Annotated in this window: 107 protein-coding genes and 2 pseudogenes (2 of these 109 cut by a window edge); 33 read left to right on the plus strand and 76 right to left on the minus strand. The window is 70.6% G+C overall.

Annotated features, from left to right (window positions below; all coding sequences use genetic code 11):
- The 7 genes from ACZ6ZQ_RS22690 to ACZ6ZQ_RS22720 all read right to left on the minus strand — a co-directional run.
- A protein-coding gene (locus ACZ6ZQ_RS22690) for a hypothetical protein (RefSeq protein WP_469770324.1) crosses the window boundary here: on the minus strand, window positions 1-140 show its beginning. It extends 589 nt beyond the left edge of the window; only the first 140 of its 729 coding nucleotides appear in the window; the start codon lies at window positions 138-140; the stop codon falls past the left edge of the window.
- Between the two features lie 84 nt (window positions 141-224).
- Window positions 225-1457, minus strand: coding sequence for a 3-phosphoshikimate 1-carboxyvinyltransferase (gene aroA / locus ACZ6ZQ_RS22695; RefSeq protein WP_469770325.1), 1233 nt, complete (start codon window positions 1455-1457; stop codon window positions 225-227).
- A gap of 220 nt (window positions 1458-1677) precedes the next feature.
- On the minus strand, window positions 1678-3678 hold the full coding sequence (locus tag ACZ6ZQ_RS22700) for an acyl-CoA dehydrogenase family protein (RefSeq protein WP_469770326.1): 2001 nt from the start codon (window positions 3676-3678) through the stop codon (window positions 1678-1680).
- 319 nt (window positions 3679-3997) lie between these two features.
- A complete protein-coding gene (locus ACZ6ZQ_RS22705) occupies window positions 3998-5443 on the minus strand; it encodes an aldehyde dehydrogenase family protein (protein ID WP_469770327.1) in 1446 nt (481 codons plus the stop codon).
- Window positions 5444-5572: 129 nt separating this feature from the next.
- On the minus strand, window positions 5573-6565 hold the full coding sequence (locus ACZ6ZQ_RS22710) for an EamA family transporter (RefSeq protein WP_469770328.1): 993 nt from the start codon (window positions 6563-6565) through the stop codon (window positions 5573-5575).
- Between the two features lie 252 nt (window positions 6566-6817).
- Window positions 6818-8419: a PucR family transcriptional regulator gene (locus ACZ6ZQ_RS22715; RefSeq protein ID WP_469770329.1), complete on the minus strand. Its 1602-nt coding sequence runs from the start codon at window positions 8417-8419 to the stop codon at window positions 6818-6820.
- A gap of 227 nt (window positions 8420-8646) precedes the next feature.
- Complete coding sequence (locus tag ACZ6ZQ_RS22720) at window positions 8647-10749, minus strand: type IV secretory system conjugative DNA transfer family protein (protein ID WP_469770330.1); 2103 nt, start codon at window positions 10747-10749, stop codon at window positions 8647-8649.
- Here ACZ6ZQ_RS22720 and ACZ6ZQ_RS22725 point away from each other — a divergent pair.
- From ACZ6ZQ_RS22725 to ACZ6ZQ_RS22735, 3 genes are all read left to right on the plus strand, one after another.
- Window positions 10748-10942 carry a hypothetical protein gene (locus ACZ6ZQ_RS22725; RefSeq protein ID WP_469770331.1) on the plus strand — a complete coding sequence of 65 codons (195 nt, stop codon included), beginning with the start codon at window positions 10748-10750 and terminating at the stop codon, window positions 10940-10942. The genes ACZ6ZQ_RS22720 and ACZ6ZQ_RS22725 overlap by 2 nt on opposite strands.
- A 201-nt stretch (window positions 10943-11143) precedes the next feature.
- Entirely contained in the window at window positions 11144-12478 is a 1335-nt protein-coding gene (gene gabT / locus ACZ6ZQ_RS22730; RefSeq protein ID WP_469770332.1) for a 4-aminobutyrate--2-oxoglutarate transaminase, read from the plus strand.
- A gap of 360 nt (window positions 12479-12838) precedes the next feature.
- Entirely contained in the window at window positions 12839-13417 is a 579-nt protein-coding gene (locus tag ACZ6ZQ_RS22735; RefSeq protein ID WP_469770333.1) for a phosphatase PAP2 family protein, read from the plus strand.
- Here ACZ6ZQ_RS22735 and ACZ6ZQ_RS22740 read toward each other — a convergent pair.
- The 7 genes from ACZ6ZQ_RS22740 to ACZ6ZQ_RS22770 all read right to left on the minus strand — a co-directional run bounded on the left by ACZ6ZQ_RS22740 (window position 13356) and on the right by ACZ6ZQ_RS22770 (window position 22655).
- Window positions 13356-15158 (minus strand): chitinase, encoded by a 1803-nt coding sequence (locus tag ACZ6ZQ_RS22740; RefSeq protein WP_469770334.1) that lies wholly within the window; start codon window positions 15156-15158, stop codon window positions 13356-13358. The two genes, ACZ6ZQ_RS22735 and ACZ6ZQ_RS22740, sit on opposite strands and share 62 nt — an antisense overlap.
- Window positions 15159-15442: 284 nt before the next feature.
- A complete protein-coding gene (locus ACZ6ZQ_RS22745; protein WP_469770335.1) occupies window positions 15443-16858 on the minus strand; it encodes an NAD(P)/FAD-dependent oxidoreductase in 1416 nt (471 codons plus the stop codon).
- A 36-nt stretch (window positions 16859-16894) separates the two neighbouring features.
- Window positions 16895-17692, minus strand: coding sequence for an ABC transporter permease (locus tag ACZ6ZQ_RS22750; protein WP_469770336.1), 798 nt, complete (start codon window positions 17690-17692; stop codon window positions 16895-16897).
- The gene (locus ACZ6ZQ_RS22755; RefSeq protein WP_469770337.1) at window positions 17692-18618 is read right to left on the minus strand and encodes an ABC transporter permease; all 927 of its coding nucleotides are present in this window, start codon (window positions 18616-18618) and stop codon (window positions 17692-17694) included. The genes ACZ6ZQ_RS22750 and ACZ6ZQ_RS22755 overlap by 1 nt, the downstream gene beginning before the upstream one ends.
- Complete coding sequence (locus tag ACZ6ZQ_RS22760; protein ID WP_469770338.1) at window positions 18615-19778, minus strand: ABC transporter ATP-binding protein; 1164 nt, start codon at window positions 19776-19778, stop codon at window positions 18615-18617. Before ACZ6ZQ_RS22760 ends, ACZ6ZQ_RS22755 begins: the two co-directional genes overlap by 4 nt.
- A gap of 38 nt (window positions 19779-19816) precedes the next feature.
- Complete coding sequence (locus ACZ6ZQ_RS22765; RefSeq protein ID WP_469770339.1) at window positions 19817-21064, minus strand: ABC transporter substrate-binding protein; 1248 nt, start codon at window positions 21062-21064, stop codon at window positions 19817-19819.
- A gap of 73 nt (window positions 21065-21137) precedes the next feature.
- A complete protein-coding gene (locus ACZ6ZQ_RS22770; protein WP_469770340.1) occupies window positions 21138-22655 on the minus strand; it encodes a gamma-aminobutyraldehyde dehydrogenase in 1518 nt (505 codons plus the stop codon).
- A gap of 176 nt (window positions 22656-22831) precedes the next feature.
- On the opposite strand from ACZ6ZQ_RS22770, the gene ACZ6ZQ_RS22775 reads away from it, so the two are divergent.
- Window positions 22832-23407, plus strand: a complete 576-nt coding sequence (locus ACZ6ZQ_RS22775) for an NADAR family protein (protein WP_469770341.1) — start codon at window positions 22832-22834, stop codon at window positions 23405-23407.
- A gap of 62 nt (window positions 23408-23469) precedes the next feature.
- On the opposite strand, the gene ACZ6ZQ_RS22780 is transcribed toward ACZ6ZQ_RS22775, so the two are convergent.
- Window positions 23470-24189: a DUF4190 domain-containing protein gene (locus ACZ6ZQ_RS22780; protein WP_469770342.1), complete on the minus strand. Its 720-nt coding sequence runs from the start codon at window positions 24187-24189 to the stop codon at window positions 23470-23472.
- A gap of 107 nt (window positions 24190-24296) precedes the next feature.
- Between ACZ6ZQ_RS22780 and ACZ6ZQ_RS22785 the strand changes: the two genes are divergently transcribed.
- The 6 genes from ACZ6ZQ_RS22785 (at window position 24297) to ACZ6ZQ_RS22810 (ending at window position 30078) form a co-directional block, all read left to right on the plus strand.
- The gene (locus ACZ6ZQ_RS22785) at window positions 24297-25322 is read left to right on the plus strand and encodes an adenosine deaminase (RefSeq protein WP_469770343.1); all 1026 of its coding nucleotides are present in this window, start codon (window positions 24297-24299) and stop codon (window positions 25320-25322) included.
- A gap of 10 nt (window positions 25323-25332) precedes the next feature.
- A complete protein-coding gene (locus ACZ6ZQ_RS22790; RefSeq protein ID WP_469770344.1) occupies window positions 25333-26040 on the plus strand; it encodes a glycerophosphodiester phosphodiesterase in 708 nt (235 codons plus the stop codon).
- Window positions 26037-26837 (plus strand): SAM-dependent methyltransferase, encoded by an 801-nt coding sequence (locus tag ACZ6ZQ_RS22795; protein ID WP_469770345.1) that lies wholly within the window; start codon window positions 26037-26039, stop codon window positions 26835-26837. The genes ACZ6ZQ_RS22790 and ACZ6ZQ_RS22795 overlap by 4 nt, the downstream gene beginning before the upstream one ends.
- Window positions 26837-28024, plus strand: a complete 1188-nt coding sequence (locus tag ACZ6ZQ_RS22800; protein WP_469770346.1) for a sensor histidine kinase — start codon at window positions 26837-26839, stop codon at window positions 28022-28024. Before ACZ6ZQ_RS22795 ends, ACZ6ZQ_RS22800 begins: the two co-directional genes overlap by 1 nt.
- Window positions 28021-28737, plus strand: a complete 717-nt coding sequence (locus tag ACZ6ZQ_RS22805) for a response regulator transcription factor (protein ID WP_469770347.1) — start codon at window positions 28021-28023, stop codon at window positions 28735-28737. Before ACZ6ZQ_RS22800 ends, ACZ6ZQ_RS22805 begins: the two co-directional genes overlap by 4 nt.
- Before the next feature lie 96 nt (window positions 28738-28833).
- Complete coding sequence (locus ACZ6ZQ_RS22810; RefSeq protein ID WP_469770348.1) at window positions 28834-30078, plus strand: serine hydrolase domain-containing protein; 1245 nt, start codon at window positions 28834-28836, stop codon at window positions 30076-30078.
- Window positions 30079-30138: 60 nt separating this feature from the next.
- Here ACZ6ZQ_RS22810 and ACZ6ZQ_RS22815 read toward each other — a convergent pair whose 3' ends face one another.
- Genes ACZ6ZQ_RS22815 through ACZ6ZQ_RS22825 form a run of 3 tightly spaced genes read right to left on the minus strand, consistent with a single transcriptional unit; the run spans window position 30139 to window position 32467 of the window.
- Window positions 30139-30678: a hypothetical protein gene (locus tag ACZ6ZQ_RS22815; protein WP_469770349.1), complete on the minus strand. Its 540-nt coding sequence runs from the start codon at window positions 30676-30678 to the stop codon at window positions 30139-30141.
- 30 nt (window positions 30679-30708) lie between these two features.
- Window positions 30709-31254 carry an HXXEE domain-containing protein gene (locus ACZ6ZQ_RS22820; protein ID WP_469770422.1) on the minus strand — a complete coding sequence of 182 codons (546 nt, stop codon included), beginning with the start codon at window positions 31252-31254 and terminating at the stop codon, window positions 30709-30711.
- 40 nt (window positions 31255-31294) lie between these two features.
- The gene (locus tag ACZ6ZQ_RS22825; protein WP_469770423.1) at window positions 31295-32467 is read right to left on the minus strand and encodes a polyamine ABC transporter substrate-binding protein; all 1173 of its coding nucleotides are present in this window, start codon (window positions 32465-32467) and stop codon (window positions 31295-31297) included.
- Between the two features lie 185 nt (window positions 32468-32652).
- Between ACZ6ZQ_RS22825 and ACZ6ZQ_RS22830 the strand changes: the two genes are divergently transcribed.
- Both ACZ6ZQ_RS22830 and ACZ6ZQ_RS22835 read left to right on the plus strand, forming a co-directional pair.
- Entirely contained in the window at window positions 32653-33015 is a 363-nt protein-coding gene (locus ACZ6ZQ_RS22830) for a DUF1304 domain-containing protein (RefSeq protein ID WP_469770350.1), read from the plus strand.
- Window positions 33012-33569: a TetR/AcrR family transcriptional regulator gene (locus ACZ6ZQ_RS22835; RefSeq protein WP_469770351.1), complete on the plus strand. Its 558-nt coding sequence runs from the start codon at window positions 33012-33014 to the stop codon at window positions 33567-33569. The genes ACZ6ZQ_RS22830 and ACZ6ZQ_RS22835 overlap by 4 nt, the downstream gene beginning before the upstream one ends.
- A gap of 331 nt (window positions 33570-33900) precedes the next feature.
- On the opposite strand, the gene ACZ6ZQ_RS22840 is transcribed toward ACZ6ZQ_RS22835, so the two are convergent.
- A complete protein-coding gene (locus ACZ6ZQ_RS22840) occupies window positions 33901-35340 on the minus strand; it encodes a gamma-aminobutyraldehyde dehydrogenase (protein WP_469770352.1) in 1440 nt (479 codons plus the stop codon).
- Between the two features lie 192 nt (window positions 35341-35532).
- Here ACZ6ZQ_RS22840 and ACZ6ZQ_RS22845 point away from each other — a divergent pair, with 192 nt between their 5' ends.
- From ACZ6ZQ_RS22845 to ACZ6ZQ_RS22870, 6 genes are all read left to right on the plus strand, one after another.
- Window positions 35533-36024 carry an Lrp/AsnC family transcriptional regulator gene (locus tag ACZ6ZQ_RS22845; RefSeq protein WP_469770353.1) on the plus strand — a complete coding sequence of 164 codons (492 nt, stop codon included), beginning with the start codon at window positions 35533-35535 and terminating at the stop codon, window positions 36022-36024.
- Window positions 36009-37397, plus strand: a complete 1389-nt coding sequence (locus ACZ6ZQ_RS22850; RefSeq protein ID WP_469770354.1) for an aspartate aminotransferase family protein — start codon at window positions 36009-36011, stop codon at window positions 37395-37397. The genes ACZ6ZQ_RS22845 and ACZ6ZQ_RS22850 overlap by 16 nt, the downstream gene beginning before the upstream one ends.
- Window positions 37398-37622: 225 nt before the next feature.
- Entirely contained in the window at window positions 37623-38351 is a 729-nt protein-coding gene (locus tag ACZ6ZQ_RS22855; RefSeq protein WP_469770355.1) for an ABC transporter ATP-binding protein, read from the plus strand.
- A complete protein-coding gene (locus ACZ6ZQ_RS22860) occupies window positions 38333-39478 on the plus strand; it encodes a hypothetical protein (RefSeq protein WP_469770356.1) in 1146 nt (381 codons plus the stop codon). The genes ACZ6ZQ_RS22855 and ACZ6ZQ_RS22860 overlap by 19 nt, the downstream gene beginning before the upstream one ends.
- 43 nt (window positions 39479-39521) lie before the next feature.
- Complete coding sequence (locus ACZ6ZQ_RS22865; protein WP_469770357.1) at window positions 39522-40673, plus strand: LOG family protein; 1152 nt, start codon at window positions 39522-39524, stop codon at window positions 40671-40673.
- A gap of 168 nt (window positions 40674-40841) precedes the next feature.
- Window positions 40842-41774, plus strand: a complete 933-nt coding sequence (locus ACZ6ZQ_RS22870; protein ID WP_469770358.1) for a DMT family protein — start codon at window positions 40842-40844, stop codon at window positions 41772-41774.
- Between the two features lie 111 nt (window positions 41775-41885).
- On the opposite strand, the gene ACZ6ZQ_RS22875 is transcribed toward ACZ6ZQ_RS22870, so the two are convergent.
- From ACZ6ZQ_RS22875 to rlmN, 4 genes are all read right to left on the minus strand, one after another.
- The gene (locus ACZ6ZQ_RS22875; protein ID WP_469770359.1) at window positions 41886-42920 is read right to left on the minus strand and encodes an ABC transporter ATP-binding protein; all 1035 of its coding nucleotides are present in this window, start codon (window positions 42918-42920) and stop codon (window positions 41886-41888) included.
- A complete protein-coding gene (locus tag ACZ6ZQ_RS22880; RefSeq protein WP_469770360.1) occupies window positions 42920-44536 on the minus strand; it encodes an ABC transporter permease in 1617 nt (538 codons plus the stop codon). Before ACZ6ZQ_RS22880 ends, ACZ6ZQ_RS22875 begins: the two co-directional genes overlap by 1 nt.
- Before the next feature lie 110 nt (window positions 44537-44646).
- Window positions 44647-45747 carry a thiamine ABC transporter substrate-binding protein gene (locus ACZ6ZQ_RS22885; protein ID WP_469770361.1) on the minus strand — a complete coding sequence of 367 codons (1101 nt, stop codon included), beginning with the start codon at window positions 45745-45747 and terminating at the stop codon, window positions 44647-44649.
- 383 nt (window positions 45748-46130) lie between these two features.
- A complete protein-coding gene (gene rlmN / locus ACZ6ZQ_RS22890) occupies window positions 46131-47237 on the minus strand; it encodes a dual-specificity RNA methyltransferase RlmN (RefSeq protein ID WP_469770362.1) in 1107 nt (368 codons plus the stop codon).
- Window positions 47238-47366: 129 nt separating this feature from the next.
- Here rlmN and ACZ6ZQ_RS22895 point away from each other — a divergent pair, with 129 nt between their 5' ends.
- Together ACZ6ZQ_RS22895 and ACZ6ZQ_RS22900 are read left to right on the plus strand one after the other, a co-directional pair.
- Window positions 47367-47708: a DUF6233 domain-containing protein gene (locus ACZ6ZQ_RS22895; protein WP_469770363.1), complete on the plus strand. Its 342-nt coding sequence runs from the start codon at window positions 47367-47369 to the stop codon at window positions 47706-47708.
- 26 nt (window positions 47709-47734) lie between these two features.
- Window positions 47735-47947 carry a hypothetical protein gene (locus ACZ6ZQ_RS22900; protein ID WP_469770364.1) on the plus strand — a complete coding sequence of 71 codons (213 nt, stop codon included), beginning with the start codon at window positions 47735-47737 and terminating at the stop codon, window positions 47945-47947.
- 107 nt (window positions 47948-48054) lie between these two features.
- On the opposite strand, the gene ACZ6ZQ_RS22905 is transcribed toward ACZ6ZQ_RS22900, so the two are convergent.
- The 6 genes from ACZ6ZQ_RS22905 to rpsB all read right to left on the minus strand — a co-directional run bounded on the left by ACZ6ZQ_RS22905 (window position 48055) and on the right by rpsB (window position 53543).
- The gene (locus tag ACZ6ZQ_RS22905) at window positions 48055-48468 is read right to left on the minus strand and encodes a DUF6083 domain-containing protein (protein ID WP_469770365.1); all 414 of its coding nucleotides are present in this window, start codon (window positions 48466-48468) and stop codon (window positions 48055-48057) included.
- A 516-nt stretch (window positions 48469-48984) separates the two neighbouring features.
- The gene (locus ACZ6ZQ_RS22910) at window positions 48985-50091 is read right to left on the minus strand and encodes a phosphatidate cytidylyltransferase (protein WP_469770366.1); all 1107 of its coding nucleotides are present in this window, start codon (window positions 50089-50091) and stop codon (window positions 48985-48987) included.
- Window positions 50091-50648, minus strand: coding sequence for a ribosome recycling factor (gene frr, locus ACZ6ZQ_RS22915; protein WP_453659106.1), 558 nt, complete (start codon window positions 50646-50648; stop codon window positions 50091-50093). Before frr ends, ACZ6ZQ_RS22910 begins: the two co-directional genes overlap by 1 nt.
- Window positions 50649-50802: 154 nt before the next feature.
- The gene (gene pyrH / locus ACZ6ZQ_RS22920; RefSeq protein WP_469770367.1) at window positions 50803-51585 is read right to left on the minus strand and encodes a UMP kinase; all 783 of its coding nucleotides are present in this window, start codon (window positions 51583-51585) and stop codon (window positions 50803-50805) included.
- 158 nt (window positions 51586-51743) lie between these two features.
- A complete protein-coding gene (tsf, locus tag ACZ6ZQ_RS22925) occupies window positions 51744-52580 on the minus strand; it encodes a translation elongation factor Ts (protein WP_469770368.1) in 837 nt (278 codons plus the stop codon).
- A gap of 96 nt (window positions 52581-52676) precedes the next feature.
- Window positions 52677-53543: a 30S ribosomal protein S2 gene (rpsB, locus tag ACZ6ZQ_RS22930; RefSeq protein ID WP_469770369.1), complete on the minus strand. Its 867-nt coding sequence runs from the start codon at window positions 53541-53543 to the stop codon at window positions 52677-52679.
- Window positions 53544-53802: 259 nt separating this feature from the next.
- Here rpsB and ACZ6ZQ_RS22935 point away from each other — a divergent pair.
- Window positions 53803-54189, plus strand: a pseudogene (locus tag ACZ6ZQ_RS22935) (peptidoglycan DD-metalloendopeptidase family protein); the annotation flags it as partial.
- A 445-nt stretch (window positions 54190-54634) separates the two neighbouring features.
- On the opposite strand, the gene ACZ6ZQ_RS22940 reads toward ACZ6ZQ_RS22935, so the two are convergent.
- From ACZ6ZQ_RS22940 to proS, 18 genes are all read right to left on the minus strand, one after another.
- Window positions 54635-55195, minus strand: a complete 561-nt coding sequence (locus ACZ6ZQ_RS22940; protein WP_469770424.1) for a TetR/AcrR family transcriptional regulator — start codon at window positions 55193-55195, stop codon at window positions 54635-54637.
- Between the two features lie 92 nt (window positions 55196-55287).
- Window positions 55288-56124 (minus strand): RNA polymerase sigma factor WhiG, encoded by an 837-nt coding sequence (gene whiG, locus ACZ6ZQ_RS22945; protein ID WP_453659109.1) that lies wholly within the window; start codon window positions 56122-56124, stop codon window positions 55288-55290.
- A 254-nt stretch (window positions 56125-56378) separates the two neighbouring features.
- Window positions 56379-57545: a DNA-processing protein DprA gene (gene dprA, locus ACZ6ZQ_RS22950; RefSeq protein WP_469770370.1), complete on the minus strand. Its 1167-nt coding sequence runs from the start codon at window positions 57543-57545 to the stop codon at window positions 56379-56381.
- A gap of 13 nt (window positions 57546-57558) precedes the next feature.
- Window positions 57559-59181: a YifB family Mg chelatase-like AAA ATPase gene (locus ACZ6ZQ_RS22955; RefSeq protein ID WP_469770371.1), complete on the minus strand. Its 1623-nt coding sequence runs from the start codon at window positions 59179-59181 to the stop codon at window positions 57559-57561.
- Window positions 59181-59561 carry a YraN family protein gene (locus tag ACZ6ZQ_RS22960; RefSeq protein ID WP_469770372.1) on the minus strand — a complete coding sequence of 127 codons (381 nt, stop codon included), beginning with the start codon at window positions 59559-59561 and terminating at the stop codon, window positions 59181-59183. Before ACZ6ZQ_RS22960 ends, ACZ6ZQ_RS22955 begins: the two co-directional genes overlap by 1 nt.
- 193 nt (window positions 59562-59754) lie before the next feature.
- Entirely contained in the window at window positions 59755-60063 is a 309-nt protein-coding gene (locus ACZ6ZQ_RS22965) for a DUF2469 domain-containing protein (protein ID WP_003965949.1), read from the minus strand.
- A gap of 55 nt (window positions 60064-60118) precedes the next feature.
- Window positions 60119-60610, minus strand: a complete 492-nt coding sequence (locus ACZ6ZQ_RS22970) for an NUDIX hydrolase (RefSeq protein ID WP_453659118.1) — start codon at window positions 60608-60610, stop codon at window positions 60119-60121.
- Entirely contained in the window at window positions 60603-61355 is a 753-nt protein-coding gene (lepB, locus tag ACZ6ZQ_RS22975) for a signal peptidase I (protein ID WP_469770373.1), read from the minus strand. Before lepB (ACZ6ZQ_RS22975) ends, ACZ6ZQ_RS22970 begins: the two co-directional genes overlap by 8 nt.
- 50 nt (window positions 61356-61405) lie before the next feature.
- Window positions 61406-62290, minus strand: coding sequence for a signal peptidase I (gene lepB, locus ACZ6ZQ_RS22980; RefSeq protein ID WP_469770425.1), 885 nt, complete (start codon window positions 62288-62290; stop codon window positions 61406-61408).
- On the minus strand, window positions 62181-63266 hold the full coding sequence (gene lepB, locus ACZ6ZQ_RS22985; RefSeq protein ID WP_469770374.1) for a signal peptidase I: 1086 nt from the start codon (window positions 63264-63266) through the stop codon (window positions 62181-62183). The genes lepB (ACZ6ZQ_RS22980) and lepB (ACZ6ZQ_RS22985) overlap by 110 nt, the downstream gene beginning before the upstream one ends.
- Window positions 63259-64026, minus strand: coding sequence for a signal peptidase I (gene lepB, locus ACZ6ZQ_RS22990; RefSeq protein ID WP_469770375.1), 768 nt, complete (start codon window positions 64024-64026; stop codon window positions 63259-63261). The genes lepB (ACZ6ZQ_RS22985) and lepB (ACZ6ZQ_RS22990) overlap by 8 nt, the downstream gene beginning before the upstream one ends.
- A gap of 72 nt (window positions 64027-64098) precedes the next feature.
- Window positions 64099-64449, minus strand: a complete 351-nt coding sequence (gene rplS / locus ACZ6ZQ_RS22995) for a 50S ribosomal protein L19 (RefSeq protein ID WP_453659122.1) — start codon at window positions 64447-64449, stop codon at window positions 64099-64101.
- A gap of 129 nt (window positions 64450-64578) precedes the next feature.
- Window positions 64579-65400 (minus strand): tRNA (guanosine(37)-N1)-methyltransferase TrmD, encoded by an 822-nt coding sequence (gene trmD, locus ACZ6ZQ_RS23000; protein WP_469770376.1) that lies wholly within the window; start codon window positions 65398-65400, stop codon window positions 64579-64581.
- A complete protein-coding gene (gene rimM, locus ACZ6ZQ_RS23005; protein WP_469770377.1) occupies window positions 65400-65948 on the minus strand; it encodes a ribosome maturation factor RimM in 549 nt (182 codons plus the stop codon). The genes trmD and rimM overlap by 1 nt, the downstream gene beginning before the upstream one ends.
- Before the next feature lie 76 nt (window positions 65949-66024).
- Window positions 66025-66264: an RNA-binding protein gene (locus tag ACZ6ZQ_RS23010; protein ID WP_453659125.1), complete on the minus strand. Its 240-nt coding sequence runs from the start codon at window positions 66262-66264 to the stop codon at window positions 66025-66027.
- Between the two features lie 2 nt (window positions 66265-66266).
- Complete coding sequence (gene rpsP / locus ACZ6ZQ_RS23015) at window positions 66267-66716, minus strand: 30S ribosomal protein S16 (protein ID WP_469770378.1); 450 nt, start codon at window positions 66714-66716, stop codon at window positions 66267-66269.
- 212 nt (window positions 66717-66928) lie between these two features.
- Entirely contained in the window at window positions 66929-67558 is a 630-nt protein-coding gene (locus ACZ6ZQ_RS23020; protein ID WP_453659127.1) for a hypothetical protein, read from the minus strand.
- Window positions 67559-67804: 246 nt separating this feature from the next.
- The gene (gene proS, locus ACZ6ZQ_RS23025) at window positions 67805-69220 is read right to left on the minus strand and encodes a proline--tRNA ligase (protein WP_469770379.1); all 1416 of its coding nucleotides are present in this window, start codon (window positions 69218-69220) and stop codon (window positions 67805-67807) included.
- A gap of 211 nt (window positions 69221-69431) precedes the next feature.
- Here proS and ACZ6ZQ_RS23030 point away from each other — a divergent pair, with 211 nt between their 5' ends.
- On the plus strand, window positions 69432-70292 hold the full coding sequence (locus ACZ6ZQ_RS23030) for an SAM-dependent methyltransferase (protein WP_469770380.1): 861 nt from the start codon (window positions 69432-69434) through the stop codon (window positions 70290-70292).
- A gap of 179 nt (window positions 70293-70471) precedes the next feature.
- Here the strand turns inward: ACZ6ZQ_RS23030 and ftsH are convergent, their stop codons facing one another.
- The 6 genes from ftsH to nsdA all read right to left on the minus strand — a co-directional run bounded on the left by ftsH (window position 70472) and on the right by nsdA (window position 80181).
- Entirely contained in the window at window positions 70472-72388 is a 1917-nt protein-coding gene (gene ftsH, locus ACZ6ZQ_RS23035; protein WP_469770381.1) for an ATP-dependent zinc metalloprotease FtsH, read from the minus strand.
- Between the two features lie 153 nt (window positions 72389-72541).
- The gene (gene ffh / locus ACZ6ZQ_RS23040; protein WP_469770382.1) at window positions 72542-74092 is read right to left on the minus strand and encodes a signal recognition particle protein; all 1551 of its coding nucleotides are present in this window, start codon (window positions 74090-74092) and stop codon (window positions 72542-72544) included.
- Between the two features lie 99 nt (window positions 74093-74191).
- On the minus strand, window positions 74192-76645 hold the full coding sequence (locus ACZ6ZQ_RS23045) for a [protein-PII] uridylyltransferase (RefSeq protein ID WP_469770383.1): 2454 nt from the start codon (window positions 76643-76645) through the stop codon (window positions 74192-74194).
- 14 nt (window positions 76646-76659) lie between these two features.
- Complete coding sequence (locus tag ACZ6ZQ_RS23050) at window positions 76660-76998, minus strand: P-II family nitrogen regulator (RefSeq protein ID WP_242330074.1); 339 nt, start codon at window positions 76996-76998, stop codon at window positions 76660-76662.
- Window positions 76995-78350, minus strand: a complete 1356-nt coding sequence (locus tag ACZ6ZQ_RS23055) for an ammonium transporter (RefSeq protein ID WP_469770384.1) — start codon at window positions 78348-78350, stop codon at window positions 76995-76997. Before ACZ6ZQ_RS23055 ends, ACZ6ZQ_RS23050 begins: the two co-directional genes overlap by 4 nt.
- A 355-nt stretch (window positions 78351-78705) precedes the next feature.
- Window positions 78706-80181, minus strand: a complete 1476-nt coding sequence (gene nsdA / locus ACZ6ZQ_RS23060; RefSeq protein ID WP_469770385.1) for a transcriptional repressor NsdA — start codon at window positions 80179-80181, stop codon at window positions 78706-78708.
- A 429-nt stretch (window positions 80182-80610) separates the two neighbouring features.
- On the opposite strand from nsdA, the gene ACZ6ZQ_RS23065 reads away from it, so the two are divergent.
- Window positions 80611-81273 (plus strand): bifunctional DNA primase/polymerase, encoded by a 663-nt coding sequence (locus ACZ6ZQ_RS23065; protein ID WP_469770386.1) that lies wholly within the window; start codon window positions 80611-80613, stop codon window positions 81271-81273.
- A 210-nt stretch (window positions 81274-81483) separates the two neighbouring features.
- Here the strand turns inward: ACZ6ZQ_RS23065 and ftsY are convergent, their stop codons facing one another.
- The gene (gene ftsY, locus ACZ6ZQ_RS23070) at window positions 81484-82707 is read right to left on the minus strand and encodes a signal recognition particle-docking protein FtsY (protein WP_469770387.1); all 1224 of its coding nucleotides are present in this window, start codon (window positions 82705-82707) and stop codon (window positions 81484-81486) included.
- A 260-nt stretch (window positions 82708-82967) separates the two neighbouring features.
- Here ftsY and ACZ6ZQ_RS23075 point away from each other — a divergent pair.
- The 3 genes and pseudogenes from ACZ6ZQ_RS23075 to ACZ6ZQ_RS23085 all read left to right on the plus strand — a co-directional run.
- A pseudogene (locus ACZ6ZQ_RS23075) lies at window positions 82968-83195 on the plus strand (cytosine permease); the annotation flags it as partial.
- 200 nt (window positions 83196-83395) lie between these two features.
- Window positions 83396-83716: a hypothetical protein gene (locus ACZ6ZQ_RS23080; protein WP_469770388.1), complete on the plus strand. Its 321-nt coding sequence runs from the start codon at window positions 83396-83398 to the stop codon at window positions 83714-83716.
- 60 nt (window positions 83717-83776) lie between these two features.
- Entirely contained in the window at window positions 83777-84748 is a 972-nt protein-coding gene (locus ACZ6ZQ_RS23085; RefSeq protein WP_469770389.1) for an LLM class flavin-dependent oxidoreductase, read from the plus strand.
- Between the two features lie 40 nt (window positions 84749-84788).
- Here ACZ6ZQ_RS23085 and ACZ6ZQ_RS23090 read toward each other — a convergent pair whose 3' ends face one another.
- The 4 genes from ACZ6ZQ_RS23090 to ACZ6ZQ_RS23105 all read right to left on the minus strand — a co-directional run bounded on the left by ACZ6ZQ_RS23090 (window position 84789) and on the right by ACZ6ZQ_RS23105 (window position 91270).
- Complete coding sequence (locus tag ACZ6ZQ_RS23090; protein WP_469770390.1) at window positions 84789-86213, minus strand: sugar porter family MFS transporter; 1425 nt, start codon at window positions 86211-86213, stop codon at window positions 84789-84791.
- Window positions 86214-86556: 343 nt separating this feature from the next.
- Complete coding sequence (smc, locus tag ACZ6ZQ_RS23095) at window positions 86557-90216, minus strand: chromosome segregation protein SMC (RefSeq protein ID WP_469770391.1); 3660 nt, start codon at window positions 90214-90216, stop codon at window positions 86557-86559.
- Window positions 90217-90390: 174 nt separating this feature from the next.
- The gene (locus tag ACZ6ZQ_RS23100; RefSeq protein ID WP_453665914.1) at window positions 90391-90609 is read right to left on the minus strand and encodes a hypothetical protein; all 219 of its coding nucleotides are present in this window, start codon (window positions 90607-90609) and stop codon (window positions 90391-90393) included.
- 379 nt (window positions 90610-90988) lie between these two features.
- A complete protein-coding gene (locus tag ACZ6ZQ_RS23105; protein WP_453665913.1) occupies window positions 90989-91270 on the minus strand; it encodes an acylphosphatase in 282 nt (93 codons plus the stop codon).
- A 142-nt stretch (window positions 91271-91412) separates the two neighbouring features.
- Here ACZ6ZQ_RS23105 and ACZ6ZQ_RS23110 point away from each other — a divergent pair, with 142 nt between their 5' ends.
- Both ACZ6ZQ_RS23110 and ACZ6ZQ_RS23115 read left to right on the plus strand, forming a co-directional pair.
- Window positions 91413-92255 carry a CAP domain-containing protein gene (locus tag ACZ6ZQ_RS23110; protein WP_469770392.1) on the plus strand — a complete coding sequence of 281 codons (843 nt, stop codon included), beginning with the start codon at window positions 91413-91415 and terminating at the stop codon, window positions 92253-92255.
- A gap of 112 nt (window positions 92256-92367) precedes the next feature.
- Complete coding sequence (locus tag ACZ6ZQ_RS23115) at window positions 92368-92766, plus strand: winged helix-turn-helix transcriptional regulator (protein WP_469770393.1); 399 nt, start codon at window positions 92368-92370, stop codon at window positions 92764-92766.
- Here ACZ6ZQ_RS23115 and mutM read toward each other — a convergent pair.
- The 9 genes from mutM to ACZ6ZQ_RS23160 form a co-directional block, all read right to left on the minus strand.
- Entirely contained in the window at window positions 92718-93599 is an 882-nt protein-coding gene (gene mutM / locus ACZ6ZQ_RS23120; RefSeq protein ID WP_469770394.1) for a bifunctional DNA-formamidopyrimidine glycosylase/DNA-(apurinic or apyrimidinic site) lyase, read from the minus strand. The genes ACZ6ZQ_RS23115 and mutM overlap by 49 nt on opposite strands.
- A 240-nt stretch (window positions 93600-93839) precedes the next feature.
- Complete coding sequence (gene rnc, locus ACZ6ZQ_RS23125; protein WP_469770395.1) at window positions 93840-94631, minus strand: ribonuclease III; 792 nt, start codon at window positions 94629-94631, stop codon at window positions 93840-93842.
- Between the two features lie 19 nt (window positions 94632-94650).
- Window positions 94651-94824 carry a 50S ribosomal protein L32 gene (gene rpmF / locus ACZ6ZQ_RS23130; RefSeq protein WP_026165248.1) on the minus strand — a complete coding sequence of 58 codons (174 nt, stop codon included), beginning with the start codon at window positions 94822-94824 and terminating at the stop codon, window positions 94651-94653.
- A gap of 2 nt (window positions 94825-94826) precedes the next feature.
- Window positions 94827-95447: a YceD family protein gene (locus ACZ6ZQ_RS23135; RefSeq protein ID WP_469770396.1), complete on the minus strand. Its 621-nt coding sequence runs from the start codon at window positions 95445-95447 to the stop codon at window positions 94827-94829.
- Between the two features lie 148 nt (window positions 95448-95595).
- Window positions 95596-96759: an ATP synthase F0 subunit B gene (locus ACZ6ZQ_RS23140; RefSeq protein WP_469770426.1), complete on the minus strand. Its 1164-nt coding sequence runs from the start codon at window positions 96757-96759 to the stop codon at window positions 95596-95598.
- A 163-nt stretch (window positions 96760-96922) separates the two neighbouring features.
- Window positions 96923-97432: a pantetheine-phosphate adenylyltransferase gene (coaD, locus tag ACZ6ZQ_RS23145; RefSeq protein ID WP_469770397.1), complete on the minus strand. Its 510-nt coding sequence runs from the start codon at window positions 97430-97432 to the stop codon at window positions 96923-96925.
- Window positions 97429-98013, minus strand: a complete 585-nt coding sequence (gene rsmD / locus ACZ6ZQ_RS23150; RefSeq protein ID WP_469770398.1) for a 16S rRNA (guanine(966)-N(2))-methyltransferase RsmD — start codon at window positions 98011-98013, stop codon at window positions 97429-97431. The genes coaD and rsmD overlap by 4 nt, the downstream gene beginning before the upstream one ends.
- An 85-nt stretch (window positions 98014-98098) precedes the next feature.
- The gene (gene recG / locus ACZ6ZQ_RS23155; RefSeq protein ID WP_469770399.1) at window positions 98099-100291 is read right to left on the minus strand and encodes an ATP-dependent DNA helicase RecG; all 2193 of its coding nucleotides are present in this window, start codon (window positions 100289-100291) and stop codon (window positions 98099-98101) included.
- Between the two features lie 320 nt (window positions 100292-100611).
- Window positions 100612-102210, minus strand: a complete 1599-nt coding sequence (locus ACZ6ZQ_RS23160; RefSeq protein ID WP_469770400.1) for a DAK2 domain-containing protein — start codon at window positions 102208-102210, stop codon at window positions 100612-100614.
- Between the two features lie 261 nt (window positions 102211-102471).
- Here ACZ6ZQ_RS23160 and rpmB point away from each other — a divergent pair, with 261 nt between their 5' ends.
- Entirely contained in the window at window positions 102472-102657 is a 186-nt protein-coding gene (gene rpmB, locus ACZ6ZQ_RS23165; protein ID WP_003957616.1) for a 50S ribosomal protein L28, read from the plus strand.
- A 223-nt stretch (window positions 102658-102880) separates the two neighbouring features.
- Here the strand turns inward: rpmB and thiD are convergent, their stop codons facing one another.
- Together thiD and ACZ6ZQ_RS23175 are read right to left on the minus strand one after the other, a co-directional pair.
- Window positions 102881-103681, minus strand: coding sequence for a bifunctional hydroxymethylpyrimidine kinase/phosphomethylpyrimidine kinase (thiD, locus tag ACZ6ZQ_RS23170; protein WP_469770401.1), 801 nt, complete (start codon window positions 103679-103681; stop codon window positions 102881-102883).
- On the minus strand, window positions 103678-104640 hold the full coding sequence (locus ACZ6ZQ_RS23175; RefSeq protein ID WP_453663561.1) for a thiamine-phosphate kinase: 963 nt from the start codon (window positions 104638-104640) through the stop codon (window positions 103678-103680). The genes thiD and ACZ6ZQ_RS23175 overlap by 4 nt, the downstream gene beginning before the upstream one ends.
- Before the next feature lie 245 nt (window positions 104641-104885).
- Between ACZ6ZQ_RS23175 and ACZ6ZQ_RS23180 the strand changes: the two genes are divergently transcribed.
- Both ACZ6ZQ_RS23180 and ACZ6ZQ_RS23185 read left to right on the plus strand, forming a co-directional pair.
- The gene (locus ACZ6ZQ_RS23180) at window positions 104886-105119 is read left to right on the plus strand and encodes an Lrp/AsnC family transcriptional regulator (RefSeq protein ID WP_469770402.1); all 234 of its coding nucleotides are present in this window, start codon (window positions 104886-104888) and stop codon (window positions 105117-105119) included.
- A 23-nt stretch (window positions 105120-105142) separates the two neighbouring features.
- On the plus strand, window positions 105143-105643 hold the full coding sequence (locus ACZ6ZQ_RS23185) for a DUF3515 domain-containing protein (RefSeq protein ID WP_469770427.1): 501 nt from the start codon (window positions 105143-105145) through the stop codon (window positions 105641-105643).
- A gap of 52 nt (window positions 105644-105695) precedes the next feature.
- Here ACZ6ZQ_RS23185 and ACZ6ZQ_RS23190 read toward each other — a convergent pair whose 3' ends face one another.
- From ACZ6ZQ_RS23190 to ACZ6ZQ_RS23200, 3 genes are all read right to left on the minus strand, one after another.
- A complete protein-coding gene (locus ACZ6ZQ_RS23190; protein WP_469770403.1) occupies window positions 105696-106868 on the minus strand; it encodes a D-alanine--D-alanine ligase family protein in 1173 nt (390 codons plus the stop codon).
- Window positions 106869-107066: 198 nt separating this feature from the next.
- Window positions 107067-108077: an NAD(P)H-dependent glycerol-3-phosphate dehydrogenase gene (locus ACZ6ZQ_RS23195; protein ID WP_469770404.1), complete on the minus strand. Its 1011-nt coding sequence runs from the start codon at window positions 108075-108077 to the stop codon at window positions 107067-107069.
- Complete coding sequence (locus ACZ6ZQ_RS23200; RefSeq protein ID WP_469770405.1) at window positions 108074-108826, minus strand: lysophospholipid acyltransferase family protein; 753 nt, start codon at window positions 108824-108826, stop codon at window positions 108074-108076. The genes ACZ6ZQ_RS23195 and ACZ6ZQ_RS23200 overlap by 4 nt, the downstream gene beginning before the upstream one ends.
- Window positions 108827-108973: 147 nt before the next feature.
- Between ACZ6ZQ_RS23200 and cofC the strand changes: the two genes are divergently transcribed.
- Entirely contained in the window at window positions 108974-109627 is a 654-nt protein-coding gene (gene cofC / locus ACZ6ZQ_RS23205) for a 2-phospho-L-lactate guanylyltransferase (protein WP_469770406.1), read from the plus strand.
- A gap of 315 nt (window positions 109628-109942) precedes the next feature.
- Window positions 109943-110146: a hypothetical protein gene (locus ACZ6ZQ_RS23210; RefSeq protein WP_351223464.1), complete on the plus strand. Its 204-nt coding sequence runs from the start codon at window positions 109943-109945 to the stop codon at window positions 110144-110146.
- Between the two features lie 112 nt (window positions 110147-110258).
- On the opposite strand, the gene ACZ6ZQ_RS23215 is transcribed toward ACZ6ZQ_RS23210, so the two are convergent.
- The 4 genes from ACZ6ZQ_RS23215 to leuC all read right to left on the minus strand — a co-directional run.
- Complete coding sequence (locus ACZ6ZQ_RS23215) at window positions 110259-110891, minus strand: HU family DNA-binding protein (RefSeq protein WP_469770407.1); 633 nt, start codon at window positions 110889-110891, stop codon at window positions 110259-110261.
- A 171-nt stretch (window positions 110892-111062) separates the two neighbouring features.
- Window positions 111063-111290 (minus strand): SCO5555 family protein, encoded by a 228-nt coding sequence (locus ACZ6ZQ_RS23220; protein WP_469770408.1) that lies wholly within the window; start codon window positions 111288-111290, stop codon window positions 111063-111065.
- Window positions 111291-111394: 104 nt separating this feature from the next.
- Window positions 111395-111988 carry a 3-isopropylmalate dehydratase small subunit gene (gene leuD, locus ACZ6ZQ_RS23225; RefSeq protein ID WP_469770409.1) on the minus strand — a complete coding sequence of 198 codons (594 nt, stop codon included), beginning with the start codon at window positions 111986-111988 and terminating at the stop codon, window positions 111395-111397.
- Between the two features lie 5 nt (window positions 111989-111993).
- Window positions 111994-112187 carry the 3' end of a 3-isopropylmalate dehydratase large subunit gene (leuC, locus tag ACZ6ZQ_RS23230; RefSeq protein WP_469770410.1) on the minus strand. 1240 nt of this gene lie beyond the right edge of the window, so 194 of the gene's 1434 nt are visible here — the last part of the coding sequence; the start codon falls outside the window, past its right edge; its stop codon occupies window positions 111994-111996.

Consider the following 112187-nt stretch of genomic DNA (forward strand, 5'->3'; position numbering starts at 1 on the left):
GTCAGCGCGCCGGCGGCGGGGGCCGCAGTGGGCTTGGCGCCGTCCCTGGGCTTGTCGTCCTGCTTCGCGTCGCCGCTGCAGGCAGCCGTGCCCGCCAGTACGGCACCGGCGAGTGCGACGGCGGCCGCGCTCCGCATCATCCGGTTCCTCTGGTTCCCCGCCCCGAACATCCCTGCCCCTTCTCCGTGTTGACCGTGATCGACGCTCGATTGTGGGGCCGCGGGTCAGTTGCTGTCGAGAAGCGTGGCGAAGACCTCATGGAACCCGGGGAACGTCTTGCGTACGCAGCCGGGGTCGTCGTACGTCATGCCGGGCGCCCACAGTCCGGTGACGGCGAACGACATCACGATGCGGTGGTCCCCGTGGGTCGTGATCTCGGCGGCGCGGGGGGTCCCGGGCCGGATCTCGATCCAGTCGGGGCCGGTGGTGGCGGTGATGCCGAGACGGCGCAGGTTCTCCGCGCAGGCCTCCAGGCGGTCGCACTCCTTCACACGCGTGTTGCCGACGTCCTCGATGCGGACCGGTCCGTCGGCGAAGGGCGCCACCGCGGCGAGGGTGGGCATCGTGTCGGAGATGTCGCGCATGTTGACGGTGAGTCCGCGCAGCCGGCCGGTGCCGCGGACGGTGGTGCCGGCCTCGGTGACCCGGACATCGGCGCCCATCCGTGCCAGTACCTCGGTGAAGCGCAGATCGCCCTGGAGTGCGCCGGTGCCGAGGCCGGGGACGGTGATCTCGCGGCCGGGAGTGACGGCCGCGGCCGCGAAGAAGTAGCTCGCGGTGGAGGCGTCCGGTTCGACGGCGTACGTCGTGGCCCGGTAGCCGCCGGGCGGGATGGTGAAAGTGTCGCCGCGCCGGGTCACTGCGACGCCGAAGGCCCGCATCATCGCGATCGTGATCTCGACGTACGGGGCGGAGACGAGGTCCGTGACGGTGATCCGCAGGCCCTCGGCGGTGAGCGGCCCGAGCATCAGCAGTGCGGTCAGGTACTGGGAGGACTGGCCCGCGTCGAGGGTGAGTTCGCCGCCCTTGATGCCGTGGGCGGCGATGCGCAGGGGGTGGTGGCCTTCGGCCTCTTCGTGGCTGAGGTCCGCACCGAGGGTGCGCAGGGCCTCGGTGAGCGGGCCGAGCGGGCGGCGGCGCATCTGCGGGGAGGCGTCGAAGCGGTAGCTGCCGTGTCCCGCGGCGGCGAGCGTGGGCAGGAAGCGGGCGGTGGTGGCGCCGTCCCGGCAGTACACATCGGCCTCGGTGGCCGCGGGGCCGTGCGGCCTGCCGTCGATCCGCCAGGCACCCGGTTCCCGCGCCACGCGGTAGCCGAGGCGGGTCAGGCCCTCGGCGAAACCCTCGGTGTCGTCGGACACGAGGGGGCGTACGAGGGTGGTCGTCCCGTCGGCTGCGGCGGCGAGGAAGAGGGCGCGCGCGGTGACGGACTTGGAGCCGGGGATGTCGATGACGGTCACGGCGCCATCCTGCCGCCGGCCGGTGCCGCCGGACCGGGGTGTCCACACCGTGGACGACGGACGGGTGTCCACACCGTGGACGACGGCCTTCCCGGGGGCACCCCGGCCCGGGGCGGGGTGCCGCACGAAACGACGCCCGCCCCGGGGGCGGTGCCACCCGTTCCTCCCCAGGGCTTCGTCCTGGGGGACCTCCATGAACGAATGCCCCACAACGGGGTTGTCAGCGGATGGGACGGTGGACGTTCTCCCGAGTCGCCGGGCCCGGCGTCGCGTCCGCGATCCAGGGACCGTCGCCACTGGGATCGATGACGCCTTCCTCCAGCCACGTGTGGGCGCCGGCCAGGATGTCGTTCACCACCTTGCGGTCGAGATCGTCGGTGTTGGTCCAGAGCCGGCCGAAGAGCTCCTCGACCCGGATACGGGACTGCCGGCAGAAGGCGTCGGCCAGCTGGTACGCCTCGCGGCCGTGGTCGCCCTGCTTGCGGAGGAGCTCCGCCCGTACGCAGGTGGCGCTCATCGCGAACAGTTCCGCGCCGATGTCGACGATCCGGCCGAGGAAGCCCTGTTTGGTCTCCATCCGGCCCTGCCACCGGGACATGGCGTAGAAGGTGGAGCGAGCCAGCTTGCGCGCCGAGCGTTCCACGTAGCGCAGATGGGTGGAGAGGTCCACATGGCCGCGCGGGTGGAACTCGGCGAACGAGCGCGGGAGTTGGCCGGGCCCGGCGACGAGCTTCGGCAGCCAGCGGGCGTAGAAGGCCGTGGCCTGGGCACCTGCCTTCGCCTTGTCGCCGAAGGACTTGTCCGGGTCGATGATGTCGCCGGCGACGGCGAGATGGGCGTCGACGGCCTCGCGGGCGATCAGCAGATGCATGATCTCGGTCGAGCCCTCGAAGATGCGGTTGATGCGCAGGTCGCGCAGCATCTGCTCGGCGGGGACGGCACGTTCGCCGCGGGCGGCGAGCGAGTCCGCGGTCTCGAATCCGCGGCCGCCGCGGATCTGGACCAGTTCGTCGGCCATCAGCCAGGCCATCTCGGACCCGTACAGCTTGGCGAGGGCCGCCTCGATGCGGATGTCGTTGCGGTCCTCGTCGGCCATCTGGGACGACAGGTCGACAACGGCCTCCAGGGCGAAGGTGGTGGCGGCGATGAAGGAGATCTTCGCGCCGACGGCCTCGTGCTTGGCGACGGGCCTGCCCCACTGCTCGCGCACGGCGGACCATTCGCGGGCGATCTTCAGGCACCACTTGCCGGCGCCCACGCACATCGCGGGCAGGGACAGCCGGCCGGTGTTGAGCGTGGTCAGGGCGATCTTGAGGCCGGCACCCTCGGGGCCGATACGGTTCGCGGCGGGAACCCGGACCTGGTGGAAGCGGGTGACGCCGTTCTCGATGCCGCGCAGGCCCATGAAGGCGTTGCGGTTCTCGACCGTGATGCCGTCGGACGCCGCCTCGACGACGAAGGCGGTGATGCCGCCCTTGTGGCCCTCCGCCCCTTCTCCAGTCGAACGCCGCGGGACCCTGGCCATGACGACGAGGAGGTCGGCGACGACACCGTTCGTCGTCCAGAGCTTCACGCCGTCGAGGACGTAGTCGTCGCCGTCCGGGACGGCGGTGGTGGCCAGCCGCGCCGGGTCGGATCCGACGTCCGGCTCGGTGAGCAGGAACGCCGAGATGTCGGTGCGGGCCAGGCGCGGCAGGAACGCGTCCTTCTGCTCCTGGGTGCCGAAGATCTTCAGCGGCTGCGGTACGCCGATCGACTGATGCGCGGACAGCAGCGCGCCGATCGCCGGGCTCACGGTACCGACCAGGGCCAGGGCCTTGTTGTAGTACACCTGGGTGAGGCCGAGCCCGCCGTACTTCGTGTCGATCTTCATGCCGAGGGCGCCGAGCTCCTTGAGCCCGTCGATCACGGCGTCGGGGATACGGGCCTCGCGCTCGATCAGCGCGCCGTCGATCTCTGTCTCGCAGAAGTCGCGCAGTTTGGCGAGGAACTCCTCGCCACGCTGCACGTCGTCCTCGGACGGCAGCGGATGTGGGTGGATCAGGTCGAGCCGGAAGCGGCCGAGGAACAGCTCCTTGGCGAAACTGGGCTTGCGCCAGCTCTGCTCGCGCGCAGCCTCGGCGACACGGCGTGCCTCACGCTCGGTGACCTTTGGTGCCCCGGTGACCTCAGGGGTCACGGTGACCTTTGGGGCGTCCTGCGGAGTGGATGGGGCGGACATGAGGGACTCACCTCACCGCTGAATCGAGGGCGGCCGGGCGGAATTACCGCACGGTGCTACTCGTCCGTATCTACCCGATTCTCGACCACCTCACCAGTCCTGCGGGGCAGCCGGGTGTATGGGCGCGAGGGGGTGTCCGGCCGATCCGGCCGGATCAGCGAGCGGGGTCTGGTGCTGGGGGCACCTCCCGTGCCCGAAGGGCTACGGGGGAGTGCGTGCCAGGGCACGCGAGCCCAGCCAGATCGGCCGGACACCCCCTGCCGCAAAAGGACGGCCGGAGCCCCCGCACAGTGGGCTCCGGCCGTCGGTCGGTGGCGTACTAGAGGGCCAGGCCGGTGAGGACCAGCACCCGCTCGTACGTGTAGTCGTCCATCGCGTACTTCACGCCCTCACGGCCCACACCGGACTGCTTGGCGCCGCCGTACGGCATCTGGTCGGCGCGGTAGGACGGGACGTCGCCGACGACCACGCCGCCGACCTCGAGTGCGCGGTGGGCGCGGAAGGCGGTCTGCAGGTCGCGGGTGAACACACCCGCCTGGAGGCCGTACTTGGACGAGTTGACCGCGGCGAAGGCCTCGGCCTCGCCGTGGACGCTCTGCACGGTGAGGACCGGTCCGAAGACCTCCTCGCAGGCGAGGGTGGTGTTCGCGGGCACGCCGGTGAGGACGGTCGGCGCGTAGGAGGCGCCGTCGCGCTTGCCGCCGGTGAGCAGCTGGGCGCCGGCCCCGACGGCCTCGTCGACCCAGGACTCGACACGCTTGGCGGCGTCCTCGTTGACCAGCGGGCCGACGTCGGTGGCGGAGTCGGACGGGTCGCCGGTGACCTGGGCCTCGACGGCCGCGACGATCTTCGGCAGCAGCCGGTCGTACACGGCGGCGTCGGCGATCACGCGCTGCACGGAGATGCAGGACTGGCCGCCCTGGTAGTTGGAGAAGGTGGCGATACGGGTCGCCGCCCAGTCCAGGTCCTCCTCGGAGGCGAAGTCGGCGAGGACGACGGCCGCGCCGTTGCCACCGAGCTCCAGGGTGCAGTGCTTGCGCGGCACCGAGTCCATGATCGCGTAGCCGACCTTGTCGGAGCCGGTGAACGAGATGACCGGGAGGCGCTCGTCCTGGACGAGGGCGGGCATCTTGTCGTTCGGCACCGGCAGCACGGACCAGGAGCCGGCGGGCAGCTCGGTCTCGGCGAGCAGCTCACCGATGATCAGGCCGGACAGCGGGGTGGCGGGCGCCGGCTTGAGGATGATCGGCGCGCCGACGGCGATGGCCGGGGCGATCTTGTGGGCGCACAGGTTCAGCGGGAAGTTGAACGGCGCGATACCGAGGACGACGCCCTTCGGGAAGCGGCGGGTGAGGGCGAGACGGCCCTGGCCGCCGGCGTCGGTGTCGAGGCGCTGGGCCTCACCGCCGTTGAAGCGACGGGCCTCCTCGGCCGCGAAGCGGAACACGGAGACGGCACGGCCGACCTCGCCGCGGGCCCACTTGATGGGCTTGCCGTTCTCGGCGGAGATCAGCTGGGCGATCTCCTCGGTGCGCTCGACGAGACGCCTGGAGACGTGGTCGAGGGCCGCGGCGCGTACGTGGGCCGGGGTCGCCGCGAACTCGTCCACGACGGCGTGCGCGGCGGCCACGGCCTCCTCGACCTGAGCGTCGGTCGGGACGGCGACCGTGCCGACGAGACGGCCGTCCCAGGGGGAGGTCACGTCGAAGGTCGTCTCACCGGCGGCCTGGCGGCCGGCGAGCCAGAAGGCGTGGCTGGAAGTCATGTGCGGGTCCGGCCCTTCCGAAGTAGTGGGTTTCCTCTCTTCACACGGTAGGGCGGCGGACCGGAATCGTGATTTGTCCGCGCTGGAGTGGTTGGCGGGGCGGTCTTGCCGCTTTGGCGAGTGCGCAGGTCAGCGGCGGCGTTCCGTGCTGACGATGAGGCACACGCCCGCCACCACGACGGCGCCGCCGAGGGCGATCGGCCAGGTCAGCCGCTCGTTCAGGACCAGCGCGCCGAGGAGTACGGCGACGACCGGGTTGACGTAGGCGTACGTGGCGACGAGCGAGAGTGGCGCGGACTGCAGCAGCCAGGCATACGCCGTGAACGCGATGAGCGAGCCGAAGACGACGAGATAGGCGAGGGCGGTCCAGGACCGGGCGGACACATCGGCGAGCGCGAAGCCGTGCTGCTCGCCCCGGCCGAGGCCGACGAGCAGACAGCCGAAGCCGCCGGCGACCATTTCGTACGCGCTCGCTGCGAACGGGTTGGCCGGCATGGGGATGCGCGAGGACGAGAAGGAGCCCACCGACCACATGAGGGTCGCGGCGATCACGGTGAGGACGCCCCACAGCTGTACGGCGCCGCTCAGGCCGGGAAGGGTCAGCACGGCGAGCCCGGCGAGACCGAGCAGGACGCCGCTGTACGCGCCGGCACCCGGCCGTTCGCCGAAGGCCGTGCGCAGCACGACGACCCAGGCCGGGACGACGGCGATCAGCAGCGCGGTGAGTCCGGAGGGCACGGCGGTCTCGGCGAGGACGACGAGCCCGTTGCCGCCGAGGAGGAGCAGCAGACCGACGACGGCTGCGGAGGCGAGCTGGGCGCGGGTGGCCCTGAGCGCCGACGGCCCCTGACGCCAGGCGATGATCGCGGCGAGGAGCAGTCCGGCGGTGATGAAGCGGGCGCCTGCGGAGAGGAACGGCGGCATCGTCTCGACGACGACGCGGATCCCGAGATACGTCGACCCCCAGACGACGTAGACGATGGCTAGCGCGGCCCATACGGCTCCGGATATCCGGCGGCCAGGCGCGGTGCCTGCGGCGGTGGCGTCGGCGGTGGTGGTGTCGGCGGTGGTTTCGGCATGGGCAGCCGCGGTGGCGCCGGTGCGGGCATCGGGTTGCGTCATCGGTCCTTCTCGTCCTCGTCCGTGTGGACGCAGCGTCATGGTGCACGGGCGGCGTCTTCGTGGGCAGGGGCGGGTGCCTACCCGCCGTCCTGATCACGAGGCAGGACCCTAAGCAGTTCAGCAGTCAATTGCCATGTTTTCTGCCCGACTTCGGGCAGCGAACCGGAAAATTCTTCCTCATCCCGCATCCCGCCCGCGTCTCGCATCCCGCATCTCGCATTCCGCGGCCGGACCGGACGGGCGAGCGGGCGCCTACTCCGGGACCGGCGACGGGCCGGGGCCGGCGCCAGGGCCCGGCCCCGCCGTCGTCCCTTCCGTCGCCTTGAGGGCGAGCCAGAGCTCCATGCGGACGTCCGGGTCGTCCAGAGAGCGGCCGAGGATTTCCTCGACGCGTCGCATGCGGTAGCGCAGGGTGTGGCGGTGGACGCCGAGGTCGGCGGCTGCCGCGTCCCACTGGCCGTGGCGGGAGAGCCAGGCGCGCAGGGAGGCCACGAGGTCGCCGCGACCTGTCGCGTCGTGTTCGTACAGGGCACGCAGCATGCCGTCGGCGAAGGCGCGTACGGCGTCGTCGGCGAGGAGCGGCAGCACCGACCCCGCCGCGAGTTCCTCGTGCTCGACGAGGGCCCGGCCACGCCGGCGGGCGACGGACAGGGCCTGTTCGGCCTGCTTGTAGGCCGCGGCGGCGGCGGTCGGGCCGGTCGGCGCGGACATGCCGACGACGACGCCCGCCTCCTCGGCCTCGCGTTCCGCGTACGACTCGCATTCCAGGACGACCGCTCCCCCGTCGGCGGCGAGGACGACGAGCCGGTCGTCGCCCTCGGGCGCGGTCAGCACCGCCTCGCCCGACCGGGATGCGGCGGACTCCAGGGACTCGGCGAGCGCGTGCACGGGGTGCTCGGCGGCCGGGTCGGGCTCGCCGGCCGGTTCGGCGATGAGCAGCCGGAACGGCGCGTCCAGCAACTCTCCGTACAGATCTCCGGCGACCGCCCTGGCGTGGTCCGGCTGCCCGGACAGCATCATCCGCAGCACCGCCGCGCCCAGCCGCTGCTCGGCGGCCTGCAGCGAGCGGGAACGTTCCGTCGTGAGCGTCAGCAGGGCGATGGCGGAGTGCACGGCGTATCGCTCCGCCGTCCCGAGCGGCGCGCCCGTACCGACGGCGAGCGCTCCCCGCACCCGCCGCCCGGTGCCCAGCGACTGCAGCTCGACCCGGTCGTCGGTGCCGCCGACGACCGCGCTGGCGGGTGCGGGCCGCTCACGCAGCCGCTCCACGTCGGCGGTGAGCCGGGCGGCCCGGCGGGTGGCCCAGTCGGGTGCGGCCGCGACGACGGCTCCGGACGCGTCGTAGAGCGCGGCCCAGCCGTCGACGTGCGCGGCGAGCCTGGCGAGCAGGGCCGCCGGGCCCTCGGCGAGCGCGGCGCGGGTCAGTTCCCGCTGGGCCTCGAAGCCTGCGGTCACGGCCCGGTACTGGTCGGCGGCGATGGCGGCCGACACCGCCTTGCTGATGGCGAGGAACGGGGTGCGGCGCGGCACTTCGAGGAGCGGGAAGTCCTCCTCCTCGGCGGCTTCCAGCAGTGCGGCGGGGATGTCGTCGTAGTTGACGCCGACGGCGAAGCCGAGCCCGACGACCCCCGCGCCGACCAGCCTCCGTACGTACCGTCGCATCGCGTCGTGGTCCGCGGCGTCCAGCGTCATCGCGGTGACGAGAAGCAGTTCGCCCCCCTCCATGTACGGCACGGGATCGGCCAGCTCGCTGACGTGCGCCCAGCGCACACGGGTCCCGAGCCGGTCCTCCCCGGCGCGCACGGTCAGCTTGAGCGCGGAGTGCTGGACGAGCGAGGCAAGGGTGACCGGCATGGGACCGCGGACTTTCGGCAGAGGATGAGAGCTCCGGGCCTGGGGCTGCTGAGCGTCGGGCCTCGGGGCCGTGGACTTCTGAGCGTCGGGGCTGCTGAGCGGGGCTTCTGAGCTTTTTGCCGTCCCGTACGAACGGCATACCTCGATTCTGCCAGGTCGTACGGGTGCGCGGGTCGGGTCCGCCGGTCGGGAGTGCGAGTCCGGTGCGCGCGAGCCGGGTGCGGGAATCAGGTGCGCAGGTCCACCAGCAGCGGCGGCGCGTGCTCGCCGCGCACCGAGGTGAGCGAGAGCACGGCGTGCCCGGCGGGCACGGAGTGCGCCAGCTCGGAGGCCGACCAGCGCTCCCGCTCGACCTCACGGACCGTCACGGCCTCGGCGGTGGCCGCCTTGCCGGTGACCAGACGGCGCATGAAGTGCAGCGCCTTGGTCAGCGGCTCGTCGGAGATGATCTGCCGGTTGGTGACGTCCCTGGTCTGCACCCATTCGGTGCCCCAGGTCTCGGCGAACCGCCCGCCGTCCCAGGGCGCGAGCCCCGCGAACGCCATCCGGCACCCGACCGCTCCCAGCAGCGGCCCGCGCAGCGTCTCGGGCACGTCCTCCAGGGTGCGCAGCGCCAGCACCACCCCCGCGTGTGCGGAGCGCAGCCTCTGCACGGCTCTCACCGAGTCGGCGGTGACGGTGTACGTCGCGTCGTCGAGGACCAGGCAGGCGAAGAGCGAGCGGTCGGAACGTGCGAGTGCGGCCTCGGTGAACTGGGCGAGTACGAGCCGGGCGATGATCCGGGAGGCTTCGGCGTGGCCGCGTTCGGGAAGGTCGACGCGTACCCGGAGGGGGTGCTCGATGGCCCGCAGCGAGAACTGCCGGCCGGGCTCCTTCGTACGGAAGAACTGCGCGAACGCGGGCCGGTCGAGGAACGCGATCCGCTCGGCGAGCAGCACGCCGACGTCGTCCGTGCGCCCCGACTGGCGTGCGCGCGCGTCGAGTTCACGGAGCTGGGACGCCTCCCCGTGCTCCTCCAGGGCGGTGCGCAGCTCGTCCAGCGCACCGGGCGCGCCACCGACGAGCTCACGCAGCTCCGGCACGGCCGGGAAGTGGCCGTGGACGCTCCGGTACGGCCCGATGAGCTGGGCGAGCGCGGTGGCGGCCCGGCGGCTGTCGACCGTCAGGTCCCCGACCAGCGCCTCGGCGAGGATCCGGGCGGCCTCGTCGGGGTCGTCGGTACCGCCGTACAGATCGAGGTCGTGCGTGGACTCGGGCCGGCCGAGGGCGATGACGAGGTCGAACGCGTCGTCGGGGGCCGGCGCGGTGCCGTGCGCGGTGACGGCGACGACGGCGGCCCGGTTGGCGAGCGCCTGCAGGCACATCGCCTCCACGACGGGCCGCACGAGCCGCACGGTCTTCCCGGACCCGGAGGGCCCGACGGCGAGCAGCGAGGTGCCGAGGAGGGCGGGCTCGAGGGCGACGCCGGTGGTGCGGCGTGCGTAGGGGTTGCGGGGGTGGTCGGCGGCGGTGCCGATCTTCACCTGTCCGGTGGCGAGGTCGTGGGCGGCGGTGCGGACGGGCAGGTCCCGTGCGCCTGAGGGGTGGGCGCAGGCGGCGGCGCCGTCCGCACGGACGGTGTCGGTGAAGGCGGGCAGCCGCTCGGGCCGGGTGCGTACGCCCTGCCAGGCACGGCGGATCCGGGCGTAGTCGACATCGCCGAGCGTGCCTCGCTTCGTCGCCTCGGCGAGGGTGTGCGCCACCTCGTCGAGCCCGGCGGCACGCAGTTCGGGCCAGTCGGCGGGGTCCTCCTTGGGCGGGCGCGGCGGGGCGGGGGCCTGCTGCCTGCGTGCGTACCGGCGCCAGATGTCCGGCACGTGACCGATGCGGGCGAAGAAGACGAGCAGGCCACCGCCGACGAGCGCGTAGTAGACGTAGCTGGCCGTGGCCCACAGGGGTGGGTCGGCGCGCCAGGACTCCGGGGTGAGGACGAGCAACGGCCAGAGCCAGTAGCGGCCGAGGTAGCCGTTCCACAGCAGGGACCAGAGCAGCCAGCCGGTGAGCAGGGCGATCAGCGCGCCGGCGAAGAGCCGCCGGGCCGGAATCACCTCCGGCTCCTGCTCCGGCCGCGGCCGGTGCCCCAGCCGCCAGATACCGGGGTCGGCCTGGGGCCTGGGTGTACGCAGCCAGGCCGCGACGGACGCCCCGGTGGAGGGGGCGGGCGCGTGCGAGGGAGCCGGGGGGACGGCGGGAGGCACCGGCGGGGGTCCGGCGGGGCGCGGAACGGGGTGGGCGCTCCCGGCGCTGCCCTCCCGCGTGCCGCGTGCGTCGTACGTGCCTTCGGTGTCCATGAATCCCTGCCCCCTGACCAGCCAGGACCGCGTCTGTGCCACCGTCAATCTAGTGCCCATCGGCGGGGAGTTCAGCGAGTACGCCGTGCGCGAGCCGCTGCGGCACGACGGTGATCAGTTCCGGGGCTCGGCGGCAACGTCCTCGCCCGGCTCACCGGCCCGGGTGCTCTGGAGAGCCCCGGAGTGCCCCTGAGTGCCCCGGGCCCGCCCGACCACGCCCCGGCCGGGGTCCGGGGCTCGTCCCCCGGACCGGCACAGCTCGGCTGCTCTATGTCCGTGACGGACAAACGACACGCGCCCACCACTACCGAACGGAGCATGCCGGACCCCCTGACGCGGACCTAGCCTGCGAAGAAAGAAGAAGTGCGTCCGAAAAGACACCCCAGGAGCCCTCATGACCGCAATTCCGCAGGAGCGCCGCGTCGTCACCGCCATTCCCGGCCCGAAGTCGCAGGAGCTTCAGGCCCGCCGTCTCTCCGCGGTCGCGGGCGGCGTGGGCTCCGTGCTGCCGGTGTTCACCACCCGCGCCGGCGGCGGAATCATCGAGGACGTCGACGGCAACCGCCTCATCGACTTCGGCTCCGGTATCGCCGTGACCTCCGTGGGCGCCTCCGCCGAGGCCGTCGTACGCCGCGCCTCCGCGCAGCTGCAGGACTTCACCCACACCTGTTTCATGGTCACGCCGTACGAGGGCTACGTCGAGGTCTGTGAGCAGCTCGCCGAGCTGACCCCGGGTGACCACGCCAAGAAGTCCGCGCTGTTCAACTCCGGCGCCGAGGCCGTCGAGAACGCCGTCAAGATCGCCCGCGCATACACCAAGCGCCAGGCCGTCGTCGTCTTCGACCACGGCTACCACGGCCGTACGAACCTGACGATGGCGCTGACCGCCAAGAACATGCCGTACAAGCACGGCTTCGGCCCGTTCGCCCCCGAGGTCTACCGCGTCCCGGTGGCCTACGGCTACCGCTGGCCGACCGGTCCGGAGAACTGCGGCCCCGAGGCCGCCGCCCAGGCCATCGACCAGATCACCAAGCAGGTCGGCCCGGACAACGTCGCCGCGATCATCATCGAGCCGGTGCTGGGCGAGGGCGGCTTCATCGAGCCGGCCAAGGGCTTCCTCCCGGCGATCGCGAAGTTCGCCGACGACAACGGCATCGTCTTCGTCGCGGACGAGATCCAGTCCGGCTTCTGCCGCACCGGCCAGTGGTTCGCCTGCGAGGACGAGGGCATCGTCCCGGACCTGATCACCACCGCCAAGGGCATCGCGGGCGGCCTGCCGCTCGCCGCCGTCACCGGCCGCGCCGAGATCATGGACGCCGCTCACGCGGGCGGCCTGGGCGGCACCTACGGCGGCAACCCGGTGGCCTGCGCCGGTGCGCTCGGCGCCATCGAGACCATGCGCGAGCAGGACCTCAACGGCAAGGCCAAGCGCATCGAGGAGGTCATGAAGGGCCGCCTGGCCGCGATGGCGGAGAAGTACGACATCATCGGTGACATCCGCGGCCGCGGCGCCATGATCGCCATCGAGCTGGTCAAGGACCGCGCCACCAAGGAGCCCAACCCGGAGGCCGCCGGCGCGCTCGCCAAGGCCTGCCACGCCGAGGGCGTGCTCGTCCTCACCTGCGGTACGTACGGTAACGTGCTCCGCTTCCTGCCCCCGCTGGTCATCGGCGAGGACCTGCTGAGCGAGGGCCTGGACGTCATCGAGGCGGCGCTCGCCGCCGTCTGAGCCCCGGTTCCGGGGTGTGACCCCCAGTAATCGCGCGCTCTCTGTGAAGAACATGTGGGGGGCCAATGGCGGGATGGAATTCCGGCTGTTGGTCCCCCTCCTGCTGCCGTACGGTTTCTGCAGATGAGAGAAACACCCCGCTCGCAGGGGACTGCGGGCGACTCCATGGCGGAGCCTCCCCAGCCCCGCTTTGGCCGTGCCTTCGCGCACACCACCGGAGCCTCTGGCGCCGGAACTCCTCACCGATCGGATGGCCGCCCGCCCCAAACCCCCCGGGGCGCGCGGCAAACCGGTCCTTACGGCCGCTCCGGAACCACCCCCCCTGTTCCGGGGCGGCCGACTCCTTCCCTCATTTCCCTGGTGCTGGGCACCCTTCTCTTCGCGCTGATCACCTGGCAGATCACCGCCGACGGTCCGCTGCGCACACTGGACGAGCGTCTTGACCGCGCCGTCGTCGGCCACGGCCCGGCCGGACTATCCGAATTCCTCGCCGACCTCGGCAATGTGCAGGTCGCCCTGCCGGTCCTCGCCGTCTGTGTCGCGTACGCCCTGTACCGGCGCCGACGCGCCGACGTCCTGGCCGCCGTGCTCGCCATGGCCCTCGTCCCGGCACTGGTCGCGCCGCTCAAGGAACTGACGGACCGTCCGGGTCCGCTGACGGCGGAGACCGGGTACTACCCGTCGGGTCATGCGGCGACGGCGATGGTGGCGTACGTCGGCGCGGCGCTGCTGCTGGCTCCGCACGTACGGACACCATGGCCGATGCCCGTCGCCGTGCTGCTGACGGTGGCGACGGGCATCGGCCTTGTGCTGCGCGGCTACCACTGGCCCCTTGACGTGCTGGGCAGTTGGTGCCTGTGCGCCGGCCTGCTGCTGATCACCAGGGGTACGCGTCGAAGTTCCTGGAGAACTCCCCGCCGCCGAACCGGTCCCAGTTGATCGACCACGTCATCAGCCCGCGCAGCGCGGGCCAGGTGCCGTGGGTCCGGTACGAGCCACAGGTCGTACCCGCCTTCTTCGTCAGGCAGTCCAGCGCCTTGTTGACCTCGGCGGGCGGTGTGTGGCCGTTGCCCGCGTTCGTCGTGGCCGGCAGGCCGATGGCGACCTGCTCGGGGCGCAGCGCCGGGAAGAACCTTTCGGAGTTGCCGGCGACCGGGAAGCCGGTGAGCAGCATGTCGGTCATGGAGACATGGAAGTCGGCGTTCCCCATGGTGTGGTACTGGTTGTCGAGCCCCATGATCGGGCCCGAGTTGTAGTGCTGGACATGGAGCAGCGTGAGGTCGTCGCGCAGGGCGTGGATGACCGGCAGGTACGCCCCGCAGCGCGGGTCCTGGCCGCCGAACGGCCCGGAGCCGTAGTACTGGTATCCGAGCTGCACGAAGAACGTCTCCGGAGCCATGGTCAGTACGAAGTCGTCGCCGTACTTGGCCTTGAGGGTCTTGAGTGCCGAGATCAGATTGACGACCACCGGGGTCGTGGGATTGCGGAAGTCGGTGTCGCCCGCGTTCAGGGACAGGGAGTGGCCCTCGAAGTCGATGTCGAGGCCGTCGAGGCCGTACTCGTCGATGATCTTCGACACGGAGGAGACGAAGGTGTCGCGGGCGGCCGTGGTGGAGAGCTGGACCTGGCCGTTCTGGCCGCCGATGGAGATCAGGACCTTCTTGCCCGCGGCCTGCTTGGCCTTGATGGCCGCCTTGAAGTCGGCGGCGGACTCGACGTTCGGGCACTCGGTCGCCGGGCAGAGGCTGAAGCGGATGTCGCCGGAGGTCACCGACGTGGGTTCACCGAAGGCGAGGTTGATGATGTCCCAGGAGTCGGGCACGTCGGCCATGCGCGTGTAGCCGGAACCGTTGGCGAAGCTCGCGTGGAGATAGCCGACGAGGGCGTGGGCGGGAAGGCCCGGGCCGGGACCGCCGCCCGCCGTCGTCGTCGCGGTGACGGCCGTGGACTTCGGCGACTCACCCGCGCTGTTGGTGGCGGTGACCTGGAAGGTGTACGAGGTGGTCGCGGCCAGTCCCGTCACGGTGGCCGAAGTCCCGGTCACCGAGAGGACCTTGCTGCCGTTCCGGTAGACGTTGTAGCCGGTCGCGCCGGACGCGGGTGACCAGGACAGCGGCACGGTGGAGGACGTGGGGGTGCCGGCGGTGAGCCCCCCGGGCGCTGCCGGGATCCCGACCGGCGCGCCGCCGGGGCCGATGAGCGACAGGTCGTCGGCCTGGTAGGCGCCGGTGCCGTACCAGCCGTGCGTGTGGATCGTCACGGAGGTCGTACCGGCCCCCGTACTGAACGTCGTCGTCAGCTTCTGCCAGTCGGGGGCCGACTGGGTCCAGGTCGAGACGTCGCCGGTACCGGTACCCGACGCACCGAGGTAGACATAGCTGCCGCGCACCCAACCGCTCAGCGTGTAGGAGGAGTTGGGCTGCACGGTGACCGTCTGGGAGCACTTGGCGTTGTCGCTGCCGGCCGGGGTCGCCTGCAGTGCCTTGGTGCCGCTGCGCACGGGTGAGGAGACGACGGCGCCGCTGCCCGCCGTACAACTCCAGCCGTCCAGGCCGGACTCGAAGCCGCCGTTGCGCGCCAGGTCGGCGTCGGCGGCCTGGGCGCTCCGGGCGGAGGCGACGAGCCCGCTCGCCGCGAGCAGGGCCGCCACGGCGACGGCGAGAGGTCTGGTGCGGTCCACAAATGCCTCCGGGGGTGGGGGGATTCAAGGTGGAGCCCGGCACAAGATGGTCCAGACCAATCAGGTTGTCAAGACCTGTGGCACCGCACTGCGGCGCTCACCCCCGCCCTCCCCGGCGATCGCGTTGCCGGTGAAGTGGGGCACAACAAGATCGCCGGTTGTACTCCCTGAGGGTCCCCACGCCCCGGGGGCGTAGGAAGGAGTACAACCGGCGATCTCACAAGGACAGCGATCTCACAAGCACAGCCGTCTCACCAGGACAGCGGTCTCATCAGGACATCGGCTCAGCTGTCGAAGCCCAGGCCGAGGCGGTCCATCAACTTCAGCCACAGGTTCCGCCGGCCTCCGTTGGCGTCCGCGCGGGCCAGCGACCACTTGGTGATGCCGATGCCCGCCCAGGCCACCGGCTCCGGCGGGAACGGCAGCGGCTTCGTCCGCACCATCTCCAGCTCCGTGCGCTCGGTGTGCTCACCCGCGAGCAGATCGAGCATCACATCGGCACCGAAGCGTGTCGCACCGACGCCGAGACCGGTGTACCCGGCGGCGTACGCGACCTTCCCGCCGTGCGCCGTGCCGAAGAAGGCGGAGAAACGCGAACAGGTGTCGATCGCGCCGCCCCAGGCGTGGCTGAAGCGCAGCCCCTCCAGCTGCGGGAAGCACTCGAAGAACTGGCCCGCCAGCTTGAGGTACGTCTCCGGCCGGTGGTCCATCTCGGCGGTGACCTTCCCGCCGTACGGATAGATCGCGTCGTAGCCGCCCCACAGGATGCGGTTGTCGGCGGTGATCCGGAAGTAGTGGAACTGGTTGGCGCTGTCGCCGAGCCCCTGCCGCTTCCGCCAGCCGATCGAGGCCAGCTGGTCCGAGGACAGCGGCTCCGTCATCAGCGCGTAGTCGTACACCGGGACGGTGTACGAGCGGACCCGCCTCACCAGCGACGGGAAGACGTTCGTCCCGAGCGCGACGCGCCGGGCGAAGACCCGGCCGTACGAGGTGCGCACGGCCATCCCGGCGCCGGACGCCGACAGTCCGACGGCCCGGGTGTTCTCGTAGATCCGCACGCCGAGGTCGAGGCACGCCTGCTTGAGCCCCCAGGCGAGCTTCGCGGGGTGCAGCATGGCGACGCCGTTGCGGTTCCACAGCCCGCCGAGGAAGGTCGGTGAGTCGACCTCGGCGCGCACCGCGTCCCGGTCGAGCAGCTCCAGTCCGTCGGTGAAGCCGAGCCGCTCGGCCTCCTGGTACATCTCATGCAACTCTTCGAGCTGATGCGGTTCGGTGGCGACGTCGATCTCGCCGGAGCGCTCGAAGTCGCAGTCGATGCCGTAGCCGGCGACGGCGGCCTCGATGGCGTCGAGGTTCCGCGCGCCGAGCTCCTCCAGCTTCGCCATGTCGTCCGGCCAGCGGGCGAGCCCGTTGCCGAGGCCATGGGTGAGCGATGCGGCGCAGAAGCCGCCATTGCGGCCCGAGGCGGCCCAGCCCACCTCGCGGCCCTCGATCAGTACGACATCCCGCTCGGGGTCGCGCTCCTTGGCGAGGAGCGCGGTCCACAGTCCGCTGTAGCCGCCGCCGACCACGAGGAGGTCGGTCTTCTCGTCGCCGGTGAGGGCGGGCAGGGCGTCGGGCTTGCCGGGGTCTTCCAGCCAGAAGGGGACGGGCTGGGCGTCGGAGAGTGATGAGGCAAAGGTCATGGCAGCTGGGGCCATGGTTTCCACTCCTTCGGGGCCTGTTGAGCTACTGGCCTACTGGGCTACTGCGGATTTCTTCCGCCGGTTGCTGATCGTCTGGCCGGCGAGGACGACGATGACGGCGATGGCAAACATGGCCGTACCGATGACGTTGATCTGGACGGGCGTACCGCGCTGGGCCGAGCCCCAGACGAACATGGGGAAGGTGACGGTGTTGCCCGAGTTGAAGTTGGTGATGATGAAGTCGTCGAACGAGAGCGCGAAGGACAGCAGCGCGCCCGCCGCGATACCGGGGGCCGCGATCGGCAGCGTGACCCGGAGGAAGGTCTGCACGGGACCGGCGTAGAGATCACGCGCGGCCTCCTCCAGACGCGGGTCCATCGACAGCACGCGTGCCTTGACCGCGGCGACGACAAAGCTGAGGCAGAACATGACATGGGCGATGAGGATCGTCCAGAAGCCCAGCTCGATACCCATGTTGAGGAACAGCGCCAGCAGCGATGCGGCCATCACGATCTCGGGCATCGCCATCGGCAGGAAGATCAGCGAGTTGATCGTGCCACGCGCCCGGAAGCGGTAGCGGACCAGAGCGAAGGCGATCATCGTGCCGAGGACGGTCGCGCCGAGGGTGGCCCAGGCGGCGATCTGGAGGGAGAGCGAGAGCGAGCCGCACATGTCGGCGACCCCGCACGGGTCCTTCCAGGCGTCCAGGGAGAACTCCTGCCAGGCGTAGTTGAACCGGCCCTTGGGGTTGTTGAACGAGAACACCGTCACGACGACGTTCGGCACGATCAGATAGGCGAGCGTCATGAGGCCCGCGATGACGACGAGGTTGCGTCGAAGCCACTGCATCAGACCAGATCCTCCGTTCCGGCTCGCCGGATGTAGACCGTGACCATGATCAGCACGACGGCCATCAGGATGAAGGACAGCGCGGCAGCTGTCGGGTAGTCCAGGATCCGCAGGTACTGCGACTGGATGACATTGCCGATCATGCGGGTGTCCGTGGAGCCCAGCAGCTCGGCATTGACGTAGTCACCGCTCGCCGGGATGAAGGTGAGCAGCGTCCCGGAGACGACGCCGGGCATCGACAGCGGGAAGGTGACCTTGCGGAAGGTCGTGGCGGGCGTGGCGTAGAGGTCGCCCGCCGCCTCGTGCAGCCGGGTGTCGATCCGCTCCAGCGAGGTGTAGAGCGGAAGGATCATGAACGGCAGGAAGTTGTACGTCAGACCGCAGACGACCGCGAGCGGGGTGGCCAGCACTCTGTCCCCCTCGGTCATGCCGAGCAGGCTGGTGACGTCCAGGATGTGCAGCGCGTTCAGCGTCTCCACGACCGGTCCGCCGTCCGCGAGGATCGTCTTCCAGGCGAGCGTGCGGATCAGGAAGCTGGTGAAGAACGGCGCGATGACCAGGATGAGCAGCAGATTGCGCCAGCGGCCCGCCTTGAAGGCGATGAGGTACGCGAGCGGGTAGCCGAGCAGCAGACACAGCACGGTGGCGGTGCCGGCGTACAGCAGCGAGCGCAGGAACTGCGGGTAGTACTCCTGGAAGGCCTCCCAGTAGGTCTGGAAGTGCCAGGTGACCTCGAAGCCCTTTTCGAGCGAGCCGGTCTGCACCGAGGTCGAGGCCTGGTACACCATCGGCAGCACGAAGAAGACCAGCAGCCACAGGATGCCGGGCAGCAGCAGCCAGTACGGGACCAGCTTGCGGCGCACCGAGGGCTTGTGGACGGGTGGTTCGGCGGCGGCCACCGGGGGCGGCGCTTCGGTGACGGTCATGCGCTCTCCTCGACCGTCTCGACGCCCGCGTCGATGTCCTGGGAGGCATCGAGGCCGAAGGTGTGCTCCGGGTTCCAGTGCAGCACGATCTCGGCACCCGGCACGAGGCGGGAGTCCCGCTCGATGTTCTGTACGTACACCTCCAGCTCGGGGCAGACCGGGCTGTCGATGACGTACTGCGTGGAGACGCCGATGAAGCTGGAGTCGGCGATCTTCCCGGTGATCCGGTTGCGGCCCTCGGCGATCTCCCCCGCGTCGTCGGCGTGCGCGAGCGATATCTTCTCGGGACGGACGCCGACCAGCAGCTTCCCGCCGCTGCGGGGCTGGGTGGCGCAGCGCTGGGCGGGGATCCGCAGCTTGGCGTCGGCGGCCGACACGAGGATGTCGCTGCCGCCGGTCTCGGCGACCTCGGCCTCGATGAGGTTGGAGCTGCCGAGGAAGTTGGCGACGAAGGTCGTCTGCGGGTTCTCGTAGAGCTCGGCGGGCGCGCCCAGTTGCTCGACCCGGCCGCCGTTCATGACCGCGACCGTGTCGGCCATGGTCATGGCCTCCTCCTGGTCGTGGGTGACGTGCACGAAGGTGATGCCGACCTCGGTCTGGATGCGCTTGAGCTCCAGCTGCATCTGGCGGCGCAGCTTGAGGTCGAGGGCACCGAGCGGCTCGTCGAGAAGGAGCACCTGGGGGTGGTTGATGAGCGCGCGGGCGACGGCGACGCGCTGCTGCTGGCCACCGGAGAGCTGGTGCGGCTTGCGGTGCGCGAAGTCCCCGAGCTGGACCAGGTCGAGCATGTCGTCGACCTGCTTCTTGACCGACTTGATGCCGCGGCGGCGCAGTCCGAAGGCGATGTTCTCGGTGATGTTCAGGTGTGGGAAGAGCGCATAGCTCTGGAAGACGGTGTTGACCGGTCGCTTGTGCGGCGGCAGGGCGGTGACGTCCTTGTCACCGAGGCAGACGGTGCCGGTGCTGGGGTCCTCCAGTCCGGCGATCATCCGCAGCGTGGTGGTCTTCCCGCAGCCGGAGGCGCCGAGCAGGGCGAAGAACGAGCCGGCGGGGATGGTCAGGTCGAGCGGGTGCACGGCGGTGAAGGAGCCGTAGGTCTTGCTGATCCCGGAGAGCCGGACATCGCCGCCCTCGGTCTTCGAGGTCTTCGAATCAGTCATGGGTCGCGTTCCCAGTGGTGTCGGTGGGCAGGGGGAGGTCAGGCGCCGATGAGCTTGGCGAACTTCTCTTCGTACGCCGTCTCTTCCTTGCTGCTGAGCGAGCGGAAGGCGTGGGACTTGGCGGCCATGGCCTTGTCCGGGAGGATCAGCGTGTTCGAGGCCAGGGCGGGGTCGATCTTCGCGAGCTCGCCCTTCACCCCGTCGACCGGGCAGACGTAGTTGATGTACGCGGCCAGCTGCGCGGCGACCGGAAGCTCGAAGTAGTAGTCGATGAGCTTCTCGGCGTTGGTCTTGTGCCGGGCGTTGGCCGGGACCAGCAGATTGTCGCTGGAGGTGATGTAACCGGCGGACGGGATCGCGAACTTGATGTCCGGGTTGTCCGCCTGGAGCTGGATGATGTCGCCGGCCCAGGCGAGACAGGCGGCGAGGTCGCCCTTGTCCAGGTCCGAGGTGTAGTCGTTGCCGGTGAAGCGGCGGATCTGCTTCTTGTCGACGCCCTTCTGGAGCCGGCCGATCGCGGCGTCGTAGTCGGCGTCGGTGAACTTGCCCGGGTCCTTGCCCATGTCGAGCAGGGTCATGCCGACCGAGTCGCGCATCTCGGTGAGGAAGCCGACCCGGCCCTTGAGCTTGGGGTCGTCGAGCAGCTGGCTGACCGAGTCCACCTTGCGGCCACCGGTCGCCTTGGAGTTGTACGCGATGACCGTGGAGATACCGGTCCAGGGGTACGAGTAGGCCCGGCCCGGGTCCCAGTCCGGGGTGCGGAACTGGGAGGACAGGTTGGCGAACGCGTGGGGCAGGTTCGACGGGTCGAGCTTTTGCGCCCAGCCGAGCCGGATGATCCGGGCGGCCAGCCAGTCGGTGACGCAGATCAGGTCACGGCCGGTGTCCTGGCCGGCCGCGAGCTGCGGCTTGATCTTGCCGAAGAACTCGACGTTGTCGTTGATGTCCTCGGTGTACTTGACCGTGATCCCGGTGCGCTTGGTGAACGCCTCCAGAGTGGGACGGCTCTTCTCGTCCTCACTGATGTCCATGTACTCGGTCCAGTTGGAGAAGGCTATGCGCTTCTCCTTGGCGGAGTGGTCGTCGGAGGCCGCCGCGTCGCCCTCTCGCTTGGCGGGCGGGATGCCGCAGGCGCTCAGCATCCCGGCACCGCCGATGGTGAGTGCACCGATGCCTGACGCACGCAGCAGCGAGCGGCGGGAGAGGGCACCCCTGCCGTTCGTCATGCTGCGCTGCACGGCGGCCAGTTGGGCCGCGGAGAGGCGGTCGGACTGGTACTGCTCCATGCGCTGTTCCCTCTCGGGTGGTCTGGCCGCTGGTCGGGCGGCTGCGGTGGCACGCAGCGGTGGCCGCTGGTGGTTACGGTCGGTCCCCGAAGATCGTGCGGTGCCAGTCCTTCCTGACCACCGCGGTGTTGTCGTACATCACATGCTTGACCTGCGTGTACTCCTCGAATGAATAGGCCGACATGTCCTTTCCGAACCCGCTGGCCTTGTAGCCGCCGTGGGGCATCTCGCTGATGATCGGAATGTGGTCGTTGACCCAGACACAGCCCGCCTTGATCTCGCGGGTGGCACGGCCCGCGCGGTACACGTCACGGCTCCAGGCGGAGGCGGCGAGACCGTACGGGGTGTCGTTGGCCAGCGCGATGCCCTCGTCGTCGGAGTCGAAGGGCAGCACCACCAGGACGGGACCGAAGATCTCGGACTGGACGACCTCGCTGTCCTGGGCGGCTCCGGCGATCAGGGTCGGCAGGTAGTACGCGCCCTTCTCCAGGTCCCCGCCGGGGGCCTGGCCGCCGGTGACGACGGTGGCGTACGAACGGGCCCGGTCGACGAACCCGGCGACGCGGTCGCGCTGCGCGTGCGAGACGAGCGGGCCGAGGTCGGTGGACGGGTCGAAGGGGTCGCCGAGCCGTACGGTCGCCATCAGGTCGGCGACCCCGGCGACGAAGGCGTCGTACAGCGGCCGCTGGACATAGGCGCGGGTGGCGGCGGTGCAGTCCTGGCCGCTGTTGATCAGGGCGCCGGCGACCGCGCCGTGCACGGCGGCTTCGAGATCGGCGTCGTCGAAGACGACGAAGGGCGCCTTGCCGCCGAGCTCCAGGTGGAGGCGCTTGACGGTGGAGGTGGCGATCTCGGCGACGCGCTTGCCGACCGGGGTGGAGCCGGTGAAGGACGTCATGGCCACGTCGGGGTGCCCGACCAGGTGCTCGCCCGCGCCCTTGCCGGCGCCGGTGACGATGTTGACGACACCGTCGGGAATCCCGGCCTCGGCCGCTGCCTGCGCGAACATCAGGGAGGTCAGCGGGGTGATCTCGGCGGGCTTGAGGACGATGGTGTTGCCCGCGGCGATGGCCGGGAGGACCTTCCAGGCGGCCATCTGGAGCGGATAGTTCCAGGGCGCGATGGAGCCGACGACACCGATCGGCTCGCGGCGTACGTACGAGGTGTGGTCGGCGCTGTACTCGCCCGCGGACTGGCCCTGCAGATGGCGTGCGGCACCGGCGAAGAACGCGGTGTTGTCGACGGTTCCGGGTACGTCGAACTCGCGGGTCAGCTTGATCGGCTTGCCGCACTGCAGCGACTCGGCCCGCGCGAAATCCTCGGCCTGTTCGGCGAGCACGGACGCGAAGCGGTGGAGGGCGTCGGAGCGCTCCCCGGGGGTGGCGCCCGCCCAGCCGGGGAACGCCTCGCGCGCGGCTGCGACGGCGGCGTCGACGTCGGCGGTTCCGGCCAGCTCGTAGTCGAGGACCTGCTCTCCGGTGGCGGGGTCCACGACTGTGTGGTTATGTCCCGATGTACCGGGCCGCAGCTGCCCGCCGATGTACTGCGCGCCGTCCTTGAAACGGTCCAGTGCCTGGAAGCGGTTGCCCATTGAAGCTCTCCGTTGTTCCAGCTCGAAGTGAGTGCCGATCCTGACAGAATGAGCTTTGGCCAACAAGTGATTCCGTAGTTTCCTTTTGATTACGCGACGGAATCGGTCGACCATGTGTCGGGCCTGGGTGGTCATCCCCGTACGGAGTGTCAGTAGCGGATGCGAAACTCGCGTGCATGGGGATGATCGACGCATCGACCGAGGCTCTGATCGAGCAGGTCAGGAGCGGTAGGCGGGTCAAGTATCTGCACTTTTGGGGGCACACTCCGCGACGGGACGGCAGCGTGGGGGCCGGCTGTCTGAGCCAGTGGTGGCCGGCGCCGTTCACCGTCGACGGCATCGAGTACGCGACGGCCGAGCACTGGATGATGGCCGCGAAGGCGCGCCTCTTCGGTGACGCGGAGGCGGAGCGCAAGGCCGTCGAGGCGCCGAATCCGGCGCTCGCGAAGAAGGCGGGCCGTCTGGTGCGCGGCTTCAGCGACGCGACATGGGAGCGCGAGCGGTTCTCGATCGTCGTCGAGGGCAGCGTGCACAAGTTCGCCCAGCATGCGGATCTGCGCGCGTTCCTGCTGGCCACGGGCGACCGGGTGCTGGTGGAGGCGAGCCCGGTGGACAGGATCTGGGGCATCGGCCTGGCCGCGGACGACGAGCGGGCCGACGACCCCTCGCGGTGGCGCGGGCTGAACCTGCTGGGGTTCGCACTGATGCAGGCGCGCGAGCGGCTGCGGGAGCGGGCAGAGCGGGGCGAGTGAGGGGACGCGGTGGCCGGGCGGCCGCCGGGCGGCGCGGGGGGCCGCCCGGATGGCGCGTCCGGTCAGCGCGAAGCCGCGGCGACGACCAGCGTCGTCGCCCAGGGGTCCTCGTCGGACTCCAGGGAGGAAGGGTCGTTGGCGATCAGCCAGATCATCAGACCGAGGAACGCGGCGCTGATCACGATGCCGACCCCGCCGAGGATGATGCCGGCCAATGCCATTCCGCCGTTGGTCGCCTCACCTCGCTTGACGCGGCCACGGCCGATGAAGCCGAAGATCAGCGCGAGGATGCCGAGGACGACCCCGAGGCCGTACAGACAGAATCCGGCGACGGCGACGATGCCCAGCACCATCGCGGTGATGCCCATGCCGTTCGCCGGGCCCTGTACCCAGCCGCCCTGGCCATAGCCGGGGTAGCCCGGATACCCGGGGTAGCCGTACCCGGGCGCGCCGGGCTGTGTGACGCCCGGAGCGGCGGCGGCCGGGTAGCCGTACGGGCCGGGCGCGGTCTGCGCGGGTCCGCCGGGGGCTATCGGGGGCGGTGGTACGGCCCCGGTGCCCGCGTCACCTCCGGTGCCGGCACCGGCGCCGGGGGCGGCGAACGGTCCCGCGGACGGCATCGATGTCATCGTCGGCTGGTCGTGGACGGCCGGCCGCGGCGGCTGCGCGGCCGGCGTCGCCTTGCCGAGATCCACTTTGTCCTGCGGCGCCCGGTGCTCCGGCGGAGCCCATGGGTCCCTCGGCTCGTACCCGCCCGGCGGCTGGTCGCTCTGGTCTGACATGGGCCTCCCCTTCGTGGATTCGTCATGCTACGGGCCCGCGTCACGCGCCATCCGGCCCGCCTACGATGATCCCTGACCGGCAGGGCACAGGACACATGGAGGACCCGATGACCGATCTGCACCCCTTCATCGCGGGGCTGCCCAAGGCGGAGTTGCACGTCCACCATGTCGGGTCCGCCTCCCCGCGCATCGTGTCCGAACTGGCCGCCCGGCACCCGGACTCCAAGGTCCCCACCGACCCCGACGCCCTCGCCGACTACTTCTCCTTCACCGACTTCGCGCACTTCATCGAGGTCTATCTCTCGGTGGTGGACCTGGTCCGCACCCCTGAGGACGTCCGGCTGCTGACCTTCGAGGTCGCGCGGGACATGGCCCGGCAGAACATCCGGTACGCGGAGCTGACCGTCACGCCGTTCAGCTCCACCCGGCGCGGCATCCCCGAGCAGGGGTTCATGGAGGCGATCGAGGACGCCCGCAAGGCCGCCGAGACCGAGCTCGGTGTCGTCCTGCGCTGGTGCTTCGACATCCCCGGCGAGGCGGGGCTCGACGCGGCCGAGGAGACCGCCCGGCTCGCCGTCGACCTGCATCCGGAGGGCCTGGTCTCGTTCGGCCTCGGCGGGCCCGAAATCGGTGTCCCGCGGCCCCAGTTCAAGCCGTACTTCGACCGGGCCATCGCCGCCGGCCTGCGGTCCGTGCCGCACGCCGGGGAGACCACGGGCCCGGAGACCATCTGGGACGCGCTGGGCGACCTGCGGGCCGAGCGCATCGGCCACGGCACGAGCGCTCCGAAGGATCCGAAGCTGCTGGCGCACCTCGCCGAGCACCGCATCCCGCTGGAGGTCTGCCCCACCTCCAACATCGCGACCCGCGCCGTCGCCACCCTCGACGAGCACCCCATGAAGGAGATGGTCGCGGCCGGCGTGCTCGTGACCATCAACAGCGACGACCCGCCGATGTTCGGCACCGACCTCAACAACGAGTACGCGGTGGCCGCCCGGCTGCTGGGGCTCGACGAGGGGGGCGTCGCGGCACTCGCGAAGAACGCCGTGGAGGCGTCCTTCCTCGACCCGGCCGGAAAGGCGCGGATCGCCGCGGAGATCGACACGTACACCGAGCAGTGGCTGGCGAAGTGAGGACGGCCCCGTGCGCACCGTGACCCTCGTAGGCCATCGCGGCGACCCGTACGTCGCCCGTGAGAACACGCTTCCGTCGCTGCACACGGCGATCGAGCGGGGCGCGGACGCCATCGAGGTGGATGTCCGGCTGACCCGCGACGGGGTTCCCGTACTGCTGCACGACGAGACGCTCAAGCGGCTCTGGGGCCACGACCGTCCGCTGGCCCGGCTCACCCATGAGCAGCTCACCGAGCTGACGTCCGGCGGCGTGCCGACGCTGCGGGAGGCGCTGATCGCGGTGGGCGGCCACCGGCTGATGCTCGATCTGCCCGGGGCAGACGAGAAGGCGGTACGCGCGATCGTCGGCACGGTCCGTGAATGCGGCGCGGGCGAGCGGGTCTACTACACCGGCGGTCCGGTCGGGATGTTCGCCGTCCGCGATGCCGACCCCGGCGCGGAGATCGCCCTGACCTGGACGACGCTCGCCCCGCCGCGCCCGGTGCTGCTCGGCGCGCTGCGGCCGCGCTGGCTCAACTACCGCTTCGGGCTGGTGAGCAGGGACCTCGCGGACCGGGTCCATGCGGACGGGTATCTGCTCTCTGTCTGGACCGCCGACACGCGTGGCACGATGCGCCGACTGGTCGGGCGCGGTGTCGACTCGATCACCACGAACCGGGTGGACGTCCTCGCCCGGGTACTCCGCAGCTCCCGCACGGGGAAAGGACGCATGACGTGACCGACGCCGAGGACACCGGCCAGGACCGGATCCGCACCGACATCGCCCACAACGCCCGGGTGTGGAACTACTGGCTGGGCGGCAAGGACAACTACCTGGTGGATCGTCAGGTCGGCGACCAGGTGACCGGCATGTTCCCGAGCATCGGCCAGGTCGCCCGCGCCGACCGGGCGTTCCTGGGACGGGTCGTCGCGCATCTCGCCGGTGAGGCGGGGATGCGCCAGTTCCTCGACATCGGTACGGGCCTGCCGACCGTCGACAACACGCATGAGGTCGCCCAGCGCATCGCCCCCGAGTCGCGGATCGTGTACGTCGACAACGACCCGATCGTGCTGTCGCACGCCCGTGCCCTGCTGACCAGCACCCCCGAGGGCCGCACCGCGTACATCGACGCGGACGCCCATCGTCCCGAGGACATCCTGCGCGCCGTCGAACCGCCGCTCGACCTGACGCGTCCGGTGGCGGTGATGATGCTGGGGATCCTGAACTTCATCCTGGACACGGACAAGGCCACCTCGATCGTCCGCTGCATCATGGACGCCGTACCGTCCGGCAGCCATCTCGTGCTCACCCACCCCACGCTGGAACTGGGCGGCGAGGGCAACGCCGAGGCGATGGCGTTCTGGAACGAGAACGCGACACCGCCGATCACCGCCCGCAGCCGCGCCGAGTTCGCGGGCTTCCTCGACGGCCTGGATCTCCTGGAGCCGGGCATCGTGTCCTGTGCGCGCTGGCGCGACGGGGGCGCGACGACGGTGGAGGTGGCGCAGTTCGGCGCGGTGGGCCGCAAGCGCTGATGCGGATACGGGGGACCGGCCGGCTGGGGCAGTTGCGGGACGTCAACCCGTGGTTCGTGGACCTCGGCGTCGCGCTGCTCGTGCAGGCGGCGATGACGATGCCGTTCGTTGTGCCGCGCCCCGTCGGTCAGGCGCCCGCGACCTGGGCGGCCTACGGACTGACCACCCTGACCGTGGTGCCGCTGGTCTGGCGGCGGCGTGCCCCGGTCACCGTGCTGCTCGCGATCCTCGTGACCGGCGCGCTGTACGAGCTCGCGATCTGGGGGCCCGGCCAGCCCCTCCCGTACACCGGCCTGGTCATCGTCCACACGATCGCCTCGGTCTCACCGCCCCGCACCCGGCTGGGTGTGCTCCTGCTGCTGCCGGCTGTCGTGTCGGTGTCGGTGTGGCTCAACACCGGCTCGGCCCGGGAGCTGTTCTTCTGCCTCTTCGTGCTCGGGGCGGCGTATGTCTTCGGGAGGCTCACCGACACCCGGCAGGCCTACACCGCGGCGGTCGAGGACCGTGCCGCGCAACTGGAGCGGGCGAACCGGATCGAGGCCGAGCAGGCAGCGGCCCGCGAACGGGCCCGGATCGCCCGGGAGATGCACGACATCCTGTCGCACGCGGTGAGCCTGATGATCGTCCAGGCGGAGGCGGGCCCGGTCGCGGTGCGTACGGCCCCGGAGCGTGCGGAGGCTGCCTTCGAGGCGATCTCCGAGACCGGCCGGGACGCGATGACGCAGCTGCGCCGGATGCTCGGGGTGCTGCGCGAGGGCGATCTCGATCCGGATGACGCACCGCGCGAGCCGCAGCCCTCGCTGGCGGCGCTGCCGGGCCTGGTCGCACGCGTGCGGCACAGCGGCCTCGACATCGCGTACGAGACGACGGGCGAGGTCCGCCCGCTGCCCGCCGACACCGAGGCCACGGCCCACCGTGTGGTGCAGGAGGCACTCACGAACGTGGTCAAGCACGCGGCGGCGACCACGGTCCGTGTGCGGCTGGTCTACGGGAGGGACCTGCTGGCGATCACGGTCACCGACGACGGGCGGGGGCCCGGAACGTCCACCGGACACGGGCTCATCGGCATCCGCGAACGGGCGGCGGCCCATGGCGGCACGGCGTTCACCGGGCCGGGCCCCGACGGCCGGGGCTTCGAGGTCGGCGTCACACTCCCCGTAGGATCCCGGGCGGAGGTGGGGAGTTGACGATCCGCGTGGTGGTGGCCGATGACCAGGAGCTGGTCCGCAGCGGTTTCGCAATGATCCTGGACGTACAGCCGGACATCGAGGTCGTCGCCGAGGCAGCGGACGGGACGGCGGCCGTCGACGCGGTACGCCGCCTCTCCCCCGACGTGGCGCTGCTCGACATCCGGATGCCCGGCATGGACGGGATCGAGGCCTGCCGCACCGTCAGCGCCGAGTCCGCGTGCCGCACGGTGATGCTGACGACCTTCGACTCCGACGAGTACGTGTACGAGGCGCTGCACGCGGGCGCGAGCGGCTTTCTGCTCAAGGACGTCAGGCGGGACGATCTGGTGCACGCGGTCCGGGTGGTGGCGCGGGGCGACTCGCTGCTCGCGCCGTCGGTGGCGCGCCGGTTGATCGAGGAGTACACGAAGCACACCAACCGGCGTACGGCCGCGCCACCCGACGGACGGCTGGACGTCCTCACCGCGCGCGAGCGCGAGACGCTGCTCCTGCTGGGGCGTGGCCGGTCGAACGCGGAGATCGCGGCGGCGCTCGTCGTCAGCGAGCACACCGTGAAGACGCATGTGGGCAATGTGCTGGCCAAGTTGGGGCTGCGCGACCGGATCCAGGCGGTCATCTGCGCGTACGAGACCGGGCTGATCGCCGCCGGGGATCCCCCGCCGGAGGGAGTGCCTGCGTCCGGCTTCTCCCCCGTGGCGGCGAGAGACTGACCGGCGAGGACCGCTCTCACCGGCGATCCGCTCGAAGACCCTGGTCAACAGGATGGGAGGCGTCAAGAACGACGGCTCACACCACGGGAGTTGACCATGAACAGCCGTACCCGCACCCTGCTCGCCGCCGCACTCGTCCTCGGTGTCGCAGCGGGCCCGGCCGTCGTGCCGGCCGCGGCCCACTCCCCCGCGTCCGTGCGCACGGACGCCGGCACGGACGCCGGCACACGCTCTGGCGCGGGCTCCGGCGCGGGCTCCGGCACGGGCGACAGCGAGAAGCCGGACGAGGCCGCCCTCGAAGCCGCGGTCGCCGGGCTGCCGACCACGGACGCGACCGCCGCGCTCGTACGTGTCGGGGGCACCGGCGGCAGCTGGCACGGCAGCTCCGGTGTCCACGACCTCACGTCCGGCCGCCCGGCCGACCCGGACGCCCGCTTCCGGGCCGGCTCGGTGACGAAGGTCTTCACGGCCGCGGCGGTGCTGCGGCTCGCGGCGGAGGGCAGAGTGGACCTGGACCGGACGGCCCGCTCGTACCTCCCGGAGCTGATCCCGGCGACGTACGGGAAGGTCACCGTCCGGCAGTTGCTCAACCACACGCACGGCATCCCCGCCCCGGACATGCCCGGCACGACCGTCGAGGAGTGGTACGCGCACCGCCTCGACGTGCACGACCCGCGCACGATGGTGCGCTCCGCGACCGGCAAGAAGCCGGAGTTCGCACCGGGCACGAAGCAGCACTACCTGAACATCGGCTACACGGTCGCCGGGCTGTTGATCGAGCGTGTGACGGGCGAGCGGTACGAGGACGAGATCGCCCGCCACATCCTGAAGCCGCTCGGACTGCGCGGCACGTACTTCCCCGGCACCGACCCGCGCATCCGCGGCCCGCACAACCACGGCTACCAGACGATGAGGCTGGACGACGGCACGACCGAACTGCGTGACGTGACGGTGTGGGGCGTGACGGACGGCTGGGCGGCCGGGGACATCATCTCCACGACCGCGGATCTGGAGCGGTTCACCAAGGCCCTGTTCAGGGGGCAGGTCGTGCGCGGTCCGCTGCTGGAGGAGATGTTCACCCTGCCCGGGAAGGATGTGGTCGACATCGGGACCGGTGCCCCCGCCGCGTACTCCGTCGGGCTGTCCATGAAGAAACTGGGCGGACGTGAGGTGTGGGGCAAGTCGGGCGGCCGCTGGGGCTACAACGCGGCCGTCGCGGCAACCCGTGATCTGTCGCGCACGCTCGTCTACAGCGTCAACTCCACGGACGCGAAGGGCCAGGACATGAACAGGGTGGCGCTGAATCTCGCCGTCGCCGCGTTCGGGATGCCCTCCGACTAGTGCCCCTCCCGGCAAGCTTTGCCCTGTCGCGGCACTAGCCTCTGTCCGCCGGCCCCCGAGCTAGGGCGCCGCGGGCTCCGGGGCCGGGGCCGGCCAGGGCGCGGTCAGCCCCTCCAGCCGCTTGATCATGCGGCGTACGACGAGGAGCGGGACGACTCCGAAGACGCCGAAGGACATGTCGATGACCGTCCACCAGAAGGGGATGCCCCGGATCGGGCCGCAGATCAGCGCGAGCGGGATGATCCCGGCGCAGGCGATCATGCCGAACTCGATGACCCAGATGTTGCGTACGGGATCGCGGTACGGACCGTAGAAGGCTATGGCGATGACGAGGTGCGCGAAGGCCAGCCAGTCGGTGCCGTACAGGAGGAAGGGGTACCGCTCATCGGCGACGTCCGCGCCGGCCCGTACCCGCTCGATCCACTCCGGCAGGGCGGGGAAGGCGTCCGCGACCGGGGAGGCCCAGGACGTCAGCGCGTCGTGGACGAGGCGCAGCTCGGTGACGAGGGGGAAGGCCGTCAGTCCACTCAGGACGAGGAAGACGATGAAGACGGCCAACCACACGCGTATGCGCCGCAAAAGCGCTCTTCGCTCGCTCATGCCCGCAGCCTACGCCCATCATGAACGCGTTCAAAAACGCGGGGCACCGGTGACCTTGCGGGCCACGGCGTGCGAGGCGATGGTGGCGCCCGCGGCCAGCGCCAGACCGGTCACGGCGTCCCGCGCCCGGGTGGGGCGCAGCACGCCGGCGCGCCGCAGCCGGCCCCGGGCCCAGAGGGTGAACGGCACGACGATCAGGGGTGACGTGGCGGACCCCGGCGTGTAGCCGCGTACGGCCGCGGCCTGGGCGAGATGGACGAGGCCGTGCAGCCCGAAGCCGTTCAGTGCGCCCTGGAAGAACGCGGACCGTCCGCCGGTGCGCCCGCCCGCGACGGCGGCGGCACCGACGATCGTGGCCATGGCTCCCACCGCCACCGCGAATTCGCGCTCGTCGACCGACTCCAGGACGCGCCACACCCGCTCGGGGGCGTCGGGGAACCGCTTGCGGAGGGCGGGCAGATTCTCCCGTATCCAGCGCGGCCCGAACGCGATCTCCTCGGCGTCGTGCAGCGCCCAGGCGGCGAACAGCCCGTATGCCACCAGCGGGTTCACGGTCTCGGTCACGGACTCGGTCATGGTCGCGGTCACCGTCGCAGTCTTCATGATCACGAGTCTGCTACAGGCCGACGATTCCGTTCCACCGTTTGGCGAAGTCCCTGCGCTCCTCGGACGTGATGTCCCGCGCGATCGCCAGACGCTTGCGCATCGCGGCGTCGGGGAAGATCAGCGGATCCTCGGCGAGCGCGGCGAGTTCCTCGTCGTCGGAGCCGGCGAGGACGTCGCGCGCGGCGGGCACCGGGCAGACGTAGCTGACCCAGGCGGCGAGCTCGGCGGCGACCTCGGGCTCGTAGTAGTAGTCGATGAGCGCCTCGGCGTTGCGCTTGTGCTGGGCGAGGTTGGGGATCATCAGCGACTCGGCCCAGAGTTCGGCGCCCTCCTCCGGGACCACGAACTCGATGTCGGGGTTGTCCGCCTGGAGCTGGATGACGTCGCCCGAGTAGGCCTGGCAGGCGAGGACGTCCCCCGTGGAGAGGTCCTTGATGTAGTCGTTGCCGGTGAAGCGGCGGATGTGTTTCTGCCGCACCAGCCTCTCGACCTGGTCGCACACGGCGTGGAAGTCGTCGGCCGTCCAGCGGGTGATGTCCACGCCGTTGCCCTGCATGAAGAGGGCGAAGGACTCGTCGAGGCCGGAGAGGAGGGTGACCTTTCCCCGCAGGTCCGCGGCCCAGAGGTCCTCGATGTGCTGGATCTCTCGACCCAGCTTCCTGCGGTTGTACGCGATGCCGGTGATCCCGGACTGCCAGGGCACGCTGTGCCGCCTGCCCTCGTCGAAGGCGGGTGAACGCAGCTGCGGGTCCAGGTACTTGGTGATGTTCGGCTGCCGGTCGCGGTCCATCTCCTGGACCCAGCCGAGGCGTACGAACCGGGCGGCCATCCAGTCGCTGACGACGACGAGGTCCCGACCGGTCTCCTGATGGTTCATCAGGGCAGGGCTGACCTTGCCGAAGAACTCGTCGTTGTCGTTGATCTCCTCGGTGTAGCGGACGGAGATCCCGGTGCGTTCGGCGAAGGCGTCGAGGGTGGGCCTTCTGGAGGTGTCCTCGTCGTCGGTGTCTATGTAGAGGGGCCAGTTGGCGAAGTCGACGGTCTTGTCGCGGCCCGAGAGATCACGTGCGGCGCGGTCGCCTGGCTCGACATAGGCCGCGGGGACTCCGCAGCCGGCGAGCGCGAAGCCCGCGGCTCCGGCTCCGGCGGCGCCGAGGGCGCGCAGCGCCGAGCGGCGGGACATGCGGCGGGACGTGCGGTGCGTCGGGGCGTTCTTCGGCTTCGCTGGCACCTCGGCAGGATGCCGGGCGGTCGGTACGAGGGGCAATGGACGGTGCGTCGAGCGCGAGGCCCGGGCCCTGACACCCTGTCGATCATGGACACCTGTCTATACTTCATGGACACTTGCCCATGAAGTGATTGGTGCCCATGAACGCGACGGCGAACGTCCTGGTCGGCCTGGTGGCCGCGCTGCACGTCTACATCCTGGTGCTGGAGATGTTCCTGTGGGAGCGGGCTCCGGGTCGGGGACTGTCCGGGTTCGACGCCGAGATGGCTCGGGCGACGGCACCGCTTGCCGCCAACCAGGGGCTGTACAACGGCTTTCTCGCGGCCGGCCTGATCTGGGGCCTGATCGCCGCGGACCCCACGGGCCACCAGGTCCAGATCTTCTTCCTCGCCTGTGTGGTGATCGCCGGGCTGTACGGCGGCGCCACCGCGAACCGGCGCATCTTCGTGGCCCAGGCCCTGCCCGGTGCGCTGGCGCTGGCCGCGGTGCTGGTGGCGGGATGAGCGGCGATCCCCGGGCCGAGCGCACCCGGGACCGGCTGCGGCGGGCCCTGCTGGAGGAGTGCGCCGAGCGGCCGCTGGCGGAGGTCAGCGTGGCGGGCCTGGTCCGCCGGGCGGGCCTCGGCCGCGCCACGTTCTATCTGCACTACCCGGACCTGGACGCGCTCGCGGTGGACGCCTGCGCCGAGATCGTCCGGGACGCGGTGGAGGCGCTGCACGCGTGGCGCGGGGTGCCCGATCCGGCGGCCCCGCCGGCTGCGCTGACGTCTTTCTTCACCGGGATCGTCCCGCACGCCCCGCTCTACCGCACCATGCTCCGGGAGGGTGGCGGCGGCCCGCTCGGCGACCTGCTCCACCGCGAACTCCGCGCCCGCAGCCACCGCGAACGCGAGCTGGCGGGCGCCCCGGCCCCCGATCTGATCGCCTCGGCGGTGGCGTCGACCTTCACGGGCGTGCTGGCCGACTGGCTCCACGACCGCATCCCCGCGCCTCCGGAGGCGATGGCGGCCCACGTCTGGCGCCTCCTGCTCTCGCTGCACATGACGCCGTTGTCGTGAACCGCGGCGGGGTGCCGGCCCGCGCCGCCTGCGACGGGCCCACGCGGCGGAGCCGCATAGTGGATGCTGCCCCTCCCCGCCCCCTTCCCGCTGTGTCGATGTGCGGCTCCGCCGCGTGGGGGGCTGCGCCCCGAACCCCCGTACGGCCTGCGGCCGTGCCCCCGAACGCCGGACGGGCCGAGTTTCGGGTCGCAGCCCCGAAACCGCCTGCCGGCGTCTGAGGCGCCGGGGGGCGGCACCGCCGGAACGGGCCCGGGGCGGAGCCCGGTTCGGCAACGCCGAAGGGCGGGCCCCAGGGCCCGCCCTTCAACTTCCGCTTCCGCCGGAGGCGTTACGCGCCCAGGGACGTCATCACGTGCTTGATGCGCGTGTAGTCGTCGAAGCCGTACGCCGACAGGTCCTTGCCGTAGCCCGACTTCTTGAAGCCGCCGTGCGGCATCTCCGCCACCAGCGGGATGTGGGTGTTGATCCACACACAGCCGAAGTCCAGCGACTTGGACATCCGCATCGCGCGCGCGTGGTCCTTCGTCCACACCGAGGACGCCAGCGCGTACTCCACGCCGTTCGCCCACTCGAGCGCCTGATCCTCGTCGCGGAACGACTGGACCGTGATGACCGGGCCGAAGACCTCGTTCTGGATGATCTCGTCGTCCTGCTTGAGACCGGACACGACCGTCGGGGCGTAGAAGTAGCCCTTGTCACCGACCCGGTGACCGCCCGCCTCCACCTTCGCGTGGGCCGGCAGCCGGTCGATGAAGCCGGAGACCTGCTTCAGCTGGTTGGCGTTGTTCAGCGGGCCGTACAGAACGTCCTCGTCGTCCGGCTGACCGGTCTTCGTGTCCGCCGCGGCCTTCGCCAGCGCGCTCACGAACTCGTCGTGGATGGACTCGTGCACGAGCACCCGCGTCGCCGCCGTACAGTCCTGGCCGGCGTTGAAGAAGCCCGCGACCGAGATGTCCTCGACGGCCTTCGCGATGTCGGTGTCCTCGAAGACGACGACCGGCGCCTTGCCGCCCAGCTCCAGGTGGACGCGCTTGACGTCCTTGGCCGCCGACTCGGCGACCTGGATGCCGGCCCGTACCGAACCGGTGATGGACGCCATCGCCGGGGTCGAGTGCTCGACCATCGCGCGGCCCGTGTCACGGTCACCGCAGAGGACGTTGAAGACGCCCTTGGGCACGATGGCACCGATGATCTCGGCCATCAGCACCGTGGACGCCGGAGTGGTGTCCGAAGGCTTCAGGACGACCGTGTTGCCCGCCGCCAGCGCCGGCGCGAACTTCCACACCGCCATCATCATCGGGTAGTTCCACGGCGCGACCTGCGCGCAGACGCCGACCGGCTCACGGCGGACGATGGAGGTCATGCCCTCCATGTACTCGCCGGCCGAGCGGCCTTCGAGCATCCGGGCCGCACCCGCGAAGAAGCGGATCTGGTCGATCATGGGCGGGATCTCTTCGGTCCGGGTGAGCTCCAGCGGCTTGCCGGTGTTCTCCGACTCCGCCGCGATCAGCTCCTCCGCACGCTCCTCGAAGGCGTCCGCGATCTTCAGCAGCACCTTCTGGCGCTCCGCGGGCGTGGTGTCCCGCCAGGCCGGGAAGGCCGCCGCGGCGGCGGCCATGGCGGCGTCGACGTCGGCCTGACCGGAGAGCGGCGAGGTCGCGTACACCTCTCCCGTGGCCGGATTGACCACCTCGATGGTCCGCCCGTCCGCGGCGTCCCGGAACTCTCCGTCGATGTAATTGCGCAGACGACGCAGTTCGGTGGTCACAGCCACCCCTCCTGTCAGATGTCCGATGGGTGAGACACCCCACCCTACGTCGCCCAGGCTAGCCCGACGAGTGACGCTTTCGACAGGTCCGACGCTCCTCAACTTCGAAATCGGTGAGATTTAGATCTGAGAACAACGAATTTCATCGCTGATGGGTTGCGGGATCGACGAGTCCGGTGCAGAGTGATGCTTGTGGCCAGTCGAAGCACAGAGTCCAGGACCGGGAGCGGGTCGTCCCCGACGATCGATGCAGTCTCCCTGGCGATCATCGAGCAGTTGCAGGAGGACGGGCGCCGGCCGTACGCCGCGATAGGCAAGGCCGTAGGCCTCTCCGAAGCGGCGGTCCGGCAGCGCGTCCAGAAACTGCTCGACCAAGGCGTGATGCAGATCGTCGCCGTCACCGACCCGCTCACCGTGGGCCTGCGGCGCCAGGCGATGGTCGGGATCAACGTCGAGGGCGACCTGGACCCGGTGGCCGACGCGCTGACCGCCATGTCCGAGTGCGAGTACGTCGTCATGACGGCGGGCTCGTTCGACCTGATGGTGGAGATCGTCTGCGAGGACGACGACCACCTTCTTGAAGTGATCAACCGGCGCATCCGCACCCTTCCCGGTGTGCGCTCCACCGAGAGCTTCGTCTACCTCAAGCTCAAGAAGCAGACCTACATGTGGGGAACCCGATAGCCGTGAGTCAGGACCTCAGCGACCTCTCAAAGTCCGCCTACGACCACCTGTGGATGCACTTCACCCGCATGTCGTCGTACGAGAACTCGCCCGTTCCCACCATCGTGCGTGGTGAGGGCACCTACATCTACGACGACAAGGGCAAGCGCTACCTCGACGGCCTCGCCGGCCTGTTCGTGGTCCAGGCGGGCCACGGCCGCAAGGAGCTGGCCGAGGTCGCCTCCAAGCAGGCTCAGGAGCTCGCATTCTTCCCCGTGTGGTCGTACGCCCACCCGAAGGCCGTCGAGCTGGCGGAGCGGCTCGCCAACGAAGCCCCCGGCGACCTGAACAAGGTCTTCTTCACCACCGGTGGCGGCGAGGCGGTCGAGACCGCCTGGAAGCTCGCCAAGCAGTACTTCAAGCTCGTGGGCAAGCCGACCAAGTACAAGGTCATCTCTCGTGCGGTCGCCTACCACGGCACCCCGCAGGGCGCCCTGTCCATCACCGGCCTGCCGGGCCTGAAGGCCCCGTTCGAGCCGCTGGTGCCCGGTGCGCACAAGGTGCCGAACACCAACATCTACCGCGCCCCGCTGCACGGCGACGACCCGGAGGCCTTCGGCCGCTGGGCCGCCGACCAGATCGAGCAGCAGATCCTCTTCGAGGGCCCCGACACGGTCGCCGCGGTCTTCCTGGAGCCCGTGCAGAACGCCGGCGGCTGCTTCCCGCCGCCGCCCGGGTACTTCCAGCGGGTCCGCGAGATCTGCGACCAGTACGACGTACTGCTCGTCTCCGACGAGGTCATCTGCGCCTTCGGCCGGCTCGGCACGACCTTCGCCTGTGACAAGTTCGGCTACGTGCCGGACATGATCACCTGCGCCAAGGGCATGACCTCGGGCTACTCACCGATCGGCGCCTGCATCGTCTCCGACCGGCTCGCCGAGCCGTTCTACAAGGGCGACAACACCTTCCTGCACGGCTACACGTTCGGTGGCCACCCGGTCTCCGCGGCCGTCGGTCTCGCCAACCTCGACCTGTTCGAGCGCGAGAAGATCAACCAGCATGTGCTCGACAACGAGGGCGCGTTCCTGAGCACCCTTCAGAAGCTGCACGACCTGCCGATCGTCGGCGACGTCCGCGGCAACGGCTTCTTCTACGGCATCGAGCTGGTGAAGGACAAGAACACCAAGGAGTCCTTCAACGAGGAGGAGACCGAGCGCGTCCTGTACGGCTTCCTCTCCAAGGCGCTGTTCGACGCCGGTCTGTACTGCCGTGCCGACGACCGTGGCGACCCGGTCGTCCAGCTGGCCCCGCCGCTGATCTCCGACCAGTCGACCTTCGACGAGATCGAGCAGATCCTGCGGTCGGTCCTCACGGAGGCCTGGGCGAAGCTCTGAGCCGTCGGACCGGACTCGGAGCTGTTGGATCAAGCTCCGAGCCATGACGATCATCGGCTGTTCGCGGCCCGGATGCACCCTTTCGAGTGAGAAGGAGAGCGTCCGGGCCGCGTGCTGTCCGCACACCCGGTTCCGAGTCCTTACGGTGCCCTGTGACCGTTCGGCCCTGCCTTCGTTCCCCCGCAAGGGGGACGGGAAGAACTGATCAGAACCGAGGTGTACGCCATGGTGGCCCCGCCGGACAACGACGTGCTCTGGGCACGCTCCCTGCACCACTCCCTGGGCGGCTCGCCCGCGCTCAACGGAGTCTCCCTCGGCGTGTCCGAGGGCGAGATCCTCGCCGTGAACGGCCCGCGCGGCTGCGGAAAGACCACTCTGCTGCGCTGCCTCTCGGGCCAGCTCGTACCGCAGCAGGGCGAGGTGTGGTTCAACAGCAGCCCCGTCCACACCATGGGAGCGGTGGCCCGCGAGCGGCTGCGACGTGACCGCTTCGGCTGGATCGGCCCCGAACCCCAGCTGCTCCCCGAGCTGACGGCGTGGGAGAACGCCGCCCTGCCGCTGCTGCTGCGCGGCTGGTCGCACCGCAAGGCCAAGACCGCCGCCATGGAGTGGCTGGAGCGGCTCGACATCGGCACCTCCGCGCGCAAACGCCCCCGCGCGCTGCTCCAGGCCCAGCGGCAGCGGATCGCCCTCGCCCGCGCACTCGTCACCTCACCCGCCGTGATCTTCGCCGACGAGCCGACCGCGGCGCTGCACAGCGCGGACCGGGCCCAGGTGCTGCGTACGCTCACCACCGCGGCCCGCTCGCACCGCATCACGCTCGTCCTCGCCACCCACGACAGGGACGTCGCGACGCTCGCCGACCGCTCGGTGGCGCTGGCCGACGGGCGGCGCGTCAGCTCCGTCCACGACGCCGAGGCGGAAGGCCGGGCCGCGTGCTCGCTCTCCGTCTAGCCCGCGGCACCCACCCCCTGGTCCTGCTGCGCCGGCTGATGGTCGCCGCGGCGTCCGCGGGCGTCGGCTTCCTGCTGCTGTGCACGCTGTCCTACGCGGTCTCGGGCCCGAAGGCGTCCGAGCCGCCCCTGCTCCGGCTGGCCTGGTGTCTCGTCCCGCTCGCCGCGACCGTGCATCTCGCGGTCGCCGTGGCCCGTACGGACCCGGGCGCACGGCCCCGGCAGGGGCTGGACGCGGTCGGGCTCGGACCGGTGGGGCTCACCGCGCTGGCCGCCGTCTCGACGGCGGTGTCCTGCACCCTCGGCAGCGCGGTGGCACTGCTGCTCTTCCTCCACCTGCGGGGGGACCTGACAGGGCTGCCGTTCGACGGCGACGCCGCCGAACTGCTCGCCGCCGGACAGCCGTTGCCGCTGGCCGCCGCGCTCACCCTCCTCGCGCTCGTACCGGTGGCGGGGGCGGGAGCGGCGGCCATCGCGCTGCGTCCGCGCCGTACGAAGCCGGGCGAGGACTTCGAGGACGAGCGCTCCGGACGCCCCGCCGGGGCCACGCCCGGCGGACTGCCCTGGGGTGTCGCGTTCGCCGCCGCGGGCGTCGCGGTCGAGACGTACGCACGCCAGGGCATGACGCCCGGCGGCGGGAGCCCGCCGGCCGGGATGCTCGGGGGCTGGGCCCTCACCGCGCTGGGTCTCGCCATGGCCGGCCCGGGCATCGTCCATCTGTGCGGGCGGGTACTGCAGTCGGTACGCCCCGGGGCCGTCCGGCTCCTCGCCGGGCGCGCGCTGATGGACGACGCGAGCAGGATCGGCCGTCCGCTCGGCGTCGTCTGCGCGGTGGCGTCCGCGACGGTCGCGGCCTCGGCGCTCGCCGGGCACCGTCCTCAGCCGTTCGGCGAGCTGACCGGACCCGGGGCGGCGCTCGTCGTGGCCTGTACGACGGCGACGCTGCTCACCTCCGTGCTGGAGGTCAAGCACGCCCGTGCGGCCGACCGGGCCGGCCTCATCGGTCTGGGCGCCCCCGCCGCCTTCCTCCGCGCCTGCGTGGTGCTCCGGTCGGTGGTCCTGCTCGCGGTCTTCGCCCCACTCACCCTGGCGGTGGCGGAACTGGCCGCGATGCCGCTGCGGTACTGACCCCGGCACCGGGGCGAGAACGCCGGGGCATATCGTTTGGCGCATGGTGCAGGGAGACAGGCCGAGGCTGGGGTCGTCCTACGACGACGACCGCGAGATCGAGACGATCGAGGAGTTCGACCAGGTCATCGCGCGGCGCGGCAGCCTCGCGGGACACCGTGTCCAGGCCGTCGACCTGACCTCGCGCACCTTCGCGCTGCTCGCCGCGGACACCACCGGCACGATGTTCCTCGGCTGCCGCATGGAGCCCGACGCCGAAGCCAAGGTCCGCGCGGACGGCGCGCTGGTCTTCCCGCCCATACCGGATCTGCCGTTCGATCCGTACCGCGGACTCCTGTACTCGCCCGACGAGTTGTTCGAGGGTCTCGCCGAGGGCGGCTACGAGATCACCCGCGACGCGCTCACGTACGAGTGGTTCCAGGAGACCAAGGCCGACCGCGACATCTACGCCTCGATGCTCCGGTCCCTTCACGACGACGCCGTTTCGGACGCCCTGGACGAACTCCTCAACGGGGTACGCGTGGTCGGCGTGATGGGCGGCCACGCGATGAGCCGCGGCACGGACGCGTACGCCGGCGCCGCCCGGCTCGGCCGCGAACTCGCCCGTACCGGGCTGATCGTCGCCACGGGCGGCGGGCCGGGCGCGATGGAGGCGGCGAACCTCGGCGCGTACGCCGCGCCGCACGCCGACGAGATGCTCGACGAGGCTCTCGAACTCCTCGCCAAGGCCCCGTCGTTCACCCCGTCCGTCACCGACTGGGCCTCCGTGGCCTTCGAGGTCCGTTCGCGCTGGCCGCACGGCGGCGAGTCGGTCGGCATCCCGACCTGGTTCTACGGCCATGAGCCGCCGAACCCCTTCGCCGGCCATATCGCCAAGTACTTCGCCAACGCCACCCGCGAGGACGGTCTCCTCGCCCGCTGCAACGCGGGCGTGGTCTTCCTCCCCGGCGCGGCCGGCACGGTCCAGGAGATCTTCGACAACACGACCCCGAACTACTACGAGTCCCGCGGCGAACCCACCCCCATGGTCCTGGTGAACCAGTCCCACTGGACGGAGAAGCTCCCGGCCTGGCCGCTGCTGCAGTCGCTGGCCGCGGACCGGTCCATGGAGTCCCGGATCGCCCTGGTGGAGTCGGTGGACGAGGCGCCGGAGGCGCTGGCACGCCTCACGGAGGGCGCACGGCCGGCTGTCTGAGCGGCGGCCGTACGAGAGGGCGTCCGCACGGTCGTCCGAGAGGGCATCCACGTGGCCGTCAGCGAGGTTGTCCGCGAGGGAGAAGCAACTTCCGCACCGAAACTCGCGTCTGGCAGTCGGAACGAACGGGACCGACCCGCACCGACCCATACGTGAACGGAGCTTTTGGTGCTCATAGGACTGCTGACCGCGGTGGCGGCGTCGATCTGTTACGGCACGGGCTCGGTCCTGCAGGCCGTGGGATCGCGCAAGTCCGCCCGCCGGGAGGCCATCGCCGGTGTCACACAGCACGGCGGGCCGAGTCTTTCCTCGACCGCCAAGGCGGCGATGACCTGGGAATTCATCGTCGGCACGATCCTCGACTTCGTCGGGTTCGGGCTGGGCGCGCTGGCGGCGCGGCTGCTGCCGCTGTTCCTGTCGCAGACCGTGATCAGTGCCAACCTGGTGATCACGGCAGTGCTGAGCGTCAAGCTGCTCGGGATCCGGCTGAACCGCGCGGAGTGGACGTCGATCGCCGTGGTCTGCTCCGCCCTGGTGCTGCTGGCGACGGCGGCGGGCCCCGAGGGCAGCGGACACACGCCGATCGCCACGCACTGGTGGCTGCTGGCGATTTCGCTGCTGCTGATGGTGGGCGGCACCGTCGTCGTACGCCTCCTGGGGGCGCGCGCGGCGATCCTGGCCGGTCTGCTGTCCGGGCTCGGGTTCGGCGCGCTGGGGGTCGGGGTGCGCGTACTGAACGGCATCGATCCGTTCGATCCGGGCGCCCTGCTGTCCGACCCAGCGCTCTACGCAATTCTCGTCGCCGGTATCGGCGGGATGTATCTGCACACGGTCGCCCTGCAGATCGGCTCGGTCAACGGCGCCACGGCGGCGCTGGTGGTCGGCGAGACCGTGCTGCCGGGCATGATCGGTGTGCTGTGGCTGGGGGACGCCTCACGTCCCGGGTTCGCGTGGGCGGCGATCGTCGGGTTCGTGCTCGCCGTGTCGGGCGCGGTGGCGGTGGCGTGGTTCGGCGAACCGGAGGGCCACGGCGCCGATGCGGTCCCGGAGCCTGCGGAGCCCCGGAGTTCGGAGCAACTCTCGAACCTGTCCGGCGTGTGAGACGGACGGACACCCCGGCTGACTCGGCAGCGGCGGCGACCCGTCAAGCCCGTCCGGGGGTCCAACGCCACAGGGCGCAGGGGGAGTTCGAGGACGGGACACACGGGGTCACTAGGCGGCACCATCGACCGGCTTGAGGACCACCACGTCCTCCGCGGCGAAGGCGACACCGACCGCCGCGCCCACCTCGGGCGCGTCCCTCAGGCCGCACTCCGCCTCCAGGGGCGGGCCGTCGGAGGGCCGCAGCCGTACCGCCACGTGATGCCCCCGGAAGGTGAGCGACTCGACCACGCAGGGCAGCCCGTCGTCCGCCGCCCCGAGCCGTACCGCAGCGGGACGGACCAGCAGCCGGCAGGCACCCTGCGCGGAGCCGGCGGGGACGGGGATCCTGCCCCACACCGTGTCGGCGGCCTCGCCGGCCACCATCGCGGGCACCACGTTGTCGAAGCCGAGGAAGCGGGCGACGAACTCGGAGGCGGGTCGCTGCCACACCTCACGCGGTGTGCCGCTCTGGGCGATGCGCCCGTCCCGCATGACGACGACCCGGTCGGCGAGCGCAAAGGCCTCGCCCTGGTCATGGGTGACGGCGAGCACGGTCGTGCCCAGCTGGCCGAAGAGCCCTCGGAGTTCGACGACGAGCCGTTCCCGGAGGGTACGGTCGAGCTGGCCGAGCGGCTCGTCGAGCATCAGCAGCCTGGGCCGTGGCGCGAGCGCCCGGGCGAGGGCGACGCGCTGCTGCTCACCGCCGGAGAGTGCGGCGACGGCACGTTCTCCGGCGCCCGGAAGCCCGACGAGTTCGAGCAACTTCGCCACGCGGCGCCGTCGTTCGTCCCTGGACACGCCGTGCATGCGCAGGCCGAACGCGACATTGCCGCCGACGTCGCGCTGTGGGAAGAGCTGGTGGTCCTGGAACATCAGGCCGACTCCGCGCCGGTGCACCGGCACCCCGGCCTGGTCGGAGCCGCCGAGCAGGATGCGGCCGCCGTCCAGGGGCTGCAGTCCGGCGACGGCCCGCAGCAGGGTGGACTTGCCGCTGCCGCTGGGTCCCAGGACGCACACGATCTCGTGGTCGGCGACCTCCAGGTCCACCGAGTCGAGCGCGGTCCGCCGCCCGAACCGTACGGTCGCCTCCTCGAGTGCCAGCATCAGAACTCCTCCGAGGAACGGTCGGGACGGAGCCGGTCGAGCAGCAGCAGCGCCGCCGCGCAGACCAGCATGAGAATGGTCGAAAGAGCCATCGCCTGCCCGTAGTTGAGTTCGCCCGGGCGGCCGAGGAGCCGGGCCACGGCGACCGGCAGCGTCGGGTTGTCGGGCCGGGCGATGAAGACCGTCGCGCCGAACTCGCCGAGCGAGACGGCGAAGGCGAAGCCCGCGGCGACGAGCAGAGCCCGGCGCACCATCGGCAGATCGACCTCGCGCCAGGCTCGCAGCGGCGAGGCGCCGAGGACGGCCGCCGCTTCACGCAGCCGCACGTCGACGGCCCGCAGCACCGGCAGCATGGTCCGCACCACGAACGGCACACCCACCAGGGCCTGGGCCAGCGGTACCAGGATCCAGGTGGTGCGCAGGTCGAGCGGTGGCTCGTCGAGAGTGATCAGGAAGCCGAAGCCGACCGTGACGGCGGAGACCCCGAGGGGCAGCATCAGCAGCGCGTCGAAGCCCCGGACCAGCCGGCCCGCCTTCCGGGTGAGTGCCGCGGCCGCGAGACCGCCGATCAGCAGGGCGATGGCGGTGGCGGCGAGCGCGTACTCGACGGAGTTCCACACGGCCTCCAGCGGCGGTACGAGGAAGGTGCCGCCGCTCGCCTCCGTGGACCGCAGTGCCTGGTAGAAGTCGAAGCCGTATCCGCCGGGCCCGTCGAACGAGCGCTCGATCAGCACGCCCAGTGGCGCGATGATCAGCAGAGCGACCGTCACCAGGACTCCCGCGAGCAGCGCCCACTGACCCGCGCCGCGCGGCCGGTGCGCCGTGCGTGCCGGATCGACGAGCCGCAGCGCCGTCTCCCGCCGCCGTACCGTCCAGGCGTGCACGGCGAGGATCGCGCCGACCGCCGCGAACTGCACCAGGGTCAGCACGGCGGCCGTCGACAGGTCCAGGACCTGCGCCGTCTGCCGGTAGATCTCGACTTCCAGCGTGGAGTACGCCGGTCCGCCGAGGATCTGTACGACACCGAAGGAGGTGAAGGTGAAGAGGAAGACCATCAGCGCCGCGGCGGCCACGGCCGGGGTCAGCGCGGGGAGGGTGACGCGCCGCCAGGCTGCGAGGCGGCTTGCACCGAGGACCCGTGCCGCCTCCTCCTGCCGCGGGTCGAGCTGTGACCACAGACCGCCCACGGTCCGTACGACGACGGCGTAGTTGAAGAAGACATGGGCGAGGAGGATCGCCCAGACGGTCGTGTCGAGGCGCACGCCCCACCGTTCGTCGAGCAGCCCGCCGCGGCCGAGCAGGGCCAGGAACGCGGTGCCGACGACGACGGTCGGCAGGACGAACGGCACGGTGACGATCGCGCGGAGCAGCTGCTTCCCGGGGAAGTCGAAGCGGGCGAAGACATACGCGCCCGGGAGTGCGATCAGCAGCGTGAGCCCGGTGGACGCGAGCGCCTGCCACGCGGTGAACCAGAGGACTTCCAGAATGTCCGGCCGGCCGAGCACATTGCCGATACGGCCGAACTGCCAGACGCCCTGCGCCTGGAGCCCGCGGCCGACGATCGCGGTCACGGGGTAGGCGAAGAAGACGGCGAAGAACGCGACGGGCACGGCCATCAGGGCGAGCCGCGTCGCGTTCCCGCGCAGTGACGCACTCCCGCGCGGGGGTACCTCCCCGCTCGGGGGTACCTTCCCCCTCGGGGGTACGTTCCCGCTCGGTGGTTCGCCTACTTCAGGACGAGCGAGGACCACGACTGGATCCACTGGTCACGGTTGTCGGCGATCTTCTCCGGCGCCATGGTCTGCGGCTTGGCGATCACCTCACCGAACTCGGTGAACAGCGGCGGCAGCTCGGCGTCGTCGGTCACCGGGTTCACGAACATGTTGAGCGGCATGTCCTCCTGGAACTTCTTGCTGATGAGGAAGTCCAGCAGGGCTTTGCCCCCGGCCTCGTTCTTCGCGCCCTTGAGAAGGCCGGCGGCCTCGGTCTGGCGGAAGCAGGTGCCGGTGGACACTCCGGTCGGCGCCTCCTTGGGCTGCGGCTTGGCGAAGAGCACCTCGACCGGCGGGCTGGAGGCGTACGAGACGACGAGCGGCCGGTCGCCCTTGGCCGCCTTGCCGCCGGCGGAGCCGGAGAACTCCTGGTTGTAGGCGAGTTCCCAGCTGTCGACGACCTTCACGCCGTTCGCCTTCAGCTTCTTCCAGTAGTCCTGCCAGCCCTTGTCCCCGTACACGGCGGCGGTGCCGAGGAGGAAGCCGAGACCGGGCGAGGAGCGCTCGGCGTTCTCGACGACGAGGAGGTTCTTGTAGGCGGGCTTCGCCAGGTCGTCGAGGGTCTGCGGCGGCGCGAGCTTCTTGTCGGCGAAGTACTTCTTGTCGTAGTTGACGCAGATGTCGCCGGTGTCGACGGGAGTGACCCGGTGCTCGTCCCTGTCGAGCTGCACGGCCTCGGGGATCCGGTCCAGGCCGTTGGCCTCGTACGGCGTGAAGAGGTCGTTGTCGAGGGCCCGGGACAGCGTGGTGTTGTCGACGCCGAAGAACACGTCGCCCTGCGGAGAGCCCTTGGTGAGGATCTCCTTGTTGAGCGCCTCGACGGCGTCACCGCTCTTCAGCACCTTGACCGTGTAGCCGGTCTGCTGGGTGAACTCCTTGAGCACCGCGGGGGAGGCGGCGAAGGAGTCGTGGCTGACGAGCGTCACGGCCTTGGAGCCGCTGCCGGACTTCGAGCCGGCGGACGTGTCCTTGGACTCCCCTCCGCAGGCCGCGAGCGTGCTGACGCCCAGGGCCGCGGCCAGCGCGATGACCGTGGCCTTCTTCGTGGTGCTCACTGAGATTCCTCCTGGGTTTGACCAGGAAGAGACGCGGCCCTGCCCGGTCCTCTGATCCCTGGATCAGGAGCCGGGCAGGGCGCAACAGCTTGAGTCTCGTCCGAACTTCCTACCCGGAATGACCCGGGCGAGGTTCAGAGGGTCTGCGGTCTGACGGACACCGCACTCTCAGCGCTGTGGCGCTCCCCTGTCGGAATATGCAAATGTTCGCGCCCAGATTACATGGGCCCATATTTCACGGGCCCTTCCGGATACCCGGGCGGTTCCGGATGCACGGGGCCCCTCCGGACACCTGGGCCGTTCCGGCGACCTGGGCCGTTCCGGCGACCTGGGCGGTTCCGGATACGGCCCTTCCGGTGGGCCGGGGCCCTTCCGGTGAGCCGCTAGCGCTCGGAGGCGGCGAGCTGCCCGCACGCCCCGTCGATCTCCTGACCCCGGGTGTCACGGACGGTCACGGGCACCCCATGGGCAGCGATCGCCTCGACGAACGCCTCCTCGTCCTCGGGGCGGGAGGCCGTCCACTTCGACCCCGGCGTCGGGTTGAGCGGGATGAGATTGACATGCACCCGCTTGCCCTTGAGCAGCCTGCCGAGCAGGTCACCACGCCACGCCTGGTCGTTGATGTCACGGATCAGGGCGTACTCGATGGAGATACGGCGACCGGACTTCTCCGCGTACTCCCAGGCGGCGTCCAGCACCTCCCGCACCTTCCAGCGCGTGTTGACCGGGACGAGGGTGTCGCGCAGCTCGTCGTCCGGCGCGTGCAGCGAGACGGCGAGCCGGCATTTGAAGCCCTCGTCGGCGAACCGCTGCATCGCCGGGACCAGACCGACGGTGGAGACGGTGATCCCGCGCTGCGAGATGCCGAGGCCGTCCGGCTCGGGGTCGGTGAGACGGCGGATGGCTCCGACGACCCGCTTGTAGTTGGCGAGCGGCTCGCCCATCCCCATGAACACGATGTTGCTGAGGCGGGCCGGTCCTCCCGGCACCTCTCCGTCGCGCAGGGCCCGCATACCGTCGACGATCTGGTGCACGATCTCCGCGGTGGACAGATTGCGGTCGAGCCCGGCCTGGCCGGTGGCGCAGAACGGGCAGTTCATACCGCACCCGGCCTGCGAGGAGATGCACATCGTGACCCGGTCCGGGTAGCGCATCAGGACCGACTCGACGAGCGTCCCGTCATGCAGCCGCCACAGCGTCTTACGGGTCGTGTCGTCGTCACAGGAGATGTGCCGGACGACGGACATCAGATCGGGCAGCAGCTCCGAGGCGAGCCGCTCGCGCGCGGCGGCGGGGATGTCGGTCCACTGGGCGGGGTCGTGGGCGTACCTCGCGAAGTAGTGCTGCGACAGCTGCTTGGCGCGGAACGGCTTCTCGCCGATCGCGGCGACAGCCTCCTTGCGCTCGGCGGGTGTGAGGTCGGCGAGGTGCCGCGGGGGCTTCTTGGCTCCGCGCGGGGCGACGAAAGTGAGTTCTCCGGGCTTGGGCATGGTTCATCCAGTGTCGCAGACGGAATCCGGTGACCCGCGGCCGTTGATACCGGGGTGGGCGTCACCGATCCTCCCCGGCTCCGGCAGGGCGCTGTCTCCAGGGCCCCTCCTGGATCTAGAATCGAACTTGTGTCCGAGAAAGTGTCCCGCCTGGAGCGCCTGCGCAGTGTCCGCGAGTGGCTGGTCTGGCAGCTGCGCCGCACCGACGAGACCATCGCGGATCTGGAGCGGCAGGAAGTAGCGGCTGCTCGCGCGGCGCCGACGCTGCCGCCGCCTCAACCCGGGTGGAAACTCGCGATGCGACGGTCAGGCGGCAGGCCCACCCCCGACGCCGTCCACACGAGCCACTGCGGCATGGCCGGAAACCACACCAAGCCACTGGCACGCGAGCAGGCCCTCCGCGCAATCACCGAAGACGGCATCGCAGCCTGCCCGTACTGCCGGCCCGACACCGACCTCGGTGTGCTGTGAACCGCGAACCGGCGCAGCCTGGAGACATGGGCACCGCACCGATCGTCGTGCATCGCGCAGCCGGCACCCGCGGCCGCCGGGTGGAGATCCGCGCCCAGATCGCAGGCCTGGCCCGCAGCGACGCCGACCTGGTCGAGTTCCTGCGACGCGCAGGCCTGCCGGACGCCTGGGAGCTGCTGGACGATCCGCACTGGGTGGAATGGCAGGGCGGGCGATCACACGAGTACGGCGTGGGCTGATCGCGCCCCGTACAGGGGTTGGCGGAGACCCCGGCCGGATGGCGGCCGGTCCTCAGATCGTGCGGCACCGGGAAGCGGCACTTCAGGTGGCCCCTTCGACGCGGCTCTCACTCGGGGTCCGCGGTGCGTTCCTGCTCTGCTTCCTGCACGGCATCCGGGCCGAGACACACCGCCCGGTGTGCGGGGCGCACGTGGTCGCTGGGGAGTGGTTCAATTCCGCGGATTCGCACGGCGACGATGTCGACGGGGACACGGGAATGCCGGCCCCGGATGGTCTCCAGCCGCCACCGATGGCGAGGGGCCACGTCCTTCGCCGGGAGGTCTTCGACAGCCAGGTAGACCCAACGGTCGTAGTTGGTGGAGTGGTGCCTGACCGCGGCCCCGCAATCGCGACAGGTCGGCGGCTCGTAGGAGGTGACGGCGTCCGGATCGGGTTCGGCCTTGGGAGGGGCGGTGGCGCCTTCCTCAATGGCAAGTTGGTTGGCGTAGGCGTTCCAACAGGGATCGCACAGCACGGCCATGAGACTGACGCGGCCACGTTCCCTTACGGTAGGGCCGCCTGTGTGGCAGCTCTGACATATCTGACTGGTGTCCTCAGTCGCCCCCATGTGGTGGAGAGTGAGCGTAGACGCGCACAGGACGATAGGGCGCAATTGGGTCGCATCGGCGCGTGCGCGGCGACCAGGCGCAGCCCATGAGCAGTGCCAAGGTGGATCACGGATGCGGTGACCGCCGCTTCAGGAGTTCGACCTCGCCCCGGCGTGGTCAAGGCCCACCGCGCACACCGGTGCCATACGTGGCTGCGGACTGTCGCCGCTGTCTGTGGCCGTTGCTGTCAGCGGAACAGCTCCGGAACCGGGCATGCCTCCAATGGCTCTTCGGGCCGGGCGGCAGGCGACTCGTCCCTTGGTGCCGATCCCGCCGGAGACCGACCCAGAGATACGGAGAGGGGCCCGCGTCCTGTGGACAACGAGCCCCTCGACCAGAAAAGCCCAGGTCAGCCGGGTTCCGCATGGCCCAGCACGCAGGACGGCTCGTCAGCCGGTCCCTACGAAAACGACGAACAGCAACCAGACCACCGGCGCGGTCGGCAGCAGCGAATCCAGCCGGTCCATGATGCCGCCGTGGCCCGGCAGCAGCGTGCCCATGTCCTTGATGCCGAGGTCACGCTTGATCATCGACTCGCCCAGGTCACCCAGGGTGGCACTGGCCGCGACCGCGAGCCCGAGCAGCAGGCCCTGCCACCAGGTGCCGCCGTCGATGAGGAGCGGCATGCAGACCGCGCCCGCCGCCATGCCGAACGTCACCGCTCCGACCAGGCCCTCACGGGTCTTCCCGGGGCTGATGCGCGGCGCGAGCTTGTGCTTGCCGAAGCGCCAGCCGATCGCGTACGCGCCGGTGTCGCTGACCACAGTCAGCAGCAGGAAGGTGAAGACCCGCTGCGGCCCGTCGCCGGCGGTGAGCATCATCGCGACGAACGTGGCGAGGAACGGCACGTAGAACGCGGCGAAAACGCCCGCCGTGACGTCCTTGAGATAGCCCTCGGGAGGTTCGGTCATCCGCCAGACCAGTACGGCCAGTGCGGTGAGCGCCATGGCGACCCACGCACCCTCCGCGCCCCGCACATAGCCGGCCACCACCATCGCCGCCCCGCCCACCGCGAGCGGCACCAGAGGCGCCTTGATCCCCTTGCGCTCCTGGAGGCGGGAGGTGAGCTCCCACAGGCCGACGACGACGGCGACGGCGATCACCCCGACGAACACGGCCTTGACGATGAACAGCGACGCGATGATCACCGCGCCGAGCCCCACACCGACCCCTATGGCGGCACGCAGATCGCGGCCGGCGCGCTTCTTCGGCGGCGGCTGCGAAGGCTGGGGAGCCGCATGCGGCGGAGGGGTGGACATGGGCTCCTGCGGCATCTCGTCGCGGAACAGGGGGCCACTCGGCCGAGCAGCCCCCCGGTCCCGGTCATCGCGGTCTTCTGCGTCTCTACCTGCGTCGGGATCGCCGGGCACGATGGGCATGGGCCGAGTCTGCTGGGCGACATGCTCATCGTAAGCGGGACCCGCCGGGGCAGCCCCCTGGTCGGGCGGGCCCCAGCAGCCGGCGCTCGTCGGGGCCCCCCAGGAAGAGTCGTTCATCAGACCTCGAGCAGCTCGGCTTCCTTGTGCTTCAGCAGCTCGTCCACCTGCGCAACGTACTTCGCGGTGGTGTCGTCGAGCTCCTTCTCCGCACGGCGGCCCTCGTCCTCGCCGACCTCGCCGTCCTTGATCAACTTGTCGATGGCTTCCTTGGCCTTGCGGCGCACGGAGCGGATCGAGATCTTGGCGTCCTCGCCCTTGCCCTTGGCGACCTTGATGTACTCCTTGCGGCGCTCCTCGGTCAGCTCGGGGAACACCACCCGGATGATGTTGCCGTCGTTGCTCGGATTGACGCCCAGGTCCGAGTCCCGGATCGCCTGCTCAATGTTGCGCAGCGCGCTCTTGTCGAACGGGGTCACCACGGCCATCCGCGGCTCGGGCACCGAGAACGAGGCCAGCTGGTTGATCGGCGTCAGCGCACCGTAGTAGTCGGCCACGATCTTGTTGAACATCGCCGGGTGCGCACGCCCGGTGCGGATCGCGGCGAAGTCCTCCTTGGCGACCACGACGGCCTTCTCCATCTTCTCCTCGGCCTCGAGGAGGGTCTCTTCGATCACCACTTGCTCCTGCGTGTCTTGAGTAGGCCCGGCGTGTACGCGTGACTTGTCCGCGTTACGAGTACGGCCGGCGAAACTTGGCGGCGCGTCTTCCCCTGCACGGTGTCCGACCGGCAGGGCTTTGTCCATCCCCTCACGGGGCGGTGCCCCCGGGTCAGCCCCGGGTGCCCTGGTCGCTCACGAGCGTGCCGATCTTCTCACCCCGGACCGCCCGCGCGATATTGCCCGGGGTAAGCAGTTCGAAGACGAGGATGGGCAGATCGTTGTCGCGGCAGAGGGTGATGGCGGTGGCGTCGGCGACCTTGAGGTTGCGGGTGAGCACCTCGCCGTACTCCAGCGCATCGAACTTCACGGCGTCCGGATTGGCCTTCGGGTCGGAGTCGTAGACCCCGTCGACACCGTTCTTGCCCATGAGCAGGGCCTCGGCGTCGATCTCCAGGGCGCGCTGGGCCGCGGTGGTGTCGGTGGAGAAGTAGGGCATGCCCATACCGGCACCGAAGATGACGACGCGGCCCTTCTCCAGATGGCGCACAGCACGCAGCGGAATGTACGGCTCCGCGACCTGGCCCATGGTGATGGCGGTCTGGACGCGGGAGTCGATGCCTTCCTTCTCCAGGAAGTCCTGGAGCGCGAGGCAGTTCATGACCGTGCCGAGCATGCCCATGTAGTCGGAGCGCGCCCGGTCCATGCCGCGCACCTGGAGCTCGGCGCCGCGGAAGAAGTTGCCACCGCCGATGACGATCGCGATCTCTGCGCCGTCACGGACGACCGCGGCGATCTCCCGTGCGATGGCGTGTACGACGTCGGGGTCGACGCCCAAGCCGGTGCCGCCGGAGAACGCTTCTCCGGACAGCTTCAGCATGAAGCGGCCGGCTTTCTTGCCGGTGTGGTCGCTTTTGTCGTCGGCGCCCAGATTGGCGTCCGCGCCCTTGTTCATGGAGATCTCCTCGTGCACATACGAAGAAGGCCATTGCCGGTGGGTGCTGGTGTCCCTGCGGCAATGGCCTCCTCGTCAGATCTGCGGTCGTCCGGCGTCTACGCGGCCGACGACTGCTGAGAAACCCTAGCGGGCTCCCGTGTCGATCGCGTACCGGCTCAGATGCCGACCTTGATGCGCGAGAAGCGCTTCAGGCTGACACCGGCCTCGTCCAGGATCTGCTGGACGGACTTCTTGTTGTCGAGCGCGTACGGCTGACCAAGGAGGGTGGCCTCCTTGAAGAAGCCGTTGACGCGGCCCTCGACGATCTTCGGGAGAGCGGCCTCGGGCTTGCCCTCGGCGCGCGTGGTCTCCTCGGCGACACGACGCTCGGACTCGACGACCTCGGCCGGAACGTCCTCGCGGGAGAGGTACTTCGGCGCGAAGGCCGCGATGTGCTGCGCGACGCCCTTGGCGATCTCCGCGACCGGCTTGTCGAGCTCGACGAGAACACCGATCTGCGGGGGCAGGTCGGGCATGGTGCGGTGCATGTACGCCGTGACGTAAGCACCGGAGAACTGCGCGAAGCGGTCCAGGACGATCTTCTCGCCGAGGTTGGCGTTGGCCTCGTCGACGTACGCCTGGACAGACTTGCCGGGCTCGATCTCGGAGGCGAGCAGCGCCTCGATGTCGGCCGGGTTCGTCGCGGCGACGTGGGCGGCGAGCGCGTTGGCAACGGCCTGGAACTTCTCGCCCTTGGCGACGAAGTCCGTCTCGCACTTCAGCTCGAGGATGACACCGGAGGTGTTGTCGTCGGCGATCAGGGAGACGACGGCACCGTTCTCGGCGGAACGGCCCTCGCGCTTGGCGACGCCCTTCTGGCCCTTGATGCGCAGCGCCTCGACGGCCTTGTCGACGTTGCCGTCGGCCTCGTCGAGCGCCTTCTTGCAGTCCATCATGCCCGCGCCGGTGAGCTCGCGGAGCTTCTTAACGTCAGCGGCGGTGTAGTTCGCCATGTCTGTGAATCTCTCTGAAGTCGAAGAGTCGAACGATCTACGGGTCAACGGCGGGGGCTTCATGGGCCCCCGCCGTCAGCATCCGAACCTGTGGTGTCAGGCCTGCTCGGCGTCCGCGGCCGGGGCCTCGGCAGCGGCCTCGGCCGGCTTCTCGGCCTCGGCGGCCGGGGTCTCGTCGGCCTTCTTCTCGCCCTCGAGCAGGTCGCGCTCCCACTCGGCCAGCGGCTCGCCCGCAGCCTTGTCGCCCGGCTTCGAGTCACCGGTGGCGACGCCGGAGCGGGCGATGAGGCCCTCGGCGACGGCGTCGGCGATCACACGGGTGAGCAGCGTGACGGAGCGGATCGCGTCGTCGTTGCCCGGGATCTTGTAGTCGACCTCGTCGGGGTCGCAGTTGGTGTCGAGGATCGCGACGACCGGGATGTGGAGCTTGCGCGCCTCACCGACGGCGATGTGCTCCTTCTTGGTGTCGACGATCCAGACGGCGCTCGGCACCTTCTGCATCTCGCGGATACCACCGAGGGTCTTCTCCAGCTTGGCCTTCTCGCGGGAGAGGACCAGGAGCTCCTTCTTGGTGAGGCCGGAGGCGGCCACGTCCTCGAAGTCGATCGCCTCGAGCTCCTTCAGACGCTGAAGGCGCTTGTAGACGGTGGAGAAGTTGGTGAGCATGCCGCCGAGCCAGCGCTGGTTGACGTAAGGCATGCCGACGCGGGTCGCCTGCTCGGCGATGGCCTCCTGCGCCTGCTTCTTGGTGCCGACGAACATGATGGAGCCGCCGTGCGCGACGGTCTCCTTGACGAACTCGTAGGCGCGGTCGATGTACGACAGCGACTGGAGCAGGTCGATGATGTAGATGCCGTTGCGCTCGGTGAAGATGAAGCGCTTCATCTTCGGGTTCCAGCGACGGGTCTGGTGACCGAAGTGGACGCCGCTCTCCAGCAGCTCCCGCATCGTGACGACGGCCATGGCCGTATCTCCTTGAGTTTCTCGGTTATGTCCTGACGCCCCGACGCGCCGTGCCACAAGGGACCGAGGAGCGCGGCCACCGACCGAGGATGAGGGTGGTGGCGGGGCGTGCGAAGTCGACCCGGTGACCCGGATCGCCAGAAGAAGTGTACGGGACCGGCGCGGTGCCGGGTGACGGCGCTGTCCACAACTGGCCGGTTGTCCACAGATCCGGACCATGATCAGCGCGGTCGGGGCGGGATGCGGGACGGTCTGCGCCATGAATCGCTTACGAGTCGTGACGATCGCGCTGGCGGCTTCGCTGCTGGTGTTGCTCCTCGGAGGGGTGGCATGGGCAGGGGTCTGGCCGGTGGGCCCGCCGCGCCCTGCGGTGGCGCGGGGCTGGGAGCCACCGGCCACTACGTACGGGCGGGGCCACCGCGGGGTGGATCTGGTGGCGCCGCCGGGTACGGAGATCCGGGCTGTGGCTCCGGGCCGGGTGTCCTTCGCGGGGCCGGTGGCGGGGCGCGGGGTCCTGTCGATCACGTTGACGGGCACCGGCGAGCCTCCCCTGCGCACCACGTACGAGCCGGTCCGGCCCATGATCCGCCCGGGCACCGAGGTGACCGCCGGTCAAGTGGTCGCCGTCCTGACGGAAGGCCCCTCCCACTGCCCGCGGGGGTGTCTGCACTGGGGCCTGCGCCGCGGTGAGGAGTACCTCGACCCGCTGTCGCTGCTGCCCCCGTCGGCCCTGCGGCGCGGCCCGTCCCGGCTGCTTCCTGTCTTCGGCGTCCCGGTCCCGACCGCGGAGCGGGCGCCCCAGGCGTCGAAGCAGACCCCGGGACGACGGCCTGCGGTCACGACAGCGGGCCGCACGTCGCAGGCAGGTGCGGACTGTTTCCAGGCGCTGGCCCTGGCCGCGGCGGCGGCCTGGTCGTACAGCGCACTGCGGCGCAGGTGCCGGCAGGACCGGCAAGACCGGCAGGACCGGCGCCTGCGGGACGACGCATACGAGGCGACGGGCGCGGGGCACTTCCCTTCCGGGCGCCGCGACAGGACACGGTGCGGGCCTGCCCCGGGTCCCGACGGCGTGGGTCCGGCCATCGGTGAGCTCAGTCGCCGCGGACGCCCCGGAGTGCCATCGACACCGCGGCCTCGGCGATCACGGCCGGGGCCTCGGCCGCGCCGAGCTCGATGCGGCGGACCGCCGCGTCCACGACTCCCTGGAGAAGCATCGCGGCCAGCCGGGGCTGCTGGTGGCCCAGCGCCCCGAGGGCCTCCACGATCATCGCGACGAGGCCGCCGTGCGCGGCGCGGATCTTCTCCCGGGCGCCGGCGTCCAGCTCGCTCGCGGAGATCGCGACCACGGCGCGGTGCCGTCGGTCACCGACCAGTTCGAGCTGCTGCCGTACGTACGCCTCGACCTTGCCCTCGGGCGTCCCCGCCTGCTCCATGGCCGCTTCGACCTCGGCCGCCCAGACCGGGAAGTCGACGGCGCAGAGCTCCTCGACGACAGCGGCACGGGAGCGGAAGTACTCGTACACGGAGGACCGGGCGAGGCCCGTGCGCTCGGCGAGGGCGGGGAAGGTCAGCGCTTCCGTACCGCCTTCGGACAGCAGGGTACGCGCGGCATCAAGCAGGGCGCCGCGCTGCATGGTCCGGTGCTCGGCCACGGAGGCCGCTCGAATCCTGGGCACGGGTCCACTTTAAGGCCGTGGCCGTCGATGAGGACGGGGCAGGGACGATTCGGCCCGACCGCCACGTGTCACCTGCCGACGTCTGCCAGCTTTGCCCTGAGCTGCAGCACCGACTTGGTGTGGATCTGGCTGACTCTGCTCTCGGTGACGCCGAGGACGTTGCCGATCTCGGCGAGGGTGAGGCCCTCGTAGTAGTAGAGCGTGACGACCGTCTTCTCACGGTCGGGAAGCGTGTTGATGGCGCGGGCGAGGAGCCGGCGCAGCTCACGGTCCTCGGCGACCTCGACGGGGTTGTCCGCGGCGGTGTCCTCCAGCGTGTCCATCAGGCTGAGCCTGTCGCCGCCCTCGCCGCCTACGTGCAGCAGCTCTTCCAGGGCTACGACGTTCGCCAGGGACAACTGGCTGAAAACGGAGTGCAGTTCCTCGAGCGAGATACCCATTTCCGAGGCAACCTCGCCCTCGGAGGGGGTGCGCCTCAGTTGGGCCTCCAGCGTGGCGTAGGCGCGCTCGACGGCGCGCGCCTTCTGGCGCACGGAGCGGGGGATCCAGTCCAGGGCCCGCAGTTCGTCGATCATGGCGCCCCGGATGCGGGTGATCGCATAGGTCTCGAACTTGATGGACCGCTCGATGTCGAACTTCTCGATGGCGTCGATGAGGCCGAAGACCCCGGAGGAGACGAAGTCCGCCTGCTCGACGTTGGACGGCAGACCGACGCTCACCCGGCCCGCGACGTACTTCACCAGTGGCGAGTAGTGCAGGATCAGCTGCTCCCGCAACCGTCCGTCACCCGTGGCCTTGTACGACCGCCACAACTCTTCGAGCGACGAGGGCGCGGGCGGCCGCACGGTGCCACGGGCAGCGGGTGGCACTGCCGCGCGGTCAGACCCGGACGTGTGCTGGGGCATGCGTTGCCTTGAGCCGTTCTGCTGTGGGGTGTGAAGGAACGGGTGTCTCGTCGGATGGTTGGGTGGGGAACCTGGTGAGCGTAGCGTGACTGGAGTATTGCGGTGCGCGAACAGCGGCGTATCGCGCACATGCGGGTAGGTACCGTCGGCCACACCTTCGAACGCGGGCCGACGCCGTACGCGTCGGTCCTCCCGGTGTCACCGAGTGAGCGGCGAGGGTCATCGGTGTCACCTTTTCACCCGATTGCGCCAGGTCAAGCACCGCCTCGCCGTGCGTTCGACCCCTGTATCGCAGGTGGCGCCAACTGCCAGCCGTCGCCGTGCCGTTCGACGAAGCCGAGTGAGTGCAGTTCGTACAGCCTGGCGAGCACCTCGTCAGCAGTCGTCCCCGCCCTTCGGGCGATGTCCCCCTTGTCGAGCACGCCCCGGGCGGGGAGACACTCCAGGATCCGGGTGCACGCGGGACCGAGGAGGTCCCTGGGAAGCACCGGGCCGTTGCGCGCCGGGGCGAGGTCGCCGATGTCACCCACGAGCTCGGCCACTTCGTCGGCGTCGGTGACCAGCGCACCCTCTCCGCGCAGCAGTTCATGCACGCCGGCCGAGAGTCCGCTGGTCACCGGGCCGGGAACGCCCATGGTGCACCGGCCGAGACGCAGCGCACTGCGCGCGGTGACCAGGGAACCGCTCCGGTACTCGGCTTCGACGACGACGGTGCCGCGGGTGAGGGCGGCGATCACGCGGTTCCGCAGGACGAATCTGCTGCGCGTGGGATGAGCGCCGGGCGGCAACTCTCCGATCACCAGCCCCTGTTCCACGATGCGGCCGATCAACTCGGCGTGGGCACGCGGGTAGGCGACGTCGACTCCGCAGGCCAGCACCGCGACGGTCGCTCCACCGGCGGCAAGGGCCCCTCGGTGCGCGGCGCCGTCGACGCCGTGGGCTGCGCCGGAGACGACGACCCAGCCGCGCTCGGCGAGGCCCGATCCAAGGCTCGCCGCCACATGCGCGCCGTAGGGTGTGCAGGCCCTGGCTCCCACCACGGCGACCGAGCGCAGCGCCCATATCCGCAGGTCGGGACCGCCACGCACCCAGAGTCCGACGGGCATGGCGTCCCCGAGGTCGGCGAGCTGCCCCGGCCACTCCGCGTCACCCGGACAGAGGAAGCGCCCGCCGGCCTCCGCCACCGTATCGAGGTCGTGCTCCGGGCGGGCCGCCGCGGCCCGTGTCCGATAGCCCTCGATCCGCTGCGCCCCTGCGCCGGTCAGCGCGCCCTCCCCCGCCCGAGGCGCGGTGAGCCGCGCCATCAGCTCCACAGCGCCGTGCTGCCGCAGCAACCGCCCTCCCTGTTCATCACCCGGTTCGACGACCCGCGTCAACGCCGCCCGCGCCCTACGCTCCTCGTCACTCACCCCCGCCGGCATGCGCCGCCCCCGCTCACCGCTCGGCTCCGATGCCCACAGGGACGCCCCTGGCGATGCCCGTGCGCAGTTGCAGGGCGAGATCCACGTCGTGGGCGGTGGGCCTCCCGCGCCCGGCGAGGTCGGCGACGGTCCAGGCCACACGGAGGACACGGTCCATGCCCCGGGCGGTGAGCAGCCCCCGCTCCATGTCGCGCTCGGCTGCGGCGAGCGCGCCGGGCGCCACCTGCCAGCGGGTGCGCAGCTCATGACCGGGCACCTCACTGTTGACGCTCCACGAGGTACCCTCCAACCGGTCGGCGGCCCTGGCCCGGGCCTCCTGGACCCGGGCGGCGACGACCGCCGTCGACTCCCCTCGCCCGCCCTGCCCCAGCAGGTCCGAACGGTTGACCGGCTCCGCCTCGACACGTAGGTCGACCCGGTCGAGCAGCGGCCCGGACAGCCGGGCCTGGTAGCGCCGGATCAGCGATGCGGGGCACTCGCATCCGGCACCGTGCAGGGTGTGCCGGCCGCAGGGACAGGGGTTGGCCGCCAGCACCATGAGGAAGCGGGCCGGAAGCCTCACCACCCCTGCGCTGCGCGCGACGACCACATGACCGGACTCGAGCGGCTGGCGGAGAGCGTCGAGCGCTTTGCCCGAGAACTCCGGAGCCTCGTCGAGGAACAGCACACCCCGGTGTGCCAGGGACACGGCTCCGGGCCTCGGCAGGCCCTGGCCGCCGCCGACGAGGGACTGCATGGTCGCCGAGTGGTGCGGGGCGCAGTACGGCGGCGTGCGCACGAGGGGCTCGCCCGGCGGGAGGATGCCGGCGACGGAGTGGACGGCGGTGACCTCGAGGGACTCCTGCCGGGTCAGTGGCGGCAGCACTGCGGGCAGCCGCTCGGCGAGCATCGTCTTGCCCGCTCCCGGCGGCCCGTGGAGCAACAGATGGTGGCCGCCCGCCGCCGCGACCTCCAGGGCCGTGCGTGCGGCGTGCTGTCCTGCCACGTCGGCGAGGTCCGGCCGGTGGCCGTCGTCGCCCGGATCCGCTGCGAGCCCTGTGCCGACCCCGGCGCCCGGCACCATGAGTCCGGCGAGCATGGCGTCCGGCCGGCCCTCGCCGTCTGGCTCCTCCTGTGGCACCGGCTCGTCGTTGAGCACCGCGATGAGCTGGCGCAGGCTTCGCACCCCGAGCACGGATACGCCCGGCACCAGGGACGCCTCCCCGGCTGTCTGCTCGGGGACGACCACCTGCCGGTACCCCGCCTCGGCGGCGGCGAGGACCGCGGGCAGTACCCCGCGCACGGGCCGCACCCTGCCGTCGAGCCCCAGCTCCCCGACGAGCACCAGATCGGCGATCGCCCGCGGGTCGATGCACTCCGCGGCACCGAGGACCGCGCAGGCGACCGCCAGGTCGAAACCCGATCCGCTCTTGGGGACGGAGGCGGGACTGAGCCCTACCGTGAGCTTCTTCTGCGGCCACTCCGCGTCCGAGTTGACCACGGCCGCCCTGACCCTGTCGCGGCTCTCGACGAGGCTCTTGTCGGGCAGTCCGACCAGGGCGAAGGCCGCCACTCCGGGCTCCAGATCGGCCTGGACCTCGACCACGACGCCTTCGACGCCGACCAGCGCCACCGAGCACGTACGAGCGAATCCCATCAGGCCACCCCCCGCGCGTGCTCGACGCGGGGCGCGCCACGCCGGGGCAGCACCACTCCGACCAGGTCGATCCGCACCCCGCCCGGTGGGGGTGGTCCGTCGTGCCGCTCCAGCCAGCAGGCCGCCAGCCGTCTGAGCCGGGCCGCCTTGGCGGGTGTGATCGCGGCCATCGGGTGCTCGAACGGCCCCCGTCCCCCGGTCCCGCCCCTGCGGGTCTTGACCTCGCAGACGACCACCATGTCGCCGTCCCGGGCGACGATGTCGATCTCGCCGGCCCGTCCGCACCGCCAGTTCCGTGCCAGAACGGTCAATCCGGCATCGGCCAGGCGTCGGGCCGCCAGCTCCTCGCCGTACTGTCCGAGTGCCCCCGTCGCGTTCATCTCGGCACCACCTCCGGCACCGACTCTGACGCGTCACACCCCAGCTTGTGGATCTTGGTGGACAAGCCGTCCGTTGTGGATAACTCAGCCACCCGGCAGGGGGAACCACCCCTGCCCTCGGTCGCCCTGGCCCACAGGCACCGCCACCATCACCGCCAGAGCCCCCGACCACTGGCCTGGCAGCGGACCCGGATCAGCCTCCCGGAAGCTCCAGGTCGCTCTTGTTCAGCTCCTCGATGTTCACATCCTTGAATGTGAGCACGCGGACCTGCTTGACGAACCTGGCCGGCCGATACATGTCCCAGACCCAGGCATCCGCCATCGAGACCTCGAAGAAGACCTCACCCTGCACCGAGTGCACCTGCATCTCGTAATCGTTGGTGAGATAGAAGCGACGCTCGGTCTCGATCACGTATTTGAACAGACCGACGACGTCGCGGTACTCCCGGTAGAGCTTCAGCTCCATCTCGGTCTCGTACTTTTCGAGGTCCTCGGCGCTCATGGCATGTTCCCCTTCAGCCGTGCGTCCCCCTATTGTGCGCCAGCCCCGCGCGTCCCTAGACGATTTCTGGGGCCAAGACCACCGGCGCACTCGGAGGACCCTCGTCGAGCAGCGTGCGCAGCAGCTCGGCGAGTCTGGTCGGATACACCGTCTCACGCGCCGCAGACAGTTCGGCGGAGGTCCACCACCTCAGCCCCGCGACGCTGCGCTGCTCCAGCCGCGTCAGGCCGTCGAGGCTGGTCGCGGTCTGTCCGGTGCGTGCCAGGTAGTACCACTCGTCCTGGTCCCAGCGCCGTCCGTCGAACGGGAACGAGCACACCCGCTGCCAGATCACCGGCCCCAATTCGACGTCTGTGATCCCGGTCTCCTCGGCGAGTTCACGCAGCGCGGCCTGCTCACGGCTCTCGCCGCCCTCGATACCGCCGCCGGGCGTGAACCACCAGCTGTCCGCCGGATCGTCCGGCTCGAAGCCGTGCAACAGCAGGATGCGGTCCTGCGGGTCGAGCAGGATGACCCGTGCGACCTTCCGCAGCTGTTGCTCAGGCATCCGCCGTCACCCTGGTCCGTGCCCCGCCGGGCGTCCTCCGGCGGCCGAAGGCCCGCGCGACCGGCCCGTACGCCGCGCCCGCCAGGATCAGCACCGCACCCAGCGCCACCGACCCCACCACCATCTTCACCGGCCCCGGCCGGGACACTCCGCCCGGCAGCGCAGCGAAGCTCTGCGGGCGCTCCACCAGCGCGCCCAGCGGCCATGCCACGGCGTCCAGCCGGGCGGTCACGGCCTCGCGAGGCACCGAGCCGTGCCCGGGGTCCTCGAGGTGCACACGGGAGTCCAGGGAGCCCATGCGGTCGTCACCGAGCAGGAAGAGCTGCCCTTGGGGCACGGTGGCGGTGAAGCCGGTCAGCGAGGCCCGTCCCTTGTTGCGCAGATACGGTTCTTCGATCGCCTTGCCGTTGATGGTCATCCGGCCGTCGGCGTCGCAGCACGCGATCTTGTCGCCACTCACCCCGACCACGCGCTTCACCATCGGCATGTCGCCCCACACCTTGTCGGTGAAGACGACGACATCGCCGCGCCGCACCTGGGAGCCCTCGATCCGCTGTGCCAGCACCCGGTCGCCGGCCTCGACCGTGGGGGACATGGATTCGGTCGGCACTGTGTACGGCCGGTACTGCACCGCTCCCCAGACGAACCCACCGAGGAAGAGCACACAGCCGACGGCCACAGCCAGCCCCGACAGCACCCTGCCGAGCCGGCCGCGGCCGCCTTCCGTACGTCCTGTTCCGCTCATCCCAGCGCTCCCCACCTCGGAGATCGACGATCGCTGATCCGAGCGGCACCCTACCCGCCAGTCTGCTCCCGGGTCAGCATCCTGCGGCGCACCAGCACGATGGGCAACGCACCCGCGACACCCAGTGCGCCCGGGGCGACGGCTGCCGCGGCGCTCAGTCCGGGCTGGTCGAAGGTGGCGGGCACCGGAAGCGTGGACCAGCGGCTGAACGGCCAGGCCACGACGACGGCCCGTCCTACGACCTCGTCGTTCTTGACCGTGCCGTTGCCGGGGAGTTCCTGGTGGTAGCGCGAGTCCAGCGAGTTCTGCCGGTTGTCACCCATGACCCAGATGCTGCCCTCGGGCACCTTGACCGGCCCGAACGGCTTGTCGTCGCACGGCGTGCTTCCGGGGTGGATGTACGACGTCTCGTCCAGCGGCTTGCCGTTGACGTGGACCTTGCCGCCCTTCTTGCACTCGACGGTGTCCCCGCCGACCCCGATGACCCGCTTGATCAGGTCCTTCTCCTCGGCGGACGGCATCAGTCCGATGAAGCTGAGGAACTTCTGCATCGCGTTGGGCTCGGGGGCCTGGGCGTCGTCCAGCCAGCCGCCCGGGTCGTGGAAGACGACGACCTCGCCGCGCTCGGGCTCCGAACCGAACCACGGCGTCAGCTTGTCGACCAGCACCCGGTCGCCGCGCTGCAGCGTGTTCATCATCGAGTCGGAGGGGATCGAGAACGCCTGCACCAGGAATGTCTTGATCAGCAGAGCGAGGAGCAGTGCGATACCGATCAGCAGGGGCAGTTCCTTCCAGAACGACCGGTGCGTCCTCACTGGGTCACCGTCACCCTCCGGGGAACCGCCTCCGGAGCCATCGCCGTCGGGGGAAGGCTCCGCCAACCGCTCCGGCCGCTCCTCGTGCTCGTCGTGTCCGGATCGTGCGTCGACCGCCAAATCCCCCACATCCACTCCTCACTCCGTGCAACCGCCGGCGCCGGAGGCGGCGCAGGCCCACCACTCCCATAACGAGCGGGAGTTCCGCAGGGCTCGGGAGCAGGACCATTCCGTTCAGATCCTGAGAGGACACACTATGCGACGGTCCGTGTGCCGTGGCCGTCCCGGCACGCGCATCGGGCACAGAGGCGTACGTTCCCCGCTCTTCCAGCTTGCTCCAGTGGTCGAACGGCCATGCGATGACGACCGCACGCCCGACGACCTCCTCCTCCGAGACCGTGCCGCGGTACTCCTCGTCGAGGTGGAAGCGCGAGTCGGCCGAATTCGACCGGTGGTCGCCCATGACGAAGAGCCGCCCGGCCGGGACCTGCACGTCGAACTTGAGTTTGGAGGGGGCGTTTCCGGGATGCAGATACGGCTCGTTCAGCGGTACGCCGTTGACCGTGACCCTGCCGCCCTGGTCGCAGCAGACCACGCGGTCGCCCCCGACCGCGACCACGCGCTTGATCAGATCCTGCTCGTCGTCGGACGGCAGCAGACCGATGAAGGTCAGCGCCTGCTTGACCTGCTTGACGACGACCGGGTCGTCCTTCTTGGGGGTCTGCTCCTCCCGCAGCCAGCCGCCGGGGTCCTTGAAGACCACGACGTCGCCTCGCTCCGGCTTCGAGCCGAACCACGGCGTCAGCTTGTCCACCAGCACCCGGTCGTCGATCTGGATCGTCTGTTCCATCGAGCCGGAGGGGATCACGAAGGCCTGGACGAGGAAGGTCTTGAGGACCAGCGCGATCAGCAGCGCCACGGTTATGAGCAGGGGTATCTCCTTGACGGCGGACCGCTGCCGCCGTCGCTTCACCTTCTTCGCCAGCCTGCGCCGCTCCGCGCGCCCCGGGAGGGGGCGGACGCCGTTGGTGGGGCGCGTGCCGGTGGGCAGCCGGGTGTCGGCCCGGTGGCTCGCACGCCGTCCGCGGTTACCCATGCGCACCGTCCGGTGCGCGTACGCCGTCGAAGGCGTCGGTGGGCTCCAGCGCGGACCAGCGGCCGACCGGCCAGCCGATCCAGCCCGCCCGTCCGATCACCTTGTCGAGGGGGACCACGCCGCCGCCCGGCTCTCCCAAGTGGTCCCGGGAGTCCCGGGACTTGCTGCGGTGGTCACCCATGACCCACAGGGTGCCTCGCGGTACGACGATGTCGAAGGGCACCCGGGACGGGGCGTCGCCGAAGTACACGTAGCGCTCTTCGACCGGCACGCCGTTCACTTCGACTCTTCCCCCCTCGTCGCAGCAGACCACGCGGTCGCCCCCGACGCCTACCACGCGCTTCACGAAGTCGGTCTCGACGGGCTCGGCCAGGCCCACGGCGGCGGCTGCCCCGTGCACCAGCCCGGTCACCGGATTCTCTTCGGGCGTTTCCCGGACGAAGGATCCGGTGCCGTCGAAGACGACCACGTCCCCACGCCGTGGCTCAGAACCGAAACGGTACGCCAACTTGTTGACCAGCACCCGGTCACCGACCTCCAGGGTCGGCTCCATGGAGGTGCTCGGGATCAGGAAGGGCTGCATCACGAAGTGGCTGAGCAGCAGGAGAAAGACCGCGCAGACGCCACCGAGCAGGCCGGCCCGCCGCCAGGAGAACTGCCGGGAAATGCGCGCGGAGCGCGACCCCTCTTCCAGCCGGGACTCATCGGTCTCCGGTGCGGAAGAGCGGTCGCGCTCCGTGTGCTGTGCTTCGGTGTCCATCGGGGCCAGATGCTATCCGGCCGCCATAAGAACCGTATGAGGCCGCAGCTGCGCGCGGGTGTGAGCCGTAGCTCAGTTCTCGCGCTTCTCCTTGATCTTCGCGGCCTTGCCGCGCAGCTCACGCAGGTAGTACAGCTTCGCGCGACGGACGTCACCGCGGGTGACGAGCTCGATCTTCTCGAAGATCGGGCTGTGCACCGGGAAGGTGCGCTCGACGCCGACGGAGAAGGAGACCTTGCGGACCGTGAAGGTCTCGCTGACGCCGGAGCCCTGGCGGCGGATGACGACACCCTTGAACTGCTGGATACGGGAGCGGTTGCCCTCGATGACGCGAACGTGGACGTTCACGGTGTCACCGGGACGGAACGCGGGGACGTCGGTCCGCAGCGAGGCGGTGTTGACGGCGTCGAGCAAGTGCGACATGTTCGTCTGCTTTCTTCGCCGATGCCACAGGTCATCAGCGGTACGTAGAGATGAGATGGGGGCCGCGGCGTCGGAGCGGGCGTCGTGTCCCCCTGTGGCAGGGGCGCACGCCGGACGTACGGCAGCGGCCTATTCTTCCACGGCCTCCGGCCTGCGCCAAAATCGGCCGTCGGGCGAGGGCGCCCAGCCGAGGATGGAGAGGATCTCGCGGTCCTTCTTGTCGAATGCCGACGGGTCGCAGCGCTCGATGAGGTCGGGCCGGTTCTGGACCGTACGGCGGAACGCCTCGTCCCGCCGCCACCGCGCGATCTTCCCGTGGTGCCCGCTGAGCAGGACGTCCGGGACGTCGCGGCCGCGCCACACCGGCGGCTTGGTGTAGACGGGCCCCTCCAGCAGGTTTGCCATGGCGCCGGGCGCAAAGGAGTCGTCTCGGTGCGACTCGGCGTTGCCGAGGACGCCCGGCAGCAGCCGCGCCACGGCCTCAGTGATGACCAGAACGGCCGCCTCGCCGCCGGCCAGGACGTAGTCCCCGATGGAGACCTCGTAGACCGGTATCCGGGTGGCGTACTCGTCCATCACGCGGCGGTCGATGCCCTCGTACCGGGCGGGGGTGAAGATCAGCCAGGGCCGCTCGGAAAGCTCGACGGCGAGCTCCTGGGTGAACGGACGGCCGCTGGGGGTCGGTACGACCAGCGCCGGCCCGTGCGCGCCCGTCTCGTACCCGTCCGCGAGCGCATCGTCCAGCGCGTCACCCCAGGGCTCGGTCTTCATGACCATGCCGGGGCCGCCGCCGTACGGGGTGTCGTCGACGGTGCTGTGCCGGTCGTACGTCCAGTTCCGCAGGTCGTGCACGTGGACGTCGAGCTGCCCGCGTGCCCGCGCCTTGCCGACGAGCGAGACGTTCAGCGGCTCCAGGTACTCGGGAAAGATCGTGACGACGTCGAGCCGCATCAGGACGCGTCCTCGTCACGGCTGGAATCGATCACGGCGCGGTCGTCGATGAGTCCCGGCGGCGGGTCGATGACAGCCTTCTGCTCCGCCAGGTCGATCTCGGTGACGATCTCCTCGACGAAGGGGATCATCACCTCGCTGCCGTCGGGCCGCTCCACGATGAACAGGTCCTGCGAGGGCAGATGCGAGATCTCCGTGATCCGCCCGACCTCGGTCCCGTCGGTGAGCACCACGTCCAGGTCCATCAGCTGGTGGTCGTAGTACTCGTCGGGCTCGTCCGGCAGCTCGTCCGGATCGACCTCGGCGATCAGCAGGGTGTTGCGCAGGGCCTCGGCGCCGTTGCGGTCCCGCACGCCTTCGAAGCGCAGCAGCAGCCTCCCGCTGTGCACCCGGCCGGACTCGATGGTCAGCGGTCCGGCGGAGGCCGGCTCGGTGGCCAGTACGGCCCCGGGTGCGAGCCTCAGTTCCGGCTCGTCGGTACGTACCTCGACGGTGACTTCGCCCTTGATGCCATGGGCACGGCCGATCCGCGCGACTACCAACTGCACGCTCAATGCTCCTGTCATACGACTCGGGCCGGGATGGGCCGCAGCCCACCCCGGCCCGTGCCGGTGATTCAACTTCTCAGTGGACCTGGTCCACATCGACGAGGTCGACACGGATACCACGACCGCCGATGGCGCCCACAACGGTGCGCAGGGCGCGCGCGGTGCGGCCGTTGCGGCCGATCACCTTACCGAGATCGTCGGGGTGCACCCGGACCTCCAGCACACGCCCACGGCGCAGAGTGCGCGAGGCCACGTGCACATCGTCCGGGTTGTCGACGATGCCCTTCACGAGGTGCTCGAGAGCCTCCTCGAGCATGCTCAGGCCTCGGTCGACTCGGCGGGAGCAGCCGACTCAGCAGCCTCGTCCGCCTTCTTCTCGGTCTTCTTCGCCTTCGGGGTGATGGCCTCACCCTTGGCGTCGTCGCCCTCGAGGGTCTTGGCGAAGGCCTCGAAGGAAGCGCGCTTGTCTTCCTTCGTCTCCGGCTGGAGCAGCGGCTTCTCCGGGGCCGGCAGGCCCTTGTGCTTCTGCCAGTCGCCGGTGAGCTTCAGGATCGCGAGAACCGGCTCGGTCGGCTGGGCGCCGACGGACAGCCAGTACTGCGCACGCTCCGAGTCGACCTCGATGCGCGACGGGTTGTACGTCGGGTGGTACAGACCGATCTCCTCGATGGCCCGGCCGTCACGGCGGGTACGGGAGTCGGCGACGACGATGCGGTAGTGAGGCGAACGGATCTTGCCCAGACGCTTCAGCTTGATCTTGACTGCCACGGGAGTGGGTTCTCCTGGTTTTGACGTGGTTGGGCACAACGAGATGCCGCGTGGGGTTGCGGACCCGATGGCCCGATGGACGCGTCAGCCGGAGGAGAGAGGGGTCCTGTGCGACTGTCGAGTACAGCTAGCCATTGTGCCACACGGATCCGGACCGTCCGACCCGTGCCCAGGTCGGCGCGAGGCCCCACTCCCGTGCGCGGCCGGGCGGCTCAGCTCGCCGCGGCCACCGCTTCCGGGATGCGGAACGGCTTCCCGCAGCCGCCGCAGACGATCGGCGCCTGGGCGAGGACCGACGGCACGACCCGGACGTTGCGACCGCACTCGCAGACGGCCTTCACCCGGACGCCGCCGCCGGACGAACCGTGCCGCGCGGCCGGGCCCCGGAAGGTCCGTTTGGTGTCGGAGGCCGTCGCGACCGTGTGCGCGGCGAGGGCGCGCTGCAGCCGCTCGATCGTCGGGCGATACCGCCGCTTCGCCTCGGGGTTGAGCGTGACCAGCGAGAAACCACTGCTCGGGTGCGGCTCCTCCGGGTGGTCCAGGCCCATCTCCTCGGCGATCGCCAGGAACCGGCGGTTGTGGTAGCGGCCGGCGCGCGAGGTGTCACGGACCCCTCGGGCGGCGGCGATGCCGTGGACTGCCTCGTGGAGCAGTCGCTCGAAGGAGAGCTCGTGACCGCAGGCGGACGAGGACTCTCCGATCAGGGACTCTGGCGCGGCAAGGTCAGGCAGCTCGGGGTGGTGCCGCTGAATGTCGGCCCACGCCTGTGCCAGCTCTGCGGCGAGAACAGGTGGTGTCGTGCTCACGTCGTGATAACGAGCCGGGCGGCTCGCGGGTTCCATTCCGGGGCATCCCAAATATTTTGCACGTACCCGTCAGTTGCCATTGATGCGTCCTGACGAGGGCGGGTGCGCTGATCTGCGGAGAAGCCTCACAGGTCACACCAAGCCGGTACGTAGCTACACGTCTACGAAGTAATGCCGAAGATGCACGCCCCGGCGCGTACCCCGGGACCGCACTCCGGGGCGCGGATGGCCCGAGGGGGCTCGTGGGACCTCGGAGGCGCCCCGCCCGGCCGCGACCCGCCGTCAGTAGGCCCGCGCGACGATCGCGAGCGTACCCGGGGCGTCGTCGGCGTCCGGCACCGACCCGTCCGCCGCGACCAGACACCGCACCGACACGGCCTGATCGGCGAGCACCGCCTCGCCCTCCGTGCCGAGTGCCGCCCAGGGGATACGCGCCCAGCCGCCCGCGACCGCGGCCTCGGCGGCCTCCTCGATCGTCGTCACATCGCTCGTACGGGCCTCTCGGCGTTCACGCGACTGGCGCAGCAGCAGCGCCTGGTCCTCCTCCAGCACCGTGGGCAGCAGACCGGCGAGCGACTCGATCGCGACGGGTTCCTTGCCACCGGGAATGCGGCGGGCCAGCATCGCCGTGCCGGCCTCCAGATCGCGCGGGCCGACCTCGATGCGTACCGGCACGCCCTTGAGCTCCCAGTCGACGGCCCGGCGGCCGAAGGGGGTGTCGGTGCGGTCGTCGACCTGGACGCGGACGCCCGCGGCCCTGAGCCGGTCGCCGATCTCGCGGACCTTGGCCAGCACCGCCTCGTCGCCCTTGATGGCGAGGACGACGGCCTGTACGGGCGCCAGGCGCGGCGGGACGCGCAGGCCGTTGTCGTCGCCGTGCGACATGATCAGGCCGCCGACCATCCGGGTGGAGGAGCCCCAGGAGGTCTGCCAGGCCAGCTCCTGCTTGCCGTCCTTCGACAGATAGGTGGTGTTGAAGGCCTTGGAGAAGTTGGTGCCGAGCTCATGGCTCGTGCCCATCTGGAGGGCCTTGCCGTCACCCATCATGCCCTCGAGCGTGAGGGTGTTGACGGCGCCGGCGAAGCGCTCCCTGGACGTCTTGCGGCCCAGCACCACATCGATACCGAGGACGTTCAGCATGAAGTCGGCGTAGACGTTCCGGTGGATGTGGGCGGCGTAGTCCCGGGCGTCCTCGTAGGTGGCGTGGGCGGTGTGGCCCTCCTGCCAGAGGAATTCGGTCGTGCGCAGGAAGACCCGGGGACGCATCTCCCAGCGGACCACGTTCGCCCACTGGTTGATCAGCAGCGGCAGATCGCGGTAGCTCTGGATCCACTTGGAGAAGTAGTCGTTGATGATCGTCTCGGAGGTGGGGCGGACGACGACCGGCTCCTCCAGCTCCTTGCCCCCGCCGTGCGTGACGACCGCGAGCTCCGGGGCGAAGCCCTCGACGTGCTCGGCCTCCTTCGTCAGGTACGACTGCGGGATGAAGAGGGGGAAGTACGCGTTGGACGCCCCGGCTTCCTTGATGCGGGCGTCCATCTCCTGCTGCATCCGTTCCCAGAGCCCGTACCCGTAGGGGCGGATCACCATCGTGCCGCGCACCGGGCCGTTGTCGGCGAGCTCGGCCTTGTTGATCAGGTCCTGGTACCAGCGAGGGAAGTCCTCCGCCTGCGGCGTGAGAACGGGTGCCTTTGCCATGGCGGGAATCGTAAGGGGGCCGCACTCTGGATGGGGAATCGTTCGGGGCGCGAGGGCGCACGACCGGGGCACGCGAGGCATTGCGGCGCGACCTCTGGACGTACGGACGGATGCGGAGTTCCCTGGCATACGGGGGGAGCACGAGCGCACGTACACGGGGGGCTGTCAATCAGGGCACAGCTGACCTCTCGGCGGATTGGGGCGCTTTTCGATGACACCTACGCTCGTCCGGCACCACTCCCGTACGGCCTCCGCTCCCCCGGCGGATCCCGCCGCACGCGCCCGCGACTGGGTCGAGATCCAGGAGCGGATGCTGGTGCCCCTCTACGAGGCGGTGTACGAGCACCTGGAGGTCGGCAAGGGCTCCCGGCTGTTGGGGCTCGGCTGCGGCTCCGGTCTTGCCCTGCTGATGGCCGCGGCGCGCGGGGCGATCGTCACCGGCGTCGACACGGACCGGTCCAGGATGGCGCTGGCCCGCGAGCGGCTGCTCGCGCCGGAGCCCGACCGGGCTGCCTCGTCCGCCGCGGCGGGGGCGCGACTGGTGGAGGGCGGTCCCGAGGCGGCGGCCGATCCCGCGCTCCCCCGGTTCAGCATGATCACGATTTTTCAGCCGATCGGGTGTACGGCAGGCGACTCCGAAGGACTCGTCCCCGCGTTGGAGGCGGCGGTTCCGCTGGCCGAGCGCGGCAGCCCGGTCGTACTGGCCGGCTGGGGCCCGCCGGAACGGTGCGCCACGTCGACGGTGCTGCGGGTCGCGAGCCGGCTCACCGAGCGGCTGCGCGCGGGCGGCGGCTGGCGTCCGACACGGCGGGACGACCTGGAGGACGTGGCGACCAGGGCGGGTCTCAAGCCGGACGGCTCCGGGCGGGTGGCGTGCCCCTTCGGCTACGCGGACCTGGAGAGCGCGGTGCGCGGGCTGCTGTCGACCGGGCTGTTCGACGCTGCGGTGCGGGCGACGGACCAGGCGCAGGTCGAGAAGGAGGTCACGGAGGCGCTGCACGCGCATGTACGGGCCGACGGGACGGTGTGGATGCCGAACGTCTTCCGCTACCTGATCGCCCGCACGCGGTAGGGGCGACGCTGCGTCGCAGGGCCCGAACCGACGGCAGGCTCCTGGACTCCGTACGGCCTCCGCCCATGTCCTCGGCCTCTCCCGGCGCTTCGCCTGGGACCCCCGGACGGGCTCCGGCGGACCCCGGCGGCGGCCGAAGCACGGGGTCCGGGTCCGAGTCCCGGCTCGGCGGGTACGGCCTACTCCGACTCGTCCTTGCTGAGGCGTGGGATGCCCGCCGCGCGGTATGCCGCGGGCTCCTCCAGGGTCTCGTTGGCGAGCAGGGCCTCCGCGAGAGCGTCCAGCCGGTCGCGGTTGTCGCGCAACTGGCGGCAGGCGCTCTCGTAGCACTCGTCGGCGATCCGGCGCATCTCGTGGTCGACGGCGTCCAGCGTCGCCGAGGCGGCCATGAGTCCGTACGGCTCCTGCGCGTCGCCGGGGATGGCGGTGAGCCGGCCCACGCGCTCGCTCATGCCCCAGCGGCCGACCATGCCCCGGACGAGGTGGGTGACCTGCTCCAGGTCGCTCTCCGAACCGGTCGTGACCACCCCGAAGACGACGTGCTCGGCTGCCATGCCGCCGAGCGCGCCGATGATGCGGCCGCGCAGATACTCCTCGGTGTACGCGTATCTGTCGGCGTCCGGGGTGGAGAGGGTGACGCCCAGCGCACGGCCGCGCGGCACGATCGTGACCTTCCGGACGGGGTCGGCACCGGGCTGGAGCATGCCGAGCAGTGCATGGCCGCTCTCGTGGTAAGCGGTCCTGCGGCGCTCCTCCTCCGGCATCACCAGCGGCCGCTCCGCACCGAGCTGCACCTTCTCCAGGGCGTCGGAGAGATCGCTCTGGGTGACCTCGCTCTGGCGGCGTTTGACCGCGAGCAGCGCGGCCTCGTTGGCGAGGTTGGCGAGTTCGGCGCCGGTCATTCCCGGTGTCGTGCGGGCCACCTGGGCGAGGTCGACGGTCTTGGCCAGCGGGATCTCCCGGGTGTGGATCTCCAGGATCGCCCGGCGGCCGCCCCGGTCGGGCGGGCTGACCTGCACGATGCGGTCGAAGCGCCCCGGCCGGGTGAGTGCGGGGTCGAGGACGTCGGCGCGGTTGGTGGCGGCGAGCACCACGACGCCCTCGGAGCCGGTGAAGCCGTCCATCTCGGTCAGGATCTGGTTGAGCGTCTGCTCGCGCTCGTCGTGGCCGCCGAGGCTCGCGCCGCCGCCACGCACCCTGCCGATGGTGTCGATCTCGTCGATGAAGACGATGGCCGGGGCGACCTTGCGGGCCTCGGCGAAGAGTTCCCGCACCCGCGAGGCGCCCACGCCCACGATCATCTCGATGAACTCGGAGGCGGACGCGGAGAAGAACGCCACTCCCGCCTCGCCCGCCACGGCCCGCGCGAGCAGGGTCTTTCCGGTGCCGGGCGGGCCCGCGAGGAGGACACCGCCGGGCATCCGGGCGCCCATGCTCCGGTATGCCTCCGGGTTCTTGAGGAAGTCGACGACATCGCTGAGCTCGCCCTCGACCTCGTCGATACCGGCCACGTCGTCGAAGGTGGTGCGTCTGCCGGCCGTCACCTCGACGGGTTTCGGCGGCGGCTTGCGACCGAGCGGCCCGCCGCCCACGCCCCCACCCATCCGCCGCGCGAGGAACACCCAGAGGAGCACGAGCAGCAGGAGCGGTGCGAGCGAGATCAGCAGGTTGACGAGAAAGCCGCGCTCGGCGACGACCGGCTCGGCCGTCACGGTGACACCCTTCCGGGTGAGCTGCTGCCAGAGGTTGTCGTCGGCGAAGGCGGGCCGCTGGGTGGTGAACTTGGTGTAGTCGCCGCCGCCCGGAAGCGCCTGTTCCCTCTTCAGCTCGCCCTGGATCGCGTCGCCCTTGGCGTAGATCTTGGTGACGTTCCCCGCCGTGACCTGCTTGCTGAACTCGGTGTACGAGATCGTCGGCTCATCGCTCTCCCCGAAGTACGACAGCGCCAGAAAGGCGATGAGAAAGACGAGCAGCGCGGCGAGGACCAGCCCCACCCAGCCGCCGGGCATCTTCCTCTTCGGCGGCGGGGGTGGCGGCGCACCCTCGGAGCGCCAGGGCTGGTCGGTGCGGTCGCGCGGGGGTACGGAATTGGCCACGCCTGCCCTCCTGCCCTCCTGCTCCGGTGATCTCGGGCCGGACTCTGCCCATGACCGCACAGATCCCGGCTCCCCGCCACCCAGGGCGTCACATGGCGGAGGGCCCCGCGGTCCGGTGACCGCGGGGCCCTCTTCACATGCTGTTCAGGCGCGTCAGCCCATGAACTTCTTGAACTCGTCCGGGAGCTCGAAGCCCTTGCCGCCGTCCGCTGCCGGAAGGCCGAACGCGCCGCCCTGGGCGGCCTGTTCACGGCGGGCCGCGGCCGCCTGCTCCTCGGCCTTGCGCTTCATCGGGTTACCGCTCTTGCGCTTGCCCTTGGCCTGCTTCTGCTGCTTCTTCTGGCGTCCGGGGCCACCGCCCATGCCCGGGATCCCGGGCATGCCCGGCATGCCGCCGCCCTGCGCCATGCGCGACATCATCTTGCGTGCCTCGAAGAACCGCTCGACCAGGTTCTTCACTGCGCTGACATCGACACCGGAGCCCTTGGCGATACGGGCGCGGCGCGAACCGTTGATGATCGTCGGCTCGTGGCGCTCGGCCGGGGTCATCGACTTGATGATCGCGGCCGTGCGGTCGACGTCACGCTCGTCGATGTTGTTGATCTGGTCCTTGATCTGACCCATGCCGGGCAGCATGCCGAGCAGCTTGGAGATGGAGCCCATCTTCCTGACCTGCTCCATCTGCGCCAGGAAGTCGTCGAGCGTGAAGTCCTTGCCCTTGCTGCTCGCCAGCTTGGAGGCCATCTTGGCGGCCTCTTCCTGGCTGAAGGTCTGCTCGGCCTTCTCGATGAGCGAGAGCATGTCGCCCATGCCGAGGATGCGGGACGCCATGCGGTCCGGGTGGAACGCGTCGAAGTCGTCGAGCTTCTCGCCGTTGGAGGCGAACATGATCTGCTTGCCGGTGACGTGCGCGATGGAGAGCGCGGCGCCACCGCGGGCGTCGCCGTCCAGCTTGGACAGCACCACACCGTCGAAGCCGACGCCGTCGCGGAAAGCCTCCGCCGTGTTGACGGCGTCCTGACCGATCATCGCGTCGACGACGAAGAGGACCTCGTCCGGGCCGACCGCGTCACGGATGTCCGCGGCCTGCTGCATCATCTCCTGGTCGATGCCGAGGCGGCCGGCGGTGTCGACGATGACGATGTCGTGGACCTTCGTCTTCGCGTACTCGATCGACTCCTTGGCGACCTGCACCGGGTCGCCCACGCCGTTGCCCGGCTGCGGGCCGAAGAAGGCGACGCCCGCGCGCTCGGCGACCACACCGAGCTGGGTGACGGCGTTGGGGCGCTGGAGGTCACAGGCGACGAGCAGCGGGGAGTGGCCCTGGCTCTTGAGCCAGAGACCGAGCTTTCCGGCCAGCGTCGTCTTACCGGCACCCTGCAGACCCGCGAGCATGATCACGGTCGGCGGCTGCTTGGAGAAGCGCAGCCGGCGGGTCTCGCCGCCGAGGATGCCGATGAGCTCCTCGTTGACGATCTTGATGACCTGCTGGGCCGGGTTCAGCGCCTGGGACACCTCGGAGCCCAGCGCGCGCTCCTTGACCTGCTTGATGAAGGCACGCACGACGGGCAGCGCCACGTCCGCCTCGAGCAGCGCGATACGGATCTCGCGCGCCGTGGCGTCGATGTCCGCCTCGGACAGGCGGCCCTTGCCCCGGAGGTTCTTGAATGTCGCTGCAAGGCGGTCGGAGAGGGTGTCGAACACGGCGGTCGCGGATCCTCAGGTCTCGGGGGCGGGCGGACAGATGTCTCCCAAGGGTATCCGCACGTGTGGGATGGGGTCTGCCCCCTGTCTCGGGGCCCGTCACCCGCGCAGGGTCGCTTCGAGCGTGCGAGCCACGTCAGCGGCCTCCCCGGACGGCAGCGGAGCCCCTTCGGGGCCTGTGACGTAGAACGCATCCACGGCATTGGCGCCGAGCGTGGACACATGTGCGCTGCGTACCCGGACCGCCGCGGATTCGAGGGCATGACCGATGCGGTGCAGCAGCCCGGGAGCGTCCTGGGCGCGGACCTCGATCACGGTGGCGAGCCGGGAGGCGGCCGGGGCGACGGTGACCCGGGGCGGCGGAGCCTGCGCGCCTCTCCGGCGCGGATAGGCGGCGTCCCGCTCGGCCAGTCTGGCGGGGATGTCCAGCGAGCCGTCGAGGGCGCGCACGAGATCGACGCGGAGCCGGGCGGCCTGCGGCAGCGAGCCGTACGCGGCCGCGACCCGCCAGTTCAGTACGAGTACGGCCCCGGGCCCCACCTCGCTGGGCAGCTCGACGGCGCGCAGGTCGGCCGCGCGGACGGTGAGCCGGTGCAGGGCGAGGACACCGGCGACGGCGGGCAGCACGCCCGGCTGGTCGGGCACGGCGATGAGCAGTTCCACGCCGACCGGTTCCGGTTCGCCCTCCGGCTGCGGGGTCTCGGCCTGCGCGTGCAGGGCGAGCACGGGTCCCCCCGTGCGCAGCGCCTCGATGGCGAGCCGCTCCTGCTCGGCGCTCGGGGCCGCGGGCTCCGGTTCGGCGGGAGCCTCGCCCGCGAGCACGCCGGCGACGCGTTTCACCAGGTCGGCGACGAGCGAGCCGCGCCAGGACGACCACGCGGCGGGCCCGGTGGCGAGCGCGTCGGCCTCGGTGAGGGCGTGCAGCAGCTCCAGAGTGCTCAGCGATCCGACGACCGAGGCGACCGATCGCACGGTCGCGGGGTCGTCGAGATCGCGCCGGGTCGCGGTCTCGATGAGCAGCAGGTGATGGCGTACGAGGGTGGCGATGACGCCCACATCGTGTTTGTCGAAGCCGATCCGGGTGGCGACGTCGCGGGCGATGGTCTCCCCGGCGACCGAGTGGTCGCCCGGCCAGCCCTTGCCGATGTCATGGAGCAGCGCCGCGACGAGCAGCAGGTCGGGGCGGCCGACGCGGCGGGTGAGGGCGGAGGCTCGGACGGCGGCCTCGACGAGGTGGCGGTCGACGGTCCAGGTGTGCACGGGGTTGCGCTGCGGCCGGCACCGCACGCGCTCCCAGTCCGGCAGCAGCCGGGTGATCAGACCCTCGGCCTCCAGGGCCTCCCACACGGCGACGGTGGACTCGCCGGCGCCGAGGAGGGTGACGAGCTCCTCCCGGGCGTCGGCGGGCCAGGGCACGGGCATCGGCTTGGCGGCCGCGGCGAGGTGGCGTACGGCGTGCAGGGAGACCGGCAGGCCGGACTGGGCCGCGGCGGCAGCCGCGCGCAGGGGCAGCACCGGGTCGCGCTCCGGCTTGGCGGTGCGGGCGAGGACGACCTCGCCGTCCATCTCGACGACACCCTCGGCGAGCGGGGTGCGCTCGGGCTCCGGACGCCGTCCGGCGCCGAGCATGGTGCGCAGGCGTGGCCGTACGGACCGGGCCTTGAGCACCCGGTTCACCTCGCGCCAGGTGACGTCGGAGGCGTACGAGACGGTCCGCGCGGCCTCGTACACCTGCCGCAGCAGTGCGTCGGCGTCCAGCAGGCCCAGTTCGCCGGCGACCTGTTCCTGTTCCTGGAGCGCGAGCCGGTCGGTGGCCCGGCCGGTCGTGAGGTGCAGCGCGTCGCGGGTGTCGAGGAGCACCCGGCGCGCCTCGGTGAGCCCTTCGCGGGGGGCGTCGGCGAGCCAGGACGCGGCGACGGCGCGCAGGGCGGTGGCGTCACGCAGCCCGCCGCGGGCCTCCTTGAGGTCCGGCTCCAGCAGGAACTGCAGCTCGCCCTGCCGTTCGGCCCGCTCACGGCAGAGCTCGTCGAGCTCCGGAAGACGTCTGGGCGCCTGGTTGCGCCAGTCGGCGAGGACGGCGGTACGCAGTCCGGCGACCAGCCCGAGGTCGCCGGCGACGGCGCGGGCGTCGAGCAGCCCGAGTTGCACCTTGAGGTCCTCACCTGCGGTTCCGCGGGCCTCGGCGGGGGTGCGGACGGAGTGGTCGAGAGCGAGGCCGAGGTCCCAGACCGGGTACCAGATCCGGTCGGCCAGGGACGCGATCGCTCCGGCGTCGGCGCTGCCGTCGTGGAGCAGGAGCAGATCGAGATCGCTGCGCGGGGACAGTTCCCCGCGTCCGTATCCGCCGACGGCGACAAGCGCGGCGCCGCGCACACCGGTGCTCTCCACCGCGGCGGTGAACAGCGCAGAGAGCCAGTGGTCGGTCAGCCGGGCCAGGGCGGCACGGCGCGGCGGCCCGGACTGCGCCTTCTCCTGGAGGAGGCGCAGCCGGGCCGCCGCGTAGCCGCTGGGTCCCGAGTCTTCGGTTTCCGTGGTCAGGTCGACGCTCGTCACCCAGCAACTCCTGTCTACAGCGCGTCCGGGCCGCGTTCGCCGGTCCGTACCCGGACCGCGGTCTCGACCGGCACGCTCCACACCTTGCCGTCTCCGATCTTGCCGGTCCTGGCGGCCTTCACCACCACGTCGATGAGCTGTTCGGCGTCATCGTCCTCGACCAGGACCTCGATACGGATCTTGGGGACGAGGTCGACGGTGTACTCGGCGCCGCGGTAGACCTCGGTGTGGCCGCGCTGCCGTCCGTAGCCGCTGGCCTCGGTGACCGTGAGCCCCTGGATTCCGAAGGCTTGCAAGGCCTCCTTGATCTCGTCCAGGCGGTGCGGCTTGACGACTGCGGTGATGAGCTTCATGCGTCCACCTTCTTGGTCTTCGGTGCTGCTGCCACGGTGTCGACGGGGGCGGGGGCTGCCTTGCGGGATCCGGCCCCGCCGCCCGCTCCGCTGAAGTCGTACGCGGTCTCGGCGTGCTCGACCTGGTCGATGCCGGAGATCTCGTCGTCCTCGGTGACCCGCATACCGATCGTCTTGTCGAGGACGAAGGCAAGGATCGCGGAGACGATCAGAGAGTAGGCGAGGACCGCGAAGACACCGACGGCCTGCTTGCCGAGCTGGTCGAATCCGCCGCCGTAGAAGAGGCCCTTGGCGTCGGACTGGACGCCGCCGGTGGCGAAGAAGCCGACCAGGAGGGAGCCGACGACACCGCCGACGAGGTGGACGCCGACCACGTCGAGCGAGTCGTCGTAGCCGAACTTGTACTTGAGGCCGACGGCCATGGCGCACAGCAGGCCGGCGATGGCGCCGATACCGATCGCGCCGAGCGGGGAGCAGGAGCCGCCGGACGGGGTGATGGCGACGAGGCCCGCGACCGCGCCGGAGGCGGCGCCGAGGGTGGTGAAGGAGCCGTGGCGGACCTTCTCGTAGGCGAGCCAGGCGAGCATCGCGGCGGCGGTGGCGACCTGGGTGTTGACGAACATGACCGCGCCGACGCCGTCGTCGTTGCCGAGCCAGGAGCCGGCGTTGAAGCCGAACCAGCCGAACCACAGCAGACCGGCGCCGAGCATCACCAGCGGCAGGCTGTGCGGACGCATCGGGTCCTTCTTGAAGCCGACGCGCTTGCCGATGACGAGGATCACGCCGAGCGCCGCGGCACCGGCGTTGATGTGGACGGCGGTACCGCCGGCGAAGTCGATGACGCCCAGCTCGAAGAGCCAGCCGCCCGCGCCCCAGACCCAGTGCGCGACCGGGAAGTAGACGACGGTGACCCACAGCGTGATGAACAGGACCCAGGCGGTGAACTTCACCCGGTCCGCCAGCGCGCCGCTGATCAGCGCGGGCGTGATGATCGCGAACATCAGCTGGAAGACGGCGAAGACGTACACCGGGATGGTGTAGCCGTCCCAGAGCTGGGTGATCCCGATGCCGCTGAGTCCGACGTAGTCGGAGGACCAGCCGATGAGGGAGCCGGAGTCGGTGCCGAAGGCGAGGCTGAAGCCGAACAGCACCCACAGGATCGTGACGATCCCGAGGCTGATGAAGCTCATCATCAGCATGTTGAGAGTGCTCTTGACGCGGACCATGCCTCCGTAGAAGAAGGCCAGGCCCGGTGTCATGAGCATCACCAGCGCGGAGCAGATGAGCATGAACCCGGTGTTGGCGGCAGACAGCGTAGGTGCGTCTGCGGCAAGCGTGATGCCTGGGGGCATCGGCGTCTCCTCGTCGTCGTACGGCCTGTGCGGGGCGGGAGCCTGTGCGGCTGGACAACCGGTTCGGCTGATCCGGTGCGGCTGCCTCTTGGAGTCGGCCGGTTATGCGCCATGAGGTTGGCGCGCCACGGTTTCCGCCGATGCCGCACGATGTTTCGCCGCAGTGACGAAGAGGTCGGGCGTGTTACGCGCCGATGAACTGGAGGGTCACGGGAACATCACGCGCGTACCCTCTGCGGACAGCGCGGGCGAGTACGCCGGCCGGTCGCGACGGTCACCCGACTGACCTGGCGTGGGGGGCCGAGTCGGGCTGTTCGGGGTGACCGTCGCGCCGGGGTCCCGGGGGACGGCCGGATCAGACCGCTTCGGCGGTCTCCGGCAGCTGCGCGGTGAGCAGATCGGTGAGATGGGCGACCTCGGCGATATCGCCGAAGTCCCTGGCCGCCGTGTCGACGGTCTTGCGCAGCCGGGTGTTGACCCGCTCGGAGCGGACCCGCTTGGCGATGTGCAGCGCCTGCTCGGCAAGGCGCGTGGACTGTTCGGGCTCCCTCTTCAGCAGATGCACCGTGGCCATGCCGATCAGGTTCAGTGCATACGAGCGCTGGTGCTCGTCGTCCTCGCCGAAGAGATCGACTGCACGCTCCATGACGGGCTCGGCGAGCGAGGCGTACGTGGGGCTGCGGCCTGCGACATAGGCGAGGTCGCGGTACGAGTGGGCGTTCTCCCCGTTGAGCTCGGCCTCGGAGAAGAAGCGGATCCAGTCGGGCTCGGGCTCGTCGGCTTCGAGCGCGTCGGCGAAGGTGTCCTCGGCCATGCGGACGGCCCGCTTGGTCTTGCTGGGCTGGCCCATGTTCGCGTACGCGCGGGCCTCCATCGCATACAGCATCGACTGGGTGCGCGGGGTCGCGCAGTCGCGGCTGCCGTACTGCGCGAGATGGATGAGCTCCAGGGCGTCGTCGGGCCGGCCGAGGTGGATCATCTGGCGGCTCATGGAGGAGAGGATGTACGAGCCGAGCGGCTTGTCCCCGGCCTCCTTGGCGGCGTGCAGCGCCAGGACGAAGTACTTCTGAGCGGTGGGCTGCAGGCCCACGTCGTAGCTCATCCAGCCTGCCAGCTCGGCCAGTTCGGCGGAGCACCTGTACAGCCGCCTGGCGGTGGCCTCGGGCTGTGACTCCTGAAGCAGGTCGGTCACTTCGTGGAGCTGTCCGACGACCGCTTTGCGGCGCAGTCCGCCGCCGCACTGGGCGTCCCACTGGCGGAACATCGCGGTGGTGGACTCCAGCAGGTCCAGCTCCGGCTTGGAGAGCCGGGAGGGGCGGCGGGCGGCCGCGGCGGACTCCCGGGGCCCCGGGTCCGCGGGCGGGGCAGGCACGAGCCAGCGCTGCATCGGCTCGATGAGGGCGGGCCCGGCGGACAGCGCGAGCGAGGTCCCGAGGAAGCCGCGCCGGGCCAGCATCAGATCGCTGCGCGAGAACTCGCTGAGCAGGGCGACGGTCTGCGGTCCCGCCCAGGGGAGATCGACTCCGGACACCGAGGGTGACTGGTGTGCCGTGCGCAGCCCGAGGTCCTCGATGGCGACGACGCTGCCGAACCGCTCGGAGAACAGCTCGCTGAGGATGCGCGGGATCGGCTCGCGCGGCTGCTCGCCGTCGAGCCACCTGCGTACTCGCGAAGTGTCTGTGCTGATGTGGTGCGCGCCCATCTGGCGTGCCCTGCGGTTCACTTGCCGTGCGAGCTCGCCCTTCGACCAGCCGCTGCGCAGGAACCACGAGCCCAGCTGCTCGTTCGGGCGCTTGCCGGCGTTCGTACCGCCTGCGCCGCTGCCGTCCACTGGAACGCCCCCATCCACTGATGTTTCCGATGCGCGAACCCGTATCAGAATGCCGCGAGTTACGGCCCTGTGTCTGGATGTCGCGACCCATCGAACGAGAAACCGAGTTGCCTCAGGCATACCCACGGGCGCGAAGAATTCCCCGGGTTCGTGTACTGAAAGTAATCCTACGATCACGGGTGCTGCCATGGCGATTCCAGAAACGCCACCATTCGCCACCCCTGCACATGAACCCGCCTGAGGCCAGGCGCGATTCACTTGACCTACGACAATCAGGAAGCGGATGGAGCGTTGCGCACCAGGGCGCGCGGCCCCGGACGCACCACCCGGAGCGACACTGTGCGCCGGCGAGGTGGAACGACGGCGACGGTGTGTGACCGGCAGACTCCAAGTCGTAACCACCGGCGAGCTTCACACGTTGGAGGGGGCATGGGCTTCACGATCGGCGGCAGCCGGGGGGTCCGGGAGATCCGGCCCGGCTCACGGCGTCGCAGCCGCGCGACAGAGTGCACAGCGGTGGCCGAGTACACAGGGCTGTGGGGCTGGGACGTCGCCCCGGGCGCGAGGGCGTCGGCCGGCCGGTGCTCCTGCGGTGACTCCTCGTGCACAGCTCCGGGGGCGCATCCGCTGGACTTGTCCGAGGTGCCGGCGGGCGCCACGCTCGACGAGGTGACGAAGACATGGGCGGAGGTGCCGGGAGCCTCGATCCTGCTGCCCGTGGGCCGCGGCTTCGACATCCTGGACGTCGCCGAGCCGGCCGGGCTGCGCGCCCTCGTCCGGCTGGAGCGGATGGGCCTCCCACTGGGCCCCGTGAGCGCGACGCCGACGGGCCGCGCCCAGTTCTTCGTGGCCCCCGGGGCAGCGTCCGAACTCCCCGAGCTCCTGTACCGCATGGGCTGGGACGACGCGGACCTCGACCTCCACTGCCTGGGCCGCGGCGCGCACATCACGGCCCCGCCCTCCGACCACGCCGGCCTGGGCCCTGCCCGCTGGCTCCGCCCCCCGACCCTCGACACCGCGTGCGCCCCACCCCAGGCCCGCCTCCTGCTGGGCACCCTGGCGTACATCTGCCACCGCTCGACAGCGGTGTGACCCTCCCACCCGTCCGCCCGTGAACGCGGGGGTGCGCGGCACCCCACGCCCCTCGGCCGCGAACCCCGCGGGCAGCGCAACGTCTCGGCCCCCGCCGCACTACGTGCAGCGGGGGCCGAGGGGCAGGGGCCCGGAGGTCTCCCCGGCCATCTCCCTAGTGCCGTGACCGGCAATGTTTGCGCGACAGGGCAAAGCTTGCCGGGAGGGACACTAGTCTCCGATCAGGGCGTCGACGAACGCTTCCGGTTCGAACGGCGCCAGGTCGTCCGGACCCTCGCCGAGGCCGACGAGTTTGACCGGAACGCCGAGTTCACGCTGGACGGCGACGACGATGCCACCCTTGGCGGTGCCGTCGAGCTTGGTGAGGACGATGCCGGTGATGTCGACCACCTCGGCGAAGACGCGGGCCTGGACGAGGCCGTTCTGACCGGTCGTGGCGTCGAGGACGAGGAGGACCTCGTCCAGTGGGCCGTGCTTCTCGACGACGCGCTTGACCTTGCCGAGCTCGTCCATGAGGCCCGTCTTCGTGTGCAGCCGGCCCGCCGTGTCGATGAGGACGACGTCCGCGCCCTCCGCGATGCCCTCCTTGACCGCGTCGTACGCGACCGAGGCCGGGTCCCCGTTCTCCGGACCGCGGACCGTGCGTGCGCCGACCCGGTCGCCCCAGGTCTGCAGCTGATCCGTCGCGGCGGCGCGGAACGTGTCGGCCGCGCCGAGGACCACCGACTTGCCGTCGGCGACCAGCACCCGCGCCAGCTTGCCCGTCGTCGTGGTCTTGCCGGTGCCGTTGACGCCGACGACCATGACGATGCCCGGGGTGTCCAGATCGCTCTCCGTGTTCACCACCCGGTCGAAGTCGGTGCCGACGAGGTTCAGCAGCTCATCGCGGAGCAGCCGCCGCAGCTCCTGCGGCGTACGCGTCCCCAGCACCTTCACGCGCTCACGCAGGTGCTCCACCAGCTCCTGCGTCGGCGCGACACCGACGTCCGCGGTGAGGAGCGTGTCCTCGATCTCCTCCCACGTCTCGTCGTCGAGATGCTCCCGCGACAACAGTGTGAGCAGACCCTTGCCCAGCGTGTTCTGCGAGCGGGCCAGCCGCGCACGCAGCCGCACGAGACGGCCCGCGGTCGGCTCCGGGATCTCGATCGCGGGAGCCTCCGGCTCCGCGACGACCGGGTCCTCGACGGCGGCCGGGGTCTCGACGGCCTCCTCCGCCGTGGGGAGGTCGACCTCCTCGATGGTGCGGCGTGGTTCTTCCCGCGGTGTCTCCGCCTCCTCGCCGACATGCGGCTCGGCGGGCGGAGCTGTGATGGTCGGCGTGCTGGACGGCGCCGAGGGCGGCAGCTGCTTCTTCTTGCGGCTGCTGACCACGAGCCCGCTGATCACGCCGACCGCGACCAGAGCGATGACTACAGCAAGGATGACGAATTCCATAACGTGTCCAGTATGGCGTGACCTGCCGCCTGACCATTCGCTCTCCTGGCAGGGGGCGCCGGTCCCTGCGGGCCGGGCTGGTCCGCCGCCCGGCCTTGTGTCGGCGAGAAGCCCGTGAGGGCGGAGTCACAACCCACCCGGTATCGGAGACCCGAACCGGAACCCCGGAACCGAACCGTACGGGTCAGTCCGGTGCGCACAGCGCACCCGGGGTCGGCTCGGCCCATGTCGTCGGCTGAGCCGATCGCCGGCGCAGCGTGCTGCTGCTGCTCACCATGGGCGCGGGCCTGATCGTCTTCAACGGCCTCAACCTCTGGCAGGTCCTGGTCGTCGGACTCACGGCGCCCGTCCTCTCGTACGGGATCATCGGCCTCGTCTCGCTCGCCCGAAAGCGCGGGGGCTCCCCCGGTACGGCGCTCTCCCGCGCGATCTTCGGCCGGCGCGGCAATCTCCTCCCCCGTTCCCTCATCCGGGTGGCCCGCCGGGGCTAGTGCCGCGACCGGCAATGTTTGCCCGTCAAGGAGCGTCGTCCGGTGCGTGCCATCGCAAGGCGGCCGGAAGTCCTTGTAGCGGAGCTACCAGGGCTTTTGGCCAACGCAGCGAGGGTGCGTGCCGGGCGGCGCGACAGGGCAAAGCTTGCCGGGAGGGGCACTAGGAGACCATCAACGCGGTCACCGGCGCCTACGCCATGCTGACCGCTCGTCCTGGGCCATCCGGTCACGCACACCGACCGGTCGGGCGTCTTCGGCAAGCCGACGGGATCGACCGAGATGATGATCGCGGGATCGGCACCATCGCGGCCGGCGGCATCGGCTGGGGTCTGCTCTTTACCAAGGTCGACTGGTTCGCGGGCCCGCCGGCTTCGTCCCGGGTCGGCGTGAACGGCCTGGGCCGGGCGGCGACGATCGTCGCCGCGGCGGCGCTGTATGCCGCGCTGCCGCAGTCGAAGGCCACGGCGCCCACCACCGAGCCCGCGGAAGAGCACGAGCCCGCGACCGTTTCCATCTGACGCCACGTCAGCTATCGTCCCCCTCCGCTACCGGCACCCGACGGAGGGGGACGGCTCGTCATGGCCTTCACAGTCGTACGGTTCAACCTCGTCGACCCCGCGGCGACCCCCGAGTCCCTGGCGGCCCGCTACCGGGCCGCCCTCGAGATGGCGGCGTACACCGACGACCGCGGCGTCGACACGGTCCAGACTGAGGAGCACCACGGCGCCGCGAACAACTGGCTGCCGTCCCCCTTCGCCTTCGCGGGCGCGGTGTTCGGTGCGACCCGCCGGATCGCGGTCACCGTCTCCGCGGTCATCGGCCCGCTGCACGATCCCCTGCGGCTCGCCGAGGACATCGCCGTACTCGATCTGCTGAGCAAGGGACGGCTGGTCACGGTCGCCGGCATCGGCTACCGGCCCGAGGAGTACGCCGCGCACGGCGTCGACTGGAAGCGGCGCGGCGCGCTCCAGGACGAGCTGCTGGACACCCTGCTCGCGGCCTGGACCGGCGAGGAGTTCACCCATCAGGGGCGTACGGTCCGGGTCACCCCGCGTCCGTACACCCAGCCGCATCCGATGCTGCTGGTCGGCGGCTCCTCGAAACCGGCGGCTCGTCGCGCCGCCCGGCTCGGTCTGCCGTTCTTCCCGAGCGCGCATCTGCCCGAACTGGAGGCGTACTACCACCAGCTGCGCGAGGAGTACGGGACGGACGGCTTCTGCATGATGCCGGCGGCGACGACACCCCTGCTGCACATCGCGGAGGACCCGGACCGGACCTGGGCGCAGTACGGCGAGCACTTCCTGCACGAGGCGCGGACGTACGCCTCCTGGCAGTCCAGGGACATCCGTTCGGCTGTGAAATCGGCGGCGACGACCGTGGCGGAGCTCCGGGCGGAGGGGGTGTACCGGGTGGTGACACCGGACGAGTGCCTGTCCCTGGGCGCCGACAGTCTCGTACTGCATCCGCTGTGCGGCGGGATGCCGGTCGACGAGGGCTGGCGCAGCGTCCATCTCTTCTGCGAACAGGTACTGCCCCGGCTCAAGGACTGAGCCGGGGCAGTTCCGGGTGCGAGGAGAGGGGCAGCGGGGATTAGCCCATCTCCTCCAACGCCTTGCCCTTCGTCTCCGGCACCCACTTGAGGATGAACGGAATCGAGAGCACGGCGAAGCATGTGTAGATGACGTAGGCGCCCGACAGGTTCCAGTCCGAGAGGGACGGGAAGGTCACGGTGATCAGCCAGTTGGCGATCCACTGGGCCGAGGCGGCGACACCCAGCGCGGCGGCGCGGATCTTGCCGGGGAACATCTCGCCGAGCAGCACCCACACCACGACGCCCCAGGACAGGGCGAAGAACAGCACGAAGAAGTTGGCGGCGAAGAGGGCGACCGTGCCCTGAAGGCTGGGCAGCGAGACCACCCCTCCGGTCTCGGTCTTGTACGAGAACGCCCAGGCGGCCAGACCCAGCGAGATCGCCATGCCGGCGGAGCCGATGAGCGCGAGCGGCTTGCGGCCGATCCGGTCGACGAGGAGCATCGCGATCACCGTGCCGACGATGTTCACGATGGACGTCTCGAAGGAGTAGAGGAACGAGCTCTCGGGGTTGATGCCGACCGACTGCCACAGCGAGGAGCTGTAGTAGAAGATCACGTTGATGCCGACCAGCTGCTGGAAGACGGAGAGGCCGATGCCGATCCAGACGATCGGCAGGAAGAGGAACTTGCCACCCAGCAGGTCCTTGAACGAGGGCTTCTGCTCGTGCCGCATGTTCTGTTCGATCTCGGCGACCCGGGTGTCCAGGTTCACCTGCTTGCCCTCGACGTCGCGGAGCACCTTGCGGGCCTGGTCGACTCGGCCGACGGAGATCAGATAGCGCGGCGACTCGGGGATGACGAAGGAGAGCAGTCCGTAGATCAGGGCCGGGACGACCATGACGCCGAGCATCCACTGCCAGGCCTCGAAGCCACCGATCTTGCCGCGCTGGTCACCGCCCGCGAGGCTGAGGATGCCGAAATTGACCAGCTGCGAGACGGCGATTCCGGTGACGATGGCGGCCTGCTGGAAGGAGGCGAGTCGGCCGCGGTACACGGGCGGGGAGACCTCGGCGATGTAGGCCGGGGCGATGACCGAGGCCATACCGATGGCGATGCCACCGATGACCCGCCACATGGCGAGGTCCCAGAGGGCGAACGGCATCGCGGAACCGAGCGCGCTCGCGATGAACAGCACGGCGGCGATCTGCATGACGCGGATCCGGCCGATGCGGTCGGCGATCCGGCCGGCGGTCGCGGCGCCGATGGCGCAGCCGATCAGCGCGGCAGCGATGACCTGGGCCAGGGCCTCGGAGCTGACCGCGAAGCGGTCCCGGATCGCCACGACAGCACCGTTGATCACCGCGCTGTCGTAGCCGAACAGGAAGCCGCCCATCGCGGCCGCCGCCGCGATGAAGATGACGTGGCTGAGGTGTTCCGGCCGGGCCTTACGGCCTTCGGGCGACACCTGCTCTGTGCTGGTCACGTGTACTCCTGGGGCCGCCCGGCAGCGACGCCGGGCGTGGGGGGCGAGCCCTTCCAGTGGCGCACAACATGCCGCCGCCCACCACTTGAAGGTAAAAGCAACGTTGCAGAGACTATTCCTTCAAGTTTCGAAGTCAAGACGCGGACTATGATGCGCATGCAACGATGACGTCAGAGTGTTGTGTACAACCTTTGAAGATCCAGCTGGAAGCTGAGCCGTGCGTTCCCGTCGGCTGCGGCCGGCCGCTCCGGGATCCGGGCTCCGGGCTCCGGGCTCCGGGCTCCGGGCTCCGGGCTCCGGGCTCCGGGCTCCGGGCTCCGGGCTCCGGGCTCCGGGCTCCGGGTCAGCGAAGACGCTGGCTGATGACCTTGGACACACCATCGCCCTGCATGGACACGCCGTACAGCGCGTCCGCGACCTCCATGGTCCGCTTCTGGTGCGTGATCACGATCAGCTGGGAGCTCTCCTGGAGCTCCTGCATGATCCGGATCAGCCGCTGGAGGTTGGTGTCGTCGAGCGCCGCCTCGACCTCGTCCATGACATAGAACGGGCTCGGCCGGGCCTTGAAGATCGAGACCAGCATCGCCACGGCGGTCAGCGAACGCTCGCCGCCGGACAGCAGCGAAAGCCGCTTGACCTTCTTGCCGGGCGGGCGGGCCTCGACGTCCACACCCGTGGTGAGCATGTTGTCGGGGTCAGTCAGAATGAGCCGGCCCTCGCCGCCGGGGAAGAGCCGCGAGAAGACACCCTCGAACTCGCGCGCGGTGTCCCGGTACGCCTCCGTGAACACCTGCTCGACGCGCTCGTCGACCTCCTTGACGACCTGAAGGAGGTCGGCACGGGTCTTCTTCAGGTCTTCGAGCTGCTCGGAGAGGAACTTGTGCCGTTCCTCCAGCGCCGCGAACTCCTCGAGGGCGAGCGGATTCACCTTTCCGAGCTGCTGATACGCCCGTTCGGCGGATTTGAGCCGCTTCTCCTGCTCGGCGCGGACGAACGGCCGCGGCTGGTTGCGCGGATGCTCCGGGTCCTCCGGGAGGTCCTCGCCCTCGGCGGGCGGCGACGGCGGTACGAGCTGGTCCGGGCCGTACTCGGAGACCAGGCCCGCGGGCTCGACGCCCAGTTCCTCCAGGGCCTTCGTCTCCAACTGCTCGATGCGCAGCCGCTTCTCGGCGCCGAGGACCTCGCCGCGGTGGACGGAGTCGGTGAGCTTGTCGAGCTCGCTCTTGAGGTCCCGGCCCTCGCCGCGGGCCGACGTCAGCTCGCGTTCCCGCTCGGCCTTCGCGGCCTCTGCGGCGGCACGTTCCTGCTCGGCCCTGACGACGGACACCTCGACGTGCGCGAGGAGCTGGCGTGCGCCACTGGCCACCGCTTCCGCGACGGCCGCCTCGTGGCGCAGCCGGGCACGGCGCTGCTCGGCGCGTGCCCGTGCCTCACGCTCGGCGCGCGCGCCGCGGTCGAGGGAGTCGGCACGCCCCGCGAGCCCCTTCACACGCTCCTCGTGCGTACGGACCTGGAGGCGGGCCTCCATCTCGGTCTGGCGGGCGTTGGCACCGTCGGCCGCGAGCCGGTCCCTCGCGGAGGTGTCCGGCTCCTCCTCCCCGTCCCCGAAAGGGGTGCTCTCCTCGGCGACCGCGAGCCGTTCGGCCAGCTCCTCAGCCTCGTACAGCGCTTTCTCCAGCGCCTCCTGGGCCCGGGCGGCAGCCGCGGCCGTCCGCTCGGCCTCCCCCGCGGCCCCGCGCGCCTGCCCGGCGAGCCGCCCCAACTGCTGGGCGACACCGGCCTTCTCCTTCTCGGCCGCCCGCCGTCGCTCCCCCAGCTCCTCGACGAGACCGGCGCACGCGGTGCGCCGCTCTGCAGCCTCGTGCTGGTGTACGGCCAGTTCCTCGCACCGCACGGCCAGCTCGGCCAGCTCGGCGGCCGCCTCGTCGACCGCTGCCTGCACCTCCAGCAGGCTGGGCGCCCCCGCGGACCCGCCGTGCGCGAAGTGCACCCCCAGTACATCCCCTTCCGCGGTGACGGCGGTCAGTCCGGGCCGCGCCTGGACCAGGTCCTCGGCGTCCTCCAGGGTCCCGACGACCACCATGTCCCGTACGAGCCGTTCCACCGCGGGCATCAGCTCCGCGGGCCCTCGGACCAGGTCGACGACCCGGGCGGACTCCGTCACGACGGGACCGGTCGCCTGGCCGGGCACCACTACGGATGCCGAGCCCGGTTCGGTCTTCTGCCCCACGGGGGCGGACGACGCAGCACCGGCAGTCCCGGCCTCAGGGCCCGCGCCCTGCGCCGGCACGGACAGGAGCAGGGACGCGCGGCCCGCGTCCTGCTTGCGCAGGAGGCGGATCGCTTCCGCGGCGGTGGCGGGATCGCGTACCACGACGGCGTCCGCGGCCGCGCCGAGAGCGGCCGCGACGGGGATCTCGTAGCCCGGGGTGACCGTGAGGAGTTCGGCGGCGGGGCCGAGGAGGCCGGAGAGCGTGTCCCTGGCCGAGAGCAGCGCGCCCGTGCCGTCCTTGCGGCGCAGGCCCTGGGCGAGGGCCTCGTGGCGGGCGGCCAGGGCAGCGCGTTTGCGTTCCGCGGCGGTGGCCGCCTCACGTGCGGCGGACAACGCCGCCTCCGCCTCGGCCAGTTCCTGCTTGGCGGCATCGTGCCGGCCGGCCAACGCGGAGTCGTCCGCGTCCAGCCCGTCGACCTCGGCCTTGAGCTGCTCGTACTCCTCCTGGGCCGCGACCGCGCGATCCTGCGCCTCGTCGCGGGCCGCGGCCAGCCGACCGATCTCCGCCTGAGCCGACGCCGCACGCGAACGGGCCGCGTTCACCTGTCCGTTCAGCCTGGCGAGCCCCTCCCTGCGGTCGGCGATCGCCCGTGCGAGGTCCTTCAGCCGGCGCTCCTCGACCGCCAGCTCGCGCTCCAGTTCGGCGCGATGCGCGACGGTGTCCTCCAGCGCGCGCTCGGCCGCCTCCAGCGCGGCCTCCAGCTCCGCCTCCTGCTCGCGGATCCGGGCGGCCTCGCGCTCCATGTCCTCGGGGTCGCGGCCGCGCCGCTCCTCCGCCGGCGCGGACGTCGCGCTCTTCACCCGGGCCTCGGCCAGCGAGACCGTGCCGCGCACCCGCTCGGCCAGCTGGGACAGTTCGTACCAGGTCTGCTGCGCCCGCTGCAGCCGCGGCGCCAGCCGGCGTACCTCGTCCTCCAGCTCCGCCTCGCGCGTCTGGGCCGCCCGCAGCTCCGCCTCGGCTGCCTCCTTGCGCTGCTTCAGCGCGGCCTCGTCGGCGACCTCGGACCTGAGAGCCTCGCGCATCCGTACGAGATCGTCGGCGAGCAGCCGCAGCCTGGCGTCGCGCAGATCGGCCTGGATGACGGCGGCCCGCCGCGCCACCGCGGCCTGTCGTCCCAGCGGCTTGAGCTGACGCCGGAGCTCATCGGTCAGGTCCTGGACTCGCGCGAGATTGGCCTGCATCGCGTCCAGCTTCCGCAGCGCCTTCTCTTTCCGTTTGCGGTGCTTGAGAACGCCCGCGGCCTCCTCGATGAACGCCCGGCGCCCCATGGGGTCCGCGTGCAGGACCGAGTCGAGTTGCCCCTGCCCGACGATGACGTGCATCTCGCGCCCGATACCCGAGTCGGAGAGCAGTTCCTGAATGTCCAGCAGCCGGCATGTGTCGCCGTTGATCTGGTATTCGCTGCCACCGTTGCGGAACATGATCCGCGTGATGGTGACCTCGGCGTATTCGATCGGCAGCGCCCCGTCGGAGTTGTCGATCGTGAGGGACACCTCGGCGCGGCCGAGCGGCGGCCGCCCGGTCGTGCCCGCGAAGATGACGTCCTCCATCTTGCCGCCGCGCAGGGATTTCGCCCCTTGTTCACCCATGACCCAGGACAGCGCGTCCACGACATTGGACTTGCCGGAGCCGTTCGGTCCCACGACGCAGGTGATTCCGGGCTCGAAACGCAGCGTCGTGGCGGAGGCGAAGGATTTGAACCCGCGGAGGGTCAGGGCCTTGAGGTGCACGCCGCCGGACTCTACCCTTCGCTTTCGGTTTCACCCATGAATATGCAGGGCACATCAGACGGTAACGGAAGCCCTACAGCCAGGAAACAAAGAAAGAAGGGACGCCGAAGCGTCCCTTGCATGCATACCTGCCTTGCGAGAGTGTTTCTCACCTGACCCCACGGGGGGCTGTGATCAGGTGAGTGCCGGCTCGCCCTTGGGTACGTCGATGTCGATGCCTTGGAGCAGCGACTCGCCATGGTGCTGTGCGGCGGCAGCGCTCAGCGCGTCGTTCTCGGACTGGATCCGTACGAGCTCGGATTCCAGATCCTGGACGCGCTGCTGAAGCCGTCGCATCTCGGCGAGGAGTCGCGGGTCGGAACCGCCGACGTAACCGAGAAGCGCCTTTGCCATGATGGATGGTCCTCCACACTGAGTGACCGACCGATGCGGTGTGGGTCGTGAGGGATTCGCACCCGCGGTGCTCGGCAGCGCTTGTTCTCACTGCGGTTCGTACTGCCAAACAGCTAAGGTGCGCGGGGCTTCCAGCGTCTCACCAAAAAGTTTGACGGTCAACACGATCACACCCCGTATCCACGGGCACCCTGGGGCGCGCGGCCGAAAACCCACGGCGGCGGCTCTCCAATGGGGCCCTGGGGGCGTGGAGATCATCCTTACTGCGGCAGCCTGGCACGGCAGGACCGTTATTGGCAACCACCAGGCCATTCCCACCGAACATGCGTGCTCGCGGCAGTCATCTGAACACATCGCGTGGCCGCCGATCCGGGCTCGATCAGCGGATCGCGAATCCCTCGTAGCCCCCGCGCGGATCGCCCCAGATCTCGGTGACGCCGTCGACACTGCCGGGCGTGTCGGAAGAGCGGAGCCAGTCGAGCAGACGGTGGCAATTCTCACGTGGCCCCTCGGCCACAATCTGCACCCGGCCGTCGTCGAGATTGAGGGCGAAGCCGTTGAGGCAGCCGATCTCCAAAGCGTTTGCCCTGGTGAACCAGCGGAAGCCCACTCCCTGTACTCGGCCGCGCACCCAGGCGGTGAGCCGTGCATGTTCATTCATGCACGCAAGCTAACGGGCCAATTCCTTTCGCATCACATCGCCCTCACTTGTTCTCGCGTACAGTCGCCACCCAATGAGCCTCACTCGTTCGGGTGAGATCACATGCTGTCGAGTTTGACGTCGAGGAAGAAAGGACGAGCGGATGGGACGCCACCGCCGGAAGAAGCGGGCCGCAGTGCCCGTACGCACCGGACTGCTCGGAGCCTCCGCTGCCATGGCGGTGGGCGCCGTGGCCGTGGCATCCGGTCTGCTGCCGGGCGGCGACACCTTCACCCTGGGAGGCGAGAGCGCCAGCGACCGGCAGGTGCACGCCGAGCGCGCAGGCCAGCTGAACGCCCAGGGCGGCGCCTCCGCCACCCCGTCCGACCGTCCTTCCGCCACGGTGAGCCGTGCCCCCGAGCGCGCGGCGGCCCCCTCGAAGGGCGCCTCCTCGACGTCCGGCAAGGCGTCCGCGACGCCGTCCAAGAAGACGCCGCGGCCGAAGGAGACCGAGGCGAAGAAGCCGGTGGCCCGTGAGACGAAGGCGCCGGAGAAGCAGACCAGGACCCCGGAGCGCGAGGCTTCGCAGGCCCCTGCCAAGCCGTCCCGCATCAAGGCGCCGACCGGCGAGGCCGCGGTGGAGGCCCAGGTACTGGACCTCGTCAACGAGGAGCGCGCGAAGGTGGGCTGCAGCCCGGTGCGCGCGGACGCCTCACTCGGTGCGCTCGCCGGCGCCTTCAGCGAGGACATGGCGGGGCGCGGCTTCTTCGACCACACCGACCCGGACGGGGACACGCCGTGGGACCGGGCCGCGCAGGCCGGTGTCAGCGGGCTGGGTGCCGAGAACATCGCCCGTGGGCAGGCCGACGCCCGGACGGTCATGAACTCCTGGATGAACAGCGACGGCCACCGCGCGAACATACTCAACTGCGAGTACAGGACCCTCGGCGTGGGCGTGTCCTTCGCCGAGGGCGGCCCGTGGTGGACGCAGGACTTCGGCTTCTGAGCCGGAGACCGTCCGGCGGCCGGGCCTGCGGGCTGACGGGGCTCGCGGGCTGACGGGCTGACTCAAGGGAAGCGCAACCCTGCGGTAAGCGCTGCGGCGTAGGGTGTGCCGCATGGACCACGACATCGCCTTCGACGTGTTCTCGCGGAAGTGCGAGTCGCGCGGCACGCTGGAGCATGTGACCGGCCGTTGGGGCGCCCTGACGCTCGGCGCCCTGCACGACGGGAGCTTCCGCTTCAACGAGCTCCGGCGGCGCGTCGACGGCGTGAGCGAGAAGATGCTCTCGCAGACGCTGCACGCGCTGGAGCGGGACGGGCTCGTCCTGCGCGAGGCGCAGCACACCAATCCGCCGCGGGTCGACTACGAACTGACGCCGCTGGGGCGCGAGGTGGCCCAGCGGCTGCTCGCTCTGATCCAGCTGGTGGAGGGGCGGATGCCCGACGTACTGGCGGCGCGTGAGCGTTACGACGGGACGCGCGGCAACGAACGGGCCGGGCGCGGCGGGCGCTGACAGCGCGGGCAGAAGTAGCTGGACCGGTTCATCCAGGGGCGCCGGCGCATCGGTGTGCCGCAGCGGCGGCACGGCTCGTCCTCGCGCCCGTACGCGTCCAGTGACCTGTCGAAGTACCCGGACTCGCCGTTCACATTGACATAGAGGCTGTCGAAGCTGGTGCCGCCGACGGCGAGGGCGGCGTTCATGACGTCCCGTACATGGCCGAGCAGCTCGGCGGCGCGCGGACGGGTCAGGCTCGCGGTCGGCCGGTCGTAGTGCAGCTTGGCGCGCCACAGGGCCTCGTCGGCGTAGATGTTGCCGACGCCGCTGATCAGGGACTGGTCGAGCAGCGCGCGCTTGACCGTCGTACGCCGCAGGCGCAGGGCGGTCTGGAAGGCGGCGTCGTCGAACCGGGAGTCGAGCGGGTCCCGGGCGATGTGCGCGATGGCGTCCGGCAGGCCGTCGGGGGTGGTGTCGTGCAGCGAAAGCCCGCCGAAGGTGCGCTGGTCGACGAAGCGGAGCTCGGTGCCCAGGTCGTCGGTGAAGCGGATCCGTATGCGCAGATGCTTCTCGTCCGAGGCGGCCTCCGGCTGGACCAGCAGCTGACCGCTCATCCCCAGGTGTCCGAGCACGGCGGCGCCACTGTCCTCCAGGGGCAGCCAGAGGTACTTGCCGCGGCGCCGGGCGGCCCCGATCCGCTGCCCCTTGAGTCGCGCCGCGAAGTCCTCGCCCCCGCCGAGGTGCCGGCGCACGGCACGCGGGTGCAGCACCTCCACCTCGGCGACGGTCCGCCCGGCGACCCAGGTTTCGAGCCCACGCCGTACGACTTCGACCTCGGGCAGCTCGGGCACGGGTCTCCTCCGGAACTGTACGAATCAACGCCCGCAGCGTACCGCCCCCGAACCGGGCGCTGCCCAGCCCCCGTACGCCCTACGGGCAAGCCGCGAAGTGTGCCCGGTACCACCGGCGGGCCGGTCTGTCCGTCCTCGAACGCCGGGACGGGCTCTTCCGGCGCCCGTCCCGGGAGTGCACCGCAAAACAAAGGGCCCCCGGCGCGCAGAACGCGGCGGGGGCCCGGAAGCGGGACGGCGTCAGGACGCAGTCTGGGGCGAAGGGGTGTCGGCGGCCCCTTCGGTGTCCTGCTGCTCCGCGGCGGCCTTGTCCGCCGCGGCGCGCTCGTCCGCGGCGGCGCGGATCGCGCGCCACGCGGACTCCGCCGCCTGCTGCTCCGCTTCCTTCTTGCTGCGGCCGGTGCCGGTGCCGTACGAGACACCACCGACGCGGGCGGCAGCAGTGAAGGTCTTCTCGTGGTCCGGACCGGTCTCGGTGACCAGGTACTCGGGCACACCAAGGCCCTCGGCCGCGGTCAGCTCCTGGAGGCTGGTTTTCCAGTCCAGGCCGGCGCCGAGGTTCGAGGACTTCTCGATCAGCGGGTCGAAGAGCCGGTGAACCAGCTCGGACGCCGCGTCGAGGCCCTGGTCGAGATAGACCGCGCCGATCACCGCTTCAAGGGTGTCGGCGAGGATGGATGCCTTGTCCCGGCCGCCCGTGCCCTCTTCACCGCGGCCGAGCCGGATGAAGGAGCCCAGGTCGAGGCCGCGCCCGACCTCCGCAAGTGCACGCGAGTTGACCACCGCGGCCCGCAGCTTGGCCAGCTGGCCTTCGGGCAGATCGGGGTGGGTGCGGTAGAGCGTGTCCGTGACCACCAGACCGAGTACCGAGTCCCCGAGGAACTCGAGCCGCTCGTTGGTGGGCAGGCCGCCGTTCTCGTACGCGTACGACCGATGGGTCAGCGCACGCACCAGAAGGGCGGACTCGAGCTGATACCCGAGCCGCCCTTCCAGAAGCGTGTGGGACGAGGCCGAACTGATGCTGTCGGACATCGTGCCTCTCACCAGCCGCTCAGACCTCGAGGACCTGGCGCTTGTTGTAGGTGCCGCAGCTCGGGCACGCGATGTGCTGCTGCTTCGGCTCCTGGCAACGCTCACACGAAACCAGGGTGGGGACCGCAGCCTTCCACTGCGACCGGCGGTGGCGCGTGTTGCTGCGCGACATCTTCCGCTTCGGAACAGCCACGGCTACTTCTCCTGCTTCTCGTCGACGCCCGCTTCGGCGCCGCTCATGTTGTCCTTCTCATCGGTTCCGAGTGAACCGGCGAGTCCCTGCAGTGCCGCCCAACGGATGTCGACGGCGTCGTGGTGGTGGTCCGGGTTGTCGTTCAGCCCGATCCCGCAGTCGGGACACAGGCCGGCACAGTCCTCCCGGCACACCGGCTGCATGGGCAGTGCGAGCACCACCGCATCACGCAGCACGGGCTCGAGGTCGAACATGCCGTCCTCGAGGGGAATCATGTCCTCGTCCTCGGCGTCGACTGAGTCTTCGGGGGCCGCCTTCTTGCTGCGGCCCCGATCGTCGGCGTCAGGGTACGAGAACATCTCCTGGAAGTCCGCCGCGACCTCATGGCGCAGCGGCTCCAGACACCTTACGCACTCCCCCTCGGCCACAGCACGGGCGGTGCCTGTGACAAGCACCCCTTCCATGACGGACTCGAGGCGGAGCTCAAGCTCCACGGGCGCGCCCTCGGGCACACCGATGACCCCTTCGATACCGAAGACCGCCGGCGCGCCGGGCGCCGCGACCGAGCGGGAGATCCGCTGGAGCGCACCGGGCCGCCGGCCCAGCTCGTGTGTGTCGAACACGAGAGGGTTGCGGTGGTCGAGGCGGGCGTTCAGCGTTCTTCCTGCTTTCGGATCGTCCGGGAGGCCGCGATATCAGCGCAGCACCAACTCCACGCACGCGCGACCGAAGAGCCAGGATACTGGACCGTTCGCTCCAGGCCCAATCCGGTCAGCGTCCCTGCTCGTAGCGCCGCAGCTGTTCCAGGTCGATCATGCTCGTGTCGAAGAAGCTGGTCTCGTCGAGCGCGGCGGCCTGCGGCTGATGCTGGTGAGGCTGGTGAGGCTGGTGGGCCTGCTGATGCTGCTCATGCTGCTCATGCTGCTGTCCCCCATAGCCTCCGGCATGGGAGGTACCCCCAGCGTACGGGTCCTGCTGGCCGTAGCCCTGGGCGTACCCCTGGTCATAGCCCTGCTGCTGTCCCCCATAGCCTCCGGCATGGGAGGTGCCCCCGGCGTACGGGTCCTGCTGGTACGCGTACACGTCCTGGGGCTGGGCCTGGGACTGGTAGGCATACGGGTCGGCCTGGGCCGGGTACTGGTCGGGGGCCTGGGCGGCGACCTGGGGCTGCTGGATCTGAGGCTGCTGCTGGACCCGCGGCTCCGGGTCGGCGAGTTCCGCGAGCCCGGCGAGGTAGTCCGCGTCGGTCGTCGTGTGCTGCATCCCGGCCGCGTCCTGGGCGGCGACGTGCGCTCCGAGATCGTCGGTGGCGATACGGCCGTGCAGCTTCTGCCGGCCGCGACCCACGGCCTCCAGGGTCTTGGAGAGCACGGCCTCGAAGGCGCCCAGCTTGGCGTCGACGTACTCGTCGGCGCGCTGGATCAGTGTCTGCGGGTCCGTGCTGTACTCCGGGGCGTCCTCATCGGCGTAACCCTGCTCATCGAGACCCGGGCCACGGCCGAGCAGCTTCTCCCGGCCGCGGTCGACGGAGCCGATGGTCTTGTTGAGGACGACCTCGAAGTTGGCGAGCTTGGAGTCGACGTAGTCGTCGGCCTCCGCCTTGATCTCCTCGGCCTCCCGGCGGGCCTCGGCGAGGATGCGGTCGGCCTCGTCCTGGGACTGCCGGGCGATGTGGGTGTCGGAGATCAGCGAGCCGCGCTCGGAGTGGGCGGCCTCGATGATGCGCTCGGCCTCCTGGCGGGCCTGTTCGACCATCTGCTCCCGGTCGCCGATCAGCTCCTGTGCCTGGGCGAGCGAACCGGGCAGGGCATGCCGTACTTCCTCGAGCATGGCGAGCAGCTCGGACCGGTTGACGACGCAGGACGCCGACATGGGCATGGACCGGGCGTTCCCGACCGCGTCGACGATTTCGTCGAGCTTCTTCTGCACGTCCACCGTGTGCTCGCCACTCTCTTCAGTCACTACAGCCGATTTGGAGACGGACGGGACGACTTTACGGCCAGTCGGCTCCCTCCCCCTACGCCCAGGGGGAATTTGGGGACGCCCGGAATCCAGGGGCGTGGGGGTCCCGGACACCGGGTGACGGTCTGTCAGGAAGTCACTTCGGGGGGAGGCGGTCCGTCAGGGCCGCGAGTACCACCGGGGGCACCAGGTGGGAGACGTCCCCGCCCCATGCCGCGACCTCCTTGACCAGGGAGGACGACAGGAAGCTGTAGGTCGGGCTGGTCGGCACGAACAGCGTCTCCACGCCCGACAGCCCGTTGTTCATCTGGGCCATCTGCAGCTCGTAGTCGAAGTCGCTGACGGCGCGCAGACCCTTGACGATGGCGGGGATGTCCCGCTCCTTGCAGTAGTCGACGAGCAGGCCGTGGTAGGCCTCCACCTCGACGTTGCCGTACTCGGCGGTGACCTCGCGGATCAGCTCGATCCGCTCGTCGACGGTGAACAGTCCCTGCTTGGCCTGATTGATCATCACCACGACGTGTACGACGTCGTACAGCTTGGAGGCGCGGGCGATGATGTCGAGGTGTCCATTGGTGATGGGGTCGAACGACCCCGGACAGACGGCGCGGCGCAACTGAAGTCCCTCGCTCTCCGGTCCGGTCATGGTGCGATTTCGCACGTAGAGGCGGCGCGACCGTACCAAAGCGTCCCTTCGCCGTAGCGACGGGCCCGCAGTGGCTCGATCCCCTCGGGCCAGGCGAATTCACCGCCTCTGGTGCTGCGCTCCACGGTGACCACGGCGTCGTCCGCGAGCCAGCCTCCCGAGCGGAGTGTGAGGAGAATCTCGCGAAGATCGTCGTCCGTGACGGCGTAGGGCGGGTCGAGGAACACCACGTCGTACGGGGCCGCCGGCGGCGGTCCTTGGACGATCTGCTCGGCCCGGCCGGTGCGGACCTCGGCGCCGGGCAGGGCGAGCGTCCTCACGTTCTCCCGGACCGTGCGGGCGGCGCGGTTGTCGGCCTCGACGAGCAGGGCGTGCGACGCACCGCGCGACAGCGCCTCCAGGCCGACGGCGCCCGAGCCCGCGTACAGGTCGGCGACCCGGGTGCCCTGCAGCGTGCCGAGCAGCGACTCCCAGGTGGAGAACAAGCCCTCGCGCGCCCGGTCGGAGGTGGGGCGGGTGCCGTTGCCCGGCGGCACGGCCAGGCGACGTCCGCCGGCCGCACCGGCGATCACGCGGGTCATCTGAGTCCTTCACGAAGACGTTCGTCCGGTCCGGTTCGATCCGGACCGGTCACCTCCACGATATGGGCTGTCGGCAGCGGGGGCGTCAGCCCTTGTCCAGGTACTGCTCGCGATCCTTGTCCAGCAGCGCGTCCAGCGCCGTGCGCAGCTCCGGCAGACGCTCCAGCTCCGGGTCCGCGCCGACGACGGACACCGCCTCTTCCCGGGCCGCCGCGATGACCTCCTCGTCCTCGATGACGGCGAGGACGCGCAGCGACGAGCGGACGCCGGACTGGGCCTGGCCGAGCACATCGCCCTCACGGCGCTGTTCGAGGTCGATCCGGGACAGCTCGAAGCCGTCCAGCGTGGCGGCGACGGCGCCGAGCCGGGCCCGGGCGGGGCTCGCCTCCGGCATCTCGCTGACCAGCAGGCACAGCCCGGGAGCCGAGCCGCGGCCGACACGGCCGCGCAGCTGGTGCAGCTGGGAGACGCCGAACCGGTCGGCGTCCATGATCACCATCGCCGTCGCGTTCGGCACGTTCACCCCCACCTCGATGACCGTGGTGGCGACCAGCACGTCCACCTCGCCCGCGGCGAAGCGGCGCATCACATCGTCCTTGTCGTCGGGCGCCATACGGCCGTGCAGCACCTCGACCCGCAGCCCCTTCAGCGGGCCTGCCGCGAGCTGCTCGGCGACCTCCAGGACGGCCAGCGGCGGCCGCTTCTCGGCTTCGTCCTCCGGCGACTTCTTCTTCTGCTCGCCCGCCTCGTCGAGGGAGTCGCCGATGCGCGGGCATACGACGTACGCCTGATGACCGCCCTCGACCTCCTCGCGGACCCGCTCCCACGCCCGCGCCAGGAAGTGCGGCTTGTCCGCGGCCGGAACCACATGGGTGGCGATGGGCGAGCGCCCCGCGGGCAGCTGGTCCAGTACGGAGGTCTCGAGGTCGCCGAAGACCGTCATCGCGACCGTACGCGGAATGGGCGTGGCGGTCATGACCAGCAGATGCGGCGGTTGCTTGCCCTTGCCGCGCAGGGCGTCGCGCTGCTCCACGCCGAAGCGGTGCTGCTCGTCGACGACGACCAGTCCGAGGTCGTGGAACTGCACCTTGTCCTCGATCAGCGCGTGCGTGCCGATGACGATCCCGGCCTCGCCGGTGACCAGGTCGAGCAGCGCCTGCCGACGGGCGGCGGCGCCCATGGAGCCGGTGAGCAGCACGACCTTCGTCGCCTGCTCCGCGCCGCCGAGCATGCCGCCCTCGGCGAGGTCGCCCATCATCTCCACGATCGAGCGGTGATGCTGCTGGGCGAGGACCTCGGTGGGGGCGAGCATCGCGGCCTGGCCGCCCGCGTCGACGACGGAGAGCATGGCGCGCAGCGCGACCATGGTCTTCCCGCTGCCGACTTCGCCCTGGAGCAGGCGGTGCATGGGGTGTTCGGTCGCCAGGTCGCCGAAGATCTCCGCGGACACCTTCTGCTGGCCGTCGGTGAGCGTGAACGGCAGCCGGGCGTCGAAGGCGTCGAGCATGCCGTCGGGAACGGGCCTGCGGGCGACCGCGGGAAGCTGCGCGTCCGCGTATCGCCGCCGGGCCAGGGCGACTTGGAGGACGAAGGCCTCGTCCCACTTGAGGCGCTGCCGGGCGTCCTCGATGTCGGCCTTGGTCTGCGGGCGGTGGATCTTGAGCAACGCCTCGGGGAGCGCGACGAATCCACGGCCCTCACGGAGCCCGGACGGCAGCGGGTCGAGCGCTTCCCTCGCGTGCGGAAGGACCGCGTCGACGGCCTTGGCGATCTTCCAGGACTCCAGGCCCTTGCAGGCCGGATAGATCGGGATGAGCTTGCCCGCGAAGGCGCTCACCGCGCCCTCGCCGCTGTCCGCGTCCAGCCGCTCGTACGTGGGATGGGCGAGCTGCAGCTTCCGGTTGAACATGGACACCTTGCCGGCGAACATGGCGCGGCTGCCGGGCAGCAGGTCCTTGTGCGGCTTGTGGATGCCCCGGCCGAAGAAGACCAGCTGCAGCCGTCCGCTGCCGTCGGTGATGGTGACCTCCAGCCGCTGCCCGCGCCCGGCGTTGAACTTGAGCACGCGCGCGTCCGCGACCTGGGCGACGACCGTGACGTGCTCGTCCAGCGGCAGATCCGCGAGCCGGGTGAGCTGGCCCCGCTCCTCGTACCGACGCGGGTAGTGGTGGAGCAGATCACCGACGGTGTGCAGGTCGAGGTTCTCGGCCATGACCTTCGCGGTCGCGGGACCGAGGGTCCTCTTCAGTGGTTCATCGAGCGCGGACACGCGATCCATTGCACACCACGACAGTGACAATCGTCGCGGACCCCTGCATACGCGCAGGTCAAAGCCGTGCCCCGGCTTCGAGGACGGGGGCTGAGCGGGTGTCGGCGGACACGCACCCCGGTGCACCGGTCGTACGTCCCGCTTGCCTCCACGGAGAAGCGGCGGGGCGGGACGGAGCGACGCCTCCGGCTCGCCGGACACTCCGAACGGGCCGTGCGGCAGGGCGAGTTCGGCCCCGCGGCGGCTGCCCCGTATTGCCGGTGTCGCCGGTGCGGCAGGTGCAGCCCGTGCGACGGCGGCCCGTGACGTCCCGGCTCGGGGTGCCGGAACTACTCCACGCCGATCAGTAGCGGAGCGCCCTCGCCGCCGTGGTAGATCAAGGTGTCCACCGCCAGGTATCCCTCCCTGACGTGGGCCTCAAGGCGGTCCGCCAACTCCGGCGGGGCGTCGTTCGGGAGGACCAGCGTGACCAGTTCGCCGCCGGCCGAGAGCATGCGGTCCAGGACCGTCTCCGCCGTGCTCGCGAGATCCGCGCCGATCACGGCGACGTCGCCCTCGATCAGCCCCAGCACGTCCCCGGCCTGGCACACGCCCGCCGATGTGAAGGACTGCCGCTCGGCGACGGTGAGTTCGCCGTAGCGCGTCGCCCCGGCCGCCGAGGTCATCGCGACGACGTCCTCGTCGAAGCGGCGCTCGGGTTCGTGGACGGCGAGCGCGGCGATGCCCTGGACCGCGGAGCGGGTCGGGATGAGGGCGACCCGCACGCCCTCCGTGCGGGCCTGCTCCGCGGCCGCGGCCGCCGTGTGCCGCAGGTCGGCGTCGTTCGGGAGGAGGACCACCTCGCGGGCGTGGGCCCGCCGGATCGCCTCGACGAGCTCGCCGCTCACGGGGGGCTCTCCGGGCCGCGCGAGCACCGTCGTCGCGCCGGCCTCCGCGCACAGCCCCGCCAGCCCCTCGCCCGGGACCACCGCGACAACGGCCCGCTGGACCCGTTCGCGCGGCTCGGGGTGCTCGGCCGCGCCGAAGTGGGTGATCCGGATCCGGTACGGCCGTCCCGCCTCGACGCCGGCCTCCACCGCCGCGCCCGCGTCGTCGACATGCACGTGGACGTTCCACAGACCGTCGCCGCCGACGACGACGAGCGAGTCGCCGAGCCCGTCGAGCCTCGTCCGCAGCCTCGCCACCGCGGCGTCGTCCGCCTCCAGCAGATAGATCACCTCGAAGGCGGGCCCGCCGTCATCGCACGGCTCACCGGCGGCCACCACGGCCGGGTGGGCCCGTACGGAAGGCCGTGCCGCCGGCGCGTCCCCCGTCACCGCCTGGACCAGCGCGCCCAGCACCGCCAGCAGCCCTTGGCCGCCCGCGTCCACGACACCGGCGCGCCCGAGCACCTCCAGCTGGCCGGGGGTGTCCGCCAGCGCCTTGCAGGCGCGTGCGTACGCGGCCGCCACAGCGGTCGCGTCGTCGTCGGAGACCGCGGCGTCCGCCGCTGCCGAGGCCACGCTCAGGATCGTGCCCTCGACCGGATGCGCGACCGCCTCGCGTGCGGCTTCCGCAGCCCGTCGAAGCGCCTGCGCCACCCCTCCGCGGGCCGACCCGTCCCACTCACCCAGGACCTCGGCCATGCCCCGCAGCAGCTGCGCCAGGATGGTCCCCGAGTTGCCGCGCGCACCGATCAGCGCCCCGTGCGCCATGGCCCTCATCGCGTCGGCCGGCACTGGGGCCGCGGAGCCGGTCTCGTACGCCGCGAACACCGCTTCCACGGCCTGCGCCGCGGATTCGACCGTCAGGTAGAGGTTGGTGCCGGTGTCTCCGTCCGCGACCGGATACACGTTGATCGCGTCGATCTCCTCGCGCTCCCGGCCCAGCGCCTCCAGCGCGAGTGAGCACCAGGTGCGTACCGTGACGGCATCGAGGGTCTGCGGCACCTATGTCCTCCTTCGGTGTCCCCCGCACCCCCAGGGCATAGGGGGAGGCTGGGCGTCACCGCAGGGTAGACCCGGGGCCGGCCGGGAGCCGGGGCGGGGGCGGAGGAAGCCATGGTAGTTTCGTTCTACGGACGCAGCCGTTGTATGCTGCTCCGGTTGCCCGATGAAAGTCGGGCCATTCCCCCGGCAGGCCACTTCAGATCACTGATTCCGGCACGCCGGATTTCACTGTAAGTGCATCTGAAGTCTTTGGAGTGACCCGTGGCTGCCAACTGCGACGTCTGCGGCAAGGGGCCGGGCTTCGGCAACAACATTTCGCACTCGCACCGCCGTACGTCCCGTCGCTGGAACCCGAACATCCAGCGCGTGCGTGCCGTGGTCGGTCGGACGCCGAAGCGGCTCAACGTCTGCACCTCGTGCATCAAGGCCGGCAAGGTCTCGCGCTAAGTGATGCTCCCCGCGTTCGTGCGGGGATGATCCCGCCGACGTTTCGTCGTAGCGCAGCCCCTGCGGTTGCCTTGAAAGCCGGTCCACCTCGGTGGACCGGCTTTTCGCTTTCCAGGGACCGTTCTGCGGCCGGTTCTACGGCCCGTTCTGCGGAGTTCTGCGGACCGTTCCACGGGCGGGGGCCGGTCCGCGTCCACGGGCCGGCCCGTCCACCCAGGGCCTGTCAGGCCTGGCGGAATCGCCAGCCGTGATCGACCGGACCGATCCCGCCGCCCAGCGCGAAGCCCGCGGCGATCGCGCCCGTGACGTACTCCTTCGCGTCCCGGGCGGCCTCGGGGACGGATCGCCCCTTCGCCAGCCCCGCCGCCACCGCCGATGCGAGTGTGCAGCCCGTGCCGTGCGTGTGCCGGTTGTCGTGCCGCGGGGCGCGCAGCCAGTGCTCCTCGGTGCCGTCCGTGAGCAGGTCCACGGCGTCGCCTTCGAGATGGCCGCCCTTGATCAGCGCCCAGCGCGGCCCGTACGCGAGCACCGCGTCAGCCGCTCGCCGCAGATCGGTCTCGGTCTCCACCCGTACGCCGGTGAGCTGGGCGACCTCGTCCAGGTTCGGGGTCGCCACGGTCGCGGCCGGCAGCAGCTTCGTACGTACGGAATCCAGCGCGGACGCCGCCAGCAGGGCGTCCCCGTGCTTGGAGACACCGACCGGATCGACGACGACCTGCGCATCGGTCCCGGCCAGCAGCTCGGCGACCGTCTCGACGAGCTCGGCCGACGCCAGCATTCCGGTCTTCACGGCCTGGACGCCGATGTCGTCGACGACACTGCGGTACTGGGCGCGTACCGCCTCGACCGGGAGTTCCCAGGCGCCCTGCACACCGAGCGAGTTCTGCGCGGTGACGGCCGTGAGCACACTCATTCCGTGCACGCCGAGGGCGAGCATGGTCTTCAGGTCGGCCTGGATGCCGGCGCCGCCGCCGGAGTCGGACCCGGCGACGGTCAGCACGCGCGGCGGCGCCGCGCGGGTCATGATCCTTCCCCGAAGTGGTCCCAGCCGCCCTTGTTCGTCCAGGGCGCCCCGTCCACGGTCACCTGCGGCAGGGCCGACGGGTTGAGCACCTCGCCGATCACCTTCCAGCGGGCGGGCAGTTTCACGTCCGCCGGGAAGGTCGCGACGATCGCGTGGTCCTCGCCGCCGCTGAGCACCCACTGGAGCGGGTCGACGCCCACGGCCTGGCCGATGTCGTTCATCTGCGAGGGGATGTCGATGAGTCCGGATCGCAGGTCGATCCGGACCTTGCTGGCTTCGGCGATATGGCCGAGGTCGGCGACGAGCCCGTCGCTGACGTCGGTCATCGCGGTGGCGCCGAGTCCGGCGGCGGCCGGTCCCGCGTGGTACGGCGGTTCGGGGCGCCGGTGGGCCTCGACGAAGGCGCGGGGCGAGCGGAAGCCGCGTGAGAGGACCGCGTGCCCGGCTGCGGACCAGCCCAACCAGCCGGTGTAGGCGACGACATCGCCGGGCTGGGCGCCGGCCCGGGTCACCGGGTCGTGGTTGCGCAGATCGCCGAGCGCGGTGATCGCCACGGTGATGGTGTCGCCGCGTACGACATCGCCGCCGACCACGGCCGCGCCCGCGACCTGGCATTCGTCGCGGATGCCGTCCATCAGCTCGGTGGCCCAGGTGACCGGGAGGTCGGCGGGGACGACGAGACCGAGCAGCAGCGCGGTCGGTACGGCGCCCATGGCCGCGATGTCGGCGAGGTTCTGCGCGGCCGCCTTGCGGCCCACGTCGTACGCGGTCGACCAGTCGCGGCGGAAGTGCCGTCCCTCCAGAAGGAGGTCGGTGCTGGCCACGACCCTGCGGTCGGGCGCCGCCACGACCGCGGCGTCGTCGCCGGGTCCGAGCCGTACCGCGGGGGTGGAGGTCAGCCGGGAGGTGAGCTCCTTGATGAGTCCGAACTCCCCCAGCTCGCCCACAGTGCCCTTCATCACGTCATGCCCTTCGTCGCCGCGGTGCCGCCGGACGCTCCGGCCGCCCACCTGTTCTTCGTGCGGTAGCGAGCCGTCACCGCTGTAGGTACCGTCGAGTAGGCCCTGTGGCCCGTCAACTTCTGTGCCTTGTACGCCACGCTGCGAGCGCATCGGGGCGCGCAGGTCTCCCCGCGGCCCGCGGCGACGCGATACCGTGGCGTCTCTTCTCCCCACATGATCCTCGTGGCCGCCCTGGAGGTTCCGTGGTACAGGCGTACATCCTTATTCAGACCGAGGTGGGCAAGGCGTCGATGGTCGCCGACACCATCTCCAAGATCCCGGGGGTGATTCAGGCCGAGGACGTCACAGGTCCTTACGACGTGATCGTGCGCGCGCAGGCCGATACGGTCGATGAGCTGGGTCGCATGGTGGTCGCCAAGGTCCAGCAAGTGGACGGCATCACGCGAACGCTGACCTGCCCGGTCGTGCACCTGTAGCCCCCGTCTACGCTTGGCCGGTGATGTCTCCCCGCCGGCTTCTGTCTCTGCCCGCCGCCGCAGTGCTGCTGGCCGCTGCGGGCTGTTCCTCCACGGACGCTCCCGCGTCGATCACGGTTCCCGCTCCTCCCGCCGAGGAGAAGACTCTGTGCCGGGCACTGCACAAGGCGCTGCCGGAGTCCGTGGCCGGCGAGGGCCGTCGGGACCCCGAGCCGCGTTCCGAGCTGACCGCCGGGTGGGGGGACGCCGCGATCGTACTGCGCTGCGGCGTCCCCCGGCCCGCGGGTCTGCTGAGCGAGAAGGCGGACGGGGTGGTGGTGAACGGCGTCGAATGGTTCGCCGAGGAACTGGCGGACGGTGCCCGGTTCACCACCACGTACCGCAAGGCCTATGTCGAGGTGACGCTGTCGAAGCGGTTCACCGACGTGGGACCGCTGACCGAACTGGCGGGACCGGTCGAGAAGACGGTCCCGCCACGTTTCGAGGCGGTCCCCGGCGCACCGCGCGCCTCGGGCGCCCCTTAGGTCCTGATCCGGTCCGAGCCTGATCCGGTCCGATCGACCGGACGGACACGACCTAGCGCAGGCCCGTCGAGCGCCGCAGCGCCGCCTGGATCAGCCGGTCGACGAGCTCCGCGTAGCCGACACCTGTCTCCTGCCACATCCGCGGGTACATGGAGATCGGCGTGAAGCCCGGCATGGTGTTGATCTCGTTGATCACGAACTCGCCGTCCTCGGTGAGGAAGAAGTCCGCGCGGACCAGCCCCTCGCAGGACGCGGCCTCGAACGCCTCGATCGCGAGCCGCCGCACCTCGGCGGTCTCCTCGTCGGTCAGCGGCGCGGGCACGAGTCCGGTCGCCGAGTCGATGTACTTGGCCTCGAAGTCGTAGAAGTCGTGCGAGGAGACGGGCGGGATCTCGGCAGGCACGCTGGCGCGGGGGCCGTCCTCGAACTCCAGCACTCCGCATTCGATCTCGCGGCCGCGCAGCAGTGCCTCGACCAGGATCTTGGGGTCGTGGCGCTGGGCCTCGGCGATGGCCTCGTCAAGACCGGAGAGGTCGTCGACCTTGGTGATGCCGATCGAGGAGCCGGCGCGGGCGGGCTTCACGAAGAGCGGCCAGCCGTGCTCGCCGGCGAAGTCGACGATCTTCTTGCGGGCGGCGGAAGGTTCCTGCGCCCATTCACGGGGCCGGATCACCTCGTACGGGCCGACGGGCAGACCGAAGGAGGTGAAGACCCGCTTCATGTACTCCTTGTCCTGGCCGACGGCCGAGGCGAGGACGCCCGCGCCGACGTACGGGATGCCGGAGAGTTCCAGCAGGCCCTGCAGAGTGCCGTCCTCGCCGTAGGGGCCGTGCAGCATCGGGAAGACGACGTCGACCTCACCGAGCGCCTTGGGCACGGAACCCGGCTCGCTGTAGACCACCTCGCGGTTGGCCGGGTCGACGGAGAGGACGACGCCGCCCTCGGCCGATTCGGCGAGGTCGGAGACGGAGGGCAGCTTCCGGTCGGCGATGGCCATCCGGTCCGGCTCGTCGGCCGTCAGCGCCCAGCGGCCGTCCGCCGTGATGCCGATGGGCAGCACGTCGTACTTGGTCCGGTCGATGGCGCGCAGTACGGCGCCGGCCGTCACGACGGAGATCGCGTGCTCGGAGCTGCGGCCGCCGAAGACGACCGCGACGCGCGGCTTGCGGCGCGCCTCGCCTCCGGTGGAGGCGAGGTCGTGGCTGTGGGAGGGGTTCTCGCTCATATCGCGACGAGACTACCCTGCGCGTTCCGCCCGCCGAAGGGGCGCGCCCCGCCCCTTCCCGGACCGGGGCCCCGGCCCGGGACCCTGCACGCCCTTCGGAGCCTGCCGCAGGACGGGCCCGTAACGCACCGGTGCCGTCCGGGTGGCCCGGGTGTCCGTCCCGGACAGGCTCTGAGAGGTGTCCGTCCCGGACAGACCCTAGTGCCGCTCGGGCTTCGCGCTGCGCGACATCAGTTCCTTGAGCGCGACGACCGGCGGCTTGCCCTCGTGGACGATGGACACGACGGTCTCGGTGATGGGCATGTCGACGCCGTGCCGCCGGCCCAGATCCAGTACGGACTCACAGGACTTGACGCCCTCGGCGGTCTGCTTGGTGGCGGCGATGGCCTCCTGGAGCGTCATGCCGCGGCCGAGGTTGGTGCCGAAGGTGTGGTTGCGGGAGAGCGGCGAGGAGCAGGTGGCGACGAGGTCGCCGAGTCCGGCGAGGCCGGAGAAGGTCAGCGGGTCGGCGCCCATGGCGAGGCCGAGGCGGGTCGTCTCGGCGAGTCCGCGCGTGATGAGGGTGGCCTTGGAGTTGTCGCCGAGGCCCATGCCGTCCGCGATACCGACAGCGAGACCGATGACGTTCTTGATCGCGCCGCCGAGTTCGCAGCCGACGACGTCGGTGTTGGTGTACGCACGGAAGTACGGGGTCATGCAGGCGGACTGCAGCCGCTGGGCGACCGTTTCGTCGGCGCAGGCGACGACCGCGGCGGCGGGCTGGCGTTCGGCGATCTCCTTGGCGAGGTTGGGTCCGGTGAGGACGGCGACGCGCTCGGCCGGGGCCTTCGCGACCTCCTCGATGACCTCGCTCATCCGCTTGGCGGTGCCGAGTTCGACGCCCTTCATCAGGGAGACGAGGACCGTGTCGGGGGCCAGCTTGGGCGCCCATTCCGTGAGGTTGGCGCGCAGGGTCTGGGAGGGCACGACGAGGACGGTGAAGTCCGCGTCGCGGGCGGCCTCGGCGGGGTCGGTGGTGGCCCGTACCGCCTCGGGGAGCTGGAATCCCGGCAGATAGTCGGGGTTGGTGCGCGTGCTGTTGATGGCGTCGACAAGTTCTGCGCGGCGGCCCCACATGGTCACCTCGCAGCCGGCGTCGGCGAGCACCATGGAGAAGGCGGTGCCCCAGGATCCGGTGCCGAACACGGCGGCCTTGACGGTGCGTGTCACTTGGTTCCCTCCCCGGCGGCCTTCCGCCGCTGTTCCGCGCGGGCCGTGCGGTGGTCGTACGGCTCGGCGGGTGCCTTCTCGCCTCGTACGTCCTCCAGCAGTGCGGTGATCGCGGCCATGATGACCTCGGTGACCTCGCGCAGCACTTCGGGAGTCGGCTCCAGGCCGTGGAACCGGGAGAGGTCGACGGGAGGTCCCGCCTGCACGATCAGCGTCTTGCGCGGGAACAGCTGGAGCTTGTTCTCCTTGGCGTACGGCGGCATCGCCAGGTTGGCGCCCCACTGGGCGACCGGGATGACCGGCGCCTTGGTGAGCAGGGCGATGCGTGCGGCACCGGTCTTGCCCGCCATCGGCCACATGTCGGGGTCGCGGGTCAGCGTGCCTTCCGGGTAGAACGCGACGCATTCGCCGCGCTCGATGGCGTCGACGGCGGCGCGGAACGCGTCCAGGGCGTTCGTCGTCTCGCGGTACACGGGAATCTGACCGGTGCCGCGGAGCATCGTGCCGACGAAGGAGCCCTTGAAGAGCGCGGCCTTCGCCAGGAAGCGCGGGACACGTCCGGTGTTGTACTGGAAGTGCGCGTAGGAGAGCGGGTCCAGATAGGAGTTGTGATTCACCGCCGTGATGAATCCTCCGTCGGCCGGAATGTGCTCCATTCCTCGCCAGTCCCGCTTGAACAGAACCACCAACGGCGGTTTCGCGATGACCGCCGCCAGGCGGTACCAGAAGCCGATTCTGCGGCGGGACACTCGGACACCTTCCTCTTTGGACCTGGCTGCTGCCTGGCTGCTGGGGGTCAAGTGTCGCCCCAGGCCCCTGGTCTGTCGAGAACACGGTACGCCCCGGCTTCGCGACCGAGGCCGCGGGCCGCCGTGCGGGCAGGCGACAATGGGCCCGTGCACTGGTCACTGGTCGTTCCGCTGAAGCCCCTCGCGCTGGCCAAGAGCAGGCTGGCACAGGCCATGGGCGGTGCGATGCGCCCGCAATTCGCACTTGCCTTCGCCCAGGACACGGTGGCGGCGGCGCTGGCCTGCGCCGCGGTACGTGATGTGGCGGTCGTCACGGACGATCCGGTGGCCGCTGCCGAGCTGGCCGCGCTGGGTGCGCGTGTCGTGCCGGACACGCCCGGTGCGGGGCTCAACGCGGCGCTGGCGCACGGGGCCGAGGCGGTGCGCGCGGTGCGCCCGGGCGCGGCGGTGGCGGCGCTCAACGCGGATCTGCCGGCGCTGCGGCCTGCTGAATTGACGCGGGTGCTCACGGTGGCCGCGCATTTCCCGCGGGCTTTTCTCGCGGACGCCGCAGGAATTGGCACGACATTCCTGTCGGCCACGCCCGGCACAAAATTGCACCCGGCTTTCGGCGGGAGTTCGCGGCACCGGCATTTGACCTCCGGGGCTGTGGAAATCGAATTGGACGGCGTCGAGTCGATGCGCCGCGACGTGGACACCGGGGAGGATCTGCTGGCCGCGCTCACGCTGGGCGTGGGGCCGCGGACGGCCGCGCGGTGCGCGACGGCGCCGATGCCGGGCGCCCGCCACGAGGGCGTCTAGGGCGTGTCCGGTGGATCTTGCTGGGCAGCCTGATCCACCGGACAGGCCCCAGAGCGTGATCCACCGGACACGGCCTGGACCCCGCCGCAGCGACGGTGCGCCCTGCACGTGGTCCCGGAGAAGCCCGGTTCCACCTGGTGGGCCCGGAAGGTGTACGTCCTCGATCGGCCCGGGTCTGCGTCTCAGTCACCGAACGGACTGCTTCGGAGCGGTTGGGGTCCCCCGGGCGAAGCTCTGAGGGAGATCGAGGACCGCGCGGGCCCGCCACAGGCGCCCGAGGCCGGGCCGCCCATGCGTGCCCGTTACGCTCTGGGCATGCAGGCGACCGCGTACACGTACGACTCAGAGACCCGCAGCGGAAGTGTGCTGCTCGACGACGGCACGCCGGTGGAGTTCGACGCCGCCGCGTTCGACGCCGGCGGGCTGCGGCTGCTGCGGCCGGGACAGCGGGTGCGGATCGAGACCGAGGGCAAGGGCGATGCCCTGCGGATCACGCTGGTGACGCTGCAGACGCTCTAGGGCAGAGGCAGACGCAGCAGCAGACGTGGATGTCGATGCAGACGCGCCGCGGGCCGGGCTCCCCTCAAGGAGTCCGGCCCGTCGCGTGAGTGGCCCTGTGCTGTTGCGCCGCTTACTTCTTGCGGGCGGTGGCCTTCTTGGCGGTGGTCTTGCGCGCCGTGGCCTTCTTCGCGGGCGCCTTCTTGGCAACCGCCTTCTTGGCGGGGGCGGTCTTCTTGGCCGCGGCCGCCTTCTTGGCGGGGGCCGCCTTCTTCGCCGCCGCCGTGGTCTTCTTGGCAGCGGCCTTCTTCGCCGTGGTCTTCTTGGCGGTCACCTTCTTGGCGGGAGCGGCCTTCTTGGCCGTGACCTTCTTCGCCGCGGCCTTCTTGGCCGTCGCCTTCTTCGCGGCGGCCTTCTTCGCGGCCGCGCCGACCTGGAGGCTGCCCTTGGGGGCCTTCTTGACGGCGACTTCGCCGCCCCTGGGGAGCTTCTTGGAGCCGCTCACCAGGTCCTTGAAGCCCTGGCCCGCGCGGAACCGCGGTACCGAGGTCTTCTTGACCCGCACGCGCTCACCCGTCTGCGGGTTGCGGGCGTAGCGGGCTGGGCGGTCGACCTTCTCGAACGAGCCGAAGCCGGTGACCGAAACCCGGTCGCCGCCGACAACCGCGCGGACGATCGCGTCGAGTACCGCGTCGACAGCATCGGCGGCCTGCTGGCGGCCACCCATCTTGTCGGCAATCGCTTCTACGAGCTGCGCCTTGTTCACGTCTTCCCCTTCGGAGACATTGCCGGAACGAAACTGTTCAAGCTTTTTCGCACGCTAGGCAGATATATACCGCAAATCAAACACGAAACGGGCTAATCACCCTAGTGCCGCAACGAAGTCGACCGTCGCGGCCACGCGGCGGAGCCGCATATCGGCCCAGTCACCGGGTGGTCAGTCGCCTTGGGGGAAACGACCTTCGTCGAGGTCGTTCATCAACCGGTCCAGACGCCTTGCGGCGTCTTCGAGATCGTGCTTCGCCGCGGCCGTGATGACCAGCAGCTTCCGGGACAGCGCCATCCTTACGCCCTCCGGGACTTGCAGTTCGCGCACTCGTGTGTGCGCCTCCTTCAATCGGGCCGCGACTGCCTCGTAGAGCTCGAGTTGGCTGTCACGTTCCATGCACCGATTGTGCCATCTGGGGCGAGTTGTCGCCCGACAGGGTCTCAACAAGCGGCTGCGCCCTCCACCGGACGGTGAAGGGCGCAGTACGGGAAAAGCGCTGCTCAGACCTCAATTGTACGAGGCTTGAAGGCGGGCCTGGACGCCTCGTAGGCCGCGATGTCCGCTTCGTTCTGAAGGGTGAGGCTGATGTCGTCGAGTCCGTTCAACAACCGCCAGCGAGCGTTCTCGTCCAGCTCGAAGTCGGCGGTGATGCCTGCCGCGCGGACCTGGCGCTCCTCCAAGTCCACGGTGATTTCCGCGCTCGGGTCGGACTCGGTCAGCTCCCACAGCCGGTCCACCGTCTCCTGCGGCAGAACCACGGTCAGCAGCCCGTTCTTGAGCGAGTTGCCGCGGAAGATGTCGGCGTAGCGGGCGGAGACGACGGCCTTGAAGCCGTAGTTCTGGAGCGCCCAGACGGCGTGTTCGCGGGACGAGCCGGTGCCGAAGTCGGGACCGGCGACCAGCACCGTGGCGCCCTGCCGCTCGGGCTGGTTGAGGACGAAGTCGTCGTTCTTGCGCCAGGCCTCGAACAGTCCGTCCTCGAAGCCGTCGCGGGTGACCTTCTTCAGCCAGTGGGCCGGGATGATCTGGTCGGTGTCGACGTTGCTGCGGCGCAGCGGGACGGCCCGGCCGGTGTGCGTGGTGAAAGCTTCCATGGTGTTCAGACTCCGGCGGGCGTACGGGTGGCAGACAGGTCGGTCAGATCGGCGGGCGAGGCCAGATGGCCGAGCACCGCGGTGGCGGCGGCGACCTGCGGCGAGACCAGATGGGTACGGCCGCCCTTGCCCTGCCGGCCCTCGAAGTTGCGGTTGGAGGTGGAGGCGGAGCGCTCACCGGGGGCCAGCTGGTCGGGGT

The sequence above is a fragment of the Streptomyces sp. NPDC053673 genome, assembly GCF_055585225.1.

Excerpts from the sequence above, each read along its gene's own strand:
- ACZ6ZQ_RS22700 (WP_469770326.1), bottom strand. The coding sequence starts at position 3,678 with ATGTCCGCCCCATCCACTCCGCAGGACGCCCCAAAGGTCACCGTGACC.
- ACZ6ZQ_RS22705 (WP_469770327.1), bottom strand. The coding sequence starts at position 5,443 with ATGACTTCCAGCCACGCCTTCTGGCTCGCCGGCCGCCAGGCCGCCGGT.
- ACZ6ZQ_RS22710 (WP_469770328.1), bottom strand. The coding sequence starts at position 6,565 with ATGACGCAACCCGATGCCCGCACCGGCGCCACCGCGGCTGCCCATGCC.
- ACZ6ZQ_RS22715 (WP_469770329.1), bottom strand. The coding sequence starts at position 8,419 with ATGCCGGTCACCCTTGCCTCGCTCGTCCAGCACTCCGCGCTCAAGCTG.
- ACZ6ZQ_RS22725 (WP_469770331.1), top strand. The coding sequence starts at position 10,748 with ATGAATCCCTGCCCCCTGACCAGCCAGGACCGCGTCTGTGCCACCGTC.
- ACZ6ZQ_RS22720 (WP_469770330.1), bottom strand. The coding sequence starts at position 10,749 with ATGGACACCGAAGGCACGTACGACGCACGCGGCACGCGGGAGGGCAGC.
- gabT (WP_469770332.1), top strand. The coding sequence starts at position 11,144 with ATGACCGCAATTCCGCAGGAGCGCCGCGTCGTCACCGCCATTCCCGGC.
- ACZ6ZQ_RS22745 (WP_469770335.1), bottom strand. The coding sequence starts at position 16,858 with ATGGCCCCAGCTGCCATGACCTTTGCCTCATCACTCTCCGACGCCCAG.
- ACZ6ZQ_RS22750 (WP_469770336.1), bottom strand. The coding sequence starts at position 17,692 with ATGCAGTGGCTTCGACGCAACCTCGTCGTCATCGCGGGCCTCATGACG.
- ACZ6ZQ_RS22755 (WP_469770337.1), bottom strand. The coding sequence starts at position 18,618 with ATGACCGTCACCGAAGCGCCGCCCCCGGTGGCCGCCGCCGAACCACCC.
- ACZ6ZQ_RS22760 (WP_469770338.1), bottom strand. The coding sequence starts at position 19,778 with ATGACTGATTCGAAGACCTCGAAGACCGAGGGCGGCGATGTCCGGCTC.
- ACZ6ZQ_RS22765 (WP_469770339.1), bottom strand. The coding sequence starts at position 21,064 with ATGGAGCAGTACCAGTCCGACCGCCTCTCCGCGGCCCAACTGGCCGCC.
- ACZ6ZQ_RS22770 (WP_469770340.1), bottom strand. The coding sequence starts at position 22,655 with ATGGGCAACCGCTTCCAGGCACTGGACCGTTTCAAGGACGGCGCGCAG.
- ACZ6ZQ_RS22775 (WP_469770341.1), top strand. The coding sequence starts at position 22,832 with ATGGGGATGATCGACGCATCGACCGAGGCTCTGATCGAGCAGGTCAGG.
- ACZ6ZQ_RS22780 (WP_469770342.1), bottom strand. The coding sequence starts at position 24,189 with ATGTCAGACCAGAGCGACCAGCCGCCGGGCGGGTACGAGCCGAGGGAC.
- ACZ6ZQ_RS22785 (WP_469770343.1), top strand. The coding sequence starts at position 24,297 with ATGACCGATCTGCACCCCTTCATCGCGGGGCTGCCCAAGGCGGAGTTG.
- ACZ6ZQ_RS22800 (WP_469770346.1), top strand. The coding sequence starts at position 26,837 with ATGCGGATACGGGGGACCGGCCGGCTGGGGCAGTTGCGGGACGTCAAC.
- ACZ6ZQ_RS22810 (WP_469770348.1), top strand. The coding sequence starts at position 28,834 with ATGAACAGCCGTACCCGCACCCTGCTCGCCGCCGCACTCGTCCTCGGT.
- ACZ6ZQ_RS22815 (WP_469770349.1), bottom strand. The coding sequence starts at position 30,678 with ATGAGCGAGCGAAGAGCGCTTTTGCGGCGCATACGCGTGTGGTTGGCC.
- ACZ6ZQ_RS22820 (WP_469770422.1), bottom strand. The coding sequence starts at position 31,254 with ATGACCGAGTCCGTGACCGAGACCGTGAACCCGCTGGTGGCATACGGG.
- ACZ6ZQ_RS22825 (WP_469770423.1), bottom strand. The coding sequence starts at position 32,467 with ATGTCCCGCCGCTCGGCGCTGCGCGCCCTCGGCGCCGCCGGAGCCGGA.
- ACZ6ZQ_RS22830 (WP_469770350.1), top strand. The coding sequence starts at position 32,653 with ATGAACGCGACGGCGAACGTCCTGGTCGGCCTGGTGGCCGCGCTGCAC.
- ACZ6ZQ_RS22835 (WP_469770351.1), top strand. The coding sequence starts at position 33,012 with ATGAGCGGCGATCCCCGGGCCGAGCGCACCCGGGACCGGCTGCGGCGG.
- ACZ6ZQ_RS22855 (WP_469770355.1), top strand. The coding sequence starts at position 37,623 with ATGGTGGCCCCGCCGGACAACGACGTGCTCTGGGCACGCTCCCTGCAC.
- ACZ6ZQ_RS22865 (WP_469770357.1), top strand. The coding sequence starts at position 39,522 with ATGGTGCAGGGAGACAGGCCGAGGCTGGGGTCGTCCTACGACGACGAC.
- ACZ6ZQ_RS22875 (WP_469770359.1), bottom strand. The coding sequence starts at position 42,920 with ATGCTGGCACTCGAGGAGGCGACCGTACGGTTCGGGCGGCGGACCGCG.
- ACZ6ZQ_RS22880 (WP_469770360.1), bottom strand. The coding sequence starts at position 44,536 with ATGGCCGTGCCCGTCGCGTTCTTCGCCGTCTTCTTCGCCTACCCCGTG.
- rlmN (WP_469770362.1), bottom strand. The coding sequence starts at position 47,237 with ATGCCCAAGCCCGGAGAACTCACTTTCGTCGCCCCGCGCGGAGCCAAG.
- ACZ6ZQ_RS22900 (WP_469770364.1), top strand. The coding sequence starts at position 47,735 with ATGGGCACCGCACCGATCGTCGTGCATCGCGCAGCCGGCACCCGCGGC.
- ACZ6ZQ_RS22905 (WP_469770365.1), bottom strand. The coding sequence starts at position 48,468 with ATGGCCGTGCTGTGCGATCCCTGTTGGAACGCCTACGCCAACCAACTT.
- ACZ6ZQ_RS22910 (WP_469770366.1), bottom strand. The coding sequence starts at position 50,091 with ATGAACGACTCTTCCTGGGGGGCCCCGACGAGCGCCGGCTGCTGGGGC.
- pyrH (WP_469770367.1), bottom strand. The coding sequence starts at position 51,585 with ATGAACAAGGGCGCGGACGCCAATCTGGGCGCCGACGACAAAAGCGAC.
- tsf (WP_469770368.1), bottom strand. The coding sequence starts at position 52,580 with ATGGCGAACTACACCGCCGCTGACGTTAAGAAGCTCCGCGAGCTCACC.
- rpsB (WP_469770369.1), bottom strand. The coding sequence starts at position 53,543 with ATGGCCGTCGTCACGATGCGGGAGCTGCTGGAGAGCGGCGTCCACTTC.
- whiG (WP_453659109.1), bottom strand. The coding sequence starts at position 56,124 with ATGCCCCAGCACACGTCCGGGTCTGACCGCGCGGCAGTGCCACCCGCT.
- dprA (WP_469770370.1), bottom strand. The coding sequence starts at position 57,545 with ATGCCGGCGGGGGTGAGTGACGAGGAGCGTAGGGCGCGGGCGGCGTTG.
- ACZ6ZQ_RS22955 (WP_469770371.1), bottom strand. The coding sequence starts at position 59,181 with ATGGGATTCGCTCGTACGTGCTCGGTGGCGCTGGTCGGCGTCGAAGGC.
- ACZ6ZQ_RS22960 (WP_469770372.1), bottom strand. The coding sequence starts at position 59,561 with ATGAACGCGACGGGGGCACTCGGACAGTACGGCGAGGAGCTGGCGGCC.
- ACZ6ZQ_RS22965 (WP_003965949.1), bottom strand. The coding sequence starts at position 60,063 with ATGAGCGCCGAGGACCTCGAAAAGTACGAGACCGAGATGGAGCTGAAG.
- ACZ6ZQ_RS22970 (WP_453659118.1), bottom strand. The coding sequence starts at position 60,610 with ATGCCTGAGCAACAGCTGCGGAAGGTCGCACGGGTCATCCTGCTCGAC.
- lepB (WP_469770373.1), bottom strand. The coding sequence starts at position 61,355 with ATGAGCGGAACAGGACGTACGGAAGGCGGCCGCGGCCGGCTCGGCAGG.
- lepB (WP_469770374.1), bottom strand. The coding sequence starts at position 63,266 with ATGGGTAACCGCGGACGGCGTGCGAGCCACCGGGCCGACACCCGGCTG.
- lepB (WP_469770375.1), bottom strand. The coding sequence starts at position 64,026 with ATGGACACCGAAGCACAGCACACGGAGCGCGACCGCTCTTCCGCACCG.
- rplS (WP_453659122.1), bottom strand. The coding sequence starts at position 64,449 with ATGTCGCACTTGCTCGACGCCGTCAACACCGCCTCGCTGCGGACCGAC.
- trmD (WP_469770376.1), bottom strand. The coding sequence starts at position 65,400 with ATGCGGCTCGACGTCGTCACGATCTTTCCCGAGTACCTGGAGCCGCTG.
- ACZ6ZQ_RS23010 (WP_453659125.1), bottom strand. The coding sequence starts at position 66,264 with ATGCTCGAGGAGGCTCTCGAGCACCTCGTGAAGGGCATCGTCGACAAC.
- ACZ6ZQ_RS23020 (WP_453659127.1), bottom strand. The coding sequence starts at position 67,558 with ATGGAACCCGCGAGCCGCCCGGCTCGTTATCACGACGTGAGCACGACA.
- proS (WP_469770379.1), bottom strand. The coding sequence starts at position 69,220 with ATGGCAAAGGCACCCGTTCTCACGCCGCAGGCGGAGGACTTCCCTCGC.
- ACZ6ZQ_RS23030 (WP_469770380.1), top strand. The coding sequence starts at position 69,432 with ATGACACCTACGCTCGTCCGGCACCACTCCCGTACGGCCTCCGCTCCC.
- ACZ6ZQ_RS23050 (WP_242330074.1), bottom strand. The coding sequence starts at position 76,998 with ATGAAGCTCATCACCGCAGTCGTCAAGCCGCACCGCCTGGACGAGATC.
- ACZ6ZQ_RS23055 (WP_469770384.1), bottom strand. The coding sequence starts at position 78,350 with ATGCCCCCAGGCATCACGCTTGCCGCAGACGCACCTACGCTGTCTGCC.
- ACZ6ZQ_RS23065 (WP_469770386.1), top strand. The coding sequence starts at position 80,611 with ATGGGCTTCACGATCGGCGGCAGCCGGGGGGTCCGGGAGATCCGGCCC.
- ftsY (WP_469770387.1), bottom strand. The coding sequence starts at position 82,707 with ATGGAATTCGTCATCCTTGCTGTAGTCATCGCTCTGGTCGCGGTCGGC.
- ACZ6ZQ_RS23080 (WP_469770388.1), top strand. The coding sequence starts at position 83,396 with ATGCTGACCGCTCGTCCTGGGCCATCCGGTCACGCACACCGACCGGTC.
- ACZ6ZQ_RS23085 (WP_469770389.1), top strand. The coding sequence starts at position 83,777 with ATGGCCTTCACAGTCGTACGGTTCAACCTCGTCGACCCCGCGGCGACC.
- ACZ6ZQ_RS23100 (WP_453665914.1), bottom strand. The coding sequence starts at position 90,609 with ATGGCAAAGGCGCTTCTCGGTTACGTCGGCGGTTCCGACCCGCGACTC.
- ACZ6ZQ_RS23105 (WP_453665913.1), bottom strand. The coding sequence starts at position 91,270 with ATGAATGAACATGCACGGCTCACCGCCTGGGTGCGCGGCCGAGTACAG.
- ACZ6ZQ_RS23110 (WP_469770392.1), top strand. The coding sequence starts at position 91,413 with ATGGGACGCCACCGCCGGAAGAAGCGGGCCGCAGTGCCCGTACGCACC.
- ACZ6ZQ_RS23115 (WP_469770393.1), top strand. The coding sequence starts at position 92,368 with ATGGACCACGACATCGCCTTCGACGTGTTCTCGCGGAAGTGCGAGTCG.
- rnc (WP_469770395.1), bottom strand. The coding sequence starts at position 94,631 with ATGTCCGACAGCATCAGTTCGGCCTCGTCCCACACGCTTCTGGAAGGG.
- coaD (WP_469770397.1), bottom strand. The coding sequence starts at position 97,432 with ATGACCGGACCGGAGAGCGAGGGACTTCAGTTGCGCCGCGCCGTCTGT.
- rsmD (WP_469770398.1), bottom strand. The coding sequence starts at position 98,013 with ATGACCCGCGTGATCGCCGGTGCGGCCGGCGGACGTCGCCTGGCCGTG.
- recG (WP_469770399.1), bottom strand. The coding sequence starts at position 100,291 with ATGGATCGCGTGTCCGCGCTCGATGAACCACTGAAGAGGACCCTCGGT.
- thiD (WP_469770401.1), bottom strand. The coding sequence starts at position 103,681 with ATGACCCGCGCGGCGCCGCCGCGCGTGCTGACCGTCGCCGGGTCCGAC.
- ACZ6ZQ_RS23175 (WP_453663561.1), bottom strand. The coding sequence starts at position 104,640 with ATGAAGGGCACTGTGGGCGAGCTGGGGGAGTTCGGACTCATCAAGGAG.
- ACZ6ZQ_RS23185 (WP_469770427.1), top strand. The coding sequence starts at position 105,143 with ATGTCTCCCCGCCGGCTTCTGTCTCTGCCCGCCGCCGCAGTGCTGCTG.
- ACZ6ZQ_RS23190 (WP_469770403.1), bottom strand. The coding sequence starts at position 106,868 with ATGAGCGAGAACCCCTCCCACAGCCACGACCTCGCCTCCACCGGAGGC.
- ACZ6ZQ_RS23210 (WP_351223464.1), top strand. The coding sequence starts at position 109,943 with ATGCAGGCGACCGCGTACACGTACGACTCAGAGACCCGCAGCGGAAGT.
- ACZ6ZQ_RS23220 (WP_469770408.1), bottom strand. The coding sequence starts at position 111,290 with ATGGAACGTGACAGCCAACTCGAGCTCTACGAGGCAGTCGCGGCCCGA.
- leuD (WP_469770409.1), bottom strand. The coding sequence starts at position 111,988 with ATGGAAGCTTTCACCACGCACACCGGCCGGGCCGTCCCGCTGCGCCGC.